Source organism: Peribacillus sp. QJM3NY_7, from assembly GCF_056173225.1.
In genome coordinates this window covers 2,451,028-2,566,370 of sequence record NZ_CM149663.1, presented here as the reverse complement: position 1 = coordinate 2,566,370, position 115,343 = coordinate 2,451,028, and the positions used below count along the sequence as shown (strand labels likewise).

Here is a 115,343-nt window from a genome sequence, read left to right as displayed (position 1 = left end):
GCTGTCCGATTTACATTTACTTTACCCGATGGTGCTAATCCTGATTTAGTTTTGAAACAGGAATGGGTATTCAAACAGTGCTTTGGAAATAACATTGAAATAGATGGTAAGGTAAAGAAGTTTAACTTGTGGTGTTATTCAAAGGGAATTGAAAAAGATATTCCATTCGAGTTTAAAAAAATTCAATCTCATTTGAAGGGTAAAATAATCCCTATTATGTGCGGTGTAGATAGGTCAGGTAAGATGAATGTAAAGGATATGGCAGAAGAACATCATATGTTGCTCACAGGAACTACTGGAAGTGGTAAGAGCTCATTAATTAGGGGAATATTGACCTCATTGATTCTGCATAAGTCACCAGATGAAATACAATTCTTACTTGGTGATTTAAAGTTTTCAGAATTCGGCATATACAAACGACTTCCTCATGTAATGGGTGTTTATATGGATGCTAAGTCACTCCTCCCTCCTCTTCAAATAATTGAAAAAGAAATGGTTCGAAGAAGTAAATTACTTGATGGGATGGACGTTGAAAGTATTTATGAATTAGAAGTGAAGCTACCTACAATTGTGGTTTGTATTGATGAAGTTATATTGCTTAAAGATAAACCAAAAATAATGAAGATAATTGAAAGTATATCCTGTATAGGTCGTTCTAATGGTGTTTATCTGATGTTGTCAATGCAACGTGGTGATGCGAAATCATTAGGTGGACAATTAAAGAATAACCTCACCTTTAGAATATCAGGTAAACAGTCAGATGAAACAAATGCAAAAATAAGTGGATTAAAGCAATCAGTTGACTTAGATACTGTAGGTAGGATGATACTTTCAACTCAAGGTAAAGAAAGAGTGATTCAAGTACCTTATATGGATAAGAAGAAAGCTAAAGGGTTACTTGATCCATTAAAACTGAAACAAGAAAAACAAGAGCCTGAAGATGTCGCAGATCGAAAGGTAAATGAATTTTCATTAGATGAGGTGTTCGATAATGAATCAAAGGGATAAAGCCATAATTAATGACTTGAGACAATTCAGAATGATGTCAAGGAACCAGATAGTTGAATTACACTTTAAGCACCTTAAGAATCCTATAAATTCATGTAATAGTGTTTTAAAGCGTTTAACAAGGGATAACTTTATCAAATGCAGTACTTTTCACTCTCCATACGTTTACTTCACCGTTAACTGTAATATTAAACCAGACTCAACTAAGATCCCCCACTTCCTTGAACTTGTAGATACTGTTATTGAAATGAAAGCGCATAGGGAGACCAAAAACCTTATGATTGAACCTAAGTATGGTGATAAAGGAACAATAGAACCGGACATCTTTGCTATTTGGTTTAATCCCATATTTATTGAAGTTCAACGTAATGTTTATACAAAAGAAGTCATGCAAAAGAAAATTGACCTTTATGAAAATTATTATGACACAGGCGATTGGAAAGATGAACCTTGGCAAAAACCTGATAAAAAGGTTTTTCCATCTATCCTAATTATTACCCCTACTCGATATGCAGTAAAAAGTACAAAGCTTGAAATTAATCAATCCCCTTCCATTTCTGACTTTATTGAAAGTAGGTCAGGTGAATCAACACTACAAATTAAGCCTCTTCCTGTTAAAAATGTAATTCAAACTAATGGTGGATCATTAAAGCTAAAAAAATAAAATAATTCACAAAACAATCCATAACTGTTAAATTGTTTAAAGATAGTAGGTTATTATAACTACATCTTGAGGAAAAAATTAGTTTAAATGAAAAGTTAAGGAGTATGTTGGTTATAGCTTTAGGAAAAGTTGTAAGCAAATTTGTACAAATATAATTTTATAAAGGGGAGATTTAATTGATAGAATTAGTAGCCATAACAGGAGCACTAAAAACATTGGTAAATGCCAACACGGCAAGTGTTGTCTTTCAGAAAGTTGGAGCAGCAAAAGCAAATAGAGATAAGGATAAAACCATTCAAGAATTAGAACAAATTATCAATGAATTAATTAATGAAAAAAGTGAATTAATTAGAATTTCGAATGCATTAGAAGATGAATTGATAACTAAGAAAATTTCAAGTGAAGATATTGATTATATTTCTAAAGAATTATTACCTATTTTAGAAGCTTTCTTAAATAGTGCCAATACAGACTCTACTTCAAAAGAAGGTCAGATGAATACATTGGAACTTATAAATTTACTGCAACCTTTATTGTCTAAAGAAACATTTAATATACTTCAAGCGTTAGGATTTAATTTTAAGGAAGCGATAGGAGAACCTTTGACAATACTGGTTAAAAATTTGATTAGCGGTAATTCAGGGAATAAGAAAAACAGTAGAAAGTAATTAAAAAATCTCAAAGGGTGACTATATGTTTACAGAAGATGAACTGAAATGGATAGGGGAAGTGTTAAAAGAAGATGCCCGCGATCCCTCTGGAATATCACCATCGTATCATTATAAAAAGAGGATTGAAGTTGAACGCGAAGCGAATAAAGAAAATGTTAGAAAAGAGTTAGATGATCTTAGAAATAAATCGATAAAGTATACTCCAGAAGAGCTATTAGAATTGAAAAATAAAGATGAGCTTGATAGCAGAGGTATTGATTGCTTCGAGGGCATTTATATAATATTTAATACTAATAATAACCTTTATTATGTCGGGCAATCCAAAAATGTATTCGACAGGGCTTATGAACACTTTGTAAAGAATAAAGGAAACCCTAAAATTTATATTGATTATATTTCAGGTGACGAGTTTAGTATTCATTTAATTCCTTTAAGTACTCCATATTTTGATTTAAACGAGTTAGAGGATAATGCGATAAGAGCTTATGACTCATACCTAAATGGCTACAATAATATGCCGGGTAATGTGATGGATAAACCTATATTCGGAAAAGAAGAATACCGAGAAGTTGAGGATTTCTTTTTGGATAAGATTAAGGATACAGAACAGTTTTTGAGGCTAACAAGGAACAAAGATAGAAAATGGTATGTTATTAATTTATTATGTGAATTAGGATTGCCATCTAATTGGGGTTTTGCTGCTGATCTTGTTATGAGATACCAAAATATCAAAAGGATAAAAAAGTAAACAAATAGAAATGGATGAGGAGAATAGAAATGAAAATTAAAAGTATTCATGTGTTAAATGGTGGAGTTAAGGATCGTGTATTTTCATTAAACGAGCAAGCTTTCGGTCAAAAGATAATAAAAATTGAACAAGAGGATGACAACCTTTATGTAGTATGGTTTGGTAATGGCGATGTGTTAGAGATAAATTCATGCAATGTAATGGTATATAAGACCAGAGTTTAATTAAAACAATTCTTTTATGGGAGGAGGATAGTAAATGATCAAAGTCTATGTTGATGTTTACTCTATTGATGGGAAAGCTGTAATTATGGCTGTAGATGGAAGAACGCCAATAAATTCTAAGATTATAGATAAAGAAACTCTACACTATTATATTACGAAAACAATAAAAGAAATAAAAAATTGGAACAGTGATAAACAAGTGGAGGTATATGGCGTAACGTATCAAGAAAATCCACATGTTAAATATGATTTTGAGTTTGAGGATTAATAAAATGACAATTCTATTGTAAATAAAAACAGCCCCTCTCAATTTTAAGAAGGGCTATAATTTTAACCTTTTACGATATTTACTGAATATCCTATTTTCTTCAATTCTGCAGCTAATTTAGTTGCATTCTTCTCATCAGAGAAAGCACCTACTTGTACCTTATGTAAAACACTTTTCTTTTCAACTGGTTTAGTAGCTTCCTTCAACTTTTTACCTGATAACGTTTCAGCTATTGCTTTGCAACATTTATCAAAGTTCTTCTTGTAAGCATCAGCATTTGTTTTAGTGTCGACAAAGCATACCTCAATCAGAATAGCTGGTTTAGCTGTCCCCTTAAGAAATCCGAGATCCGTTCTTTTCTTCCCACCACGATCCTTAATTCCAAGTGCTTCAGAAATAGCTTTAGATACCTTTGCAGCCAATGCTTTATTTCCGTCTCCATAATAAAGCACCTCAGTACCTCCTGTTTCCTTTGTACCCGCATTAAAATGTACAGATACATCTAAATCCCGACTTTTGCCATTGTGATATTTTACGATTGTATTTATATTATCCCGCTGTGTCTTTGATGTATCATCATTAAATGTATGTACTTTACAATCCAGTTCTTTTAGATATTCAGCAGCTTTCGGTACAACCTTCCTTGCTTCATTAACCTCATCTAGATATCCACTTGCACCCCGTACTGTTTTAGCGTGACGACTTGAAATAACGAATTCCTCCATTTTATTTCCTCCTTGTAATTAATTCTTATTATCTTGAACAATAATTTGTTTAATTTCATGTACGTCTTGAGATAATGTAGAGAATGCTTAAGTTTGTGTTTCAATTACATTCTGATTCTTTTCGATTACTGCTTGATAATTTGCTTCACGTTCTTTATTAGTTTTCATCGTTGTCCATAGTAACCAAACGAATAAGACTGCGTAACCACCCTGTTTTAAAAATAAATTAAATATTTCTGTTTCCAATGTTTATCAACCCTTTCATTGCATAATAAAAAGCCGCCCATAAGGACGACACTTTTCGGCATAATCAATGCCCTCTTTTTTTATTCTTTTTCAACCAGTAATTTCCTAATTTATCTATTTCTAATTGAGCCAACTCTCTCCGATTTAATTCAATCATGATTTTCTTACTTACGTGTGATGCAGGTCTACTCTTCAAGAATAATTCACTATACAATTTACCTAACGCACCATCTGAACATAATACATCGTCTGGGTATTTTTCATTAAAATATTGGGCGAGTTCTTCGTATATACGAGTTTCTTCATTATTCCTTTCAATTGTAAGCTTTCTTTCTTTTTCTGCTCGATCTTCAGCTAATTGTTTTTCTGCCTTTTTATTTTTTTTATCATTAAAAATCGATTTAGCAATTAAACTAATGAAAATAACTATTATTACACTCACCGTTATATAAGGGTGTTTTTTTACTAATTTCGGCATGTCTATTCCATAAGGTTTAAGTTTTTCAAAAAGGTCCAATAAAGTTACTAATCCTCCTATAGTTAGACCTGCAAGAAAAGAAGGTGCGTTAAATGCTTTCATAAATTTCTCCTTAATTCATTTTTAATTAAGGATAACAATTTTTCATTATTTAAACTATATTTATTTCTAGACAAATTAAAAGAGGACTCTCTTTGGTATCCTCATATGATTTATTCAGTTTCGCTTTACCGCACAGTTTGTTCCTACTTTGTATATAGTCCTGGTTTATATTTTAATTCATCCAGAGATTCCTCAAAAGTTTTTTTATTAAACAATTCATCAGCATACGTCATTTTTAACATCATTGAAATAGCAGTTACTGAAAACGGAGTAGTTGGAGCATAATATTTCTCACGTGCTATTCTTTGTCTGTTAAATCCTATATTCATAATACTTTCGTGATAACTTTCCCTTAATGGAATTAGAATTTGTTTCATAAATTCATACAAATATTTACCGTATTCAAAGGTCTCGGAGTAGTTTGGTATATAACCTTTATGTATAACTTTGTTTCTAAACTCTATCCATTTCGGGGTTACTACTGGTGGTGCTTCATTAAATTCATTTAAATAAAGAAAATAAAAGGCCCCCAATTGTCTTTCCGACTGATTTTTAACTTGTTTCCAAGTAGATTCAAATTCGTTATGAACAATTCCCTTTTTATCTGATAATACTTGAATAAAAAATTCATAGAATCTTTCTAAAGATGCTACAAAACTGGAAACTGCTTCTCTGGTATATCCATCAATCAGAGCTAATGCCCCAAGATCAAAAAGTATTTCAAACTTTTCATCTTGAAGAAAAAGATTGGTCTCATGTCCATGATCACATTCGACCTTATAGACTCCTGAGTCATTCATTTCAATTGCATTAAAGTTATAATTTTGCTCTTTTAACTCAAATACGCATTTCATACATGGGGATAAAAACTTCATTTAGACACCTCCATTCGTTTATTTAATTTATTTGTAACAACTACTCAATGAAAATGTCAATAAAAATTTTATTAATTAATGTATTGAACGGTTACTTGTTCGAAATTGAACTGTTTTCCGAATAAGATGAAAAACATATTGAGAAATCTTCCAAAATAACCTAATTAATATATTATAATTAGCTTATTATATTATTTGAAGGGGTGTATATGGGATTGTTAGCATTAAGTCATAAAAAAATTAAAAGTCATGAATCCTATTTTGTTACGGACGGTCCTCAACCTGATGGATCGTATTAAGTTAGTTTTAAGTCTCCCCACTCTTCTCTTGAATATTTACAAACATGTCACAGTTTAAAAGATTGCAGAATTTTTATCTCTAAATATGTGGTTAACAATCTTGGTGGAAATAAAAATTCGATTTTTAACCAGTTATGTAAAAAACCTTCACGCGAAAAAGATATACCTGATCAATGGAAGGTCTCACAATTTTTATAAGGAGGAGCAGAAGAAAAAGCCCCACTTAAATCTTTCCGCTCATGAACCTAAAGTTTTGTCCAAGTGATTGTTCCTGTATTACTTATTGAAGATTTCCATCTATTTCCGTCAGGAGACTTTATCACCATACCTTTCAGTGTATCTCCAAATTCCAAGTCACCATAAAGTTGGTTATCTGTTTCTGTATTAACGAAAGTAACTGGCGGTGAGGTCGCAGCAGTTGCGAATATCCTGTTAATTCGAATGAGTCCGTTAACATTATTGGGAACAGAAATGGTCAACCGTATCTTGTAGACATTAGTTGCTCTTGAACCAATCTTCACTGAACCTAATGTATTATTCGTGATGTTCGCTAATTGTGTATATGTTCCACCGGAAGTTATTACACGTTCCACTTTAATATTCTTCGGTGTTTCACCCCATCCGAAATTCAGACCTAAACTTTCCATGTACTGAATAGGCTTTGTACCAAAATCTATCTCTATTACAATCGGAGCTGCAGTAGTTGGATTTGTCCATCGGCAGAATGATTCACGTTTTAAAGAGAACATGTCTGCAATATTTCCCGCTGTTTTGACTGCGCCTGTTGAAATTACTGAATAACGCTTGTCTGCCAATAGAAGAATATCATCTTGATCGCCAGCCATAGTTGCTTCACCGGGCAATGCTGGTGAGATAGAAAGGGAATTTGTAGTGGAATTACTCCATGTTCCGTCTGCATTAAGTTTTATAGTTCTGGCAACTCCATTTACATCAACCATTGACAACGTATCTGTAAATTGTGGAATGTATGCTTTTCCTAAAGTCTTTGTTGAAATAGCAACCACTCGACCAATCGTTACTTTTTTATCTGCTCTAGGAGAACCGTAGAATGATATACGAATTTTATGTAGAAAATCAACTGCAGAATATGGTGGCGATATAATATAGTCATTCGACTGATTCCCTTTCACTTCATGCAGCCATATCCATTCTGTTCCTGTCCATCCCTCCACAAGGAGCCCTTCGGGTACGGCATCCCAAGGATGTACGGTACCAATATACTGAGCGTAAACAATTGGACCGATGGAACAGTCAATAACGATTTCAATGGGATTCAAGTAGTCCGTGCCCGTCATATTCCACGAGTTTACCTTTTTTAATAGTTCATAATATAGGTGAGTGAATGCTTTAGCCATTAATTCCATATTAGGCTAATTAGCATAAGTAATTTTACAAGGTGGTCTATCTTCTTTATTTGTTTTTGCACTCCATGGAATTTTTGTGTTTTTTAATTCTAAGCAACCTAATTGACGCATTTTCTTTATAATTTCTGATCTATCCTTATCAGGAAATAGAGCTTCTAATTCCTCGATTGTAGATAATATTGTTTTTTCTTCAAGTAATTTTTCTTAATCTTTGTAAAGGTCTATGGAAGTTAAATATTTTCAAACTTTAACGAACATAAATACTGGCTGTTGTGAGGTAAATAGAAAGTTTCCTTATTATTTAAGTGATTTTTTACAATATTCAGCAAAATATAAGTACTATTTGATTTATACAAAAAGCTCGGTTAGTCAAAAAGCCGAGCTTTTGTTACTCTATTTTTTCCATTTTTTAAAGCATTCATAATAACATTCGTAAATATTTTTCGAAGTTAACTCCTTCTACTTTAGGAATTTGCTCCAAGGAGGAATCATTGATAGCCTCTGTCAGGAATGCCACTGCGAGCTGTACGGATTTTTCTAGGTTCTCTCCACGCATCATGCTTCCCATAATCACAGATGCAAATAAATCACCAGTACCTGAATAGCTTTCACCGTTATACTGCGTTGCACTATAAAAGGTTCTACTTCTGTCCAAATACATATTTCCGATATACTGCTTCTCTGTATCTGCTGACGGTGGATTCATTCCAGTGATGATAACCTGAGCTCCCGTTTCTTGCTGCAACATATTCCCTGCTTCTTCTATCGCTTTAATATAGTCCTCTTCGTTAGAATAGCTATGCAGCTTTTCATAAGACAATCCGGTTAATAAACAGCACTCTGTAACATTTGGTGTAATGACATCTGCACGCTTAACCAGTTCTCTCATAAGTACCAGTAATTCATCGGTAAAAAGTTTATAGACTTCTCCTATATCCCCCATTACTGGATCAACAAGTAAAATGGTTTCTTTTGTATAAAATTTATCTAAAAAATGGAAAATATTATTAATTTGCTCTTCACCAGTAACGAAGCCGGTATAGATTCCATCAAAGGTTACATTAAGCTTGCTCCATTCTTCTATGAAGTTTTTCATTTTGGATGTAAAATCTTCACAAAAAAAACTTGGATATCCGGTTTGCGCAGTCAATATGGCCGTTGGTAAAGGGCATGCCTGCACGCCCATGACCGAAAGAACCGGAATTGCAGCTGTTAATGAACATTTTCCAAAAGATGATAAATCCTGTAGTACAGCAACTTTTTTCATAATAACCTCCATATGGCCTATCCACTTTAAACTTTATTTATCTTATCATAAATCAGCTAAAAACAGTCATCTCCTCTCTCTTTTCAATATGTATAATATCTGTATTTTTTATCAACTGACCTCATAGTTTTTTAATAAATTGACACTTTTAAAGACACCAGTCTTTTGCTAAAATCATAGGAAAATTCTAGTTAGGAAGGTTTACAGATATGCAAAATACACAAAGTTATTCAAGGTCAAGTCAAAAAACTATGGATTTAATTATTACCGCAATGTTGATTGCACTTGTGTTCGTATCTACATTCTTTTTGAATATTAAACTGCCAATTGCCGCAAATGGAGGGTTAGTTCATCTAGGAACAGCTATGCTTTTTATTGCATCTATTTTATTTGGTCCTAAAAAAGCAGCTCTTGCTGGTGCGATAGGAATGGGGTTATTTGATATAGTTGGAGGGTGGGCATTGTGGGCACCTATCACCATTGTGGCGCGTGGTTTGCAAGGATATATAGTTGGTAAAATCGCTTGGTCAAAGGGTCGCAACGGTACTAGCATTGCTTTCAATGTAATAGCAACAATCGTTTCCATTCCATTTATGATAGCTGTTTATTATATTGGTGAAGGGATTCTATACGGTAATTGGATTGCACCTTTAGCTTCGATACCTGGAGATCTCGTTCAAAATATATTAGGAATTATCGTTGCCGTTCCAGTTTGTGTGGCTTTGAAAAAGGTTCCTTATTTTAAGTAAATTCGCTATAAAGGTAAACGTCAAGTAGCCCCCAAATACTACATGGATGGTGTATTTGGGGGCTATGTTTTGTTTGCTTCCCTTTTTATCGGTACTCTGCATGCAGAGGGTAAACTAGATGACCACGACAAGACTTTATCTATTTCTTTTTTTCATTCTAAAGTCTTTTAACGTGAGCTCTCATTTTATCTAATTCCTTTTGTTTCCCTTCTTCATCATTTGCCAATGCAGAAAATAAAGCTATCGTGCCTAATTTGTCGAATTCTACATCTCCAGATCCACCTTTAGTAAAACTAAAGTATAGTTCCGTAAACGCCTTAGCCATTAATTCGTAGTTAGGTTCATTTACAAAATAGCCATTTCCTCGCAGTTCTTTTCTTGGTTTACTCTTTTTCACATTAGAATAGTCCTTTCAATTAAACTATTTATTTTTTCCTTATACAAAAACAGCCTACTTTCTTCTTTGGCTATACACTCGAAAAGCTTCCTTCTAAAATATTCATTAATATCGATATTATCCTCTGAAATAACTTCTACATCGGTCATATCGACATCATTAAGATTAATTTTCTTTGACTTTTTATCCAATCAATATCACTCTCCTGTCCTACATAATAATCTCCAAACAAAATATCTTATATTCACAATTCACTAAATTATCTATGAAAATAGTAACGAGTAAAATTATAGAAAATAAAAAATCACCAATCGTATAGACTGGTGATTTCTATTCATTTTGTATATTTAGCTAAGATTAACTTCACTTCTTTTTTCAAGTATTCATCTACTGTAAATTCATTTAGGAATGTTCTACTCTTAATCCACAGTTTTCTTTTTGGTTTTGCTTTAGTCATTTTTTCACTCCCTTACCTCTACCCCAACAATATCCCCAAACTTCACCCTAATAATATGTCCCTTCTCATTTTCCAACTCTAAATGTATCATCTTTGTCAAAGGATCTAACCTATGTATCATTCCTGTATATTCCCAATCAAATCCATCTTCCCAAACAGTAAACTTTACAGTTGAACTAAACTCCATGGCAGTGTGCATTTTGTTCTCAAACTCCTCTAACTGGTACTCATCTAATATTGGCTTTACTTGACGGTAATAATCCTTATTTACATCATTAAGTAACTTAACGTATTCAGGCAGCATCAAATTTATCAATCCCCTTCCATTTCTGACTTTATTGAAAGTAGATCAGGTGAAGCAATATTAGAAGTAAAACCTAAACCTGTTAAAAATGTTATTCAAACCGGTGGTTCATTGAAAATGAAAAAAGCCCCTACTCAAAATTAGTAAGGGTTTTTTCCTATGGTAGTCGTACCACTTATGGGGTAGTACCGTTATCCAATTTCACCCAATGCATTCATCCTACACAACAAAAACCCTCTCAATTAAGAGAAGGGTATAAAAGGTATAGATGAATGATTTTTCATGTGGAGTATGATAGTGTATTCATTCAATTACTTTATGTTCTTCATTTACAAAACAAATTTAGCCCCTCTCGATTTGAGAAGGGCTTTTGAAGTTGTGTCGGTTGTGTCGATTGTAAGGAAGAAATTTCATTGATCTTTGGATTTGAGTCAATATTTTGGACACTAAAAAGTTAAATCTTAAGCTGTATTCCTAATTCGATCTTCAATGGCTTGAGGGGTTTGATAACCCAAGCTGCTGTGAATTCTTTTTCGGTTATACCAACCTTCAATAAATTGGAACATCGCTAATTTAGCTGTTTCATAGTCTAGATATTGTACGTGGTTGACTTCTTCCTTCTTTAATAGGGCATGAAAGGATTCAATACAGGCATTATCGTACGGGCAACCTTTCTGACTAAAGGATTGCTTAATATGATGGTTTTGGATATGTTGAGTAAACTCACTGCTTGTATATTGTGAGCCAAGATCGGTATGAAGAACTAAGCCCTCCGAGGGCTTTTGTGATAGGTGTGCGTTATTGAAAGCTTTTATGACCAGTTCTGTCGTCATTGAACGAGAAAATGAATATCCTACTATTTTCTTAGAATGAAGGTCCAATACCGAAGCTAAATAACACCATCCGTCTTTTAACGTGTGGATATACGTAATATCTGCTACCCATTTCTCATTAATGGTCTGAGTAGTGAAGTCTCGTTTTAGCAAATTATCCAATTGAATAACCTTTTCTTTAGATGGATAGGGACGGTATTTTTTCTTAGTAATAGAACGAATTCTCGCCTTGCTCATTAAGCGTTGAACACGCTTTAGACTTAGGGAAAACCCTTTGGTTAATAAGCTTTCATGAATCTTTGGAGCCCCATATCGTCCCTTGCTTTCCAGGTAAATGAGATGAATTTCCTTCGTGAGTTCTTGGTTTTCCTGTTCACGATTTGATACGACTATTTGAAGGGACTGATAATGGCTGCTTCTTGGGATTTCTAGTATTTCACACATCTTCTGTACGGGATATTGTTTCTTGTGTTCCTCAATAAATTCGGTAAGATCTGTTTCGGTTACTTTTTCGCGAATATGGCCATAGCCTTTTTTAAGATTTCAACTTCTTGCTTTAACCGAAGGTTTTCCTTCTGAATGGCGGCTAATTCCTTTGGAGTCATGGACTCTTCCCCTAAACCGATTGGAGTAAATTCTTTAACCCATTTATAAATGGTGACTTCTGATACGCCATATTCGCCGCTTAAATCTTTGACCGAATTACCCGAGTGATAAAGATCTACAATAGTCTTCTTGAATTCATTATTATATTTTTTACCTGTATTTTTACGTTCCAAGACGGACACATCCTCTCAAAAATCATTGTAAGGACTTAACTAAAATGTGTCCATTAAACTATACTAACTCCACTTTTAGTAGTTTAGAGAAAGATATTGAGGATTCTCTTTTAGCAAGTTATAGCTTGTACAGACTAAAAATCTCATAAATTTAATAATTTTTGTTTTTGTATCAAAAACTCTTCATCCGTTAAAAACCCTTGTTCTTTCAACTTGGCTAATTCTTTCAGGTGCTCAATCGATTGTACTTTTAATTTTGCTGGTTTTTCTAGTTTTTCAATAGTATCAAGCTCATTTCTTGTTGGTACAGTATTAAGCAAAACCAGTACTTGATTTGGACCCGTACGCTCCATCACCCTGTAACCATGTTCTGCAGCTGTAGCAATTCCTTCGTTATTTGGTTTGCAGTATCCATTTACCTGGGCAGTCCCATCATCCCGAATCAGAAGTTTTCCCAAAAGACCTACAGGAATCCATTCAGGTCTTTGCAAACGTGGGATATATTCTTTTGAAGAGTCCTATTCAGGATTTAATATAGGTTCGGTCTTTGTAAACGCGGGTTGAAGCACTCTTCCTTCGTTATCTTTTATTTCTGGTACAACAACCTCATGGTATTGTGTCCTGCCCCATTCATCTTTGACGAAGAGGTTGTGCCATCGCAAATCACTGGCATCTGCAATCATGGCTGGAGTTGCACTCACTACCCCGAGAATATAATTATCATTAGCATTCGCTTTTCGTATTTTTTTACCTACTAAGGTTACAAAATAGCCAACGTCAATCGGGTTTCCGTCAACAGTTTCAAACATTTCCGCATAATCTGCTGCGGCAGGAGACAACACAACGCCGTCGAGATAAAGATTTCCTGTCGCCCCTTCGATAACAGCAGAATTTAATGTAGGTCCAACACCAAGACCGTTTGCCAAATGCCAGGAAAAGGGAAAACGTGTGGTCCCATTTAAGCCCATAATATGAGAACCTGAATGAGCTGCATCTACAATCGTATTTAGACCCTCAGCATGGGAAATAGATGCTCGTGCTTGTGTGTTACTCCCTTCTGCGTGGGAGATGTCGCCACTAGCGATTGTAAGATTTCCTTCAGCATGCGAAATACCTCCACTGGCAATTGATTGTTGCCCTTCGGAATGGGAGGAATTCCCAATGGCCCTTGTTCCCGAGCCTTCGGCATGGGAATTGATGCCACTTGCGATTGTTACATTTCCTTCGGCATGCGAAAACGTTCCATTTGCTTGAGTACTGTTTCCCTCAGCATGAGAAGCGGTTCCGTTAGCGTTTGTATTTAAGCCTTCCGCATGAGCTTGGGATCCATTTGCACTCGTACTGTTTCCCTCCGCATGGGAACCACTTGCCGTGGCTCTCGTATTGCTTCCCTCAGCATGGGAATCGACTCCACTAGCTTCAGTATTAAATCCTTCTGCGTGAGCATCGATCCCTATAGCTCTAGTAGATTGGCCCTCGGAATGGGAAGCAAAGCCACTTGCTAGTGTCAGTGTCCCTTCTGCATGAGAATTATCCCCATTAGCGTTAGTGGAAGACCCTTCCGCATGGGACGCACTTCCATTTGCTTGAGTAGCCACTCCTTCCGCATGGGAGGCGAACCCACTGGCGGTCGTTCCTACCCCTTCTGCATGAGAACTAGGTCCACTCGCTAAGCTAGGAGCCGCATTTCCAAGTGGATCTACTGCCCCTCCTTCCGCATGGGAAGCTCTTCCAGTAGCTGTGTTTCCTTCTCCTTCCGCGTGAGAAGCCATCCCAGTAGCTATGGTAGATACTCCTTCGGTATGAGACATATCCCCGATAGCATTGGTTTGAAATCCTTCCGCATGAGAGGCTACCCCGCTGGCTGTCGTAGTGGATCCTTCCGCATGGGCGGTATTGGCTGTAGCATTCGTTTGAAATCCTTCAGCATGAGAAGCCACTCCACTGGCTGTTGTAGTATCTCCTTCCGCATGGGCGGTATTTACACTGGCATTAGTCTGATATCCCTCGGCATGAGAAGCTACTCCACCGGCTGTTGTAAACGATCCCTCAGCATGTGCCACATCGGCTGTTGCATCGGTCTCGTATCCTTCCGTATGAGAAGCATCCCCCCCAGCAATTGTAGTACTTCCTTCAGCATGAGAAGCAGTCCCGTTTGCAATTGTATTCATTCCTTCGGCATGGGAGGCTGTCCCATTAGCGGTTGTATTGATTCCTTCGGCTTCCGAACAAGCCCCTATCGGATTTTGGTTACATCCATTGGCCATCATCATTCTCCATTCTTATTAAATTTGTTTATATAAAAAACCTTATTATTACGTTATGCATATTTTAAAAAATGGTATAGACAATCTCTATTAACTAATAAAATTATTTAAGCAAAAAAAGAAGGAGATTGATATATTAATAATAAACAATCACAGTTGAGTATCCTTTTTTCTTCAATATTGCTGCTAGGTTTTCAGCGTTTTTCTCATCAGAGAAAGCACCTACTTGTACCTTATGTAAAACACTTTTCTTTTCAACTGGTTTAGCTTGTTCTTTTAACTTTTTACCTGATAACGTTTCAGCTATCGCTTTACAACAATCATCAAAGTTCTTCTTGTAAGCATCAGCATTTGTTTTAGTATCGACAAAGCATACCTCAATCAGAATAGCTGGTTTAGCTGTCCCCTTAAGAAATCCGAGATCCGTTCTTTTCTTCGCACCACGATCCTTAATTCCAAGTGCTTCAGAAATAGCTTTAGATACCTTTGTAGCCAATGCTTTATTCCCTTCTCCATAATAAAGAACCTCTGTACCTCCGGTTTCCTTTGTACCAGCATTAAAATGTACAGATACATCTAAATCCCGACTTTTGCTATTGTGATATTTTACGATTGTATTGATATTGTCCCGTTGTGTTTTTGACGTATCATCATTAAATGTATGTACTTTAGAATCTAATTCTTTTAGATACTCAGCTACCTTCGGTACTACCTTCCTTCCTTCATTAACCTCATCTAGATACCCACTTGCACCACGTACTACTTTAGCATGTCCACTTGAAATAACGAATTCATCCATTTTAATTTCCTCCTTGGTTATTAATTCTTATTTTCCTGAACAATAATTTGTTTAATTTCATTTACATCTTGAGCCAATGTTGAGTATGCTTGAGCTTGTGTTTCAATTACGTCCTGATTCTTTTCAATTACAGCTTGATAATTTGCTTCCCTTTCTTTATTGGTTTTCATTGTTGAATACACCATCCATACAAATAAGACTGCGTATCCACGGATCTTGTCATGCGTGAATTGATTCACGGTTAACACTCCCTTATTTAGACAAATAAAAAAGCCTGAGCATTGTGCCCAGACTCCTATCCAGAAATCATTTTTGGTATGTTGGTTTTTTAATTGCTATCAAAACCCAAAAAACCATGATTAATGGAATGAAAAATAAATTTAAATTAATTCTTTTATCAACGATAATTGAAAAAACATCGTTGATAATTAAACAAACTAAGCTTAATAAAATGCATAAAAGCAAAGAATGTAACGATAATTTCAGCATTTTAATTCTCGAAAAGTCAGGTATGTCAAACAATGTGTTTCCTCCTTAGTTTCGGATATTTTACCAGTATCCTAGTGCTTTATTACTTTTGGTATCTTTTTACCCCATTTGTGGCAAGCGGAATTAGCTCCTAATTTATACAAGTCTTGAACTATAAAAGTAGCAACAGTCATCCCAACAACAGCCCCAAATACAAGTTTTAAAGCCTTTTTGAACGCTTAAGACGGTGGAGATACCAATAGCTGACGCTGTTACTTCGTCTATTTGAATAAAATCGTCTTGTTTAAGTATTTTCCTTCTCTAATAATTCTTTTGCGTTTAACTTCCTGTTGGAAATTGTTAACTTCGACAGTCGAAGAATATTTTATCCTACATATAATTTCCTACTAATGTTATAAATTAGTAGAAAGTGAGGTGAGTACTATGGCAGGTAATACAGGTAAAAATCATCGTGATGGAGCAGTAAAAAACAGAAACCAATTTAAATGGTAAGGAATTAAATCAATCGGAAGTATGAAATATCCCAATGCACCAATAATTACTGTTTTTGCCCAAACAGGAGTAGTTGGCTTTTGAAGTGTGTAAAACAATAGTAAAGCTACATAAACAACTTTAACCCCTGCTTTTTTGCCGAATTTTTTAATCTGCTTCCAAAATGAATCTTCAGAAAAATTATCTGAGTATTTAGTTGTATCTATATAATCTCCCCTATTCATCATCAATAATTTACCATATTAACAGGAATATTACCCTAATTTCATCCAACCTTCTACAATTCATCAAATCTTTACATGATTAATACATTTATTGAACTTATCTATTTTATAATTAAATCACAATTTAATAATTCACATCATATGGAGGTTACAATCATGGAAATAAATGAAAGGCAACCATTTGAGTCTTTTTTATCTCCTCGTCAACTTACTGAGCTAAAAATCTTATCTATTAAAACAAACATAGCTTTCCATGAATTATTAGCAATGCCATCAATAGTCTTACTTCTGGAGAAACTGAACAAAACTACCGAACTAAATAATGAGCTTAATAATAAAGAAATGATATTAAGAAATAAAGTTTTCATTAATAAAAATAAAGAAGTATTAAAAAAGACACAAAAAGCACTCGACCAATTAGGTTAAGTGCCTTTTCTATGTATTACATTCTAAAAAAGAATAAGACATCACTTGGTTAAAGTGGATGTCTAGTTTTTCTTATGTTTCCATCCCTCTCATTACATAATAAAAAGCCACCCTTTTGGGACGGTTTGGATTTTGTTAATAATAAAATTTCAGACTTAATGGTTCCAAAACACTTAAAATATTTCTTGATAAGCCCACAGTTCATGGTTATAGAGTAAACGACTATATAGAAGATCACCAATAATAAAGAATAAGATGGTCGGATGATAATCCAATTGCCCCATTTAATCCCTGCTAATAAAAAAAGCGCAGTAAATACTAACTGCATTTTATTCTCCAATGTTTTTTACTGCAAAATATTCCGATCCTGTTAAAAAAGTATGCAAAAAAAGCACTCAAGTTATGAGCGCTTCCTGTGTGGTTAATATTAATGAATATCTCTCTTTTTGAACCTTCCTCCACGTACTTCCGCAATATTTGCCATTGCTAAGAAAGATGAAGGGTCTATCTCTTCAACAATTGTAGTTAACTTGGATTCTTCAAGTCTGGTAATTACACAGAAAATAACCTTCTTGTCCTCTCCAGTAAAAGCACCCTCACCATGTAAGTATGTCACACCTCGTCCTAAGCGACTATTGATTGCATCACCCATCTCTTTTGCTTCATCGCTAATTATCCATACTGACTTTGTTTCTTCCATTCCAGTAATAACAATGTCAATGGCTTTAGCAGCTATTACATAAGCTAAGATTGAATACATAGCTCTGTCCCATGTGTAAACGAATCCGGCAGAACCAAGTATAAATAGATTGATGAACATAACAATTTCGCCAACAGAAAAAGGCACTTTTTTACTTATTACAATCGAAAGTATTTCTGTCCCATCAAGAGCACCACCGTTACGAATTACTATTCCCACACCTATACCTAAAAAAATACCGCCAAAAATTGTAGCAAGAAGGATATCTTCAGTGAAGGGCGGGATAGGATGAAAATATGTCGCAAAAATGGAAAGCATTATAATCCCATATATAGTAGATATAGCAAAAGTTTTTCCAAACTGTTTATATCCCAGATATACAAATGGTAGGTTCAAAAGGAAAAGAAAGATTCCCAGTTTTATACCGGTAACGTGAGAAAGCATAATGGAAATACCTGTAATGCCTCCATCAATTACATGATTGGGAATTAAAAAGATTTCCAATCCAGTGGCCATTAGCAAAGCACCAATTGTAATAAGAATGATCCGTTGGATAATTATCAAACGAGGTAACTTTCTATGCTGTTTTTTTAGTGCTTCCGTCAGAAAAATCACACCTTTTATTATTTATTTATTACTATTATACTCTAATATTAAATCAGGAAAAATAACTTTGAATAATAGAATTCCTAACCTACCGCATAGTTTCTTCCGACTGTTTGTTACATCGCTCTCCAAGCTGTCCATGTGGTCATGTCTGAAACGGTACGCCTTAACATAATTGAACCTGTAGAACCGTGGTAAGGGAATGCTATTTGTAGAGCTGAAGCAGCTTCCGATTGGAAGTGCAGGACTCCCCAAGAGTTTGCAATAGATGGTGCATTCAATGCAGTACCCGCACACCAATAAAAGTTCGATTTAGTTATAGTGTAGTATGTTTTATGATAGAAGCTGACACAATAGAGTTCGATAAAGGAGTTTCGTCGATTGAATTTCACAGACCGGATGATTTGATGGAGATTGTGGAGCGGATTAATAAGAAAAGTGTTGGGGAGTAAGGTGTATTTTAATTGTTTTTTAGATGTTTTCTGAATGCTAGAAGTATTGATATATCTACGATTGAAAGCATTTTTGTGACCACATTTGTGACCCCGAAATTAACGTTTAAAAAATATTTGTGACCAAAAAGATCGTGAAAAGTCTCTTCAACTATTACTTGCTTTTGAAATTATTGAATCTGAATACATTTTATTAGAAGAATCGGACTCAATTGATGAAAAAAAGTTACTAGAAGATTTACTCGCTTTAGAAGAAAAAGAAAGCCTAAATCCAATGCAACAGCTCAAGGACGTTTAGAACAAAGTATCTTGTGTTAATCCTTTCGGCAACCGTAAAACCTCAAAATGTGCATGTTGTAAAAAAAATCTTCTGTTAGTTACTTAGTTATAGCTCATATTAAAAAACGTAAATTCACATCTAAAGAGGAAAAACTAATTCAAATATTGTCTGCCCTTTATGTTTTTTCGGTTGTGACGCTGCTTTTGAAAAAGGCGATATTTTTGTTGAAGACGGATTATTTAGAATGAATCAAACTGCTAGCACATTATCTAGCAGAAGCCTTAAAGCATTTTCACAATCAACTTTGCGATTATTATAATGATATTACAGAGAATTTTTTTTAAATGGTACAAAGATTTCCATATATTAAATGTACCGATTAAATAACAAAAAACCAAACTCATTTAATTTACGGGTTTGGTTTTTTGTTTGATAAAAAAGAAGTTTGGGTTAATAACTTCTCTTATTTCGAAAAATAATAAAATCGATATTTCATTAATTGAAAGAACTGTGTGAAAAAGCGGATTTTACCTAGTTTGGGCTGTCTTTTTTTATTAATTGAAAAGTTGTTATGAAGATTTTGCAAGAAAACTAATGCCTCATTTTCCCCAAATAAATATGAGGAATTCATTTATCGTTATTTTGTTTTTCTCCTGTTACCTTTTTCACTTTCAACTTACCAGTATGTACTAATGAGAACTCCACTTTATCATCTATATCTGACTTAATTTCTATGAATTGAAACTTTGGTGTTATTTCTTTTTTTTCCAAGTTAACAGGAGCAATAATAAATTTGCCTTTATAGGTATTAATAACAACAAAATTCTGATCATTAGTACTTTCCATAATTAGATAATCTTCTTTTTCAGCAGCACTATTACTACCATACATAATAATCCAACCTCCTACTATTAAGATACATAGACCGATAGCCAACTTTGGAGAAGGTATATCAAATTTCACAACTACTACAATTAGTATTAAAAAAGGGATTAATTCTATAGGCTTTAGCAGACCAAACAGATACATTCCTAGAGGAATAAGGAAAAAAATTAAAGAGAGATTTTCAAAAAACGTTTTAATCTTTTTCTTCCTAACACTTAAGAAAGGAAAGGTCTCAAAAATGAGCCTACTATACTCCGGTATCACAAACAAAAAGCCTATTGCAAATACAACAAGCACAATTACAAAAGCCAAATTCTCCATTTTAAGCTCAAGAAAATTCTTAGGCAATCCATAATATTGATTAAATGAAGTAAATGCCATAACCAACAACCGCAGCAACGCTTTACCAAACTCCAATATCAGAGTCTTTTATCTTTTGTATTAGATTCTTCATCCATATCACTCCCACTAAATTTATTCTAATTCTCAGAACTGTATTTCGCTTAACTTCCTCTATTTCACAATACTTATAATCTTTTAATTGTACTATTATCTATTTTGCCTTTTAGTAGAGGATAAACTAAATAGACCTCGTTCGAAGTCACACACTCGGTTTGAAAAATCGTGATGTGTGAGTATACCTACTATGTACAATTCTCATAGATGCAGGGGCAAATAATGTGGAAATTACCCCCTCACCCACTTCCTGTTATTAAACATTCATTTTGAATACTTAATAGATCAAGAACCTTCCTTTTGATATTACAAAAATCTGGAATATACTCAGGTTATACGATATGATTACATAAAACACTAACCACTTTGTATCTTTAGTTGCGCAGGTTTCAACCATATTTCCCCATTCCTGATTTTCTTCATACTGCTTTCTCTTGTTACATTTTCGGGTGATGCGTATAAAATCTACACGTAATCTAATACAATCAATTCTATTTACCATAAATTCAGCAACATGTGGAATTTTAGGGAACATGGTGTTTACTTGGTTCAACGCTGTGCAAGAGGCAGATTCAAGCCTCCGTAGCTAAAGATACAAAAATACGATAATCTTAAGATTGTCGTTTTTCTTTTTACTTTGAAGATGTTTAAACAATAGTAACACGATTAAATAGCACCTGATTAGTAATGTTAAAATAAAGAATAGACAGGGTTTCACCCTGCCTTGTACTTACTGAATAGTATTCCCTTTCTCTTGGTTGCCCTGTACAAATGAAACTATCAGTCTGTTTACACCGTTGCTTTTTAGCTATCATTTGACTTTATCTTAGTGCCTTAGTGTACTTATCAATTATTGTTACATAAGTTAGTTTAAAACATGCTAGTTGCTGATGAATTTCTCCCTCAGTCCATTCAGATGGGAGCTTTCTTGATAACACCTCTCCAAACTTTATAATAGTACTTTTAAATTCTTCAAGTTTTGTCATCTGCATTACCCGTGAATCTTCAGAAGGATGAGCATTGTTCATCGATGCAATTCCTTTATGAAGTAATATCGGAATATATCTTTGATGCAAACCATATTTATCGTTATGCCACTGAAATGAATGAAGTAACTGTTCTATGTCACTTCTAGATATTTCAAGACCGTTTCTTTGAGATTTTGCTTCGATTATTACATTAGTATCCTCCTCAAATCTCCATAAATTATCTGGTCCATCTCCATCTTCTTCCTCGGGTCTTTGGTATCCAAGAAACTGTCCAATTTTATAAACACTTTCTTCAAACTGTCAATATGTGATGAATAGACAAAGTTAGTTAATAAATCCTCAATGGCTATTAAGACATCAGTGCCATTACATAGTTAGATATCCACTACTTTATAATTCCTGCTTGTCTTCCCTTGACCTTTGTATTCTTTGCAAGGTATTTATGACGTGGCTTTAGTACCTTTAATGATTTGTCCTTAGCTAATATTTGCTGATCATTTGAACGAACAGGATCTAATGGATATATTAGACTAGCTGCAACCTGGGTATACCAAGCCTCATCTATTTCATTAAGCTGCTTTTGATATGTTTGTATATAAACTAGCATGTTATTTAAAGATTCCGTATACATTTCTCTTTTATACAAATCCATTGATTTTTGCTCATATATAGATAACTCTAAAAGAAATGATATGTCCTCTTTACTATTCGGTTCAACCTGGAAAATCATTTCTTTATGAAAATCATGCCAATCTTGATTTCTTGCTAAAACACCATCAACCGCACCAACAATCTCTTTTATAGCCTCTTCTGCATTTTTAGGTTTTTCGTCCTCAAAAAGAGTTAGTCCAAAGTCTATTTGTTCTCTTGTTTTTGGAGCGAAATATTCCCTGTCTATCCAAAAAAAATGTGAAAATTTCAATCTTTTGATTTGTTTTTATTTATCAAAGGATTTGGAAAGATTCTGTAGAATTGTTTATAGAGGTGTATAAAATGGTTAAAAGTAAAATAGGTATTTTACTGAGGACTTCCAAATACAAACGTGAATTCATTCAAAAAGAATTGGGAATCACAGCAAATACACTTTCAAATTGGTCTACAGGTAAAACATATCCAACTATAGATAAAGCTTATGAATTAGCAAAACTACTGGATGTTAATATCACTGATCTTTATCAGTGGGGGAACCAAGAGGAATAAATTCATAATTATAGGAGTGGTTATTGTGGAAGATTTTATTCAGCAAATGAAATCATTAGCTAGCCGTATCGAACGAATTAAAGGGAATGTTCAAACTGAAGAGGCTACTAAAACATCTTTAATCATGCCTTTAATTCAGGCACTGGGATATGATATTTTCAATCCTGAAGAACTAGTCCCAGAATTTATTGCAGATGTGGGCATTAAAAAAGGCGAAAAAATTGACTATGCTATCATGCAGGCTGGAGAACCTGTTATTCTAATTGAAGCTAAAAGTGTTAATGAAAAGTTAGGAAAACATGATTCTCAATTATTTAGATATTTCGGGACTACTCAAGCAAAGTTTGCAATATTGACAAATGGTATTGAATATAAATTCTTTACCGACTTGGAAGAGCCAAATAAAATGGATCAAAAACCTTTCTTTGTTTTTAATATGCTTGATTTACGTGATACCCAAATAAATGAAATTAGTAAATTTAAAAAATCTGATTTCGATGTAATAAATGTATTAACTACTGCTTCTGATTTAAAATACACGAATGAAATTAAGCAATTTCTTTCTAAACAATGGGAAGAACCTTCAGATGAATTTGTTAGACTTATAATTAATGAGGTTTATCAGGGAATCAAAACTAAAAAGGTACTCGACAACTTTAAAGACATCGTAAAAAAATCATTAAATCAATTTGTAAATGAAAAAGTAAATGACAAGTTACAACAAGCGTTAAATTCAGATACAGCAGAAAGCAAGAAGTCCGATACTTTTGTTGAAAGTGAAGTTATTGAGCTACAACAAGAAACCATAGCTGCTGCTGTTGAAGAAATTACTACCACTGAAGAAGAAATAGAGGGTTATGTACTAATAAAGTTAATTTTAAGGGAAGAATTTGAACCAACTAGAATTTATTATCGTGATAATCGTAGCTATTTTAATGTATTACTTGATGACAATATTAGAAAATGGATATGTCGTTTAGGCTTTAATTCAAGTAATAAATACATTCAACTAAATGACGAAATGAAAACGAGTATCAAAATTGAATCAGTAAATGACATACAAAATTATAAAAATGAAATAATTAATGTAGCCAAACAATTTGCTTAACTATACAAAAATGCCCCTACTCGATTAGAGTAAAGGCTATGTTTTTATCCTTTTACAATATTTACGAGTATCCCTTTTTCTTTAACTTTGCTGCTAATTTTTCAGCATTTTTCTCATTTATAATTAATCAAAAAAGACAGTGAGTTAATCTTTGCTTACTGTCTTTTAATGTATAACTAAACGATAAGTTATTCAGATGTTCCTTCTTCCCTTGTTCCCATTGCTAATTCTCCTTTGTAGAAAAGGAACACCCCTAAAAAAGACAATAAGAAACAACTTTAATGCATTTTTAAAAAAACTTACAATTATTCCTGTACCATCATTCTGAGCTATCACTTGGAATTTTCTAAAATTAATCTGGAATAATTCAATCATCTACTTCTTACTTCCTTTGCGAAAGGTTCTATCGAGAAATGTTTTCTTTTTCTCAGGAGGCACAGGAAGAAAGAAACGATTCTTACTTGTTACATCAAGATAAGGCATTAATATGTCAGTCTTCTCCTCTACAGAAGTTGCGGTATTTAACTGTTCTTCAATTTTTGCAAAATGTTTTGCTGTTGAGCCTTTTGACTTAAAGACAAAACGCCCATCCGGGAATTTTTGTGATTCTGCTGTTTCTTTTTCAGAATATGCATGGACAGACGGACGTGCCCAAAAAACATTTTTCCGCACCACACGTGCAGGACTTCCTGCAGCTGATACATTTGATGGGAGCGATTTTGTCACAAGTGACTTTGCACCTAAAATTGAACCTGTACCAACTTCTACTCCTTTAAGAATCATGACGTCCTGCCCAATCCAAATGTGGTCACCTAAGTACACACTTTTTGTTGGGTTAATCCGTTTTCGAGTTGTTCCATCGTAGATCAAATGTGGATCTGCCAAACGAACGACTACACCACTTGAAAACATATTATCATCACCGATGAACAGATTCTTTTGCTCAGAGAGAATAAATCTCGCTGCTCCATTAAATGAATAGTTGCGACCTAGGAAAAATGTATTGTCATTCCAAACATTGACTCTTATCGTTGCATTGCGTTTGGATTTCCCAATGATCATGAGCGAGTTGTTGCCATTAAAACTTAGCGTCGCATCTTTAAATTCCGCTCCACGTTCAATAATTAACCGATTTCCTTCACCAAACAATTTGATTTTACTATTCACAAACGAAATCTCATCTTCGGTATTTCCTATAAAGAGTATTTCATTATCCGTTTCTGGTTTCTGTAATATATTTAAAATGATTTCCATACTATTCGTACCCTCTTTTTCAAAGTGTTGAAAACGTGTTCATTATACATCATTTTTTACTCAACACAAAGACTGCCTAAGAAACCTGAGGAGATGTAAAGCTGAAGCCTTCGGATTTACTATTGATTATCGCTATTTTGCGGAATGGAAATAATATCTTAGTTTTATATTGACTAAACGTTCATTCAATAATAAAATAAATCTGAAAATTCAGTGATGAAAAAGGAGGGGTTGCATTGGATTTACATTTCGAGGTTAATGGCAAGGGTCTTCCTGTTGTTCTTATTCATGGTGGTGGTGTTGATTTGAGGCAATGGACATTTTTAGCATCTCTTTTAACTAAAAATTATAAAGTGATCGTTTTTGATGGCCGTGGTGCCGGAAAATCCCCATCCCCCATAAAACATGCAAACTTTGTAGAGGATGTATTGGCACTAATGGATTACCTGAAACTTAATCAGGCAACGATTATAGGTCATTCCTTGGGCGGACAGATTGCCACTGATTTAGCCCTTAATTATCCAGAAAGGGTATCGAAACTTGTATTAATTGCTCCTTCTTTAACTGGTTTTCCCTATTCAAAGGAGTTTGAACAATATCATAACAAGATATTGGAAAGTGCCCCCAATATAGATAAAATGTTAGAGCTTGCCCTTCATTCACCAACATACCAAGTTGTTATCGATAGTCCGCACAAAGATCTCACTGTCAAAATGCTCAGGCATCATTTCGGGCGCATGCTTAAGTGGCCCGCTGATTTCTGCATGATATGGCCGCGGCCGCCGGCAATGGAACGATTAGAAGAATTGAACACCGAAACTTTATTTTTTATCGGCAAAAAGGACATGGCAGATAATTTCCGGGTTGCCGATTGTTTCCGAAAGGTTCCAAACATCCGTTTCATCGAAATAGAGGATGCCGATCATATGTTGCCCCTCACCCATTCTGAAGTTTTATATCAAGAATTCACTGCTTTTATGGAGGATTGAAGATAAAATGCCACGTACATCAGAAGAGAATGACCGCATTCGCCAAGCATCCAAAGAAAAAATTCGCGCTGCAGCCATGGAGTTATTTATAAAACAAGGCTATTACGCCACTTCCATAAGCGATATAGCCAAGCAGGCGGGCATTTCGAAAGGGTTACTCTATAACTATTATAAAGGAAAAGAAGAACTGCTTTCTGAAATGGTCGAGGCCAGAATCAAGGAGGTGGTGGAAGTCATGGAAGAAGCTTTCACCTTAAATACACCTCGTGAACAGCTTGAACATATAATCAATGGTGCCATTGATTATATCCACCAAAAGCCAGAAGTCCATCGGTTCTATCTACACCTTCAAACTCAGCCAGAATCAGATGAAGAGTTGATAAAATACAGTCATCTCATAATTGAAGAAAATGCTAGACAATTTGAGTTTCAATGTAAAATATTTGAAAGTATGGGTGAAACGGAACCAAGGAAACGATCGTTATATTTTTCATCTGTGCTACAAGGAATTATGTTGATGATATCCACCTATCAACAGGGATTTCCGATAGAAGAAATAAAGAACCAGATTTTAAGGGAGTTTTGTAACTAGTCTAGACATGTCTTGAATGAAGATTTAAAAAGGAACTTCCTCAGCTAAAATGGAGAAAAAAGAGATCGTCATTGTGAAGTGAACCCAAAAAGTTTGACACTTTATTTAATTAGGCAGCCTTGAGGGCATGAACCCGGCGGTCCTTTCTTTCGCTGGCATAGGGAATCGATGGAACAACATATCTCTTTATTGTTAAAAACTGCTGAAAGTATTTCAAATTCCCTATAATTATTTCAAAATATCACAGAAAAAAAATCTCTTCAGAAACATAACTGAAGAGATTTTTTTCGTGACGACCCGCTTGAACCAAAACGATGAATGAAGACAATAATCCCTGCCCATCTATTCTACTAACAGAATACCGTCGGCAATCGGGCGTTCACCTGCTGCATCAGATGGTCTTGTGACTCGGTCATCCCCAACTGTCATGGTCGTCGATCCGCCGCCGTCAAGATTGATGGCATCGACTGCCCCTAATGACTTCATGACTTTCGCACTTTCTTCAAAATTAGCTCCCACGCTCCATCCGGGTGCGCGTCCATCAATGGTGACCAATAATAGATTGCCATTCTCTTTGATTCCTGCAAGCGTTCTTGGATTACGACGTTCCCCAAAACGATAATAAAAGCCTGGATCTTCTTCCCAGTGAAAGCCTTCCTCTACGGCATTAATGGAAATTTCTCCGTTTTCCAATAATCGAGGACCTCCATTAATCATACTTGTAGTTTGGTCTAATTTTAATTGCTTTCCATCCCCGATGATTTTACTTTTCACTTGAATCTTCATTCCTTGCCGGGCATGGTCACGAAGCCACTCTGCCGCCTCCCCCGTTCCCGCAAGAACGGAACCACTGCTTGGAATGTCTCCCCCACGCTTGTTACGGATTTCCGCCACTACCCCGGCATGATTTACTACCACTTCCATACCGTCGCCCGATTCTGTCTTTTCTCCAAATACGGACGTATATTGGATAAGTTCACTTCCATCTTTACAAGTAAAATCATGTTTTGCCCGTTCTGTTGTCGTATCTCCTCCGACACCGCCACAATTGCGGATTAATCCTGGCTTCCGATTCAATCCATCCACTTCCCTAACCGCCCCATCAGATGAAGTAGCCTGAATTGACGTGGAAACAGATGCAATGTTTGCCTTCCCTTCAGCAGAAGATAAAATCAGAGCTGAACGTCCATTTATAGCTTCACTGACAAGTTGACCTTTGCTTGCGAATATACCGGCAAGATCGCCTGGTGTTCCATCCTTCTCTCCCATAACAAAGTATCCTGCATTAACTCCTGCAATGGCATCATTTCTATCAGCGATTTGGGTCAATGTTTCTTTTCCTGTCACTGCATCATTTGCTAATTCAGGCACCATATGCCCATTAAATCGATCCTGATCCACTTCAAGGACGTTCACTACCCATGGTCCTGTTGTTTTCTCTCCGTCTTCACCCGTATACACAGTCCGAAGTCCCGAATATCCCTTTTCAGATAACTTGTTTTTCATTTCGGCTGCATCCGCTTCCAGCTGATATTGACCGATGCGAACAATGTACCCAAGCGGTCCCTTTTTCCGGTCATCCACGGCCCGATCCGATTCTTTTATGATATGAGCCCTGTTGAAACCGTCTTTCTTTAAATTTCCCAACAATTCCTTTGCCTGCTTTTGTGTTTCTACAAATGCCACATCCACTGTGTAAAAGTCTTTAGAAGATGTTTCACCACGATTGATTTTGGTATACTTCACTCCTGGTGCTAGATTCATGGAAGTTCTTTTCTCCTGCAAATTTGGAGTTCCAAGCGGAAGTAAATGATTTTTCGTTTGCACTTGTGATTGAACATTCAATTTTGCTTGAACTGGAGTTTCGGGAATGGCATTTAAAAACATCACAGATGCCAGACTAATAGAGGCGATAGGCAAAATTGGGTTTTTCCATATTTTTTTCATTTTTTTCCTCCAATAAAGTTATGTCTTGCTTTAACTTTATTGGAGGAATGTGATGGAAAATTAAAAAAACTATTATATTTCAGTCAATTTTAAGTGAACAAAAATGAGCATAAATACACGATAAATATTACAATTCAGATCTGTGAATGGATAAATTTGAGTATTTTGTCTTTGTATACAGGTAATCAAAAGTTTTGCTGGATAATCGTGAATATTATAAGATATGTGTGGGGTTATCTCCTAGGAGGTGAAATTTATGGAAACAGTTAAAAAGAACTTGTTGTTAATACCAACCATCTTGTCGGTTATCAATGTCATCTGCCTTGCTTCATTCCTTATTGGACTTAGTGTTATGAACCACCCAATTTCAGGAATTTTAACTGATCTTGGCTTGTTATGCCCATTGATCGCAATTTTATCATTCTTCTATTTAGTGATTAAAGTCAAAAAGCATTCCGCATTAAAGTACTTTCATTTCGTAAATGCGGTTACATTTCTTGTCCCCATATGTATTCTTACGTTTCTTATACTTCGATTCCTAAACGATTGGGATATTTACTTTTAAAATGAATGCTATATTTTCATTTATACAAAAAAAGCCCTCATAGGGCTTTTTTGCTAAGCCACTTTTAAGCAATATAATTCTATTCCATTTCAAATATCATCCAAATAGTTTTGCAAAGGTATTTTCACCCGCGATGCCGTCTGCAGATAATCCATTGGCCCTTTGAAAAGCCTTCACAGCTATTTCCGTTCCGCTTCCAAAGATACCATCCATGCCATGTGGATCATGTCCTTCCAAATAAAGTGCAGCTTGAAGGATATAGGTGATATTCCCTTCCGCCCCTTCCCTAACATTAGGTGAAGCCGCTTTTGTTTGGGGTCCCCATATTCCATCAACATTGATCTTTGCACCATATTGTTTATTCAATTCGGTTTGAAAACCCTTGATCAGCGCTTTTTTAGTATTGGGACCATAATATCCATCAACATCTATTTTTGTTCTATATCTGCTATTTAATGTCCTCTGAATGGACTTGATAGTTTGGTTGCCGCTGTCCTTTGCTGGTGTATCTTTTACAATGACTTCTGATTCGACTTGTGTAGGTGGTGGAGTGGTTCCATTCACTTTTGATATCAGTCTAGGCTTTGTTCCCGCATTTAACTGAGAATACGTCAGTCCGCCCGTCATATCCAAGTGCGGATAATCTTTAAAGCTTGACCAATCCCCGCCCCATGCAAAGCCCAAGGATTTACCAATAGCCGCTACACGTCTCCATTTTTCATCAACTGTCCATATGCCATTCTTTCCATCATCGCTGACTATGACATAATCAATGGCTAGTCCATAGTTATGGTAAGATTGACCTGGCATCGCGTTGGTCACTCTCGGCTTCGATAAATCACTATAGTTTTTACCTTCGTATATATAACCTAGGCGACCTTGACCATATAATTTTGCTTGCTCTTCCATAGACCGATAACCTGCGCTGATTTGCACGAAAATGCCTTCTTGGTATGCCCGTTTAACCATTTCCAAAGCTGATTCTTTTACGACTGGATGAATTCCGCTGCCCATATTCTTTTCTGAACGTTCCAATAAAGTTTCTAATTTAACTGTCAATTCAATCACCTCCTAATATGTTATGGTACTAATTAGGAGATGCTTGTACCCCTACCTTGACGTTACAAAAAAATCGCCCTTTTTATGTGGATCTAGTAAGCTTTCATCGTTCTTAAATAAAAAAAGCACAACCCCTAATGGAATTGTGCTTTTTTATATTGGCTGTTTTCGCATACTTTGTTGCTATTTTCGAAGTAGTGCAGTGTGGTTGATTTCCCCTCCAGGTGCTCGCTTTGCGGGGCGGGCGGTGAGCGTCCTCGGCGTAAACGCCTTTGGGGTCTCACCTGTCCCGCTGCTCCCGCAGGAGTCTCGCACTTCCGCTCCAATCAACCTAAAATGGTTTCGTTTTAAAAACAACAATCTTTACGAAAAGGGCCTTTATATTATAGTGGCTTATTCTGATCTTCTTTATCTTTTCCAATGACTTTTATCAATTCATCCAGCTTTTCATTTCTTTCTTGATCTAATCTTGTCTTTGCATTGATGAATTTTATAATCTTAATTATGAAATAAACACTTAAAACAATAAGTCCCAAATAAAACAAAATCGGTATGAGTGCAAAAAGCCCTATTAAACTGCTGGCTTCGTCCATGAATAATCCCTCCCAAATGTAAAATATAGTATTATTATACAGGAAAAACAAAGAAGGCGTCCGATAACGATTTATTATTTCAATAATTATTTTGCGAAAAAAAACTGAAGCTAGTTATTAATAGCTCCAATTAGGGATCAGATAGGGTAAAAGAATATTCAAGGATTTGGGTCAGAAAAAGGGAGATGTTTAAGTTACCCATACAAAAACCCTTTATCTATTAAAATATAATATCATGACCATATATTTCTTAGCGATCTAATCAAAAAATCCCTCGTATTTCTTTTATACATGACCCCTTTTTATAATAAGGCTTTCCATATTATCAAGGAACGTTGTCGACCTTTTCCAGGTATAAGAGGTTCCTGTATACGAAAGACCGAGAGTTTCCAAAGTCTTGAAACTCCGCCAAGTGTATACCACTCTCCTCATTCCTGTTCAAGCTCAGACAATTTTCAGCTAAAGTGTAATCCTTTAATTCGAATAAGGTTAGTGTTACCATATAGTAAGTATATCTTCTAAATGAAGGAGCCAATCATGAATCCCAATATTTTATTGCGTAATAATGTAAAGATTAGAGGAAGAGGTACACGACCAATGATATTTGCACCAGGTTTTGGTTGTGATCAAAATGTCTGGCAATCAGTTGCAAAAGATTTCGAAGATGAATACCATATTATTCTATTTGACTATGTTGGGTCAGGTAATTCAGATATACAGGCATATAATGTGGAAAGATACAGTACCCTTGATGGGTATGCACAAGACGTACTTGATGTTTGTTCGGCATTAGACCTAAAAGATGCTATATTTGTTGGACACTCTGTTGGATGTGTGATTGGGATGCTGGCATCCATTGAACATCCTGAATGTTTTTCTAAACTTGTCCTTGTTGGTCCTTCCCCTTGCTACCTTAATCTCCCTAATGATTATTACGGGGGATTCGAGAAAGAACAACTTTTAGGATTGATTGATATGATGGACAAAAATTACATAGGCTGGGCAACCGCTTTTGCGGGAACGGTCATGAGTAATCCAGATCGCCCAGAGCTTAAACGGGATTTAGAGAATCGTTTTTGTTCTACTGATCCCATTATCGCACGACAATTTGCGGAGGTTACCTTTTTTGCAGACAACCGTAAAGATTTAGCAAAAGTAAAAGTACCATCACTCATTTTGCAATGTTCCAAAGATGTTATTGCTCCGTCAGCAGTAGGTGAATATATTCATAAGCATCTTCCCGATAGTACATTGAAAGTGATGAAAGCAACAGGACACTGTCCACATATGAGTCATCCTGAAGAGACGATATTCTTAATTCGACAGTTTTTGGATGAATTTCCGACAAACGATTTATAGATAGAGATGGGTGTGAATTTTTGTGAATGAACAACTGAATGAGGCACCCTGCGGATATTTAACTTTATCAGAAGAAGATGATATTTTATCCGTTAATCAAACCTTACTTAAATTATTGGGGTATAATCTCGATCAATTGCAAGGGCAGCCTATTAATTATATCCTTTCGCCTTCAGCTATACTCTTTCATCAGCTTTATCTGGTTCCTCTGATTAAATTAGAAAATCAGATTGAGGAAATATATATATCCTTAAAGTCTGTAGATGATGAAGAAATACCTGTGTTACTCAACGCTGTTCAAAGAGAGCGAGATGGAAGAACCATTATTGAGTGTGTGGTGATTCCAATGCGAAAAAGAAACGAATTAGAAAATGAGCTTCTTATAGCGAAAAAAGAAGCAGAGACCGCACTAAATGCTAGGAATAAGGCTTATGCTGATTTAGAGATTGCTCATGAAACGATGAAAATGCAAAAGAATAAGCTGATTGAGTTGAACGAAAAAAATGAAAAATTCAAAGTAGATACAGAAAGAGAACTGGGTCTTGCAAAAAAGATACAAGAGACACTATTGCCAGTTCCTATTATTAATGAACATCTTGAAATTCAAGCGTATTATAAAGGCTCCAATCAATTATCGGGTGATATATATGGTTTTTACCAAATTGACGCCCAGCGGTATGGCCTTATCCTACTTGATGTGATGGGGCATGGGCTTTCTTCTGCCCTAATAACCATGTCACTACATTCCATATTTGAAAGATTAATTTTAAAAGGTTCGGAAGTGAAAACGGTGATGAAGGAATTAGATGACCATCTTCATTCTTTATTCAAAAATACAAGTAAATCTTCTCATTACTGCACAGCCGTCTACCTTTTAATCGATACTGATAAGAGAGAAATTAATTATATCAATGCAGGCCATCCATCCGTTCTTTTACAGGATATAAACGGAAAACAATATGAGTTGCGTTCTAATCGGCCACCACTCGGGATGTTTGAAGATATACTTTTTAAAACAAATACCGTTACATACAATAAGGAAAGTATGCTGTGCCTTTATACAGATGGAGTTGAAGAACCTATAGGTTCAGACCGTTTATGCTCATTGTTAAAGACCTATTCCGCTACCCCTTTATCTGCACTTAAGGAGGAAGTTATACAAACGCTTAGATATGAAGAGGACACTCTCCAACATAAAGATGACCAATGTCTTATTTTAGTTAAACTAAAATAAAACATCGGGGTTGTGCTATCTGCTACATAACTAATCCAAGTTACTGTTCAATTTCTTGGGAGTTCGTATAATGGAAACTATGTTCGAAACGCTTCTATTTAGGGATTAACTTTAGTTCAATGAACTTTTATTTTCTATATCCCATGCTTAAAAACACTCTGCCATAATGGTTGAGTGTTTTTTCACCTTTATATATTTCAGCTCAATTCCACTAATATATATCACGCATGTCCAAATAAAAAAGGCAGCCACTGGGCCTGCCTCTGTTGAACAACTTATATCCAGTCATTCATTTAGTGATTAATGAAAACGGCGCTTGTTTTTTTTGCATTTGCACTTACATTTACAACGCTTTCCAGGAAACCATACTGTACTTGGGTCATTGTTCTCAAAACATTTTTCTTCATAACAACAGTTTATCTCCATCCTAACACCCTCCTTACTATTGTATATGCATGGACTGATGGAAGGTGTGGACAAGTTGCTAAAAGTTTAGACTGAATGCAAATCAATTCATCATGATTCTGTACAATTTCCAATGTATGTGGAAGCAGAATGAAACCTCCCCAAGTTTTATGGCCAGGAATAACAATTTTCGCATCATTATTTTCGTTCAAATATATATGACTTCTCAACGATTAAACCATAATATAGTTATGTAAACAACTACTTGTCATTATTTTAATAATAGTTAATCGAAAAAACCTCAATATCAAGTATTTAACGACGCATGTGGAAAATGATGAAATGAACCGAGCTATTTTATTCCTCTTCTTAGGATGCGGCACCCGGTTGAATGTGCTATCCACCTTTAACTACTAGACTTGGTTTACAAAGAAAAACAACAGATTAGCAGGGGTGACGGTTTAGTTCACGGAGTTTAGCAATCTGGCGAAAGTTATTGACAATGATTATCATTCCTATTAATATGTTGATGTAGTCATTGAAAATGAATATCATTATTAATTAGACATTTTTTGGTATATTTTAACCTACACTATAATCAGTAAGGAGAAAATCAAATGAAAAAGCTATTCATACCATTCCTGCTCTTGTTCGTACTTATCCTTAGTGCCTGTGGGAACAACGAAAAAGCGAACGAAAATAATGATTCCAAGACAAAATCAGAAACAATTACATATCAATCAGAAACTGGTCCTGTTGAGATTCCTAAAAACCCAAAAAGAATAATTGCTCTCTCCAATGGACCTAATGTATTGGCTTTGGAAGGTAATATTGTTGGAATAGATCAATGGACTAATATGAATCCCCTTTTTCAAGATAGACTTAAGGGCGTGGAAGTCGTTTCAGAAGATGACCTGGAGAAAATCATTGAACTGGAACCGGACCTAATCATAGCCGGATCCGAGATGAAAAATATCGGAAAGCTAAATGAAATTGCTCCGACTGTTGTATTCACTTGGGGGAAATTAGATTATTTATCACAGCAAATAGAGATTGGAAAACTTTTAAACAAAGAAAAGGAAGCAAAAGAATGGGTTAATGATTTCGAAACGCGTGCAGAAACAGCAGGAAAAGCGATACGTGCAAAAATTGGTGAAGATGCAACCGTTTCTGTCATTGAAAATGATGCTAAAGAGTTTTATGTATTTGGAAATAATTATGCACGCGGAACAGAAATATTGTATCAAGCAATGGACTTGAAAATGCCTGAAAAAGTAAAAGAAAAGGCACTTAAATCCGGCATTTATGTCCTCTCATCTGAAGTGCTTCCTGAATATACTGGAGATTATATTATCTTTAGTAAAAACCCGGACGTAGTTAATTCATTTGTGGAGACCGAAACGTGGAAAAATATACCTGCAGTTAAGAACGATCGTATATTTGAAATAAATAGTAAAGCATCCACCTACAGTGATCCAATCACTCTAGAACATCTTCTGGAATTTTTCGAAAAATCATTTCTTAACAAATAGTATGCAAAGAAGGAATTCTTTAAATGAGAATTCCTTCTTTAATGTTTTGTACTTGAATATCTTCCCAGAAAAACAAACAGCACCTGATGCCTTTTAGGCAACAGATGCTGTTAACTAGTTATATAAATTAATTCATTACTCACCCTGGTTATATAACTCCATGATGACATAATCTTCATGAGTTATGAATTCAAATTAGAGCATATCTTTAAATCTAAACAATTTAAAGATTAATTTTTTTTATCTCCTCAAACCACTCATCAGCAAAATCATCTGACGTTTTTATATCATCATTTGTATGTACTAAATCATACTTGTATTCAGCTTTGAAGTTCCCACTCTTAACATCATATATTAATTTCATCTCAGTGGGCATATCTCTTTCGTATTCTTTGCATAATACTTTTATTTTTTTGGCATCATCATTGATAATATTTAATACCATAAACTGTCGTTCTGTAGATACATCATATCCTTCGTCCCCATTTTCCAATGCATCGTTCACCTTATGACATTCTACATACTTATTGTTAATTAAATAAAAGAAACTGCTCGATATCATATCTTCTTCACATGAAGCATAAACATATACTTTATCGGCTCTATCTTCAACATATTCCATACAAATGGATATCATATCAGCTTGCAATTCACTAAATCTATCTTCAAATTGTTTCATACTATATTGCACTCCTTTTATAAATTTTTAAATTTTGCACTGCGAGGCTTACCATCAATAGTGTAATTAACTATAAATTTGTCTGGGCGCATATCATTCCCAGAGTAATTTATAGCAACATCAACTGTTACTTTTTTGGGAGGTGTTTCTTTTAGAGCTGCAGCCCATAGTTCTTCAAGTTTCTTATATTGCTCCAAATTAACTTCAGATAATTGCGAAACCAAATTATCAATTTTAGGTGAGCCTCCAAACCTATCACCTGCCAAATGCCCTGCATGGTCTTGACCTTTTCCTTTACCAGGTGTGTTTTTGCTGTGTGACAATCTATCTGTTCTCGTTGTTAATTGTAAATTTTCTGTTTCAAATTTTACAATCCTACCTACATTATCTGTTTCATAAAAGTAATCATACTCTCCTGTTTTATATCTAATATCAGGATTATAGTTCTGTAGACAGAAAGCTAAGCTTCTTTTTTCTATTGGAGGTTTAATAAGGTTCCGGAGTTCAAGCTAACATTATTAAAATTGAGCTAATAGGTGAAATAAATGTTCCAAGACGATTTTATTAAAAAACCTTGAATGGTTTTAGCCATTCAAGGTTTTTAATATTTATTTTTCTTTCACAAATGCTATTCTGCTGAGGAATTATAATCTACCTCTGCATTTCTTAGTCCCTCTATTACTTTATTTATTCGTTTCGATAAGTCTTGTATCTCTTCTAATGTTAAGTCAGCTTCTGCTTCTTGTGGGTTAAACATGCTTAACCTCTTTGTTATACCTTCAATGCGCCCAACAAAAACTTTTTCATGGCCAATTGCAATTTCTCCAATAGCTGTATCAACAATAACATCTTCTATCTTGCCTAATCTATCAAATTCATCAGCTAGTTTTGCTATAGCATACCTATATCCCCTATCTTCATCTAACAACTCTTCATATGTCTCCTGAATTGCATCAAATAATTCATTATACTCCCAGTCTTTCACTAGTTTTCCCCTCCAAAAAAAATTAAGTTTAAGGAATAATTCTATTACCATCGTTGTGTATGACTTCTAATTCAATATTTTTATATTTAGCAGCAAACTCTGCTATGACTTTACTGCAACTGTCGCAAGTATCCAATTCTGTAAATAACTTAATTTTCCCTGTAGCTTGTGTATTCTCTCCAAGCCTAGAAGCAATGTCATTTAGTATTTTATACTCCGTATCTGTATTCCTTAAGTAACTCTCTCCCTCTTTACCAACTGCTTCCGTAGCTTTAAACATTGGATTTTCAGGTTGTAAAGAAATATCAGGCACCTTATCCTCAAGACTTCCTTTGAGTTCATTTATGCTACTTTGAGCATAAAATTCAGATTTACTTATCCCACTGACATCCACTTCTGCAACAGCAAAATTACCAGATTTCTTATACCTACTTGTTAAATTCCCTCTTAGCTCTTTCACTTTATCAATTATATGTGTTTCTGCTACTGAATCTATTTGTCTAGTTGGATACACTTTACCCGTACCCTTAGGAACACTCTCCCCTGAAACACCCTCTACTTTGCTATCTTTCACCGTGAATTTCTGATAGGCTTCCTTAATTGTCTGCTTTTCAAGCATAACATGGGGAAGGCTTGGTCCTCCTGCGAGTGAAACTTGTTCCACACTTATCCGTTTAGGTATTTCTTTTTTACCTAGTTCGTCACCTATATTTTTTAACGTGGTTTTTCCTGATCTCGCGATGTCTGTTATTGTAGCTTGAACCTTCTGAACCTGCTTTTGCGCAAATTCCTTGCTGTAAGGGACGAACTTTGTACCACTTGCTACTTTATCGGCGACCTTCGCCGCACCAGCCACACCGCCGATGCCTAGTGCCATCAACAGCCCGTTCTGGCGCTGTTCCTCGGTTAGCTGGTTGCCGAACATGTCTTTGCCTGTGGCCGCTTCACCAAGGCCGTTGGCTGCGAGGAGTCCGTATATTCCGTATTCGGCTTTCTGGAGGAGGCTAAAGCCTTTTGTCGTTTTATAGGCATCGAGCGCGTGGTTCGCTGCATTGAGTCCTTTGGCCGTTTTGTAGATGGCGTTGCCGCCTTTGATGGCCCGTCCGGCCCAGCCGACGACGGGGATGAATCCAGCGGCGGCCATGGCACCGGCGGCGATTCGTTCGGCATCGGACAGCTTGCGGCCCGTTACTGGATCGACTCCGGTCGAGGCCCTGATTGAATCATAATATCCCGTGAATTCCCCTGTAAAGGTTTTTGTCGTATCCCAGGCCTTTTCGTACCATGGACGATTTTCGAGTTCTTCCATTTCCTGTTCGATTTTCCGGGCTTCTGCTTGTTCCTTTTTGAAGGACTGATAGTCTTTCATCTGACCGGCGACTTCATCCTTTACTTGATAGACGTCACTGCTCTTGAATGCCGATTGGTTGAATGTCATCGGCGAGATGTTGCCGTCCTGCTTGGTGGCATCAAGCAAGGCACGGAAGAGGCCAACGGCGACGTTTTCCTGTCCGATGGACACATCATATTCCTCGACCAATTGCCGGTCGACATTCTCGACCTTTGTCACGGTGTCATCCAGCCTGTGTCCGGCCAGCGTGATTTTTTCATTAAAGTCCTTTTGGTTGAACATATCAAGAGGCAGGATATCGTCAATGCTATTCAGGATCCTTTGAAGGTCGTTCGCTTGTTGATCAACAAGCGACTTCGCTTGGTTGATGCCGTTTGAGACTTCGCCATCTAAAAAGGGGACCTCGACCACCGTATTTCCGGAGAGGTCCGCTTCTTCCAGATTGGCCGGTATGCCTTCCAAAAAACTGATCTGGGTTGTGAATAATTCCATCCAGGCGTCCGCCACCTCGATTTGCGCTTCATAGAAGCTTTTGATGGCGGTAGCACCGGCTCCCTGAAACTCGTTATCAAGGCCGACAAGGCCCTGAAATTCCTTTTTCAGGGCTGCGACTTCCTTCTTTAGATCTTCATATTGCTTGGCTCGCGACTTGGTTGCGGCCGTCAATGTCTCGGCTTCATATATTTTCATCTCACAGGATACCCATGTGAAGACGTATGAGAGATGGCTTCATCCTGTTCTTTTAATAAGTCAATGTTGGCACGGGTATCTTCCACATTTTTCTGGACGATTTTGATATATTGCTCGAAGACCTTCTCCAGGTTCATTTCCCGATCGATCCATTTCGAAGTGAATTCCAATTTATTGTTGCCAAGCTCGCCTGCCGGCAAATTTCCAAGCGTGACTGTACCAAGTGCCGTCTTCACTTGATCGACTTGCTTCATTACGGCAGGATGATTCAGTTTGATTGTCGTCATTAAAACAACCGCCTTTTTAAATCGGATATTTTACTTTCCAGCTGCTCAAATGCCTCTTCGCCTTTGTTCAAAAGAGAGTCGGCTTCTTGGGCTATATTCCCCGCTATGCTAAGAAGCGTATTCTCGGCATTCAGCTTTGTAATCATCGCTTCGATTTTCCATTGGTAATCATCATAATCGTCATGAATGATACTAAACATCACATTATAAGCATCATGACGTGCATCCTGAAAGTGATCCGAACGGTTCCCTGTCCAGCTGCCACCAAGCTCAGGCTCTTTTATTTTCCTAATCTCGTTAAGACACATGCTCTGTTCTTTTATAATATCGTTTTTTGCATTTTCTAATCGTTCAATTTTCACATTTAAATCAGCTTTTTTACTGGAGATAGCAGAGTGTATATTACCCAAAATATCTGCATATACCATGAAACTCACCTCAGAAAACAGTATAATCCTACACTAACTGTCATATTTTTCTTATTTAACATTATAAGGATTAAAGTCCGAGAGTTAAATAGGGAGAAATATGCTATTTTATCAGTTGAAAGAGAAGTTTGGCATAAAAAAGTTCCTACATACCATATTCTTTATACCCGGCATTTTACCAATTTTAAACAAGTAAACCCCTTGGATTCACTATATAAACGTCCAACACTTCATTCAAATTGCCCTTGACTGTATCTATGCAGCAGGTCATCCCGAACATATTCCCTGCAAGAGGAGGATAAATGTGACCGCTCGGGATGTATCAAATCACCAAAAGGCAAATCACCGACAAATTTAACTTCACCTTTAAAATCCTGTCCGGATTCAGCATCAAAACCGAGGACCTTCACAAAGCAAGTTTTGTGTCCGGTTTTCATAAAATCAATTACTGTTAACACATGATTATGTATATCATTCATACTTTTTTCCCCCAACCATGAAATCATTAAATAAAAACATTTTTTACTAGCATTCCGATTAAAACAATTATGGTTTAGATCGCTAAGGTGTTAAAACATTGGAAATAGGCACTCCTGCTTTCCATGATTTACTTTATTTTTCTATGTATTTTGTTCAATCTACCCTTATTTAGCTGAAGTTACATGAACTGATTTCTTCATTTATTTATGTTTTTTTTTCGTTTCCAAGCATGTTTATGATTTCCCATTACTTCCACCGAAGGTCAATCTGACAGCCTCGAGGACCTCTCCTCTTCTATATAGATTTATAACCTGCTATAATCTAAGGATTGGAGGTGTGAGAAATGAAAGAAATCATCCAGATATTAGCTGAAATCGTCAATAATCTTCACGATTTCATCCTATTCTTTGTAAGTGACACATTAAATTCAAATGCAACGGACAAAGATTTGCATTTTTGGATAATGGGAATCATCGGTATCATCATATTTTTGTTCGTGTTATTTTTATCTAATTTAATTGCCCGGATGCGTTTTGGGATAACGATACTCTCTTTCCTTTATACCTTTACAGTCATGGTTGTTTTAGTATTTGCCATAGAGATACAGCAAGCCCTTACCAGCAGAGGAAATATGGAGTTTCAAGATGCGGCGATAGGCCTATGGGGGTTCATCGTATTTTTCATGGTTTTTGCTGTACTATCATCCCTATTCCTATTGGTGAAGAATTTTTTCAAGCAATCAAAATAAAGGTAACGATAGGTCACCTTGCTTAAAACATTCCTAATGCCTTTCAATAAATGGAAATTCGGGTTTTGTATTGGCGGGAATGATAGATTCTCTGCAGCATCATCATAAATCGAAAGCAAGGTTACAGAGAAGCAAATATGATTTGAGGATTACTTCGATTCATTTTCATTGAATAAATCAACGCTGAACAGATTAAAAGAATCGTCGTCATTAATACGTTCCTGATCATTTCCTGATATATCAGGACTATTTTCCCTGCGGCGGCGATTTACTTCCCTTAATTCCGCTTCCAGGAATTCCGCTTGTTCGTGGGAAAGCTTGATCGTGATTTCATTATTTTGATCATCTGCAGCTTTCAAGAGGACATAGCTATCCGCAGCATTACGTAAAGTCACATTGCTTACTGTTAAGTTCATGTTCGCTAGTTCATATCTTGCCTTCATAATGTAAAAAGAACCTCCATCGGAAAATACCGGATAAAATAAAGTATATTAAATATACTCTACTTCAAGATATTTAAATATACAAATTCTTTGTTTGGAAAAGCCTTGAAACCTAAGAAAGCTAGCTCCTTAAAGATTTCCGACAATAAAAAATGGGTGTGCCGCATCATTAAAGCTTCGTTCTTGAATAAGGGTACAGAAGGGGTTCTTCCCTTGAAACTCCAGAAGTTCTGGAACCAATTTAGCTATTGAATGCGAATTCATCCCTTTCTTAAAAAATACTTGAATGAATTCAGTTTGAATATAAACAATGGAACCCTCCATTAGTGGAAAGGTTCCATTTATTTTTATAATTCTTTCTCGATCGCTCTAGTAATATGGTATGGACCCATGCCTTTATTTGAAGTAATGACGGTTCTCAATCGCTTTGCCGGATATACCGCAGAATTGAAACTTACTCCCGGGTCAAACCCCATAAGGTGGTATTTGAAAATCGCGTCATTTTTTTTACGGATCCATATACCATAGCCATAGTATTCCCCATCATCTTCTGTAGCAATATGGGTTTCCAATAAGAGATTGGTATATTCTTGCTTCAGTAACTGATTGGAAAATAACCCCTCCCAAAACCTGAACATATCTGATGTGGTAATATACGCCCCTCCATCCGCACTGCCTTTGATGGGAAGGGAATAAACGTTGGTTCTCCATGCTCCATTTTCTTCGTCTATGTACCCTAATGCAGTATTTTTAGGTAGCTGATCCATGGAAAAATAACCGGAATTTTTCATTTCACAAGGCAGAAAGATGTTCTTGTCGATATATTCGGTAAATTCAAGTCCGGTTAGTTCCTCAACAATCAATCCTAATAAAATATAGCCTGCATTATTGTAATGGAACCTTTCCCCGGGTTGAAACATCATCACCTCATTTTGAAACATTGGCAGGAAATCCTTTAATCCTTTTACATGGTACATCGGATTATTCTGCCATAGCTCCTCAAAATCATCCATCACTTCTTCATCAAAGTAATCAGGGATGCCCGAAGTGTGTGTTAAGAGGTGATGTATGGTCACATTTTGATTGAAATCAGGAAACACGATCCGAACACAGTCTTTAAGTTTAGAATCGAACCTAAGTTTTCCTTTTTGTATTAACTGGCAAATGGCTATCGCGGTAAACAGTTTACAACCGGAAGCAATACCGAACCTTGTTTCTGTCGTATTCATGATTTCGTCCGCTCGATTGGAATAGCCATGTGCTGAACTATGGATCAGATCATCTCCCGCTTTCACACTGATTACACCCGAGAATTCAATTTCCTTGCTCGTTGCTTCAATATTCTTGGATATGTCCATATGTAGAGTCTCCCTTGCCGGTGAATTTTTCATTACTGATGTGTTGGCAAAGGTGCTTGTTAGGTCTTGCAAAAAACCCGCATCTTATGTGATGCGGGATAACTTATCTAAGATTTCACTCGTTATTTCCACCAAGTATCATAAACATTGATGGCTTCATTGCGTTTATGTTCGGTTTTAGTATACCATCCTTCGATGATTTCAGCTGCTTCCGTTCTGATTTCCTTGCCTTCAAGGTAATCATCGATTTCATCATAGCTAACGCCTAAAGCCACTTCATCAGGAAGTAACGGTTTGTCATCTTCTAAATCGGCCGTTGGTATTTTCGTATAAAGTCGCTCAGGAGCACCGACGAATTTCAGGATTTCTTTTCCTTGCCTTTTATTTAAACGGTATAAAGGAATGATATCCGCTGCACCATCACCATGTTTCGTAAAGAAACCTGTGATCGCTTCAGCTGCATGATCCGTACCAAGCACAACGCCTTTATACAGCCCGGCTAAATCATATTGCACCTTCATTCGCTCTCGTGCTTTAACATTTCCCCTTAAGAAATTCGATAGCTTTTCAGAAACTGCTTCTTCCACAGCTTTGATAGATGCATCCACCGCTTCCTTGATGTTGACTGTAACCGTTTGGCTTGGCTTAATGAATTTTAAAGCCAGCTGCCTGTCTTCTTCATCTGCCTGTACTCCATATGGCAAGCTTACAGCAACAAACTTATAGTCGCTGCCATTCGTTTCTTCATTTAATTCATTGACGGCGGTTTGGGCAATATAGCCAGCCAGTGTTGAATCTTGACCTCCGGAAATTCCAAGTACGAAGCTTTTCAGAAACGTATTTTTCTTCATATACCCTTTTAATAGATCAACACTTTTCCTGAATTCGGCTTCGGGATCGATCGTTGGTTGGACAAGTAATTTTTTTACGATTTCTTTTTGTAATGGACGCATTGGCATTTCCCCGCTTTCTAATAAAATAGATAGGTCATTTCGTTAGCATTCTTTCTACTTTGGCTTTAACTTCATCTATATTCCTCATTTTATTATCCCAACAATCCTGGCTTAGATCTACCGGATATTCTTCAGGATTAAGGGCACGAAGGTACTCCGGCCATAATACTTGGAGATTTTTTTGCGTGAAGGCCTTGATTTCATCTATGGTCGGCAATTCATAAATCAAACTTCCATCCTTGAAAATATCCACATGCAGATCAACCGCATCAAAATCCGTGACGAATTTACTTAGGAATGTATGGACAGGATGAAACATTTTTAATTTTTCCTGCTCCTGCGGCTTCTCATATTCCATCGCCAAATAATCACCTTCAGCATGATGGTTCACTTTATTGATGATTCGATATACTCGTTTTAAGCCAGGTGTCGTGACCTTTTCAGGGTTAGAAGAAATTTTGATGGTATCTCTCATATTCCCATCTTCGCCCTCTATTGAAACCATTTTATAAACAGCACCCAGCGCTGGCTGGTCATAAGCCGTAATCAATTTGGTTCCGATGCCCCAAATGTCAATTCTTGCTCCTTGTTGTTTCAGATTGATGATTGTATATTCATCCAGGTCATTGGAAGCGACAATCTTCGCATCATGGAATCCTGCAGCATCAAGCATACGTCTTGCCTCTTTTGATAAGTAAGCTAAATCACCACTGTCAAGACGGACGCCAATGAAATTGATTTTATCACCCAATTCCTTGGCAACACGGATTGCATTCGGGATGCCAGAACGCAATGTATCATACGTATCAACCAAGAATACACAGTCTTTATGGGAAACAGCATATTTATGAAAAGCCGTATATTCATCTTTATAAGCTTGGATCATGGAATGTGCATGCGTCCCTGAAACCGGAATGCCGAACAGCTTTCCAGCCCGTACATTACTAGTTGAATCAAAGCCAGCAATATAGGCCGCTCTCGCTCCCCAAATTGCGGCATCCATTTCTTGCGCCCGCCTTGAACCGAATTCTAGGGCAGATTCTTCACCGATGACCTGCTTGATGCGTGATGCCTTTGTTGCCACGAGTGTGTGATAGTTCACAATGTTAAGCAACGCAGTTTCTATGAGTTGAGCCTCACCAAGCGGTGCTTCCACCCGTAATATCGGTTCATTGCCGAAGACGAGTTCCCCCTCTTTCATGCAGCGGATCTCTCCCGTGAAACGGATGTTCTTCAAATATTTCAAAAACTCTTCATCATAGTGCAGATCATTTTTTAAATAGTCGATATCACTTTCCGAGAAGGAAAAGTTTTGAAGGTAATGGACAATTTTTTCAAGTCCTGCAAAAATCGCATATCCGCTATTAAATGGAAGCTTTCTGAAAAATATCTCGAAAACTGCCTTGCGGTTATGTGTTTTGTCCTGCCAATAAGTTTGGGCCATATTAATTTGGTATAGGTCAGTGTGTAATGCGTAACTGTCATCGTTGTATTTTTTTTCCATGGATAGTTCCTCCCAAAAGAGAAGCATTCGCTTCCCTTCTATTCTGTTGCTTGAATCGAAATTATAGAATGGTTGCTCCAAGAGACCCTTTAAAATGTCCAAGCGCCCAATGGTGACCGGCATCATTGAACGAGGCCACTGCATGTTCATATACAAAAATTTTATAGCCTAAATTATAAGCGTCGATTGCCGTATGCAAAATGCAAATATCTGTACAAACTCCGACTAAATATACATCGGTAATGTGACGTTCCCGCAGGCGGATATCAAGGTCCGTTCCTGCAAAGGCCGAATAACGTGTTTTATCTATATAATGAACATTCTTTTGATTTTTATTTGTTTCATATTCCTCTTTTAACGCCCCGTATAGGTCTCTACCCATTGTACCGCTAATATTATGCGGTGGAAACAAATTCGATTCGGGATGTAAGCGGTCTCCTTCTTCATGTAAATCAATAGCGAATACCGTATATTCGCCTTGTTTGATAAATTCCTTGGTTATACTGACAAGTTCCTTCTCGATATCCTGACCTGGCTTCCCGCAGGTCAATGAACCCCCGTCTGCCACGAAGTCATACGTATAATCTATATTGATCAATGCCTTTTTTCCCATTTCACCAATTCCCCCTTAATAGTAAATAGAGTCCATGACAACCTCTGCATTAAACCGGTAAAGCTGTGAAGGCCGATACGAATTACGTTTCGTTTTCTTTTGCATTCCCTTTTCATCCAATACTTTCTCCAAAAACGGAAGCTTCGGGGCCTTTGCATAAAAAAGGGAGTCTGCACTGATTTTTGCATCATCTCTGGCTGTCAGCAAAACCCGTTGCAGTTCAGAAAGTGTAAATTCATCCGGCAGGAATTTTTGGGCTATCGTCGTTTGCACCATTTCTTTTTTCAATACATTCATCGCATCGTTAATAATTGTATAATGATCAAATGCAAGATCTAATTGTAAGGCTTCCTGAATCGTGAACAATTCAACCTCAGCTGCGTCATCATTCGCTTTTCTTTGATGAAGAAACTCTTCCTGGACAATTGCATAAAAAGCATTGGATATGATCCATCCCCTGGGATCGCGCCCTGGGCGGTCATAAACCCCGAAATGCTTGACATGGAATCCAGCTACGCCCGTTTCTTCTTTCAATTCTCGTTTGGCTGCTTCATAGGCAGTCTCGGAAGCATTGACAAAGCCTCCGGGTAAAGCCCATTTATCTCCTTCAACATTGGGGCTTCCTTCCTTATCTTTTGAGGCACGTTTAATCAATAATAGCTTCAAAAACATTTCAGGAGGGGCTTTCTCTGCCGTTTTCTTTGTAGTAATAGTAAAAATTGCAATATCTGCTGTGTATCCATCTGGAGTAATATATTTCTTTATTTCCTGCTGAGCCATGGCAACTCTCACTTTCTTTCACTAAGTATGGAATTAAGTAATTAGTAAATCTTTAATTACTAATTATAGTACTCTTCCTTGTGTGATTTAGCAACTCTAAAACAGAAAAATTTTCTAATTATTTAAATAATCATTCATTTTATTCCATGAAAAAAGCCCGGTCATTGAACTGCACCCCAATTGTTAGACACATCTAACAATTGGAGGTGCTTTTTTTATGACAAAATATTCATTAGAGTTGAAATTAAAAGCGGTCCTTGCTTATTTAGAAGGAATGGACTCATTCAGAACTGTAGCCAATCAATTTAATATCAGTTTAACTCCTTTAAAGCAATGGGTGGCGCATTATAAAGAACATGGGTTAGAAGGGCTAATGTCCACCTATACAAATTATGATATTAGCTTTAAGATGGATGTACTAAACTATATGAACGATTTTGGAGTGTCTAGTACCCATGCAGCTGCTGTGTATAACATTGCTTCTCCTTCTACTATTACTAATTGGCTAAAGCAATTGGAGGAGTACGGAGTTGACGCTCTTGAAACGAAGAAAAAGGGGCGTCCATCCATGAAAAAAGAAACGAAGAAAAAACCAGTAGAAGGGTCATTAGAGGCATTACAGGCTGAAAATGAAAGATTACGTGCAGAGAATGCATATTTAAAAAAGTTGAGAGCCTTAGTTCAAGAAAGCAAAGCGTCCGAACGCAAAAAGCGAAAGTAGTACATGAACTAAGGGGAGATTTTAATTTAAAGCTACTTCTGTCCATCGCAAATCTCTCAAGGAGTACCTATTACTATTGGATAAACGCCTTCGGGCGTCAGGATAAATACGAAGAAGTAAAGCCAGTTATCCAGGAGATATTTCATACGAATAAAGGGAGATATGGGTATCGTCGCATTACATTGGAATTACGTAATAGAGGGATTTCATTGAACCATAAAACGGTCCTTCGATTGATGAAGGAGTTGGGACTAAAGTGTCTGGTCCGTATGAAGAAATACCGTTCATACAAAGGCAAGATTGGAAAGGTTGCGCCTAATATCCTCAATCGTAATTTTAAGGCAACAAAGCCAAATCAAAAATGGGTTACGGACGTAACTGAATTTCATTTACACGGTGAGAAATTGTATTTATCGCCCATTCTAGACTTATTTAATGGAGAGATTATTGCTTACAATATCGAATCACGTCCTGTTTATCCCTTAGTCTCCAAGATGCTTGACCAAGCCTTTATGCGATTGGAATCGAAAGATTCCCCCGTTCTCCATTCAGATCAGGGCTGGCATTACCAGATGAAACAATACTCACATGATTTGAAAAGACATAACATTATACAAAGCATGTCCCGCAAAGGAAATTGTCTCGATAATGCGATTATTGAAAACTTCTTTGGCTTATTAAAATCCGAATTACTCTATCTTCAAGAATTTGAAAGCATGGAGCATTTCAAACAAGAACTGGAAGAATATATCCATTACTACAATCATCAACGAATCAAGGTAAAATTAAAAGGCATGAGCCCAGTAGATTACCGGGTTCATGCCCTCAAGGCTGCCTAAGTAAATATAGTGTCTAACTTTTTGGGTTCACTTCATCATGATGAACCGGGCTTTTTTCATGGAATACTTTATACGGGATAGACCCCATGCTTACGATCGGTAAATGTCAATTGCTTACTGCTATACGCTTCAAACCGAGCGCTCAATTCATCACGCAGGTCATTCGGCTGGATGATGCCATCAACGATCATTTCAGAGGCTAAGCGGTAAATATCGATATCTTCATTATACTCATTGCGCTTCTGTTCAATGAATTCAGGGCGCTCTTCTGGTTCCATCGCATTGATTTTATTGGCATAGACTGCATTGACCGCAGCTTCAGCTCCCATGACCGCTATCAATGCCGTCGGTAAGGCAAGAACGCAGTCCGGTTCAAAGGCGGGACCGGCCATCGCATATAGTCCGGCACCATAAGCTTTACGGACGATGACGGAAATCTTGGGAACAGTGGCTTCACTCATGGCCGAGATCATTTTCGCACCATGGCGAATGATTCCTGCCCGTTCGACCTTCGTCCCAATCATGAATCCTGGAATATCCACCAGGAATAACAGCGGTATATGGAAAGCATCACATAAGTTGATGAACTTGGCAGCCTTATCAGCTGAATCATGGAACAGGACGCCGCCCTTGACTCGCGGCTGATTGGCTATGATCCCTATCGTTTGTCCATTTAGCCTTGCAAGCCCAGTGATTAATTCAGGGGCAAATAGCTTCTTGATTTCACAAAATGATTGCCTGTCTATAACCCTATCGATCAGGTCGTACATATTAAAGGCTGCATTCTGATTTTTAGGAATCAGTTCTTCCAAAGTTTTTTCGAAATCCGCAGGCAGCTCAGGTTTTACGCTTTTAGGTCTTTCTTGATAATTTCCTGGAAAATAGCTTAAGTACCTGCGCGCAAACGCGATCGATTCTTCTTCCGACTTGACAAGTACATCGCCGCATCCTGAAACGGAACAATGCATTTTCGCCCCGCCCATTTCCTCTTCGCTCACCTTTTCGCCAATGACCATTTCTGCCATTCTCGGTGAACCTAAATACATGGATGCATTGCCATCAACCATTACGACAATATCACAAAAAGCGGGAATATATGCCCCGCCGGCGGCAGACGGACCGAACAATAGACAAATTTGCGGGACTTTTCCTGATAGCTTCACTTGGTTGTAAAAGATGCGGCCAGCTCCGCGGCGGCCCGGAAACATTTCTACTTGATCCGTAATTCGTGCCCCGGCAGAATCGACTAAATAAAGAAGGGGCAGCTGTAACTTTTCGGCTGTTTCCTGAATGCGAATGATTTTCTCGACGGTCCTTGCTCCCCAGGATCCAGCTTTCACAGTCGAATCATTGGCCATGACACAGACCCTTTGACCATTGATTTTTCCGATGCCCGTAACTACACCATCAGCAGGCAGACCAACACTTGCACAATTGGCAAAGAAAGCGTCCTCTATTTCTACCCCTTCATCGAAAAGCAGCTCTAGACGTTCACGTACGAAAAGCTTTCCTTTTTCAGCGTTTTTTTGATGATACTTTTCTAAACCGCCTTTTTTAATCGTTTCAACCGTTTCGGTTAGTTTATCCGTCGTTACCATCCCTGTTCCTCCTTCAATAGAAATCATTGGCCTCTATATACCGGTTTGCGTTTTTCCTTGAATGCTGACAGACCCTCCAGTCGATCAAGGGTTTTTAAAGTTGTCTGATAGCAGTCATTTTCAATTTGCAATCCTGTTTTCAAGTCGGTTTCAGCCCCTTGATTGATCGCCGCTTTTGCAGCCCTGAGTGCTAATGGGGCATTGACCGCAATCTCCTTAGCCAAATTTTGCGCTTCCTCAAGTAAATGTTGGGGTGAATATACATGACTGATGATTTTCAAGGCATGTGCCGTTTTTGCATCCAATCTCCTTGCCGTATAAATCAGTTCTTTCGCTGTCGGCATTCCGACTATCCGGGGCAGTCGCTGTGTACCGCCTGCACCAGGGATGATGCCTAATGACGTTTCAGTCAGCCCCACCTTTGCCGTTTCCGATGCGATGCGTATGTCACAAGCGAGTGCCAATTCCAGCCCACCGCCAAAAGCCGAACCGTTGATCGCAGCGATGACCGGTACTGGAAGGTTTTCTACAGCCGTAATCGTGTCTCCGATCAACTTGACTGTCTCCTTGACTTTATCATCATTCATACCCGCTCTTTCCTTAAGATCCGCACCTGCACAAAACGCCTTTTCACCTGCTCCCGTAATAATGACTGTTCGTAAATTGGAATCTCTCTTCAATTCATCCAGCCCTTCGATTAAGCAATGAAGCAATTCTGTGGATAAAGCATTAGCAGCATCCGGCCGATTCAAGGTCACGAGGGCAATTCCCTTTTTTTCATACCTTATATCAACTAATGAAGTCATACATTCACCTCGATTTCGATTATTGTGCGTTATTTACAGCCATCTGATGGCTAGGCAATGGTTTTTCCAAAAAGCTTTGCACCATGGCCGCAGCCTTCAATAGCTTTTCGGGATTGATTCCTGTATGAATCCCCATTTTATGTAGCATATGAACCAGGTCATCCGTAGCCACATTTCCGCTCGCTCCTGGTGCATACGGGCATCCCCCTAAACCTCCGAGCGAAGAGTCGAAAGTGTCAATACCATAATTCAGTGATTCAAGGATATTTGCGAGTGCCATACCCCTTGTATCATGAAAATGGAGGGCAATTTGGCTCATATCATATCTTTTTACAGCCTGTTCAAGGAACAGTGCAACCTGTCTTGGAGACGCGACCCCAATGGTATCACCCAACGAGACTTCATCGATGCCATATTCAAAAAGTTGATCACAAACACGGAAAACCTGATCAGTCGAAACCTCACCTTCATACGGACAGCCGAAAACGGTTGAAACATAGCCCCTGACCGATTTCCCGTTATTTGCTGCTGTCCTGATGACATCCTTCAATATTGGAAAGGTATCGGAAATCGACTTATTGATATTTTTTAGATTATGCGTTTCACTGGAGGACATGAACACGGAAATATCATCGATATTGGCGTCAAGGGCCGACTCCAGTCCCCTTTGATTCGGAACAAGGGCCGCATAAGTGATACCAGGCTTGCGCTTTATTCCCTTAGCCACCAGGACGGCATCACTCAATTGGGGAATCCACTTTGGGTGTACGAATGAAGTCACTTCTATATAAGATAATCCTGTACCAGAGAGCTGATCGATCCACTCCATTTTGCTTTGTGCAGGTATTATGACCTTTTCATTCTGCAGCCCGTCACGGGGTCCAACTTCCTTAATTGTCACTTTTTCAGGCCAATTCATCATACCCCTCCGTCCCTTTATTCAATGACGGCCAAAACGTTGCCTTCATTTACGAAATCCCCTTCATTCACTTTTAGTTCTTTAATGGTGCCAGCTTCCTCGGCTGCAATGGGGATTTCCATTTTCATCGATTCCAAGATAATGATATCCTGTCCGTCGGTTACACTTTGCCCCTCATTTGCTACGATTTTCCAAACGCTTCCTGCCATGCTTGCCTTTAATTCTGCCATTTTATTTTCCTCCCGATCATTATGTTTTAAGTTATACAGTCAATTTTTGAATATATTTCGCAATGAAATCCGTAGTCGTATCTCCTTTGGAAAAAGCCTCATGAGAAATTATTTCCATCAGCAAAGGGAGGTTTGTTTTAATTCCTTCGATTTTATAGCTTGCCAGCGCTTCTCTTAATCTCTCAATCGCATTATCCCTCGAGTCGCCGCTCACCACCAATTTGGCGATCATCGGATCATAAAAGTGGGATACGACCGAAGTTCCATGAACGGCCAATTCATGACGGATCCCTTCACCTTCCGGAAGTTCCATGGTGGTGATCCTCCCCGGTGCCGGATAAAAGGTTTTCGGATCTTCAGCATAAATGCGGACTTCAATGGAATGTCCGTTCTGTTTAATCTCACTTTGGGTGAAATCCAATTTGTTGCCCGATGCAATTTTAATTTGCTGTTCCACTAAGTCCAGTCCCGTAATTTCTTCAGTGACAGGATGCTCTACCTGAAGGCGTGTATTCATTTCCAAGAAATAAAAGTTTTTATCTGCATCTACTAAAAATTCGAGTGTGCCCGCATTGCTATAACCAATGGATTTTACCGCTTTCACTGCAGCCATTCCCATCCTGTTTCTTGTTTCTTCGTCAAGGAAAGAAGATGGAGCCTCTTCCACGACCTTCTGGTGGCGCCTTTGAACGGAACATTCCCTTTCCCATAAGTAAACAGCATTCCCAAAGGAATCCGCCAATACCTGAATTTCGATATGACGAGGCTTCTCAATCAATTTTTCTATGAACATATCTCCATTGCCAAAAAATAATTGGGCACGTTTTTGATTCCCTTCGAAGGCTTTGGTTAGTTCATCTTCATTAGCAACGGCCTGCATGCCGATTCCCCCGCCGCCTGCTGCTGCTTTTAACATGACTGGATAGCCAATCTTTTCGGCAACGGCTGCCGCTTCTGCACTATCAATTAACGGTCGTGAAAATCCAGGCACCAATGGAAGTCCTGCTTGCTCCATCTTTTTCCTCGCCTCGACTTTATTGCCCATTTGCTGGATGATTTCTGGTTTGGGACCAATGAATATCAAGCCGGCTTCTTCGCATGAACGTGCGAAATCTGCATTTTCACTAAGAAAACCATATCCAGGATGAATGGCCTCCGCTCCGGTTTCCTTTGCTATTTCCAAAATCTTATTGACGTTTAAATAGCTTTCCTGCACTCTCGGACCACCCAATAAATATGCCTCATCCGCCAATCCCACAAAAGGCGAATCCGAATCTGCTTCCGAATGGACTGCGACAGTAAGTATTCCCAGCTTCTTGCATGTACGAATAATGCGTGATGCTATTTCTCCCCTGTTTGCGATAAGAATTTTTCGAATCATTCGATATCCTCCTTATTTAGTGCGTTCCGTTAGTAGGTCAAGAGTTTGCTGCCGAAGCTTATACTTTTGGATTTTTCCGGATGCAGTCATTGGATAAGCATCGGTAAATTGAATGTAACGCGGAATTTTATGAAAAGATATTTTCCCTTTGCAATACACTATCAATTCTTTCTCCGTAAGGGTTTCTCCTGCCTTCAAAATGATCCATGCGGCTACCTCTTCCCCATATTTCTGATCTGGAACGCCGAGTATCTGGACATCGACAATTGCAGGGTGTTGGTAGAGGAATTCTTCAATCTCACGGGGATAAATATTTTCCCCTCCGCGAATGATCATATCTTTCAGCCGGCCAGTAATCTTGCAATAACCCCTCTCATCCATCACTGCCAAATCTCCCGTATGAAGCCAGCCTTCCGTGTCAATCGCCTGCTCAGTGGCTTCTGGGTTATTATAATAACCCTTCATTACATGGTATCCCCTCGAACAGAGTTCTCCCTGCATGCCCCGCGGGACTTCCTCCCCTGTAGCCGGATCGACAATTTTCACTTCCACTTTCGGCAAAGCCCTTCCCACTGAAGAAACACGAAGTTCGATCGGATCGTCCGTTCTTGTCATCGTAATTCCTGGAGAAGATTCCGTTTGACCATAAGTAATCGTGATTTCCGTGATGCCCATCTTATTCACCACGCTTTTCATGACTTCAATCGGACATGTCGAGCCTGCCATGATACCAGTCCGTAACGAGCTTAAATCATACTGGTCAAAGTCATCGAGATTAAGTTCAGCAATGAACATCGTCGGTACACCATGAAGCCCCGTACATTTTTCGGCTTCAACTGTCTGAAGGACAACGCGTGGATTAAATTCCACAATCGGCACCATTGTTGCCCCAACTGAAACAGATGCCATCGTACCAAGGGAACAGCCGAAACAATGAAAAAACGGAACCGGGATGCATAGCCGGTCGGCTTCGGTCAGCTTCATGCACTCTGCGACATTCAATCCGTTATTGACCAAGTTGGAATGCGTCAGCATCACTCCTTTTGGAAATCCAGTCGTCCCTGATGTATATTGCATGTTAATCACATCACCTGGAGCCAATTCCTCCATCCTCATGTCGAGCGATTCCTCCGAAACGGATTCGCCTCCGCTAATGACTTCATCCCATGAAAACGTTCCGGGATAACGTTTTTCACCTAAAACAATGATATTTTTTAATTTTGGCAGTTTCTCAGATTGTAATTTTCCTGGTTCTGCATTTTTTAACTCAGGTACGATTTCGTACAGCGTATCTATATATGAATGATCCTTATATTGTTCCATCAGGATGATCGTCGTCGAATCGGATTGCTTAAGCAGGTATTCCAGTTCACTTGTGCGGTAATTAGTATTGACCGTCACCAGCACCCCGCCCATTTTCGCGGTGGAAAATTGGGATATAAGCCATTCCGGTTTATTGGATGCCCAAATGGCGATATGTTCCCCTTTTTTAATATCCAGTGACATGAACCCCCTGGCAGCCTTTCGGCAAATCTTTTCAAATTCGCTATAAGAATGGCGCAGGCCTAGTTCATGGTACACAACTGCTTCATTACCACCGTATTGTTCAGCTGTCCTTTCAAGCAATTTCCCGATCGTAATATCTAGCAAATCAGACATCAAACTCCTCCTAATCAAATAAAGGTAAGAATGAACGCTTTTTGCTGTATAGATAACATCTGCTTTTCACCCAAATGAACCCCAAGCATCAAGTTCATTTTACGTTCCGTAAAGATTAACAGCCTAATTGCCTGGCGATAACGAGTCTTTGAATTTCGGATGTGCCTTCACCTATTTCCAATAACTTAGCATCTCTTAAATAGCGTTCCACTTCATATTCACGCATGTAACCAGAGCCGCCGTGTATTTGAATCGCTTGATTGCTGGCGCGGAACGAGGTCTCACTAGCAAAGAGCTTGGCGTATGCCGCTTCCTTTGCAAAAGGTTTTTTATTGTCTTTTAACCATGCAGCCTTATATACCATATTCCTCGCCAATTCGATCTCCATCGCCATGTCTGCAAGCTTGAATTGAATGGCCTGGAAATTTGATATGGTTTTACCGAATTGGATGCGCTCTTTTGAAAAAGCTAAAGCTCTGTCAAAGGCAGCCTGAGCGATACCGACGGCCAAAGCTGCAATGGAAATCCGTCCTCCATCAAGCGTGAATAGGAATTGTTTGAACCCTTTGTCCGGATCTCCCAATAAATTTTCCTTTGGCACCCGAACATTATCCAGAATGATTTCACAAGTATTGGAAGCCCGGACTCCCATTTTTTCATAATTGCTATTGATCGTCAGCCCTTGGGTATCGGTTGGCACGATGAATGCCGAGATGATGTTTTTGCCCTTTGAATCTTTTCCCGATACAGCAGTGACAGTAACCGTTCTTGAATAGCTGGCATTTGTTATCCATGTTTTTTCGCCATTAATCACATATTCATCACCATCCAACACGGCAGTCGTTCTCGTACCGCCAGCATCGGAACCCGCATTAGGCTCTGTCAACCCGAAAGCTGCCAGGGTTTCACCGGTCGTGATTGGAACCAGATATTTTTGCTTCTGTTCTTCGGTTCCAAAATAGTAAATTGGACTTGCCCCGAGCGAAACGGCTGCGGCATAACTTAAGCCGGTTCCCCCGCACGCCTTGCCAATCTCTTCAACGGCAATGGCATACGAAATCGTATCTCCGCCCGAACCGCCATATTCTTCAGGAAACGGAATTCCAAGCAACCCGAGTTTCCCCATTTTTTTGAATACATCCTCCGCAAACATGGACTTTGCGTCCAACTCTATCGCAATCGGTTTAATTTCCTTTTCAGCAAATTCCCTTACCATTTCCTTAATCATTTGCTGTTCTTTTGTAAGTGAAAAATCCATATGTTCATTCCCCTTTCTATTGAGACCGACTAGTTGGTCTGTACAAGTCAAGTTGATTGTTCAATCCACAACAACTTGGTTCTTCAGTAAAAATGGCTGGGTGATTTCCGCTTCTTTTTGTTTATCTATCAATAGGGCATTCAGAATTAAATCCACGTAAATATCACCGATTTCGTCGATCGTTTTTCCGCCGTCCCTTTTGTACCATTTGTAGGACCAGTTCACCATGCCCAGAATTGACATTCCGGTAATTTCCACTGGCAATTCGCTGCGGAATACTCCCTTGTCAATACCTTCTTTGATAACGGAAAAAATGATTTCTTTATACGTTTGACGCTTTTTTTTGATTGCTTCAACATAAGGTGGTTTTAAGTAAATGCTTTCTTGATAGAAAACTGAGATGTGTGGTTTATAGAGGTCAAAAACTTTAACAAATGATTGAATGATCTTTTGCATTTTTTCTGTTGGATGGGTACTTTCTGAAATGGCTTCCTGTGCTTTTATTAAAACATATGAAATAAAGTAATCATGGATGACAAATAAGAGTTCATCTTTGGAAGAGAAATGGTGATAAAAACCACCTTTGCTAGTTCCGCATTCCTTAACGATTTCGTTGACGGAGACACCATGAAAACCATGCTGATCGAAGAGCGTCAACGATGTTTCAATTATTTTTTCTTTTAACTCCGTAAGACTGCACCCCCCTTTGTATCCGCTTACATTCTATCCAGAATAAAGAGCTTGATTATGTATAAACTGGATTTATTTAGATTTTACCAAATAATTAAAAATTGTCAATTTTTAAATTTAAACAAAAAAACAGCCCTCAAAACCAAGAGCCGTCAATCCAGTTTATTTAAGAAGCAGTCGATACCATGTCATTTACTACCCTTGACCGGTTTAACTTGGGCTTTTACAAGCTGCCATCCATTATTATATTTCCACACTGATTTGATCTCCAGTATCGGGTCACGCTCATCGGACCCTTTTACATTTTGGATTCCGATAAGCGCTTTTCCTTTTCCAAAAACGGTCTTGAAATCCAGTGAAGAGTATGGATCAACCAAAAGCTCTGTCGGTTCATTTAGTTTTCCATTTTGATAAATGCCCAATTTATCATAAGCTTGTTTTCTGGAACTGACATCCATCACCACAGGTTTTTGACCTTCAATAATGATTTCCGCTTTGTATCCGTCCAGAAATTGTGCCATTACAGGAACGGATGGCGGTACTTCAAGCTCCTTCACTTTTCCATCCTTGAATGTATAGGCGTAACTGGATATCAACCGCTCTCTACCTTCCATCAAAACCGTAACCAATACATCCTGGACCCCATCATCATTCAAGTCGGCAACCTTTAGATCTGGATTATACCCAGCTTCAAGCGGGACGTCGATTATACGGCGATTGCTTTCCACACTTAACTCAATTTTTTTCAGAAACTTACTACCTTCCTCATAAGGCAGTCCCTGAACCTGGATGATGTCTATTTTCTGGTCACCTGTTACATCTCTTTTAGTTGAAATATATGTGCCATCCACCTGAAAATTTTTATCATGCGCTTCAACCGCTTGATAGCTCAAAAATAGTGAGATGACTAAAACCGCATATTTTAGCAGATCTAACTTTTTCATAGTGATAACCTCTCTTTTCAAAGATGAACTAATTTGACATTTGTCGCCGTTTGAACTTTCGACGCTGATCTTTCATGAAGATGGACCAGAAATAATAGAACCCTGGGACTAATATTGCAAAGCCCACGATATACGTGGCAAACACGGCCCGGAATGAGGTTGGATCGGTAAATCCTGATAGAATCGTGACATTTGGATAGATGATATAAGGTAAATGAGCGATACCATAAACATAACTGCCGATTAAATACTGTATGATAATCGCAATGACAGCGAGGCGTGGCATCCCTTTAACCTCCTGCTTAGAAAAATAGGGTAGGTACAGTGCTATCCCGCTAATGATGAAAAAAATGAGCGAGATGAATAACAATGCAGAGTTTTTCATCATTCCTTGGTATATCCAATTCGCTTCGTTTCTTAACGTGAGCATGACCAGCAGAGCCATGACCAACATAAGCGGTCCCGTTATCATTGCATCCCTGCGATATATTTTAAATGCTTTCATTTCATCGGCCTGTTTTGAGTAATCGGACAGGAGCAAAGAAGATAAAAAAAGCGTGCTCATAATGCCGAATCCCACAAATGCATACTCATTCGGACTCGTGAAAAGTTTAGATAAATTCAATTCTTCATTTCCTCTCACACCTTCGACAAACCCAAGATGAGTGATTGGCAATACGCTGATTAATAGCCCCGGTATGATCAATCCCGTCAATCCTGAGATATACGTTAACGCTTTTTCATATTTGTCAACGCTATGCGAGAAAACCAAGAAAGCACTCCTAATACATAGCAGAACCAATATCAGGCTCGCGGGAACGATCAAGGCTACCCCAATCGGGAATACCGCACCTGGGAATAAACTGTAAATCGCAATGACAAGACCAACCACAAAAGTATTCGTCACTTCCCAAGTTGGTGATAAATAGCTATTCGCTATCTTGGTAGCATTCGTCTCTTCCTTTTTAATGTAAGTCATTGCCCAGAAGCCCGCGCCAAAATCCATAGAGGCCATGATGGCATAAAGAAAAATAAAGCCCCAGACCAGTGTTATTGCAAGAAGAGCATCACTCATTCACTTTCCCCCCTTTTATGAATTCGAATCGAAAAGTCTTACACCTTTCTGTTCGGCTTTATATATATCATCCATTACGGAATGACGTTTGAAATAATACAAAAGTGTAAACACGACAGAAACGCATAAAATGATATATACAATAATGAACATCGTGAATAAGAATCCAAGGTTTTCGTACGAAGTGACTGAATCCTCCGTTGTCAGCATCCTGTATATCGTCCAAGGCTGTCTGCCGGTACAGGCAAAAATCCAACCGCATTCTATCGAAATCACCGAAAGCGGCCCTGATGCAACAAACAGCCAAAGAATCCATTTCGGATATGTCTCCTTTTTCAGCCATTTATTCCATACCAATGCAAACAGTGCCAACGCGATTAAGCCTGAACCAATCATGACCATGGCATTGAATAAGATATGGACATAAAGCGGCGGCCAATACTCTTCCGGAAAATCATTCAAACCGGTCACAACCGTATCAAAGCTATTACCAGATAGAAAACTTAATAACCATGGAAATTCAATCCCATACTTCACTTCCTGAGCTTCCCTATCGGTATAACCGAACAAGGTAAGTCCGGCATGGTCCTGTGTTTCAAACAACCCTTCTGCCGCTGCCAGTTTTTCCGGCTGTTCCCTATATAAATGCTGCGTAGTCGCATGACCGTTCAATGCCGTCAAAAACGAAAAAACCAAGCCCAAGACAATACTGAGCCTCAGTGCTTTTTGGTGAAAATTAAATTCAGCAGTGCCATATTTATTTTTCAGCATCTTATAGGCTGCGACGGACGCCACGACAAAAGCGCCTGTAGTATAAGCAGTCAGGGCCGTATGACCTGCCGTCACCAAGAAACTTGGGTTAAAAAATGCCGCCCAAGGATCGACATCGACGATTTCCCCATTTTCAAACCGGAACCCAGCAGGTGTCCCTTCAAAAGCATGGACATTCGAAATCAAAACAGCCGAAGCCAATGCTCCGAATGCAACAAAGAATAAACTCACGATTCTGGCCCATGGCTTGATTTTTTCAGCAGCATACACATAGATTGACATAAACAGCGCTTCAACCATGAATGCATAAATCTCGATTTGGAATGGAAGCGCCATGACACGTCCTATCACTTCCATGAACCCAGGCCATAATAATGACAGCTGCACACCCGCAATCGTACCAGTCGGAATCCCGACCCCAAGTAAAACCCCTAATGTTTTGGTCCAGCGTTTAGCCATGACGACATACTGTAAATCCTTTGTCCTTTGATACATCAATTCCGCTGCCAACATCATCATCGGCAACCCGACGCCAATCGTTGCAAATATGATATGTACAGCCATATTCGTCCCGAACATTGCGCGGGCCATTTGTATATGATCCATACTGTCTTCCTTTCCACCCTTTGTCTCTTGGTAGTATCTCCTCTGTAAAGGAAAATATTTAATAATATTCCACAAACTAATTTTTCATAGGTTTTGCAGAAGCTCGGTATTCACTTAATGATGTTTTTGGATGATTGTTTAGAATATATTCTATCGAGATTATTTTTGGTATATATATTACGTGGAATTCACCAATGCACTAAAAATTTGTTAATAAGCATTTAGATGACAAATTATTGAGAATCCTTCATAAATGTTGAACCCATAAGAATATGATAGCGTAAATCCCATTTAGGATAGTGTAACAAGAGAGGAGAAAAACACTTTGTCCTTTGTAAATAATCCGCTGTCACCCGATCAAATGCTGGCTGTGATCAAAAATGGCCTGGGGCCTACCCAAATCCCCAAAAAAATCATTATCATTGGTGCCGGCATGTCTGGATTGGTTGCAGCATCCCTTTTAAAACAAGCGGGGCACGATGTTACGATATTGGAAGCAACCGGGAGAGTCGGAGGGCGTGTTTTGACGATACGGGAGCCATTTTTAGAAGGTTCCTACCTTGATGCCGGTGCCATGCGCATTCCTAATTACCATTACTTAGTCGCTGAATACATCAAGAAGTATGGTCTACGAGTCAACACTTTTGTGAATGCGACTCCTAATGATCCCATTTATGCCAATGGAATCAAGACGACCGCTGCCATATATCAGCAGAACCCTGATATACTGAGGTACCCTGTAGCTCCCCATGAAAGAGGTAAAACAGCTGAAGAATTACTTAGCATGGCAATCAAGCCTGTGACTGACTTCATCATTCAAAATCCGCGTAGAAATTGGGAAATAGTCATTAAAGAGTTTGATAAATACTCCATGAGCTTCTTTTTGCAGTACAATCCAGTCGGAATCAGTCTATCAACAGGGGCGATTGAAAGCATCAAAGTCCTGATGGGTTTAGAAGGATTCCCGGAACTTTCTTTTCCGTCCATACTTCGGGAGCTTATGCCGCTCTTTAATCCAGACGTGAAATTTTTTTCAATCGAAGGAGGAAACGACCGGCTTCCTTATGCCTTTCTACCGGAATTGAAGGATAATTTAATCTTCAGATATGAAGTGACAAAGATCATCCAACATGATAATCAAGTCACCATCCATTCCAAACATACTCAAAGTCAAAACCCCTTAACGGTTACCGGTGATCTTGCCATCGTGACTATCCCTCTTCAATTGCTGCAATTTATAGATATTGAACCACGGAATTCCTTTTCCCATAATAAATGGAAGGCAATAAGGGAACTCCATTATGCTGCTTCCACAAAAATTGGACTTCAATTCACTCATAGGTTTTGGGAAAAGGAAGGAATCTTCGGCGGTAAATTGACGACAGATTTACCTATTAGATTTTCTTATTACCCCAGCCAAACGAGCAACCAGAGTGAATCCGGTCTCATCTTAGCAAGTTATACATGGGAAGATGACGCCACTTTATGGGATATCCTACCGGAAAAAGATCGCATACAACACGCATTGAAAAATTTGGCAGTGATCCATGGACAACAAGTATATGATCATTTTTTATCAGGAGCTTCTTATAGCTGGACACTGAATCAGTATTCCTACGGCGCTTTTTCCATGTTTAAACCTGGTCAGGAAACCGACTTGTTTCCATACATCCCAACTCCTGAAGGAAGGGTCCACTTCGCTGGGGAGCATACATCAACCGTACCTGCCTGGATTGAAGGAGCCATTCAATCCGGAATCAGGGTTGCACATGAAGTGACGAATCTGCCTAGAACGTTCAGTGGGCCTTGAATGGACCTTTTCTTTGGCTATATACTTATTAACAGCATTAACAAAAAACCTTCCATTTGGAAGGTTTTCATTCTTATGCCCATTCACTTTATCCCCCCTTTTGAACCAAAGTCTACGATCCTTATGTCCACTTCATAATTTATATCAGCTTTACTGAAAACTTCGTCCCATTTCCGCTTATTTTTCTCCCAAAACTTCGGATGCTGATTTTCCACATAACGATACAATCCCGCTACCCCTGTTTTATAATCATGCTGTAATTTGTATACGATTTTCTTGACATCCTTTTTCACTTCATCCTCGGCAACACGCTCAACATCTTTTAAATAGCCTTCCTTAAATGAGTTTTCCTTACCATACCAATCTTCCGAAAGTCTTGCTGTGTACCCGACCTTTATATTGATCGTCAAATGATCACCGTTCAATTCCGTGGTGATTTTCCTCCTTTTCCTATTGATCACTTCGACACTTAAAGGCTTACCGTGTTGGACCGCTTCAATTATTCCGCCCTTTACTTCTCCGTTCAACCAATTTAATGCAGCAATATCTTCATCATTCATGACCCCGACCAACTTTGAATTGTTGATCACCCCTGCACCCTCCAAAATTAATTTCCCACCCCTAATATCAACGGCCTGAATGGCAAAGCTTCCATCTGACTGCAAATTTGAGGATGCTTTGCCCAGTGTTAAAGGCGGAAGTATTTTATTCGTTCTGTGCTCATTATCTTTCAATTCATAGATTACATTAGAAGGGATATCCCCTTCTTCGGATCGTCCCAAAATTTCCTTCGTCGGTCTCTTCGTTAAATAAACATGACAGCTTCTCCTTGTATTGTTATCGCGTATCGACTGATTAATGATCGCTTCCATCGGGAATTTCCTTAATACATCTTCATTAATGAGGATGACACGCTGGTGATTGGTTAATACCGTATTGGTTATGAGTAAAGAATCCCTTATTGCTTCATGCAGCGTTTTGGCACTGACCGTAACATTCTTATATTTTAGTTGGGCCTGATTTTCCTGAACACTATTTCCTGGAGGAACCAGAATTTGCTGAGTTAACATGATTTCGTCTTTCTTTTTGCTTTTATCGATTCCCACCCCCACCACAAGGGATAATTTTTCAATATTTTGACTGTCCCAACAGCCAGCAAGTAAAGGAATAAGCAAGAACAACCATAATCTTTTCATACGCTTCTTCTACTCCTTTTCACTTGAACGATTGCGTATGTAATAATGGGCAATCCAAATAATACAAAGGGAAATATATATCCCAGCAAATCGCTCATTTTAAACAAGTCGATTGTATTTTTAGGAATTTTGGCCAGAAAAAAAACGACAGGAACCAAAACAATGAGGTTCGTTGTATATGAATTGTTAAAAATTTTCGTCAGTCCTTCTGCTGCGAAGTAATAGTAAATCGCATGTGTTAAAAAAAACTGAAGAATCCAGGTGATTAAGAGAAATAGCTCCATACGCTCTAAAAATATCCCTGTTACTTCATAGGACTGAATAAAAGAAATGGTTGGCCAAGTAACTGCTTTGACTTCCGGGACAGTCAGTGTAGCCACTACCAATACATATGTAATCACATATAAAATCAGCGGTATGAAAAAACCGATTAAAACGCCACTTTTTACCTTGTTTTGATTTTTAACGACACCAAACAAAAAGATGAAAAGTTCAATTCCAAAAAAAGACAAAGTTCCGGAGCCCATCCCTTTCATGACGGGGAGAAATCCTTTCGCAAGAACAGGCTGCAGGTTTTTTATCTCGACTACCCTGAGACTGAACAAATAAATGAGCAAGACGATGACGATTGTCAAAGGAAGAAAGAAGACACAAGCCTTTGCTATGGCTTTTATTTTGCCTGTCAAAAGATGCACACTCGCTAAAATCATGGTAAGTATCACAATCTCAACCGGGGTTTCCTCCAACAAATAAAAACAGACCATTTCACTCATCGCAAGAACTTCAAAGCTGGCCACGCCTATAAAGTATACCACCACGACCAACCCGATAAGTTTGGAGAGCCACTTTCCATAGGCCTCCTCCATGTATGTGTAATAGTCAGCGACCTTATGTTTTTTTAACAGAACAACCAATAAACATATCAAAAGGGCAATAGCGATCCCATTAAAAATCAAGACGATCCATCCATCGGTCGAATTGATTTTTTCCGTTAACGTTCTTGGAAGGGTCAGCATTCCAATTCCTAACATGCTGCAGGAAATGATTGCAGCCAATTCGCCACTAAGAATTTTGCCGTCGGACTGGCTCAAAAGAATCCCCCCCTTTTTTCCGCTTCGGTAACCGCAGGAACGCATCCTTCCAGGTCTTTTTACCGATAAAGTCCATTGGTTGAAAATAAGGTTCTTGGAAGCTCGTCAATTTTGACAAATGGCTGATAACGATAATAAAGAATAATGTGGTTCCGTATAAACCTAAAACGGCGGCAAAAATCATCGCCCCGAACCTTAATGCCCTGAACGCCAGTCCAAAGCTATATTGCGGGACCGTAAAAGAGGTAATCGTCGTGATCGAAACGATAATGACCATCAGGGAACTTACAAGATTGGCTTGAACTGCTGCTTGGCCAATAATGACCCCGCCAACCAATCCAACCGTTTGACCAATGGGCGATGGGAGCCGAATCCCTGCTTCGCGAAGCAGTTCAATCGTTACTTCCATGATGATGGCTTCAACAAACGGCGGAAATGGCACGTTCTCCCTTGTACCCGCGATCGTCATCGCCAGTTCTGACGGGAGCAATCCAGGGTTGAACGAAACCAAGGAGATATAAATCCCTGAAAGAAATACGGTAACAAATAAAGATAAATAGCGAAGTACACGTAGAAAAGAACCCGCTACCCACCTTTCATAATAATCATCCGGTGACTGCAGCAACATCGTGATCGTCGTTGGTGCCATCAAAGCAAATGGCGATCCGTCAACCATGATGACCACCCTTCCCTCCTGCAATGCAGCCAATACTTTATCTGGACGCTCCGTATTTTGGATCTGTGGGAAAGGGGTTAGTGCTGTATCTTCAATTAATTCCTCGAGCATCCCTGAGTCTTGGAGATCAGTAGCTTTCACTTCATTTATCCGTTTATTCACTTCATTCAGCAGTGAATCGCTCGCTTTTCCTTCATAATAAATCAAAGCAACTTCCCGCTTTTCCATCGTCCCGAACTTCTGTTGTTGGACGATAAGGCTGGGATGGTTTGAATATTGCCTTATCAAGCCGATATTTTCCTGAAGACTTTCGATAAAACCAAGCTTCGGCCCCCGGACAACCCTCTCTGTCGAAGGTTCACCCAGTGTACGTTTTTTTTCCTTTTCCAGATTCAAGACATAACCATTTACTATGCCATCTATAAATAAAAGCGTTTTTCCGTCAAAAATATGCTCTTTGGCTGTTTCATATGTTTCAACATCATCCTGTTCCCTGACTGAACAGATTTTGGAAATGACCAGCTGTTCGATAGAAACCGGATGCCTGGTTTCTACCTGGGCAGCCGATAGATCCAAGACTATCTCATTGAATGCAGGATAATCCATCGTTCCATTGACAAATACGAATAATCCCGAAACTTCATAACCGGGAATGAATATCTGTTTAAATACTACATCATCCTGCATATCCAATTCAGATTTCAATTCTTCCTGCTTTTGATCCAATTTAATATGCAAGGGTTTACTTTTCATGGTGAACTCCTTTGGTTAAATAGGTTTTTATTTTTTCAGTTTCCTCCATTTACATTTTTTTTATGCGAACAGGATATGAAGGCAGATTTTACACCAATTTATTTAATGAATTTCCTTTCTGAAGCGAGCGACATTAGCATCCAAAATGGTTAATTTGTAATTAAATTGCAAATGCTAGGATTATAAGCTTTAATGCAGAGGTGACAACATTGTTTAACCGCAGAACGTTCAAAAAAAAGCCAAATCAACCAAACGAAAAAAATGAAGAATTAAATAACGTTTCGGAAGTAAGGGACCTATTCAATACCCTATCTTCATCCAATGATTTCATTAACCATCAAGGAACATATAATGGCATAGGCTATTGGGTCTCTTTTTATCGCTCGTTGATCGATGCACAGGTACTTCATGAAAGTGTTCTTTCTGTCATACCGACTCTGGAAACGATAAATTTGGAGCAAATAAAAGAAAACGTTCCTATTGAGAATACACTTATCACCAGTACCAAGGTTGTAATTGAAGACAGGATCATGAGAGGCGAAATTGCACTTCGTTTAGATGGAAATCTTGATGAATGCCTATTAATCAATGTTGCGGCCCAACGGGGGAGACAAGTTGAGAAACCTGAACTTGAATTTGGCATCATAAGTGCTCAAGAAGCATTTGTCGAGGATCTTGATATCAATCTGAATTTAGTCAGAAAAAGGCTTCCTGTCCCTGGATTGCAAGTAAGTGAAATGACTGTGGGATCATTGTCTAAAACGAAAGTGGCCGTTTTATCGATAGAAGGGATCGTTGATCAGGAAAATGTTGATAATGTTATACAAAGGATCGATGACGTAGAGTTTGATGAAATATTGGACGGGTCCTATCTCGCGCAAATGCTATATGATAATTCAAATACCTTGTTTCCCCTTTTTCTAAATACGGAAAGGCCTGATCGCATCGCAAGTGCATTGGCTGAAGGCAAGGTAGCCTTGTTAATCGATAGGTCGTCCTCTGCACTTATTACTCCAACCATTTTTTTGGAATACTTCATCACCATGGAAGATTATAATATGCCTTGGGTTCCGGCTTCTGCTTTCCGTTTATTAAGGATATTTGCGGTCGCTTTTTCGATATTTGCCACTCCCATTTATGTAGCCGTGCTGACCTATCATTATGAGCTGATTCCTAAAGATCTTTTGGAAACAATTGTTACCTCAAGGAACTTAATACCTTTTCAGCCTTTGATTGAAGCATTATTCTTGGAGATCTCCATAGAGTTATTACGGGAAGCGGCTGCCAGGCTGCCAACAAAGGTAGGCCAGACATTAGGTATCGTCGGCGGTATCGTTATCGGTCAAGCAGCCGTTGTTGCTGGTTTGACCAGTAATATCTTATTGATCATCGTTGCCCTCTCGGCATTGGCATCATTTGTTACTCCCATTTATAAAATGGGTAATGCCATACGGCTGCTGCGGTTCCCCTTCTTAATCGGGGCCCAAATTTGGGGGCTGCTGGGCATTACCATAGCAGCCGTGTTTTTGATGACCCACCTTATCAAATTAACTTCTATGGGACACCCGTACCTCGAACCGATATACCCATTTCGCATGCAAGATTGGAAAGACAGCTTTGTTCGGCTTCCTTTCAATCTTTTCAAATCGCGGCCTGTAAATTTACGTCCAGATGATATAGCCCGACAGCCACAGCCCAAAAAAGCAAGAATCAAAAAAAATGATTTTAATGAATGATCTAAATGAGGGTCCCATATGAACCAAGCTGGAGTTAATGATAAGTATAAAGTATCACCGTTCTATGTGTTTTTTTTAGTGCATTCCATGCAAACAGGAGTAGGCGTTTTGAGTTTTCAAAGAGTTTTAGCGAAGTCAACGGGAACGGATGGCTGGATTTCAATACTCCTAGCGGGCCTGATCGTCCATATATTTATTTGGATCATATATAAAATCTTCAGTATCGTTCCTGGTGATATCATTTCTGTAAATAATCAAGCATTCGGGAAATGGATAGGGAATTTCTTCAGCCTATTATTCATTCTTTACTTTTTTTTCCTTGGTATGACAGTCATGATTAGCTATATAAATGTCATACATGTATGGATGTTTGAAGAGGTACCATCTTGGGCTTTTTCAGTGGTCTTCATGGTTTTGATTTATTATATTCATACGGGAGGATTTCGAACAATTACGGGTATTGCCTTTTTAAGCGTCCTTTTGACTTTCTGGCTTTTATTTGTCCTAATCTATGCCATGGAATACTCTGAATTCACCAATTTGCTTCCTGCTTTCCATCACACTCTATTGGACATATTGAAAGGAACCAGAAGTACTTCATTGACGCTGCTTGGTTTTGAAATGATCGTGATATATTTTCCGTTCATCAAAAATGCCAAATCTTCACAAAAATATGCCCATTGGGGGGCCTTAACGACAACTTTAATAACTGTATTCGTTTATTTGGTTTCACTTGTTTTTTATTCACAAAAACAGTTGGAACTGACTATATGGCCAACATTGTCAATGACCAGCATTATCGAATTGCCCTTTATCCAGCGATTTGAATATATAAATGTTTCTTGGTGGGCCATCATTATTATCTCTAACATGGCCATCGCCTTGTGGTCAGCAAGCCGAGGTTTCAAGCGCTTGTTCAATGTTCAGCAAAAGTATCCATTATGGGGGATGTCGATTATTATCCTGCTTACCAATATATTTGTTTTTGATATCGATTCCCTCTATATATTGAATAAAATAATCGATCCATACGGCGTACTATTTATTGCTTTATACTTGCCTCTTCTTTTGGTCATCATCTATATAAAGAAAATGAGGAAACGTATATGAGAAAATTATTTCTTGTTATCTTGGCTTTGCCCCTCCTTTGCAGCTGTGCCCAGCCAAGAGTGGTGGATGAAGTCAATATGTCTCAGGCCATTGGCTACGATATACTGAAGAATGATATTGTCGAAGGAATGTTCATTATCCCTATCTTCCAGCAGGACATGATGGGTGAATATCAAATATTAAGCGGAACATCAACGACAACAAGTGATGTCCAGGCTGTCGTTTCCAAAAAAGCGGATAAGCCGGTATTTCTTGGACAGACACGCATCATTTTATTCAGTGAAAAAATGGTTCGGGAAATCGGAATGACAGAACTGACCGATTATCTCTACCGTGAGCCTCAACTTGGAAACAGGGTCATTTTGGCCGTCGTTGAAGGAAAGGTCAAGAATGTCATAAATTCGAAACCACCAAATAAAAATGTGAATATTGGAATTTTTTTATCAGGTTTGATCAATCAACAAATTAAAACAGGTAATGGACCGGATACTAACCTCCATCTTTTTTTAAGAAACTCTCTAGAAGATGGCGGCGATTCGTATCTTCCTTTATTTAAATTAATCAATAATGAGGTTACGGTTTCTGGAGCCGCCCTATTTCATGAAAATAAGATGGTCACGAAAGTCCCCACGGATGATATGTTCATTTTCAAGACATTAGTTCAACATCATAGGAAGGGAATATACAAGTTCAAATTAAAAGACAAGCAAGAAAGCGAAATCGTGGTGGAAAGTATCCGAAGCGGTTCAAGTTATGAGGTATCCAGCACAGAGAGAAATCCCTCGATCACGATCAAGATCAAAATTAAAGGGCAAATCAAGGAATCCATGCGAAGTGAAAACCTAACCAATAGAAAGATGATAAAAAAAATTGAAAAGGAAATGGAAGCAGATTTAACGAAGCAAGCAAACCGTCTTATGAAAGGTTTCCAGAAAAAATCCCTTGATCCGATTGGCCTTAAGGAAAAATATCATGCCAAAAATAAAAAATTGACCTATGAACATTGGAAAAAGATTTATCCGACAATGGACATTAATATAGAAACCAAAGTTAACATCATCCAAACCGGAGTCTCAGAATGATGAATTGTCGATATGCCATTTAGAAATCTTCATCAGATCGGAAAAACTACATTCATATTAAATTGCTGGTGAACAGCTCAATTATTTAACTGTATGGCTGGCAGATGCTTTTGAAACAGCAAAAATTGTGGTTAGCCGGATAAATGAATCTGATTATCTACCTATCGTCGTTACATTAATAACAGGAGCTGACTATATGAATACACCTATGAAATCGATCACCGCTGCCTCAGTATTAAGTATATGTTTAATCACAGGATACTCGTTTGCTTCCGCAGGTAACGAACAAGATGAATTGAAATCGGATAAAGTGACCTTCTTTGGGTCCCCAACTTCTGCGATTTCCAGTTCAGTTGCTGTGCCTCAAAGTTATAACCGGTTATTGTTTAGCGGAACAGTTGCACCTCTTTTAAACAAGGATGGAAAAACCACTTATGAGAGATATGGCAATACAGAAAAGCAGGCAATCGGAATCTTAGAGAAATTAAAAGCAGATTTGAAAACAAAAGGACTTTCCCTCACTGATGTAACCTATCTGCGTGTGTATGTCGCGCCAGATCCAAACAAGGGAAATACACCAGACTATCAAGGTTGGTTCGATGCTTACGCTCTTTTCTTTAATACAAAGGAAAATCCAGTGAAAACAGCCCGTTCCACTGTAGGGGTGCAAAGTCTGGTTTCGCCGGATTATCTCATTGAGATTGAAGCAGAAGTAGCCTATAAAAATAACAGCATGGCAAATAAATAGACGATAGATGAGTATGGTAATGATTCAACATATCGATGTTCCAGCCACTCTGGAAAGCCTTTGAATACCAAAAGAGACAGGAAATTATTCCTGTCTCACAGACTGTACAATTCGAACGTTGATTGGAACGTAGGGCACTCGCTTTTCCCGCAAGAGTCTCGTACCTTCCGTTCCATCAACTTTGTTTTAAAATACAGATAGAACCCCTTTTGTCTGCAAAAAGAGACAGGAAGTCATTCCTGTCTCTCATTTGTTTTAATCAATCATGAAAATTCGTTCCATCCGTCACTTCTTTAACAATCCCTGCATTGATGACGAAGTCGCCGAAATGCTCTCCTTGCTGACGTTCTTTTGCATAACGGGAAAGAAGTACACGCAACTCTCTTAATATTTCTTCTTCACCGATGTTTTCACGGTACATTTTACTTAATCGGCTTCCGTCGAATGCAGCACCGAGATACATATTATATTTTCCAGGTGCCTTACCGATAAAACCAATTTCACCGAGTGCATGCCGGGCACAGCCGTTCGGACAACCAGTCATGCGTATCGTGATTTCTTCATTCCTCAGGCCGTTTTCATCAACGATGGCCTCGATTTTATCAATCAGAACCGGCAAATAACGCTCCGCTTCGGCCATTGCCAACCCGCATGTCGGAAGCGCCACGCATGCAATCGAGCTGCGCCTGAGCGCCGAATGATGTGCACCATCCGTCAAACCGTATGTTTCAAGCAATTCTATGATTTTTTTCTTTTCCTGGCTTGACACATCTGCAATGATCAGGTTTTGATTGGCAGTCAATCGGAAATCACCCGTATGGACCTTTGCGATTTCGCGCAATCCGGTCATCAGCTTGTAATCATTGATATCGGCAATTCGGCCACCCTCGACAAATAGTGTAAAATGCCATTTACCCTGCATGCCTTTTACCCATCCATAGCGGTCGCCATTATTATCAAAATGGTAAGTTCTCGCTTCCTCTAGCTTCCATCCTAGACGATTTTCCAGTTCAGCTTTTACCGGTTCGAGCCCAAGCCTGTCAACCGTATACTTGAACCGGGCATTTTTCCGTACGGATCGGTTTCCGTAATCACGCTGAATCGTAATGATTTTTTCAGCCACATCCAGTATTTTGTCTGGCTGGCAAAAGCCGATTACCTTGGCTAGTTGAGGATATGTCGCCTTGTCACCGTGGGTCATACCCATACCGCCGCCGATCGCCACATTAAAACCAACAAGTTTTCCATTTTCAACAATTGCTATGAAGCCAAGATCTTGGGAGTAGACATCAATGTCATTGGATGGCGGTACGGCAATGCCTATTTTAAACTTCCTTGGCAAATAAAGCTTTCCGTACATTGGTTCGACTTCCTCCAATTCCGGAGTAGCGACAACTTTTTCTTCATCCAGCCAGATTTCATGGTACGCCCTTGTACGCGGCAATAGATAATCACTCAATTTTTTCGACCATTCATATACTTCGGAATGGATTTCGGATTGAAATGGAATCGAATTGCACATTACGTTTCGGTTTACATCTCCGCATGCAGCGATTGTATCCAACATGGAAGCATGGATTTCCTGAATGGTTTTTTTCATATTCCATTTTAAAATACCATGCATTTGAAACGTCTGCCTTGTTGTCAATTTCAAGGTTCCGTTACCGTATTTCTGGGCAAGGTCATCCATAACAAGCCATTGAGAAGGCTGTGCAACCCCGCCGGCCATGCGAACACGCAACATAAATTGATAGGCAGGCTCCAGTTTTTGTTTTTGACGCTCATTACGCAGATCCCGATCGTCCTGCAAATAGCTGCCGTGATGTTTCATCAGTCGATTGTCATCATCCGGAATACCGGCGCTAATCCGATCCTGCATCACTTTTCCAAGTGTACCTCGCAAATAATCGCTTCTTTCTTTAATTTGCTCAACATCACTTGGCGGGCCTGCTGGTGCTTTCAATAGTGGGTTCACCATGTTGTAATCTCCTTTTCTTCTAAATTTCAATACACATCACGTTGATAGCGTTTATTCTGTTGCATATCTTCTAGATAAGCTTGCGCATCAGCATGGCTCATATTGCCTTCTTTTTCAATGATCTCAATAAGCGTATTATGGACATCATGTGCCATGTTTTTTTCGTCACCGCAAATGTATACAGTTGCTCCTTTTTGAAGCCATTCGTATAATTCCCCGCTTTGCTCGCGCATCCGGTCTTGAACATACACTTTTTCATCCGTATCGCGGGAAAAGGCCACATCCATTTTCGTAAGTACACCTGTTTTCAACCACTTTTGCCATTCAGTTTGATAAAGGAAATCCGTCACGAAATGCTGATCTCCGAAAAAGAGCCACGTTTTCCCTTTCGCTTCCGATTCTTCGCGATCCTGGATAAAGGATCTAAACGGGGCAATGCCCGTTCCCGGTCCAACCATGATAATTGGCGTATCTGGGTTCTTTGGCTGCTTAAAGTTCTGGTTATGCTGAATGTAAATGGGCAGCAAGTCCCCTGGCTGTAATCTGTCCGCACATAAAATCGAGCAGACCCCTTTTCTTTCCCGACCATGACTTTCATACCTGACAGCTCCGATTGTCAAATGCACTTCATCCTGATAGGCGGACAAACTACTCGCAATCGAATACAGACGGGCTGGCATTTTCCGAAGTATCGATACAAACTCTTGCGCCGAATCACCCCATGAACCAAAATCACGGACAAAATCAAGCAAATCACGGCCTTCTCGATATTCTTTTAACCTTTCTTCATTACCAGGCTTTAAAAGCTCCTTTAAATCCTCATTACCAGAAAGCTGTGCCGCTTGTTCAATGAGCGATTTGGTCAATACCGTTATTTCAAAGTCGGAGATGAGCGATTCCCTAAGCTGACGAAGTTCCCCCTGCTTATTGACCTTCACGGTTTCTTCAGGATCCCAATCCAGTTCCATAATAAGCATATCCACTAAATCCGAATCGTTTTTCGGATAAATGCCAAGGCTGTCACCAGGCTCGAATGTAAGGCCTGAGCCCTCAAGAGATAACTCAAGGTGATGAGTTTCTTTATTGGAGCCACGTCCGTTCAAATTTATGTTTTCCAACACTTCCGCTTTAAACGGATTTGTTCTCGAATAAGAATTTTGTTCATCTACAGAAGCTTTTGCTTCGGGAACTGCAGCAGCAGAACTGACTTGCCCTTCACTTAAACTGGAAATGACTCCTTCCAGCCATTCCGAAGCAGGCTCATCATAATCAAGGTCACAGTCCACTCGCGGAAATAACCGTGTCCCCCCAAGTTCCTCCAAGCGTTTATCGAATTGTTTTCCCGTTTCACAGAAAAACTCATATGAGCTGTCCCCAAGCGCCAATACCGAATAGCGGAGACCCTCAAGGCTTGGTGCCCTCCTGCCATGAAGATACTCATGGAAAGACAATGTATTATCCGGAGGATCACCTTCTCCATGCGTGCTAACGGCAATCAGAAGATTTTCGATTTTTTTCAAATTGTTGACTTTAAAGTCACTCATGGATGAAATGGTAACCTGAAAGCCATTACCCTCAAGCTTACTCGCCGCATTTTCTGCCAGCCCTTGAGCATTGCCCGTCTGTGAACCATACAGGATGGTCACTTCTTTTGATATTGTCTTCCCGCCGCTTTGAGCTTCCAATACCGGGGCGTCGGCTGAACTTGTGTTCGAAACTGACAAAGATGCAGTCAGATAACCGCTCAACCAAATTTTTTGTGTTTCGGTCAAGCTTGGCAGCAGGCTGTTAAGAAGCTCTGCTTGCTCTTGATTAAAGGGACTGTTACTTACCTGAAGTTGCACGATTTCCACCTCACAAAGGGATATTAACTTATCTTAGTTGATTATTATGTATAACGAGTGGGTTTAAATATTTTATTTCGATCCATAAATTAATTAACTCGTTTACTCCTATAGACCAAGTCGGTTTTAACTGCAAAAAAAATGAAATATACAGTTATATAGGTTCATAGCACGCAACAAAGGACAATAGCTTTCCCAGCCTATACTCTTCCTAAAATAAGTTTCTCATTAAAACTTTACTGGAAGGTAGATCATTAGTAAAATATATATAATTTATTATAACTATTAAGAATATTAATAATAAGGAGAAATTTCTATGTACTATGATGCTCTAAAAACATTTGTGACCCTTGTGGAAGTCAAGAACTTTACAAAAACAGCAGAAATTCTTCTTATGTCGCAACCAAGTGTCAGTTTGCATATTAAAAAATTAGAAGAAGAGTTCCAAACCAAATTATTCCTCCGTTCTCCCAAGTTTTTGAAAGTCACCTTAACGGGAGAAATTCTTTACGACCGGGCGAAGCAAATGATCACAATCTATGAACAGACCAGACAAGACATCCAGGAACACGATAGGTCCATCAAGGGCGAATTAAAGATAGGTGCGAGTTTTACAATAGGAGAGTATATCCTTCCTTCTTTACTCATCGACCTTCAAGAGGAATATCCTGAACTTGAACTTCAAGTGATAATTGGGAACACGGAAGAAATCGTTCAAGCCGTTCGGCTATACAAAGTGGATATTGGTTTAATCGAAGGTCAAACTAATGAAAAAGAACTTTCTGTTCACCCATTCATGCAAGATGAGCTATTCATTGTGTCTTCTAACAATCATGAACTTGCTAATAAAGACGATGTGGAGATTACTGATTTACATGACCAAGCATGGGTAACGAGGGAAGTTGGATCTGGTACACGAGAATACCTTAACCATGTCATACGTTCAAATGGTTTGAAAATTAAATCGATACTCACGATAAGCAGCAATCAAGGAATTAAAGAAACACTTATAAAAAACGGCTCAGGGCTGGCCCTGCTTTCCCGAAGTGTCATCGAAAGGGATGTACAAAATAAAATCCTTTCTATCATTCAGGTAAAAGATGAATCCTTTAACAGGACACTTTCTTACGTCTATTCCCCCATTATGAAAGATAAAAAAAATGTAAAGACTTTTATAACTGAATTAAACAAAAAGTGGCCCATGAAAACAAAGCCGATAGGATGATCATTGCAAAGAAAGCTATTCCAAAGATGGAGTTACAGACACATGGTGTTTGAACTTATTTGTGATTTTTTTAAACCACATATGCCTGATGACCGGGAATATCGGCTTTTTTATCCTTAATAAACATTCTTATGCACATTAACTTACAAACAATTGGGTATAAGAATGAATAGAGGATTGTATAGATAAAAAATAATATGGGAGCGGGTTTCATGGATATTGAGATTAAAGAAGCAGCGATTGAACAACTATTAAAAATGAATTATAAAGAGAATGAAGGGGTTCGTATCGAAGCCATTTATGTTGGGAGCTGTTCAATTTATGTGGAACATGAATTGAAAATTGATAATAAGAACGAAGATGATGAGAGATTCATAATTGCTGGAGTCCCCATATTAATTTCAAGTGAGTCTAAAAAGCATCTTCCGGATAAAGTCTTCCTCAATTACAGTGACGGACTTGGATACAAATTATATTCAGACGATGAAACATTGAGGTATAATCTCCAATTGAAGAGAGTGAATTAAAAAAATGAACATAGTAAAAAGCCCATGTGTTTCAGTTGGGCTTTTTTTGGTTATACTCAGAGAATTTTTTATCGGCATGTTACCTAGAGGGATTTTATTTCCCATAGGATAGAACTGCACTAACTGCTCCATTACCAGGAAAATGCTAATTAGTACTTTTATCTAATCTATTAATTGTTTCAATGTTATTTTACAAATCAATAATGACCGAAAGTTTAAAGAATGATTGTTATTATTCTTCCACTCTCCTGGACTCGAGGTGCCGCTCCAGCTTCCTTTTTACCCGCTGAAGTGCATTATCGATCGTCTTTTTTTGAACATTCAGTTCCTTTGATATTTCTAAATAAGTTTTTCCTTCCAGGTACAAGTCCACAACACTGCTTTCCAACTCACTAAGGACTTCGGTTAAAATTAGCTCAATATCACAAATTTCTTCTGATTTTATTAAGATCGTGACTGGGTCACTTTGTCTCTGTTCAGGGATAAGATCAATTAGCCCCTGTTCCGACTCCCCTTGATGGATGGGCATATACAATGAAACATAATTATTTAAGGGAGAATGCTTTTGGCGAATCGCCGCTTTAACCGCCGATATGATTTGTCTTGTAATGCACAGTTCCGCAAATGATCTGAAAGACGCCTTTTTGCAATTTTTGTAGTCTCGAATGGCCTTATATAGCCCAATCATCCCTTCCTGAAAGACGTCTTCCTTATCTCCACCCGTTAAAAAATACTTCAATGCATTGGATTGAACGACACATCTGTATTTATTAATTAAAAAGTCCAGTGCATCCTCATCACCATTATGGATTTTCCCTACCAACATTACATCTTCCATATGAGTATAGTTTTCCATTTGTTTTTTCTCGATGATTACACTCATTTTTTTCCTCCACTCACTTAATTGAGCCCCGATATAAAGAATGCATTATTACTTCAATGTATTAAAGTACATTCATTATTATAATATCTCAGAAATGACGATAATGATATTCGCAAATTACGACATTTTTCAACAAAATCCAGATATTTATTACTAGAAACTTTCAGTCAGCTTTAATTGATTTGGTAAAGATTTTTTCATTATAGTCGTTTTGTTTAACTCCTGATCATTGACGGATATAGTTGTACCGGTGGTTGTGGTAATTATGGCGGGGGTTCAGCATATGGCGGCTTACAAATAGCATGATTATAAATAATAATCTTAAAGAACTATTCTGCACTAATGATTTAATAGAGCCTAACCAAAAGGAGAAGAACGAATCTATCCTACCTTCATTAGCTTTAGATGGAAAAATAAAGGTTTCCTTTAAAACATCGTCTCTAATAAATTTGCTGATTTCATTTAAACCCTTCTTTCGCAAAATAAAAAAGCACCCCTCAAAGGATGCTAAAACATATTATTAACTCAGTCATAAAATGGAGTACTGGATTTAATTATTCGCCAATGTCCCGGTATGTAGAAGATCCTAACTGAAGCATACATCAGTCCTTAAAGCGGAGGATTTTCCACACCCAAATGAATCCAATCTTCTTTTGGAGGTCCATAAACCCCAAAAGGTTTAATTCCTGCTTGACGCATCAGAACCGTAACTTGTCCGCGATGATGAACAATATGCTTGATTAGCCCCATAAGGATGGAAGCATTTGTTTCCTGTCTTCCGAACGCTTCTTGTATTTGTCCCAGGGATTCGTCTGTCCATTGTTGTTCAATAATTTTGGCTGCATGAGAACTTGCATTTTTAAAAGTGATGGCAATTTCCCTGGCTGAAGATGGAACGTTTTCCGAACTTTCTATCCGGTCTATCTTTAACCCGAAATGAGCTAGATAATCTGGAATATTCGTGGTGAAATGCCACACAATCCTTCCTAAAGTGCGACCTTCAGGATAAACTTGTTGTTCTAAGGATTCATCAGTCAAACTATCCAAGACATTTTGAGTGAGTATGGCTTCTTTATTCCATTCTTTAATAAAATCTGAAATTGAAATATACATATAATACCTCCCCTATTTCGATGGATAATTACTTAAAATACATTATAAAACATATGTTCCCTCATTACAAATTCCTCATTAAACATCCAGTAAATAATATCCTTTCTAATTGGGAAAACCATTGCTTTTGCTTTGTACTTTCCGCTTGGAAGTTTTGGTTACAAGTTTTCAAGAAAAACTGTTGAACTGTACTACCTCTTCTGCATTTTAATCCTTTAAGTCCAAAAAAGTATACCCACTTCAAGAGCTGAAATGGTTAACCCTGATTAAATCGAATACTGGACGTGTGACTGCAATTTTATGAATGCGGTGCTCTACAAATATTCGTGCCACTAGCTATACACAACAGGAATCACTACTTTATAATAGGGAGAAATCATGTTATTAATATATATAAATTCAGTGTTGGTTAGGAGAAAAGCCATGCAAAACAAGCTTAGTATAGGAGAAATGGCGAAGTTGCGAGGTGTAACCGTAGATACATTGCGTCATTACGATAAAATTGGATTGCTAAAGCCTTTTCATATTGACCCCGAAACTGGCTATCGTTATTACTCCATTTCCCAGTATGAGGTTCTCGGAACGATCAAAGAGTTAAGGAGCATCGGGTTTTCCTTAGAAGAAATCAAGCAGTTTCTTACGGATCGCAATGTCAAAAAGTCGGTTCAATCACTTCAAAAATCAATGGCTAATATACAGGAAGAAATTAAGAAATTGCAAGGTATCCATAATATTTTGATGACACGATTATACAATATTGAACATTTCACAAACAGTTACAGCAATTCGGATATCGTGATAAAACAATTTGAAGAACGGGAATACATCCAGCTAGCCAGATCGGTAAGTTGGACGGATACAGAAAATCTTTATTTTGGATATTTGGAGCTCGAAAACAAGATTGGTGGAATCATTCCTGCTTTGGCCAGCAATAAATTTGGAGATTTCATCAAGAAAGAGTATCTTGATGAAATTCGTCAATCATCTGACTTTTCCGCTAACCTAAGTGACTATCAATCTCAATCATTCATTCTTGTTCAGGGTGAGGAGTCAGAACAACCAACCAAAAAAATTGAAAAAGGGCTATTTTTATGTTCCTATTATGGAGGACTTACAAGGGAGAAAATGCTAACCCAGCTCAAAAAGCTACTCCATTATTGCGATACTCATGACTTTATTATTACCGGTGACGCCTTTCGAATTATGCAGGTTGACGTTTCTCTGACCGATCAATATGATGAAGCTTATTATGAAATACAAATTCCGATTCACGAAAAAGTAACAAGTGAACAGCCTTCGAAATGAAAGCATTATCATTTCGAAGGCTGTTTTTTTGTATCGCAACTGTTTACTCTCGTGTTAGACGAGACTTTATAATGGATTTATACATTATAATGGATTTATACATAATGAATGGAGTGATGCATTCCTAAATGAAAACAGCAAACCATTATTTTGAAAAATCATTTTGTTCTAAGGAGTGATACCTTTTATTAAAAAGTGTGACATCAAAAAGACAAGGCCATGTTGTTCCTTGCATTATGCTACTCTTCTTTACCAACTCCTCTGTGCGGCCGATTGGAGGACAGGCAATTATAAAAAATGGTTAAAAGCATTCAGTCAGAGCTCAAGTTGTATCCGTTCACAAGTAGTTACTATTTATATTGGTTATCCTTAAATAAATCCAGACAAATAACCTTTCAATTGACTGAATTTACGGAATTTTAAATTAAATAATCCGCTTATTCACTATGTGCACATTAATGAATTGTACGATCGTTAGTAAAAAAATTCACAAGGAGGATTGATTAATGGAAAATACGAATTCACCAACTCTTCAACGTACTCTTACTTTGAAGTATGTCGTCTTTTTCGGATTGGCTTTCATGGCTCCAAAAACGTTTTTCTCAACTTATGGGGTTGCTGTAGACAGCACCAGCGGGATGATGCCAACGGCTTATGCCATTGCTTTAGTTGTCATGTTATTTACAGCTTATAGCTATGCCCAATTAGTGAAAGCGTTCCCAAAAGTAGGAGCCGCATATACGTTTACGCAAAAATCTATAAGTCCACATATAGGGTTTATCGTTGGTTGGACAATCATCATTGATTATATATTTAGCCCGATGATCAGCGCCCTAATCGTCGGAATTTCATTGAAAGCTTATTTTCCATCCATTCCGATGTTTGTTTGGATCATTTTATTTATTGTGATTATTACTGCTGTCAACATCCTTGGCATTAAATTAGCAGCGAAACTTAATACGTATATGCTTTTCTTGCAATTTTTATTGTTTGCACTATTTTTTATTTTGTCCATTAAAGGTCTTCTTGAAGGAAAAGGAACAGGGACATTATTTTCCACCGTTCCCTTTTATGATCCTGAAATTAGCTCACCGGCTCTACTATCTGTTATCCCAATTCTTTGTTTTAGCTTTTTAGGATTTGATGCAGTAACTACTCTGTCAGAGGAGACGAAGGATCCTACGAGAACGTTGCCAAAAGCGATCTATTTCATAACGATGATTGGCGGATTTTTATTTATCACAAGTTCTTATTTTGCACAACTAATTTTTCCGGAGTTCCATTCTTTCACTAGCCCTGAATCCGCCTATTTAGAGATCGCGATGTATATCGGCGGAAACATTTTTGTGAGCTTCTTTGTGGCAGTGGGGCTAACTTCCACCACAGCTTCAGCCGTGGCATCAGGAACGAGCGCCTCTCGTATTTTGTATGCGATGGGAAGGGAAAATGTATTACCGAAAAAAATCTTCGGCTATCTATCACCGAAATACCGGACACCTATGTTCAATATTTTACTCATTGGCGGGATTGCATTAAGCGCTCTTTTCTTAAATCTAACAACAGCTGTATCACTTATTAGTTTTGGTGCGTTATTTGCCTTTTTCTTTGTGAATCTTTCAGTTGTTTCTTACTATTTTTTTCAAAAGAAACAGAGATCTTTTAAAGGAACGATTCAATATTTGATTATCCCGCTTACTGGTGCAGCACTAATTGGATTGTTTTTCATAAATCTAGATAAACATTCACTAATACTAGGTGGAACTTGGCTTCTTATCGGATTTATTTATCTATTAAACTTAACGAAAATGTTTAGGCAGCCGCCTCCTGAGCTTGCCTTTGAGGAAGCTTAATAATAAAGCTAAAAAAGAAGGGAATGATTGATGATGAGTCAACAAGTAGCTGACGTAATTATATCAAGTAATACTGTATTTACAGGTCTTTCCGACCAACCTGAACCCGCCTCCATTGCAATTAAGGACAACAAAATTGTTGCGATTGGTACTGAGGAAGAAATTAAACACTACGCAGGTGAGCACACGAAAATCTATCAGTTTAAAGACCAATTAATTATGCCGGGATTCCATGATTTCCACCTTCATATCATGCAAGGTGCCGTTGCCCTCAATAGTGTCAATCTGTTCGCCGCTCGCTCAGAAGATGAAGCGCTGGAAATGATTGGCGAATTCGCCGAATCAAAACCGGAAAATCAATGGGTAATCGGATTTACTTGGGATGCAGGTTATTGGGATACACAACAATTACCGACTCGCCATTCATTGGATCATATTCTTCCAGACCTTCCGGCACTCATGTTTCACGCTGAAGGCCATTATGCATGGGTGAATACGAAAGCTTTGGAGATTGCTAATATTACTCGTCATTCGGAAAATCCTTTCTATGGCATTATAGGAAAAGATGAAAGTGGAGAACCCAATGGTATTTTATATGAAAAAGCAATGGATGCGGTTATCCGCCATGCATTTAATTTTTCAAATTCACAAAAAAATGAAATCTTCTCCAATTTCTTGGCACACGCAGCAAGCTTAGGGGTGACCGCTGTCAATGACTTACATGGTTTAAAGACAATCGAATCACTAGATGTTTTCAAAGAATTCGAAGACAACGGTAAATTAACAACGCGGATTCATTTATGGCCTGCATTAAATGGCGATCTTGGGCACTCCAAACAATTGCGAGAGACATATCAATCGGATAAACTCCGTGTGTCGGGACTTAAACAATTTATCGATGGTGTCATTACCGCCCGTACAGCTTATCTACTCGAGCCTTATGCGGATCAACCAGAAACACGCGGTGAGACGTCTTTCCCTCCTGAAACGATCAAAAAATGGGTCGTTGCTGCAGATAAAGAGGGCTTCAGCATTCGTTTTCATGCGATTGGAGATGGAGCAATCCGTCTTGCCTTAGATGCCTATGAGGAAGCGCAAAAGACAAATGGTAAACGAGATTCACGACATTCCGTCGAACACATTGAAGTTATTCATCCAGATGATATTCATCGTTTTAGTGAACTGGGTGTTACGGTCTCAATGCAGCCAGATCACTTAGCGATGTCTGAAAGAGGTGTTTACACCGAACAAGTTGGTGCTGAACGAGAAAAGTATGTCTTCTCGATTAATACTTTGCAAAAAACCGGTGCGAAACTGGCTTTTGGAACGGACTTCCCAATTGATATTTTGAATCCGCTCCTCCAAATTTATCGTGCGGTAACGAGAATCGACAGCAGCGGAAAAACGGTATGGCATCCACATGAGTGCATCACACTTTCCGAAGCATTGAAAGCTTATACCAGTGGCCCAGCCTACGGTACATTTAGAGAGCAGGAATTAGGGACATTGGAAGCAGGTAAACTTGCTGATATTATCGTCTTGGAACGAAATCTCTTTGAAGTGCTCGTGGAAGAAATACCAGATATAAAGGTACTGTTAACAATAGTTGACGGTCAAGTAGTTTATGATTATGCCGGCACTTTAGTAAGATAAGTAAACGATTCGGAAAAAGATGATCAAACAGCGGATGTACATCTTTGTCAACAAACGTTTTACTTTATATGGTACTTATTATTTTTGAGAAATTTAAACAAACGGATACTGACCATTCTATGGAAATAAAACCGAAGAATCAGTATGGTATTGGAATAAAGAATGACTATGATGCAGCCATTTAAATAGGGGGACTGATATATGAATAATTCAAACTCACCAACTCTTAAACGTTCACTTCCATTAAAATATGTTGTGTTTTTTGGTTTGGCCTTTATGGCCCCAACTACTTTGTTTTCAACATATGGAGTTGCTGTTCATAGCACGAACGGGATGATCACTACTGCTTATATCGTTGCCTTTATCGTTATGCTATTTACAGCCTACAGCTATGCGCAAATGGTCAAAGCCTTTCCGAATGCGGGTGCAGCCTATACGTTTACCCAAAAATCCCTAAGTCCTCACATTGGTTTTCTCGTAGGTTGGACCATCATACTGGATTATATGTTCAGCCCAATGATCAGTGCTCTATTGTTAGGCATTGCAATGAAAGCCTATTTCCCTATAATTCCTATGTACGTCTGGATTATTCTCTTTATCGTCACGGTTACGATTATAAATATTCTCGGAATTAAGGTAGCGGCTAAGCTTAATATGGGGCTTCTATTCTTGCAATTCGGAACACTTGCGTTGTTCACCATTTTTTCAATAAAGGGGCTTTTAAATGGTCAAGGTGCAGGGACGCTTTTTTCGATCCTCCCGTTTATTGATTCAAATATAAATATGCCGGGCTTCATGTCCATAATCCCTATTTTATGCTTTTCCTTTTTAGGGTTTGATGCAGTAACAACTCTTTCTGAAGAAACGAAAAACCCGCGAAAATCCATACCTAGGGCCATTTATCTTGTAACAATCATTGGTGGATTATATTATTTTATCGGTTCGTACTTTTTACAGCTTGTCTGGCCTGACTACCAATCATTTAAAGCCCCGGAAGCTGCCTATATGGAAATTGCAATGTATATCGGGGGGAACTTTTTGATAAGTTATATGCTTGCTGAAGGAATCATGTCAAGTTTTTCATCAGCCATTGCGTCAGGAACAAGTGCTTCACGTATTTTATTTGCAATGGGACGTGAACGTGTACTTCCTGCCAAAATATTTGGATATCTTTCTCCTAAATATCGTACACCTGTCTTCAACATATTAATTATAGGAGGCGTTGCTCTAAGCGCACTTTTCTTAAGCCTTACGACTGCCGTATCTCTTATAAATTTTGGTGCATTATTCGCTTTTACTTTCGTTAATCTTTCGGTTATCGCTCACTATTATTTCCGAAAAAAGCAGCGTTCTTTAATGGGGACCATTCGGTACCTTATCATTCCGTTAATTGGAGCTTCTCTTACAGGTTTCTTTTGGATAAAGTTAGACATCTATTCGTTAATACTGGGAGGAACATGGTTTGCGATCGGATTTGTGTACCTCCTTAACCTTACAAAAATGTTTAGACAGCCGCCTCCTGAGCTTGCCATTGAACAAGCTTAATAATATTAAGCTATTCTATAGAATTGAAAGGAATGATAGATAATGAATCAACAACCAGCTGATGTAATTATTTCAAGTAATGCAGTATTTACAGGACTTTCTGATCAACCGGAGCCCGCCTCAATTGCGATTAAAGACAATAAAATCATTGCGGTTGGTTCTGAAGAGGAGGTTAAACCTTATTCAGGCGCGAATACCAAAATCCATCAATTTACTGACCAATTAATTCTACCGGGTTTTCATGATTTCCATCTTCACATGATGGATGGCGCTGTTTCGATGAATAGTGCCAATTTATTCCCAGCCCGTTCAGAAGAAGAAGCGTTGGAAATGATTCGTGAATTTGCCGAATCACGCCCGCAAGATCCTTGGATAATCGGCTCTTCATGGGATGCAGGATATTGGGATACGCAGCAATTACCGAATCGGCATTCATTGGATCGCATTCTCCCCGATCGTCCGGTGCTTATGTTTCACGCCGAAGGTCATTACGCATGGGTAAATTCAAAGGCACTTGAAATCGCTAATATTACCCGTCATACGGAAAACCCTTCGTATGGAATGATTGGAAAAGACGAAAATGGAGAACCTAATGGTCTTTTATACGAAAAAGCAATGGACGCGGTTATCCTCCATGCCTATGATTTTACAAAAGAACAAAAGAGAGAACTTTTCACGAATTTCCTCACTCATGCGGCTTGTTTAGGAGTAACATCCGTCCATGACTTATTCGCAATAGAAGCATTGGAAATGCTTAATGATTATGATGTTTTCAAAGAATTTGAAGACAATGGAGATTTAACTGCCCGTATTCATTTATGGCCAGCTTTAAATGGCAATCTTGAACATGTCAAACAATTACGAGATACGTATCGATCTAATAAACTTCGTGTGTCAGGACTTAAACAATTTATCGATGGCGTCATTACAGCCCGTACCGCTTATTTACTTGAACCTTATGCTGATCAACCGAATACACGAGGTGAATCATCGTTCCCTCCTGAAACGATCAAAAAATGGGTCGCTGATGCTGATAAAGAAGGCTTTAGCATTCGTTTTCATGCCATTGGCGACGGAGCGGTTCGCCTTGCTTTAGATGCCTATGAGGAAGCGCAAAAGACAAACGGTAAACGAGATTCGCGTCATTCCGTTGAACACATTGAAGTGATCCACCCTGATGATGTTCATCGTTTCAAAGAGCTAGGCGTGACCGCTTCAATGCAGCCGGATCATTTTGCGATGTCTGAAAGAGGTGTTTATACCGAGCGGATTGGTACAGAACGAGAAAAGTATGTTTTCTCGATTAATACACTGCAAGAAGCCGGAGCGAAATTGGCATTCGGAACGGACTTCCCAATCGACACCCTTGATCCGCTTCTTCAAATCTATCGGGCAGTAACGAGAATCGACAGCAGCGGAAAAACGGTATGGCATCCACATGAGTGCATCACACTTGCCGAAGCATTGAAAGCTTATACAGCCGGAGCAGCTTATGGTTCCTTTAGGGAGAAGGAATTGGGAACATTAGAAGTAGGAAAACTTGCTGATATCGTAGTATTGGAACGAAATCTCTTTGAAATACCAGTAGAAGAAATTCCCAATACAAAGGTACAACTAACGATCGTTGATGGAAAAGTTGTTTTTGATCATACGACGTCTTTAATCGAAAAGTAACATTAAAGGAGGATTCTACAACTGTAGAATCCTCTCAGACTGTAGACAAACTCAAAATCGAGTTTGTCCTTTTTTATGCTTGTACAATTTGGACGTTGATTGGAACGTGGGGCACTCGCTTTCCGCGGGCGGGTCCGCCCTCGGCTTTCGCCTGTAGGGTCTCCCTAGACGCGCTTTTCTAAGCAGGAGTCTCGTACACCCGCTCCAATCAACTTTGACTTACCTTTTAGATAGAACACTTTTCCCTACAGTCTTTTTTGTTTTAGGCTGTTTTCACATACTTTGTTGCTATTTACCAGGTAGTGAGTTGTGGTTGATTTCCCCTCCAGATGCTCGCTTTCCGCGGGGCGGGCGGTGAGCCTCCTCGGCGTAAACGCCTGTGGGGTCTCACCTGTCCCGCTGCTCCCGCAGGAGTCTCGCACTTCCGCTCCAATCAACCTTAAATAGTTTCGTTTTGAAAACAACAATCTTTACGAAAAGAGCCTTGTTTTAAAATAGATCTATTAAAAACTTGAGGTGATGAGGATGCTTTCAAAACATCATTCTATTCAACGAGATCAACTTGAAAGATTACTTTAGACCAACCAACTGGTGCCGGAGAACCATTTGGTTCGTAAAATTTCAATTAAAGAGAGACGTATTGGCGTATAGCGATGAAGCACCGCCAGAGTGAACAAATAGAATGTTATCCTCCGGCTTAAAGGTGCCTTTTTGTATTAAATCGATGAGTCCCGCTGCCGCTTTCCCCGTATATACCGGATCCAGCAGTATCCCTTCCGTTCTTGCCATTAGCTTGACTGCTTCCACCATTTCAGGTGTAGGCAAAGCATAACCCGGGCCGACATACTCATCAAAACACGTAACAGCCTCACGAGGAATTGAATTCGGAATGCCGATATGTGTTAAAGTTTCCTTAACAAGCTGAATAACTTTCTCTTCTTGTTCAGCTTTCCCTCTGCTTACGTTTATTCCAATTACCGATACTCCACTGTGATTTCCATGAAATCCTGCCACCAAACCAGCATGCATTCCTCCACTGCCGCTTACACAAATAACTGCTTTCAAATCAATTCCTTGCTCAAAGGACTGGGCCAAGATCTCCTGAGCACATGCAACGTATCCCGTCGCACCAATGACATTGGATCCCCCAACCTGGATGATGTAAGGTTGATGTCCTTTCTCTGTCACCTCTTTAGCCACTGTTTGCATTTCTTGCATTAAGTCAGCTCCATTAGGCACTACTTTGATTTGTTCAGCGCCTAATAAATGGTAGAGAAAATAGTTACCGTTAAAATCCGGTTCAGAATTTGAAAGGCCCTCTTCCAACACAAGGATGCATTTCATTTTCTCTTTAACCGCAGCAGCTAGTGTCAAGCGGCAATGATTGGATTGAATGCCTCCACATGTAATCAATGTATCCGCGCCTTTGTCCAATGCATCGGCAACAAGGAATTCCAGTTTCCTTGTTTTATTTCCGCCTGCCGTCAGACCAAGCATATCGTCTCGTTTAACGTAAATGGATGGGCCCCCAAGAAATTCAGAAAAATGATCCAGTCTCTCAACTGGTGTATATGTCGGTGTATATCGTTTCCTGGGAAATTGTGCTAAGTTCATTAATAACTCCTCCTGCTTCCTCTATGTATATTAAAGAAAGAAAATATCAATCTGATATTCTCTTTCGTTTAAAATAAGCTTCGATTTCAATCATAGCATCTTTATGTAAACGAGCAACATGAATCTCCCTTCTAGCATGGTTATCTGTAAAAAGAATTTTCATATACATCACTCGTCAGGGCAAAATGATATCAAAACCTACTATTAGTGCTTCCGCTTATTCTATGACCACCTTTTTTCCCAAAAAGTATCAGGCAGTTTCCCAGTTACAGCATATTTAAGGGCTACCTGGAATTTTTTATCTTGCCAAAGGTCCGATTGCCTAGTAAGCGTCTTTAGTAGTAATTGTGTCATCCATCCCATTGAATTGTATTAATAAAAAGTATGAAGCATTGAAATGGACATCACTCATTTTTAAAATAAATATACTTGTATATTTTTAGAAAAGAGCGCCATGGAAACCAATAATTATCTATATATTCAAATTAAGTAGAACATTATTATTCTAAGCCCTTAAGGGAAGCTATATTTTTGTTATTAAAAATGCAATCATTGAAGCGTATTATTGCCCGGAGACCGTTTAATGGAAGATGATATCGCCCAGCAAATCAATTGTAGCCGTACACCGATTTGTAAAGCTTTTGGGAAATTGGAATAGGAAAATTTGCTACAGGTTAAACCTGTCCATAGGGATGGTCATATCCAATGTGGATATTGAATTTAGCTGCAAGAATTGGAAATCAGTAATGCTCAAAAACATTCTATACAAAAAGACTGTGAAGGAATTACGGAGGAGGAGTTAAAAAAACTGGTATGGGCAACAGTTAAACTGCAACAAGAAATAAATAATAATGACCGAATAGCGGCAAGTCGTACAAACATCGAATTTCACCGCTTATTATATTCCAACTCGAGAAATAACTTTCTCCAAAAAACTACAGATTCATCATGGTTTCTTTTCGAATCCTTTTTATCGGCCCGTAATGAGGAATTACATTGGTGGATAAATCTTGGTATGAGGAACGAAACAACGAGCACTTACAGTTAATCCAGGCCATTCGTGACAAATTTGTAGAAAAAGCAATAAAGGTCAATACGATCCATATTGATGTTAAATTCTTCACTTTTTTATTCGAACCGTACAAGGCCATGGTTGAAGTCCCCTTCCCGACCATTGCCTTGTATGCTTTTTACGGTTGCGCTTCTAGGTAGTTATTCAGCTGATCAGGTGGGAAAATGGCTAGGTTTTTCGATTGAATGACCCCTGGGGTTCTTATTCCTAATTATGTAAGTTCCAATTGCCCGGACAATCATCCATACACCTTTTGATGATCAATGGTTACTTGTTTACTCATCGTAACGTTCCAGCAATTCAATAATCACTTTAAAGGTCGCTTTTGTATCCATATAGGCATACCGGCCTTTTCCGTTAAAAAAGTTTCCTGTCTGTATGACCGGATAGCCCATTTCTTCCAGCATCTTCATTTTAGCTTCCATGTCTTTAACGACAAAAGAGATATGGTGAACACCCTCACCATATGTTTCTAGATGATCTTTCCACGTACTGGGTGATTCGCCCGGCTCGATCAATTCAATTTGAATTAACGGAGTATTGATGAACATATATTTTGATTTGCCTTCAGTGGGCTTCCCTTTGTAAATCACGTTTGTAATATCGGATGAACCAGAATGGATGATGGGAGGTTTTTCAACACCCAACAACTTACTATATGCATCTGCAGCCGCATCAAGGTCTTTGACAACAAACGCAAGCTGTTCCACTTTGTTAGTCCCTAGTAGCGGCTGAATGCTGTCATTTTCCGGTCTTTCCCATGCCGTTACTCTTGGCTCCGCACTTTCAAGCAGTTCAACTAACGTTTTGTGATCATCTAGTGTATCCACATATACATATCGGCCGTCACTTGAAGTGAATTCACCCGTTTGCAAAGCTGGGTAACCATTTTTCTCCATGATTGGCAGCCTCTTTTGGATAGAGTCCACATCAAAAGCTATATGGTGGATCCCTTCACCTACTTCATCCAGGAACTCACGCATCGTTCCTGGATTTTTATCGGGTTCTATTAGTTCAAATTGGACGGTCGGTGTATTCAGGAAAGCCAGTTTGGATTGCGATTCCGTTGGTACACCTCTAAAAGTGACTTTCGATACAGAACTGTCACCAGTTAGAAATGGTTCTGCCTTCTTAATGCCCAGCAGTCTTGTAAAAGCTAGATTAGCAGCTTCAATATCTTTTACAACAAATGCGAGTTGATTAATATTCCTATTGCCCAATAGTGATTCAGCCATACTAATAAACCTACTTCCCATAGTTTATATTATTATGAACTCAACCCAGTCCGCGAACGGACAATCCTCCATCACTGGAGATGACTTCACCGGTAATAGCACGCGCTGCGTCTGATGCCAATAGGACATATGCAGCTACATGATCTTCGGGCAGCTGTGCAAGCTGAAGAGGGTTTCTTTTTTTTATGCTATTTGCCTTCGTTTCATTATCCACCATTTTAACGAATGGACGTAGGGGAGGTATGACCGATAATGCGGTCAGAGTGCCACCAGGCGCTACAGCATTCACCCTGATGTTAGGAGCGAGTTCAAAGGCAAGTTGGCGCATCAGCCCTATTTGGGCATGCTTGCTTGCTGTGTACCACACCCCGCCGCCATCCGGATAAAAACTGGCACCGGATACGGTGAAAATAATATTTCCATTCGATTTTTGCAGTTCTTCAAGAGCGGCTTTAGCACCGAAGAATGATCCTTTAACATTAATATCGATCAGAAAATCATATGCATCGGAAAGTGCATCGGGAGTTACGTCGGCAAATTTAGCAAATCCATCAAAGACTCCTGCATTGGCAACGAAAACATCCAGTTTTCCAAATTGCTCGACAGTGGCTTGGACAGCCCTTTCATTGTCTTCATATTTGCTTACATCGCCTTGGTTAATGAGAATATCTTCACCAAATTCCGCTTTCATTTTCTTTAGCGTTTCTATCGAGCGGCCGATGATGCTGACTTTTGCCCCTTCTTGTATGAAACGTCTAGTGACAGCCTCCCCGATACCTGAATTGCCACCGGTAATCAGCACTACTTTATCCTTTAACGCCATTGCCATTGTAACCAGCCTCCTCTTTTTAACCAAGTCAATATTATACGAAGATAGCAAGATTTCTGGTATTTATCGTTGATTGATCAACAATGAATATTCGTTTGGAAAGTTTCCATTTACCTTCTTCGAAAATGAATTCATCATTTCGTTCCCCCGAAATCAGATCATGTTGAATATCCGTGCTGCGGCTACGATAGATGAGCAGGTAGCTCTTGACGACTGCCTTTTCACCTTCAACATAGTCTTTAACACGTACATTTGAGACAAAACGCCGTGTTCTTGATGGCGGTATTTCCGCCCAAGCATAATCCGTTTTCAAACGATCCACACGCAGTTTAAGCAGCTCAATATCATCATTAAATGTAAACATGTCCGTTGAATAATCCGGGCGTTCCACCCCTTCTTTATTAACACGTACAGGCATTTGATAACGTAAGCTCGAATGCATTAAATCGAACCAATCATCAAATTCAATATCATCCAGTAATTGAGCTTCATCATACAGCCACTGTTCAAATTGACATTTGAGCAACATTTTCTCCACATTCATTTCCCTTACCCCTCCCGCTTATCATTTCGTCATCAATTCAAGCCAGTACTTGTAAAAATTCCTTTGGCTCGCTTCAGTGAATTTATCATCGTAAGCAACACCAGGACCTATAAAATCAACTGGTTCACGATGAAGACCCATTGTATAATTGTAGGTTAGATTCTTTAGGAAAGGCATTGGTCCTTGGGCTGCTTCAGTGATATCAGTAAAAACTTCCGTATCATCCTGTTCGAAAATACCGGATGGACTAAAGGTCAAGATAAATGAATCTCTAGATCTATCTTTCCAATCTTGGGAGGCGTTCTTTTCCACGAGCATCCAAGCAATCACTTCCATTTTATTGTGACCGATTGGCCGCCACATCCTTATTGAAGTGTTGGAGATGAATTGGTCTTTGATTTTTGTATGGGATATTAAAAATGATAGGTTAGGGAAGACATTCCCAATCATATTCTTTAAGTTGGATAACACTCCATATTGTTCTTCTGACAAATTATTTTTAAATTCATCTTTCAATTCTTCCGGGAAAGCGAAGTCAGGATTAGGAGTCCCTAAGTTTAGTCCATGACCGTTATCCGTATGGATTTGAAAACCGCGCTTTGAATAGGTAGCATTGGGCACCATGCCCAGTTTGGCAATGGATCCGTGTGTGACCATCGTGTGATAGGAATCACCAACAAAGTTATCGGAACCAACTTTCCAGTTGGAATTAACAACGAATCTTTGCGGAACTCCGATTACTTCCATTTCTGCACGTCCTACAAGGATATCCAAATACCATTTAATGTCTCCAAGAAACTCTTCAAGCGGCTCTGCATCTTCATTCCAAGTTCCAAATAAAAGACCTTTATAGGATTCAAGCTTTACTTTGTGAAGGCCCATTTCCGAGCGGTCAAGGTTACCCCCATATATATCCTTTTGTAATGGCACTCCTACGAGTTCACCAGTGTTTTTAAAATTGAACCCATGGTAGGGGCAAGTAAATAATGACTTGTTCCCTTTATCTGCACGGCATAGTTTCATTCCGCGATGGGTGCACATATTATAAAACGCCCTGATTTCCCCTTCAGCATCACGAGTAATGATGAGCGAGTAGCCAGCAAGTTCACGGGTCATGAAGTCTCCTTTGTTCGGTACTTCAGAATCATGACCGATAAAAACCCATGTTTTCAAAAACACTTTTTCATGTTCTATATCATAAACCTTTGGGTCTCCAAGGAGGTATGCAGGTATAACGCCTTCCTCTGGTTTAACCGTTTCGTTCAAATAGTCAACAACTTGCTGTTTAGACATTTCTTCTAAGGATTTTTCAGTTTTAAGCATACTTTTTCTCTCCCTTCCAAGCTTTACATCATTATGCATTACCCGATCTGAACGCTTTTTCCCTTGTTTTGCAGAGTCGCCAAAACGCTTAATGCCGCTAGATAACTCGTTTTCGGGTTATTTGGCATCGGATCATTTTCCACTTCCAGTTTCAGTTTCCCGAACGAACCTGACGCTTCTATCAGGTGATTGTTTTTTAACACTTTTGGATCGGCAATGATTTTTACTTTCGTCTTTTCTGATCCAAGACCAGCCATAGACAGCACAATCGCAACATTAATGTTTCTCGGAAACAGCTTGATCGCTTCTGCAGCAGTTCCTTCAAATAATACCGTTTCTTCTGTCACTGAAGACCCTGCCGGCAATGCGTTTGGCGGTTTTCTTGTGGTGATGCAAACAGATTCAAGGCCATTCACCGCTTTTGCCGATTTAAGTACATCTAGACCTCCAATCGCACCAGACGGAAGGAGAATATTCACGCCATTCAATTTACAAATCTGGTTTGATTGTTCTTCAAAGGCGGAATTTGCCATCACGCCAATGCTGCTTAGCAAGAGATCCTTCCCGCTTTTAAGCACTTTCAATGCATACTCTTCAGCTGCTTCTATCGTTGCAGCCTCTATGACTAAATCTACATCGGATTTAAGGAGTTCGTCGACATCACGATATGGCTGTGTCCTGAATTCTTCAGCTAATTGTGCCGCAACTTCTTCACGGCGGGCATAAATCGCAACGATTCTTCCACCTGGAAGAAGCCCGTCGTTATTAATGGCCTGAAGCAGAAATTTTCCGATATTACCGCACCCGATTAAACCTAACTTCATGTAGTTTCATCCTTCCTCAATCAGCAAACCCGTATGAGTCCGCAAAGAATTCCAACCCGCAATGTCTTGTTTCCCGCGAAACACCGCTTTCTTTTAAGCCAGGGAAGTCCAGGGCCAAGTCGCTGAAAACGGTATGATTATTATGGAATACCGCACCAGCTTCAAGGCGATCTGCCATTTCGACAGCGATATCTTCATTCTCGGTCCAAACAGATGCACGCAGCGCAAACTCACTATCATTCGCTAATTTTACAGCTTCATCGTTATCATTGAAAGGTAAAATTGGAATGATCGGTCCGAATTGTTCCACTCGAACCAATTCGCTCTGCTGATCGACGCCAGTAATAATGGAAGGAAGCATATAATAACCTTTATCCCAAGTTTCCGGATTCAGCTGAATGCCGGTTGTGATTATATTTCCTCCTGACTTAGCGGTACGTTCGATCAAGCCATTCACAAAGTCATATTGTGCTTTATTATTCAATGGACCCATGGTTACATCAGGCTGAATTCCATCACCGATCACCATCCGGCTGAACTCTTTGGTCAGTTTCTCCACAACTTCATCATATCGTGATTCTTGGACGTACACTCTTTTTACAGCAGAACAAACCTGACCCGCTGCTCGTAAAATCCCCATCCTCAAACGTTTGATAGCCGCTTCGTCCATATTGGCATCTTCCAAGATGATGGCAGGATCATTGCCGCCAAGTTCCATATATACTTTTTGCAGATTTCCAGCTGATTTCTGCATGATATCTTTCCCGGTTTCCGTACTTCCGACAAACGCCAATGTCCTTACGCGTGAATCGGAACATAGTGTGTCGCCGATTGCTTTTCCTGATCCTGAGACTATATTGATGACTCCTGGAGGAAAATGTTCAGCAACTACTTTTAAACAGGTCATGATCGTTAAGGGACAATTCGTTGCAGGTTTTACGACAACGGCATTGCCTGCCAAAACAGCAGGTATGACCCTTTTAAATGTTAATATCATCGGAGAATTCCACGGTGTGATTATTGCCGTGACACCTCTTGCCCTTCTTCGGATTTGGACTTTTTGTTTTCCTGGAAGCACTTCAGGCTTCCACCAATCAAGTAACTCTGCTGCACAGCCCTTCATTACTTCAACACAGCGCAGTAAATCCTTTTTAGCTTCAACAAGTGTTTTGCCATTCTCACGTACAAACACTGTAACATTTTCCTCGATAACTTTTGATAGTTCTTCTGCCGCAGTGTTCATCCTGTTTGCCCGTTCCCCGATATCAGAGCGAGACCACGTTTCAAAAGCATTTTCTGCCGCTTCAATAGCGCCATTCACGATTTCTTCAGAGCATTTTGCCACCTGGCCAACTACTTCCGATGTATTTGCCGGATTTACAACATCGACTTTTTCCGGTAATTCTATCCATTCTCCATTAACTAGATATTTTCCTGAAACAAATGGGTATGTCGAAATCATTCTCAATCCTCCTTATAGTTTTTTGGGCTTGAATGCTTCCGCAGCTCCCGGTGGTCCGCCAAATGGTTTGGCCATTGGCCCCACAGCTTCCATATCAACGACGATCATTGAAGGTTTACGTCTTTCCTTAGCCTTTTTCAGTTCGGATATGAACTCATCTCCAGAACCAATACGCACTGCATCAAAATGCATGGACTCAGCCAGTTTCACAAAATCAGGGCTCAATAAGTCCACAGCTACCTGCCGACCATATGCGGCTGTTTGAATATTGCGAAGAACTCCATAGCCTGAGTCATCGAACAATACGATGATAACTGGTAAGTTTTCTTCGGCTGCCGTAACCATTTCCCCGACGTTCACCATAAACCCACCATCTCCAGCCATAAGAACGACGGTTTTATCTTGACATCCCATTTGGGCACCGATTGCTGTTGGAAGACCTTGACCAATTCCGCCGCCTGATGCATGAATCGATGTTCTCGGTTCATAGATTTCAAATAAACGGCTACCCCAAACATTTGCCTGTACGGTCACATCACGAACTAGAATGGTATCCTCTGGTAATATCTCCCTCATGCCATCTACAAATTGCTCATACGGTCCAAGCGTTTCCCTGAGTTGAACGCGCACTTCATTTCTAAGTGAAAGTACTTCTTGTAAATAAGATGGCTCTGCATGAACTGAACGTTCTTCAAGCTTTTGAATGATGGCAGCAAGCATATCTTTTGCATCGCCAACCAAACCTAACGTGGCTTTATAGTTCCGGTTAATGGCCTGCCAATCCGCATCGATCGCTATATGTTCTTGTGGCACCGGCACTTTCCAGTTGGATGTTTCATTCCCCCTAAACCTTACACCTACGCTGATCAATAAATCTGCATTTCTTAAAAAATCTTTTGTAGTTTCATATGCCGCAAAATGTCCGATGCATTGTTCATGGTTTTCTGGAATCGAACCTTTTCCTGACTGACTGGTTATTACCGCTGCACCAAGGATTTCCGCCAATTTTTGCAGCTCTTGCGAAGCATTGGCACTGATGACTCCACCACCGGCCCATATGACAGGTCGGCTTGCGCTTACCATTTTTTGAACGGCTAGTTCAGGAATAATTGGCATTGAAATTTTTTCAGAGGGTGAAGTTCGTAGCCCTTCGAGTGAAAGATCCTCTATGATCACCGATTGATAGTCAATTGGAATTTCCAATGTAACCGGACCCGTTGGTGCAGTTAAAGCTTCTTGAATTGCCTTCCTTACTACTGCTGCGGTTTGGTCAGGGTTTCTAAGCCTCACTGCATTTTTACAAGCTCCGCTCATCATTGAAAGCTGGTCTTTACACTCATGTATGTATCCTTTGCCTGTACCAAGATAAGAAGAAGCCACCTCACCTGTTAGATGAAGAAGGGGGACACCTGCTGCCCAAGCTTCCACTAGTGAACCAGCTGCATTTCCTGCCCCTGTTCCAGTACTGGTAATCACTACACCCAATTTCCCGGTGGCGCGTGCATATCCATCAGCCATATTTACGGCACCGCTCTCACCGCGTGAACAAATGAGTTTGATGCTCCCTTCCCTAAGAATTGCATCATAGATGGGCATATTGTGAATGCTGACAATCCCGAAAGCAGCTTCCACACCTGCTTGAACAAGCTCCTTTACGATGGAATCGGCGGTCGTAAACTCTATTTCTTCTTGTATTTTCATCGCGTTATCCTACCTTTTTCAGTAATATATTTATATTGCCTTTCCGATCGCTCCTGCCGTCTCAATCGTCGAACCCGCTACATAACTTGCTTTGTCTGAAGCAAGGAAAACAATGACACTGGCCACTTCTTCCGCTTCCCCTACGCGGCCGAGAGGGATATTCCGTTTTTTCGCTAGGTCCCCGTAATACTCTTCAGGGTCCATATCAGGCGCATTTTTCAACCTTCTTCGCTCCCATTGATCGGTCCGGATCAATCCAAGACTCACTGAATTCACCAATATATTGTCAAAGGCCAATTCCTGGGACAAGGTTTTGCTTAAATTAAGGAGGCCAGCCCTTGCTGCTGCAGTTGCTACCATATGACGTTCAGGTTCTTTGGCAAGCGTTGCATTAATATTAATGATCCGCCCTCCTCCCCTTTTCACTAAATGAGGATGCGAAGCACGAACGGCATATATGATGGCAAAAAACTTTAACTGAATCTGTTCTTCCCACTGCTCATCCGTTATGTCAAAAAAGTGTCCCATCACGCTTTGACCGGCTGCATTCACCAAAATATCGATTCCGCCAAACCTCTCAGCGGTACCATTAATGAAAGAATCCACATCCGATTTTGAGGTGACATCACATGTTGATGCAAAAATATCTTCCTTTTCACCAAATGAGAGCAATTGACTTTGTGCACTTTCCATACGCTCAGCACTTCTGCCGCAAATAGCCACTTTCGCTCCTTCAGCTAAAAACATTTCTGCTGTTTTTAATCCCACTCCCGACGTGCCGCCCATAATGACAGCCACTTTTCCTTGCAATCCTAAATCCACTCTCTTCACTCCTTTTCAAAGCCATTTTCCTCAAATGCTGTCCTTTAATCAACAAGAAGCTAACTACGCGAAAGAATCATGGGAGGAAATTAAACTCCTCCTCATTTTTTCGCCATGACAGAACCACCTATATGAGAATCAACCCAGCCTGGATCGGGATCTCCTCCCATTGCTTTGCGCGCTTCAGGTTTCGGCGGCCCTGCAATGCCCCACTGATCCATTAAATGCGGAACCCGTTTCCATACACGTGCTCTCCACTCAGATTCATCTTCGATCGTTTCCAGATAACATGTATACTCCATTACAAAACCGCCTGGGTCTTGAAAATAACAGAAAATATTGTCTCCCGGCCCATGACGTCCAGGTCCCCAAAGTTCTGACAAGCCCGCTTTTCGGACATTGCTTATTCCTCGCATCAATTCATCCACGGAATCGACTTCGTATGCGATATGATTGACTGACGCATGTTCATCTTGATTGAAGGCGATGGAGTGATGCTTTCTGTTGCACCGGAGGAATGACATTTGATGCTCACTCCAATCAGTGACTTTAAAACCAAGTACATCCGTATAAAACTCAACGATCATATCTAAGTTCTTCGTGTTCATTACAACATGATTCAATTTCACTGGATCAACATTTTTCTTGCTCCAAATAGACGTTTGCACTTCCACCCAAGCCGAAAGCTCGATCACGCGGTTTTCCGGATCAATAAACCGCAGGCCATAACCGGCACCTGCTTCATCCAAATATCCAGGCGGTTCAATAATTCGAACGCCCTTCGATTGTAATATCCCTGCTGCACGGTCCACCGCATTTTTATCGACCATGCCAAAAGCTATATGGTGCAATCCTCGTTTTTCTCCCCTGTGAAGGCTAAGAATATGATGTTCCGGTCCAGCCCCCCGGAAATAAACCGTATTCTCCTCTTCCGGAACATCCACCCTATCCAGACCCCAAACCTTTTCATAAAACTCTGCTTGATCGTTGAAATTCGGAGTAATCATGCTTATATGCCGTAAATGAGTAATCCCAAGCATTTTTTTAACCTCCCATAATTTAGATTGCCCTTTTGATATTCGCATTGGCCATATTAACAATCTAATCGAAAAGGGCGCCTCATTAATTTTCATAATGCAGGTGCCCTTTCGGCTTAATGATCAATCTTTAATGATGGCTTCTCTTTCTTTAGAGCGTTGTTTACGAAGTTCTTCCAGTTCACTGCCTTCAGGATATGTCGGTAAGTTAGGCTTCACTGCCCCAAGCATCACTAGCATGCGCGCCTCTACATCCCCGTCATTCCTAATTCCCCGATAAACCCCTGGCGGGCTGCTTATGCAGTCTCTCGCACTTAATTTAATTTCATGCACTTCACTGTAGCTGTCCTCTTGAATTAATGCCGTGACTTCACCCTCAAGAATGAAAAACACTTCTTCAACATCGTCATGAAGGTGCAAAGGACCGATACATCCCGGAGGAAGCACCATCGTACTTAAAGTGAAATGTTCACCTGCAATTACATTCGTATCGTTATTGGCAGTGGCACCACGTCCGATATATCTCATCTGTGCGCGTCTATAAGCGGGATCAATTTCTTCTTGGAACTTCAAGACATTCCAATCAAGAGTACGGTCTTTCAATCGGGCAACATATTTTTTTTCAAAATCCTTCACTGAAAAAGTTTCTTTTGTCATTTTAAAATTCCTCCCTTATTTGTTGTTTCTAAACCGAATTATGTTTCATAAGCAAAACATTGTTTTGTCTATGAATTAAGTCTAAAATGAAAACGCTTCATTGTCAATGAGTTTTTAGAATATTTAAAACTATTTTTATAATCCGAACGTTCATCACTATGGGATAGACTTGTAACGATTTGCTTTTCTTAACACAAAAAAGTGTGGATTTCCCTAATGGGAGATCCACACTTTCGAAAGAGACTATTCACTTATTAATCGATTTTAAATCGTTCAGACATCTTCGTGTTGATAAGGCTTAACCCCGCTGTATCCCATATAAACGGATAACTGACGAGAAACTTCCAACAGTTTCGGCAAGGCAATTTTATCGATGAAATCCTCTTGATAAGCAGACTCTGTTGCTACGACATTCAAGGCAGCCAATACTTTCCCAGTCCTATCAAAAATCGGGGCGGCAACCGAACGGATGCCAGGGTGGAATTCCCCGCTTGTCATCGAATAACCATTTTGCCGAATCGAATCCAGCTGTTTTTGAAATTCACCAGGCGCGGTGAGAGTTTTGTCTGTATAAGGAGTAAGGTTCGATATTTTGAACATTTGCATGAGCAATTCTTTCGGTTGATATGCCAAAAGTAATTTTCCATTGGCCAAAGCATGTGCCGGCAGCCGCAAGCCTATGTTCACATTGACAGCGGATACACCTCTGATCGGGGCACTTCCAACATAAACAACTTCCTGTCCATCCAAAATGGAAAGATGGCAGGAGGCTCCGATTTCATCACGCAAGGTCTCCATATAAGGTTGGACAATTTCCTGGAATTTCAAGCTATTCAAATAGCTGAACCCCAATTCAAGAACTTTAGGAGTTAAACTATAACGTTTGGTATGTTCATCCTGAGACAAGTAACCAATATTTTGTAATGTGAATAATAAACGATATGGTACTGTTCTGCTTACTCCCAGTTGTTTTGCTATTTCTGAAAGAGACAAGCTCGGCTGTACTTCATTAAAGAGCTTAATGATTTCCAAGCCCCTAACCAATGAATTAGCACTATATTTCTCTTTCTCTTTTTCTTCGCTTGCCATTCAAGTATTCCCCCCGTTGTGAATAAATCTCATTTTCCCTGACTATAACCCGTTCAGTAAAGCTTTCTTCATACCTAGAAAGAAGAACTTGCAACATATATATCCATTTTTTTCTGATCGTTCTTTTGGTGAATGTTTATGATGCATACTTCAATGGTTGTCTATTTTCTTTTGCTTCCTTAACTAGACAGGTACTTTGGCGCCAGTAGCGCGCACCGGCCTTTACTTTGCAAGTTCTTCCAATCATATTTCGATGGATTGTAATCAATTCAGAAGTTTCCGTTTACTTTCTTTCCTGCTAACAACAGCTGGTCTATGAGTCATATCAGATATACTCAATGCTTTCACCGCTTCCGGAAAACGGCTAGTAAAAGCCGGGAACTTTCAACCGAGCTGGTGTCTTCGAGCGCTATTCATTATCCCTATTCCTGTTAAAAGAATCAGTACCGCAAATTGGCAACCATTACTACCTTACAATCCTTAACTCTTCATGTATAAATAGAATAGTGTTTATGTGTCAATTAAAGCATATTTACATATATAAAACTATTTGGAAGGCCTAGCATAATTGACGTTTCAATAGAAAAGCTCGTTGTTATATGACCAAATATAACCAATTACAGCAGTAAAAACAAATAAAGAATTTTCATACATCGATATTCTCTGTCAAATCGCGAAATTTTCCGTATTAAGCATTTCATATACAAAACAATATAAATGAATTATAGATTTTCCTGATTTTAAATTCAATATCAACAAGTCAGAATTTTTAATAATTTGTAAATAATTTGTTTTTTGGACACAAAGAATCAGTATTACTTCCATTTAAAGTCCTGGTTGATAGAGCTCCCATCTACTCAATAGGATGAAACAAAGTTCGATTTATAACTGAAAGCGCTTATAATCTAAAAATATAAAATAGTCAAAATATTAAATTGACAATCAAATTATTTTAATTTATCGTTAAGAAAGTAAAACTTTGTTTTCCTTACAAAACACATCTGTTTCTTTTTTCTATCAAAATTTTAAAGAAAGGCGGGAAAAATCAAAACAAACTAGTACCTTTCTAAAGGGATAACTTTAAAACACTTATTCTCAAATGTAAGCGTTTTAAGTAATGTTAAAAAGCGATAGGGAGATGGTATTATGTTAAATGGGCAAAAAAGATGGTTGTATATTGCCGTACCAATTTTTTTCTTTTGGTTTTTCGGACAAATTGATAAGGTTGGCATTTCCATCATTCAAACAGATCCAGAATTCTTGCATGCACTCGGTATTACAGGTGCTGACAAAAATGCAAAGATCGGTCTTCTATCTTTTGTATTCACCATTGCTTATGGAGTTTCAAATCTTTTTTGGGGCTTCATCATTGATAAATTGGGTGCCCGAAAAACAGCCATCGCCGGTTTATTCGTTTGGACAATCACGATGATTATGTCAGGACTGGCAAATTCATATGAAATATTTTTAATTAGCAGGATCATTCTTGGTTTTGGTGAAGGGATGATGATTCCGGTTTCCGGAAAGCTCATTTCTAACTGGTTTAATAAACGCGAACTGGGGAGGGCTCAGGCGTCTTGGCTTACCGGAAACTATTTAGGACCGGCAATGGGAGCCGTTGTTTTGGTGCTTGTGATATCTTTACTTCACTGGCAAGCAGCTTTCTTTATGCTTGCAGCTTTCAACTTATTTATAAATATCCCGATGTTCATCTTAATGACGAGGAATACACCAGAAGAACACCCCCGTATAAGTAAAGATGAATTGGCATTCATTCGCCAAACGGATGATGAAATAAAAGAAACCGCCCATTCAGAGAATAAGAAAAGTTTCGCCCAAGATTATCGTTTCTGGATCGTTTGGTTCGGCATGCTCGTATGCTCCTTCTTATTTTTCGGAATCAGCATTTGGCTTCCTACATATCTCATTGAAGCAAAAGGGTTTGAAAAGGAAGGAATGTCAAGCATTACTTCACTTTCCTGGCTATTCGCTTTAGGATTTGTCTTGGCCTGCGGTTTTCTGGCTGACAAAACCAGACGTCCAAGTTTGATGGCCACGATTCTATTTTCATTGACGGCTGTCTTTTTGACTGTAGCAGTCTTCATCCCCAACCCTATTTTGGCCGGACTATGTATGGGACTGGCAATGGGATGTCAAGGCGGTGTGTTCCACCTAAGCAATATGCTCATGGTAAAATACTCAACACCTGAAACGGCAGGACGAGCCGCAGGTCTAATTGGATTCACGAATATCATGGGCGGCTTTTCGAGCTATATCATGGGATGGCTTCGTGACTTGTCTGGCGGGGACTTCAGTTCATCGATCGCCATGCTGATTTTTACAGCCCTCTTAGGTTTGGCAGCTTATTTATTCTCCATTAAGAGAGAATCCGCAGAACTGCGCTTATCACCTATACATGTACAAAAGATACAAGCATGAAGTCCTTGTAAAATCAGTTTTATACCTCCAACCCTTGAATTATCAGGGGTTTTTCTTGTGCCGACTTAAAAGTAAGTCGAAATAACATCGCTCTTTTTTGGATTTCCCGATAAAAGTTCCCACCGGTTACTCCGAATCACTCCTTTATTTGTATAAATATGTCGATAGTTAAAATATTCAAAAAATGATATTTTTTTGAATGCCCATGTTATATTATTTATGGAAAAAAATACTTGTCAAGTAAGGTGAGTGTGTGAATATAGAAGTTTTAATTCTCCATTATATTCAGGAAAAACGTCAAAAACCAAACCATGCCAATGATTTATTGGACTATATTCAGAATGAATATGTAAACGGGAAGCTGTCAATCTTGCAATATAGAAGTCTCTGTCAGGACTTATATCTTCGAGGAGCCAAACAAACGTCTCCTGGATGAAGCTACACCCTTGTCACTAGATTAACTACTTCCAATTGTGGATGAATTTTGTTTCTGTTTTATTCCGCAACGACCAATCCATAAAAATACAGCAGGTCATTTCTCCCCCCAGTATGTTCATAAATAAATAAAAGCCTCCGTGATCTGTCACCCCAAGACAGTTCACGGAGGTAAATGTTACTTAATCAGACATTGCAGAATTTCATTTTAATTAAATGAATATATCGAAAATTAAAACCAAACCGAATGCAACGAAGGAAAGTAACGTTTCCATCACTGTCCAAGTTTTGAAAGTTTCTTTAACGGTTAGTCCCATGTATTCTTTTACTAACCAGAAACCGGCGTCATTAACATGGGAGAACATGAGTGAGCCTGCTCCCGTGGCAATTACGAGCAATTCTAGATTTACACCCGTCATATTGGCAACGACCGGTGAAACGATCCCTGCTGCCGTGGTCAAAGCGACGGTTGCAGAACCTGTGGCAATCCGAATCAATCCGGCCACAAGGAATGCAAGAACGATCGGTGATAAAGAAATTTCTTCAGACATGGAAGCGATTGCAGTCCCTACGCCACTATCAATTAAAATTTGCTTGAACCCTCCGCCAGCACCGATAATTAGAATTATGGATGCTAATGGCAATAAGCATTCTTCCGTCAACTTTTTAATTAGTGATTTGTCCATTCCCTGTCTGTAGCCCAAGAAATAGTAAGCTGCAAAACAGGAGATTAATAGGGCGATCACTGGACTTCCGATAAACAATAAGAATTTTTCAATCGAACCCTGTAGCGGCAGATAAGGCGCCACTACCGTTAAAACCATCAACAATACTGGCAAAAGGATGATGAAGAACGATACTCCAGTGCCGGGTAATCCACTTGACTTTGTTTCGACACGGATCAATTCCGGTTCTCCAACAGGAATAACCCGTTTATGGATCCATTTTGCGAATAGCGGTCCCGCAATTACAGCCGTCGGGAATGCGATGATCAAGGAGTACAGAAGTACCTGCCCCATGTTAGCATTATAAATTCCAATAGCTGTCATGGCTCCAGGATGCGGAGGCACCAGCCCATGTACGATCGATAAACCAGCAAGTACTGGAATGCCAATTAACAAGATGTTCACTTTGGTTGATTTACGAATGGAAATGACCAAAGGAAGCAATATTACTAAACCAACCTCGAAAAATACCGGAATGCCGATGATGAAACCAGATAAAAGCATGGCCCATGGCAGGTTTTTCACACCGAATTTATTAATGAAAAAGTCAGCAACCTGCATTCCAGCTCCAGAGTCGGACATCATCTTTCCTAGGATGGTCCCTAAGGCCAATATTCCAATAAGGTGCCCAAGGACCGCTCCGACACCCGTTTCATAAGCTCCAACGATCTTGTCCATTGGCAGTCCGGAAAAAATCGCTAAAAATAAACTGGCAACAGTCAGGCTGATGAACGCATGCCATTTCCACAATGATACCCCCAAAATGACGATTACGATTGCTATCAGCGTGATTCCTAATAAATATAGTTCCATATATTCTCCCCATTCCCAAGAAATCGCTTACATTCAAACCAATACAATAAATGGGATTATTGTACCGGCTCGTTATATGTCACAATGTAGTTCTGTTTAGCCGTGTTGTAATATCCTTCACTGTATTCCGTAACATTTCCGTCCCCATCACTGGAAATCCTAATCCTCTTTAGTACTGGACTATTTTTTTCGATTTTCAGTGTTTCGCAAATGTGATCCGGAGCGATAGCAACGGCAAACTCATCTCTGAATGTTTCAAGTTTGACGTTTTGCTCTTCCAAAAAGCGGTACAAAGAATTGATTTGGACCTCTTTTATCTCTTCTTGGTTTAAATCAAGTGAAATATAATGTGTAAAGTAAATATAAGGTTCATTGTCCAATAAATATATCCGTTCGATACTTATGCAACGGGCACCAAATAAAGAATGCAGCTTAGAGTCTGAAGAAAGGTCAATCTGACTTATGTTTAACACCTTTTTTAAAATGGAGTGCCCTTCCTCCACCAACAGCTCTGTGAAACGTTTCCCTTTGGAAAGTTTGACAATCGAACCATTAGCTATGACTCTAGTGCCTTTGCCGCTTTTCTTTTCAACATACCCCTCTTGCACGAGTTCTTTGATTGCATTACGGACAGTAACCTTACTTACGTTAAATTCTTCTTCCAAAAGAGGCTCGGAGGGAATGTTTGTGTCGATGGCATAAACCCCATGTAAAATACGATCCTTTAATATTTCTTTTATCTGTAAATACATCGGTCCATTTTTCCTGTTCACATTCATTCCTAATCTCCTGCCTTATCTTTTAATATCTTCCATTTTACCTTCCATTGCCGAGAGTATCTCCTTTTCGGTTGCCAAAGGAGTATCTCCAACGACAGTACATGCCAGCATTCCTGATGCAGCAGCAAATCGTACTGTCTTTTCAGGGGAATATCCTAGCAATTCGCCATGTAAGATTCCGCTGGTGTAAGCATCGCCTGAACCTATTCTATCATATACGGAAAATGATAGGATATCGGAAAAGTAAAATGTTTCTTCTTTGTATATATACCCCCTCAACGTATGGCTATTATCACTGTTGATCGAACGGTGTGTCCCCGCTATCGATTGAATTTTGAATCGCTTGGCCACTTCAGGGATCAACTCAACAAGCTGTTCTTCACTTGTGGAACCTTCTGACTTCATTCCTAAAATATAAAGGGCGTCTTTTTCATTCATCAAAACGATATCAGCCAAAGAAAGCATTTCCTCATAATGAGGCTTTGCGTCAGCGTAACCACCCTCCCATAAGGAAGGTCGGTAATTGCAGTCGAAACAGACTGTACCGCCCTTTTCTTTGACTTTTCTAGCCAGCACCTTCATGCTTTCCCGTACATTTTCCGCCATTGCAAGCGTGATTCCGCAAAAATGGATGATATCCGTCTTTTCCGAAATCATATCCATATCATAATCGGATAAGGTGGCAGTATTAAAACTGCTTTCCAGTCGATTGGAATATGTGACACGGCTCGCCCGCTGTCCAAATCCATTTTCCAAAAAGTACATCCCCATGTATTTGCCGCCTCTAGAGATGTAGTTCCTGCCGATTCCTAAGCGCTGCAAAGCTGAAATTGCTGAATCACCAAGGGGGTTATCCGGTAACATTGTCACAAGATACCCATCATGTCCAAGTTTTGTCATCGCAGAAGCCACATTTACTCCCGTGCCTGAAAAGGAGTATTGCAGCGTGTTAGCCTGTGATAGCAATTCATGCCCTGGTACCTGCAAACGCATCATTACTTCCCCGAATGCCACAATCCTTTTAGGCATATTTTTCAACCAATTTTTTCGTCATGGCCAATAATTTCCGTACATCCTCCCCATTCGTTTTACCAGTCGCTTCATCAATGATAGAAGAATATACGTGGGGAATGACTTTAGGCACTTTTGCTTCTAATGCAATTTCTAATATGGTCTCGAAATTATTTAAGTCGATTCCACCTGTTGGTTCCAAAGCAAATCCCTCTTCACCACAAGCTTTTGCTACAGCACGATATTCATCTTCATGCTTCAGCCCTTTCATAGGGAAATATTTCAAAGCATTTCCTCCCATATCGCGAACGAGCGCAATGGCAGCTTTGATTGGCACAATGGCAGTTTCACTTGCGCCTGCACTTACTGGACCAGTGGAGATATTCACATAACCGACTTTCCCAGTTGGAGAAACAAGTGAATTTATCCAGCTATCCTTCTCGCCTAAATTGGCCCTCGTAGCACCAACAGCCGGAAAAACCTGGTTAATATGACTGCCTGGATAGTATTTTGCTATTTCTGCGACAACTGCAGCCTGTCTATTATCGCCTGCGCCCAAACCAATTGAAACGGCTTCATCAATGGCTTCCCCGTATTCTTTCATTGCTGTAACACCTGCTTCGACAGTTGGATAATCCTTTGAGAGTACACCAACCAATACATGTCCTTCAGCTGCTTCAAAGACTTCCACTGCATTTTCCACACTATTTGCAAGTACATTTAAGGCTACACGATCATCCAATAACCGTTTGTTTATGTTTGTCATCCTTGTTTTCCTCCTAATATGGTTCTTAATCGTGATTCAATGACATTTATATCATCACCTTGCAATGGACGCGGATCTATATCGAAAAAGCCTTGCCGTATCCCATAATCCCGTGTATAAATGGCGATATCCCCATTTTTGAGCTGCTCGTTCACTTCTTTCGCCGTCGTTTCCGTTATCAAAGGATTTATGGAAATACGTGCTCTATATATGGCACGTCCGGCTTCATCCTGAACTATCGTTACTTTTACGCCATCAATCGAGTCAAGTGATGTGAGAACTTGTAAACTAGCTTTTTCTTTTTCGCTATTATCCGTCTTGACAAAATACTCATCCAATGCCTGAAGCAGACCAAAGGTCGTTTCCTTTCCAACCTTCATGCTCCTTCCTATACAGTGCAATTGAACCTTTACCCATTCGATATATTTTTTTCTGCCAGCAACGATACCGGATGTGGGTCCTTCAATGGCTTTTGAACCACTATAAATCGCCAGGTCGGAGAATTGTATATATTTTTCCAAATCTTCTTCCGCTGCTGCATCGACAATCAGAGGGATATTATTCGTTTTGGCCACTTCCCATGCCTCTTCGACCGATATCATATTTTTCTGGACAGCATGATGCGATTTCACATATAAAATAGCGGAAGTATTTTCATTTATGGCCTCCGCAATATGTTCTGCTTTCCCTTCATTTGCATATCCAACTTCAACCAATTTTCCGCCGCCAAGATAAATCATGGTTTCAACCGGTGCACCATACTGAACGTTATGGCCTTTCAGCATGATGATTTCATTCTTTTGAATTCGATCTTGATGAAGCCTTTCGCTTTTCCTTCTGTTTCCTTCAGTAACGATTGCCGCTACTGAAAGCGCAATTCCGCTTGATGCTGAATTTACGACCACAGCTGCTTCAGAATGAAGCAAATTCGCTATATGCTGGCCTGACTTATCGACTAAATCAGAAATTTCAACATAATTTTGCCCACCTTTTTTCATCGCGTCCATCACTGTGTCAGTTGGGGCAGAGACTCCCAATATGCTCATTCTTCCGCTTGCATTGATGACTCTTTTCAAACCGTATTTAGCATTCAATGAATTCTCCATTTATAACCACTCCTTTTACAACAACTCTTTTTTCTGCCATCCTTTTTTCGCCTTCGGAATCCATTAAAAGGGTCGGCTCATTCTCGATCGAGAATAAAGTCAGGTTCGCAATATCCCCAGCTGAAACCCTTCCAAGCTCTGGTTTATTCAACCAGGCTGCTGCATTGACCGTAACCGCATCTATTACTTCCTTTAATGGATAACCGAGGTACAAAAATTTTGTAAGCACATTTGCCATATTAAAAACTGGCCCATTCTCTCTGTTTTTCCGATATATATCCGTACTGATCGTATTGAAGCCGATTCCCCGCTTTTTAGCCATTTCTGCAGTTTTAAAAGAAAAGCTTGCCGTTCCATGACCTACATCCAAATGTACACCACGTTCAATCGCCTTAATCAACTCAGGCAGCGGCTCTTCTCTTTCATCAAATAAATTATTCGCTTTACCATTTAGAAAATGAGTAATAATGTCCTTTTCCTCAAGTAATTGAAGGACTTCCTTAATACTAGGCGGCCCTGAACCGATATGAACCATTAATGGTAAACCCGTTTCAGCCGAGAACTTCCTAGCGATTTTTAATGGCTCGACACCATTTGGACCAACTACACTTTTACTTATTCTCGCTTTAAGTCCAACGACAAAATCCCCGTACTTGGAAATTGCCTTCATTAATTCCCCTTCGTCCAGCCATGAAATATCCGATAACTCATCAACCCTTTTCAATCCAATCCGCGAAATATTCAAAAAGGCGAAAACATTCGTTTTGGCATTTTCACAACTTCTAACCAGATCGGTTATCCTATCTGCCCCCGTGCTTCCCGCATCTATGACCGTTGTTACACCAGTTTTATATCCAATCTCATCAACCTCATCACCATAAGGATCGAATTCCGGGAAAGCATGTACATGCATATCAATCCAACCGCTCGAAACAAAAACTTTTTGATCATAATCTATTATCTTATCTCCTGTTGCAGTTCCGGGTCGTACAATTTCCTTAATCATCCCATTTTCCAGGATGATATCCGCTGCTTTGCCCTCTACCATTTTTACATTCTTCAGAACTAACGTATCTGTCATTTCCCTCATCCTTTTCGGTACATCCTATCGATTGAAAGTACTTTGTATACGGTTACACTGAATTGTATATGAATTCATTAATTTCTCTTTACAAAAATAGATTATCATATTTTGTCGTACTAATCAATATAACGTTATAATGTTTGATTTAAATTTACAGAATTTTTATAAGATCAAGGCTATTTTTTCTTTGTGCTTCTTAGTTTCTTCATATAATATAATCTCATTAGGTTTTTTAAAAATTTTTCATGCTACCCATGAAAAAAAGACGGGAAGAAAAACAATCTGTTTTTCTTCCCGCCTTTTTTTTACGAATTCACAAAATCCATTGATGGAAGTTTCTACTCTAATTATCCCGGAAATAATGCTTTTATTAAATAAACTTACTCTAAGTCAGAATAAAGACTAATGGGTTTAAAGGGTTTGAACGGTTCCTCCAAGACACTCGCTATAGAACCCCTTTTGTCTCCAAACTGAATAATTAGATCCTTTTTTCTTTTTATTCAACCATATAATTAATCCAATTACCGTATAAATAAAATTAATAGGTCTATGTTGTACATAGAAAATAAATTTCGATCAGCTATTATACCAATTTTCCAAAAAAATATTAGATATTGTTATGAAAATGAAGAAAAAATCCTTATTTTCAATACTAATAATCAGTTTATTAGTATTCTCACATGTCCCCAATACATTGGCGAAGAGAAAAATGAAACAATTCCTTCATCAACAGTCAACCCCATTGTTTAAGTCAAATTAATTAGTGATGATGTTATACAAATACAACCAACAGCAAGCATCATTGAAATGAGGCAAACCTATTGCTCATCAAAAGGGAACAACATGGTTAAGCATCATAAGTACTGTACATGTATTACACTAAGTCAAATCTTTCATTTAGAACCCTCGTTAATTAATCCATCCTGCTCCCAATATAACAGAGGAAATGTTGCTTTCCATAATATAAAAACCAAGAATGCTTATTTAAAAGCATTCTTGGTCTTGTTAATTTCCGTACTTCATTCGTTTTTCCTTTTCTTAATATATATATCCCGTTCCTATGAAAGCCGTTAATTTACCTTTTTCGATCCTTTCCAATGGATTTCCCTCAATCGGTATTTTTGTAGCTTACCTGTTGCCGTTTTCGGTAAAGACTCTACGAATTCAACTTTTGTCGGTGCTTTAAAGTGAGCCATTTTTGAGCGGCAAAAGGTAATGATCTCATTTTCCGTCACTTTTGCATTTGGCTGCAGCACAATGATTGCCTTAGGCGTTTCTCCCCATTTATCGTCTGGAATGGCAATGACCGCAGCCTCCAAAACATCTGGATGTTTATACAATACCCCTTCTACCTCTGTTGAAGAAATATTTTCCCCGCCGGAAATGATTAAATCCTTAGCCCTGTCCTGTATCTCAATATACCCATCAGGATAGGTAACTGCCAGATCCCCGGTATGAAACCAGCCATCCCTAATTGCTTCGGCCGTCTTTTCCGGATCTTTATAATATCCTTCCATTACAACATTGCCGCGAGTAATGATTTCCCCCAGTTCCTTTCCATCCCAAGCGACTTCTTTCCCTTCTTTATTGACTACCATCGTTTCCCCATTGAAAACCAATTCAATACCTTGTCTTGCCTTTATTATTGCTTGTTCGTCCGCCGATTTAGCTTCAAACTCATCCTTCCACTCGTTATATAGGATGAATGGGGAAGTTTCTGTTAATCCATATACGTGGATCATATTCAAACCAAGGATATCTTGTGCCTTTTGTATAAGCGCTGCTGCTGGAGGAGCACCTGCCGTTGCCATCCTTGGATGCACTTTGATATTTGTTTCTTTTGCTTTAGGGTCATTTACCAGCATATTGACGACAGTAGGCGCTCCACATAACAATGTAATATTATGACGGGCGAATAATTTGAGGATAAGAGGGGGATCGACTTTCCTTAAACAAACATGAGTCCCGCCAGTAGCCGTTACCGACCATACCCCTCCCCAGCCATTAGCGTGAAACATTGGCAATGTATGTAAGTATACATCGTCATGCTTCACCCTTAGGTGATAAATGAAATTAGCGGCGTTCATGTAATTCCCGCGATGAGTTAACATGACCCCTTTTGGTTTTGAAGTCGTTCCACTCGTGTAATTTATAGTCAAAAGTTGATTTTCTTCGATTTTAACCTCTGGCAGTCCATTATTATTTGCATGCAAAATGAAATTCTCATAATCTATTCCAGGTAAAGTGGTTTCATATCCTTCAACAGGCACGATGATGATCTTTTCCAAGGAAAGTTTAGTAATGATCTTTTCGATCGGAGCGGTGAATTCTTCATCGACTATCAACATTTTTGAATCGCTATGCTTGATGATATATTCCAAATCCTCTGCAGCAAGCCTGTAATTCAAAGGAACCATTACCGCTCCCATTTGACAAATGCCATAAAAACATTCCAACATATAATGCGTATTTGGCAACATAACTGCAATATGGTCACCTTTTTCAATTCCCGAAGAATACAAAGCTTTGGAAAGTTGATCTGTTCGCTGCCCGAATTCCTTATATGTAAACTTTTTCTCTTCATCGATGACTGCCACTTTATGAGGATAATATTTTACGGCCCTGCGTTTCCAATCAATTGGGGTTAATGGGAAAAACATTTTTACCATCTCCTTCTTTCCAGATTCACTATATACAGCACCCTGCTTGGTTCGTCATGATGGATCCTGAGAAAAAAACTTCGTATCCTTTTAATACATATTCATTTTCCAGCCGTCATATCTTCTTTAATGGATTTCCATTTAAAGATTTTTGAATGACCTATCCGCTTTGAAATGAAAACTCCAAATATTTTTTAATTATTCTGATAATTAATCTCCTAAAAACAGTGAAATTCACTGCTTTAATAATATAGTGCTTCTTCTTTCTATTATAATGGAAACCATACACGTCAGGAAGATTATATTTTATTATCTATGCATGCCGACAGATGTTCGGTAAGTTTCCCAACGATTTGTTTGAGTCGTTCCGTTTCCTCTTCATTCAGGACGCTATAAAAGTCACGAAAGGTTTTGGTAAAACACTTATTGATGGAATGATAGGTATTCCTTCCACTTTCGGTGGATTGGATAAAAACGACCCGCCGATCATCCTCACTGTGTACCCTCTCAATCAACTTCTTCCGTTCAAGCCGATCAATTAGTGCAGTTCCTGCTGCAGGTTTAATTTTCAAATGATTCGAAACATCTTTAACCGCTATGGATTCATTCAAGACTATTAATTGCAATGCGCGATACTGTACAGAAGTTAAATCATATTTAACCAATAACGGTTCCACCAATTCCTGTGATAGGCTGCTTAGTTCCCTGATCTCTAGATGTAAATTATACAATTCACTTGAATGCATGTTTGACAATCCTTTCTTATTGACACTATCTATCTAAAACTATAACATAATTAACGTATCAAAAAATTAACCATGCGAATTAAATTGGTTATTGATTTTTAAAGAGAGAGAGAGGCTGTCCATGTCAGCAGAACAACGCAAAAAGATCATTATCCTCATGATCAATATGTTTATAGCAATAGGAAGTTTCGGGATCATCATCCCCATTTTACCAGCATACCTGGCCTCCATTAATCAAGGCGGAACCGCCGCTGGCCTAATGATTGCCATTTTCGCAGGTGCACAACTTATCTTTTCGCCAATTGCCGGAAAATGGACTGACCAATTCGGGCGCAGAAAAATGATTATTTATGGATTGGTCGGTTTGACATTATCCATGTTCATTTTTTATGCAGTCAATTCCATTTGGTTATTATATGCTTCACGGATCATTGGCGGAATCGGAGCAGCTTTGCTTATACCCGCAATTTTTGCTTATGTTGCCGATATCACCACATTTGATCAACGCGCTAAAGGCAATAGTTTAGTATCTGCCGCCATGTCCCTGGGAATTGTAGTCGGTCCAGGAATTGGAGGTTTTTTAGCTGACTTTGGCTTGAAGTTTCCCTTTTTGATTTCTGCGCTTGTATCCCTATCAGCAGTCGTATTTTCAATTTTTGTTTTAAAAGAAAGTGAAACGGAACAGGTTACTCAATCCATGGATGCAAAAACTGAAACGATGCTCCGGAAGATCACTTTATCCGTGAAAAAGCCTTATTTCATCCCACTCATCATTACGCTTGTAATGAGCTTTGGCTTAATGGCGTATGAATCTGTAATTGGTCTTTATCTTGATAATCAATTCAATTCGACTCCTAAGGACATCGCCGTCATGGTTACAGCCACCGGTATCGTCAGTGTAATAGTTCAATTGTTTGTCGTCGATCGGATCGTACAGCGTTTCGGGGAAGTGAATGTGCTGAATATCTTTATCAGTGTTGCAGCCATCGGTTTCCTCCTTTCACTTTTTGCATCAAATTACCTGATTTTCTTTTTGATTTCACTTATCATCTTCCTTTCCACTTCCATCTTACGTCCAGTTCTTAACACACTGATTTCCAAGATGGCAGGGAATGAGCAAGGTTTTGCAATGGGTATGAATAATGCGTATATGAGCATCGGAAATGTGCTTGGACCAACACTTGCGGGAATGATGTATGATGTCCACATTACCTATCCGTTCATGTTGGGTCTTATCCTCTTATTCATTACTCTAATGATTACTATGGCTTGGCAAAAGCGATCTCTTCATGCAAAGGTTTTATCTTAAAGCTTAATTGGCATTTCAAAATTTATTCCTTAACGAAACCCCCCGAGTAGCATCCGCTATCCGGGGGTTTTCATTATGATTTTTTTATCCATTCTTCTTTTAATTGAAATCCTCCAAAACAGTTTAATAACGAGTAACACTTCAATCTCTTGAGAACTAGCCCCAATTTCATACGGAAACTTCTCATATTTTTGCGTAACACTCTAATTCACGAGTATTTGCTTCAAACTCACGAGTAAATGCGTCAATTTCACGAGTAAATGGCTCTAATTCACGAGTAACGCTTCCAACTCTCGAATATTCGCTCCTATTTCATGCAGACCTAGCTCCAAATCATGCGTAATATTTGAATTCACGAGTATTTGCTCCAAATTCACGAGTAAATGCGTCAATTTCACGAGTAACGTCCCCAACTCTCGGATACTCTGCTCCATTTTCTTGCAGAAACTGCTCAAAATCTTCCGTAACACTCGAATTCACGTGTATTTGCTCCATCCTTTACTAAAGTTGAAGCTTTTATTTCACCAAAATAAAAAAGTTGATTGAAGCGGAAGGTACGAGACTCCTGCGGGAAAAACGCGTTCAGGGGAGACCCCGCAGGCGAAAGCCGAGGAGGTTCCCGGACCGCCCGCGGAAAGCGAATGCCCTACGTTCCAATCAACGTCCAAATTGTACAAGCCATAAAAAAATGTAGACAAGCTCTACTTTCATCGAGTTTGTCTACATTCTGAAGCGACCATATTTTTAGAATAAGGCCGCTTATCATTCAGTTTTCTCATTTCATATTGTTATAAAGGGAAATTAATTTCATTTAATATAAATGGCTTTCTTTCCGTTACTGCTTTCAAAAGCCGCATCAATGATTTTAATGACCGCTAACCCCTCTTGGGCAGTGACTGGAGCTTTTTTCCCGCTCAATATACTATCGGCAACTGCCTGGTAATACGTTAAATAAGAACCATGCAGTGTTTCAATGGTTTCATGTATCTCATTTTCTCCTTCAACCGTAACCAGCTTACCATAGAATTCGGGATCATCTGCACCCCAAGAGTCATCGACTGGTTTTTTCCCCTCACTTAAGTCAGCCTCTTGGCAATCAAGACCGTATTTGATAAATGATCCTTTACTTCCATGCACCTGATACCGCGGTCCATTATACGGAACGATTGAGCCTGAATGCAAGATAACCCTCAGCTTTTCATATCCTAATATCACATGGAAATAATCATCCGTTTCTGCATTTTCTTTTTGGGAAAATACATCTGCCGAAACGAATTGCGGCAAT

The 115,343-nt window shown here is 38.9% G+C and carries 110 protein-coding genes and 2 pseudogenes (2 of these 112 only partly in view); 36 read left to right on the top strand and 76 right to left on the bottom strand.

What is annotated here, in order from left to right; all coding sequences use genetic code 11:
* From AC0VX1_RS12265 to AC0VX1_RS12240, 6 genes are all read left to right on the top strand, one after another.
* On the top strand, positions 1 to 1,008 hold the 3' portion of the coding sequence (locus AC0VX1_RS12265; protein ID WP_475471455.1) for an FtsK/SpoIIIE domain-containing protein. Its footprint begins 129 nt before the window's first position; 1,008 of the gene's 1,137 nt are visible here — the last part of the coding sequence; its start codon lies off the left edge, out of view; it ends in the stop codon at positions 1,006 to 1,008.
* Positions 1,009 to 1,285: 277 nt separating this feature from the next.
* The gene (locus AC0VX1_RS12260; RefSeq protein WP_475471453.1) at positions 1,286 to 1,672 is read left to right on the top strand and encodes a hypothetical protein; all 387 of its coding nucleotides are present in this window, start codon (positions 1,286 to 1,288) and stop codon (positions 1,670 to 1,672) included.
* A 176-nt stretch (positions 1,673 to 1,848) separates the two neighbouring features.
* Positions 1,849 to 2,340, top strand: a complete 492-nt coding sequence (locus tag AC0VX1_RS12255) for a hypothetical protein (RefSeq protein WP_268936945.1) — start codon at positions 1,849 to 1,851, stop codon at positions 2,338 to 2,340.
* A 25-nt stretch (positions 2,341 to 2,365) separates the two neighbouring features.
* Positions 2,366 to 3,091: a GIY-YIG nuclease family protein gene (locus AC0VX1_RS12250; RefSeq protein WP_475471450.1), complete on the top strand. Its 726-nt coding sequence runs from the start codon at positions 2,366 to 2,368 to the stop codon at positions 3,089 to 3,091.
* Positions 3,092 to 3,120: 29 nt separating this feature from the next.
* On the top strand, positions 3,121 to 3,315 hold the full coding sequence (locus AC0VX1_RS12245; protein ID WP_475471448.1) for a hypothetical protein: 195 nt from the start codon (positions 3,121 to 3,123) through the stop codon (positions 3,313 to 3,315).
* Between the two features lie 34 nt (positions 3,316 to 3,349).
* The gene (locus tag AC0VX1_RS12240) at positions 3,350 to 3,583 is read left to right on the top strand and encodes a hypothetical protein (RefSeq protein WP_475471446.1); all 234 of its coding nucleotides are present in this window, start codon (positions 3,350 to 3,352) and stop codon (positions 3,581 to 3,583) included.
* A 62-nt stretch (positions 3,584 to 3,645) separates the two neighbouring features.
* Here the strand turns inward: AC0VX1_RS12240 and AC0VX1_RS12235 are convergent, their stop codons facing one another.
* The 6 genes from AC0VX1_RS12235 to AC0VX1_RS12210 all read right to left on the bottom strand — a co-directional run bounded on the left by AC0VX1_RS12235 (position 3,646) and on the right by AC0VX1_RS12210 (position 8,960).
* The gene (locus tag AC0VX1_RS12235; protein ID WP_475471444.1) at positions 3,646 to 4,308 is read right to left on the bottom strand and encodes an N-acetylmuramoyl-L-alanine amidase; all 663 of its coding nucleotides are present in this window, start codon (positions 4,306 to 4,308) and stop codon (positions 3,646 to 3,648) included.
* 87 nt (positions 4,309 to 4,395) lie between these two features.
* Positions 4,396 to 4,554 (bottom strand): BhlA/UviB family holin-like peptide, encoded by a 159-nt coding sequence (locus tag AC0VX1_RS12230; protein ID WP_475471442.1) that lies wholly within the window; start codon positions 4,552 to 4,554, stop codon positions 4,396 to 4,398.
* A 64-nt stretch (positions 4,555 to 4,618) separates the two neighbouring features.
* Positions 4,619 to 5,134: a hypothetical protein gene (locus tag AC0VX1_RS12225; protein WP_475471440.1), complete on the bottom strand. Its 516-nt coding sequence runs from the start codon at positions 5,132 to 5,134 to the stop codon at positions 4,619 to 4,621.
* 143 nt (positions 5,135 to 5,277) lie between these two features.
* On the bottom strand, positions 5,278 to 6,009 hold the full coding sequence (locus AC0VX1_RS12220) for a hypothetical protein (RefSeq protein ID WP_475471438.1): 732 nt from the start codon (positions 6,007 to 6,009) through the stop codon (positions 5,278 to 5,280).
* 544 nt (positions 6,010 to 6,553) lie between these two features.
* Positions 6,554 to 7,606: a hypothetical protein gene (locus AC0VX1_RS12215; RefSeq protein ID WP_475471436.1), complete on the bottom strand. Its 1,053-nt coding sequence runs from the start codon at positions 7,604 to 7,606 to the stop codon at positions 6,554 to 6,556.
* A 505-nt stretch (positions 7,607 to 8,111) separates the two neighbouring features.
* Positions 8,112 to 8,960, bottom strand: a complete 849-nt coding sequence (locus AC0VX1_RS12210) for a pyridoxamine kinase (RefSeq protein WP_475471435.1) — start codon at positions 8,958 to 8,960, stop codon at positions 8,112 to 8,114.
* A gap of 209 nt (positions 8,961 to 9,169) precedes the next feature.
* Here AC0VX1_RS12210 and AC0VX1_RS12205 point away from each other — a divergent pair, with 209 nt between their 5' ends.
* Positions 9,170 to 9,709: an ECF transporter S component gene (locus AC0VX1_RS12205; protein WP_057277721.1), complete on the top strand. Its 540-nt coding sequence runs from the start codon at positions 9,170 to 9,172 to the stop codon at positions 9,707 to 9,709.
* A 157-nt stretch (positions 9,710 to 9,866) separates the two neighbouring features.
* On the opposite strand, the gene AC0VX1_RS12200 is transcribed toward AC0VX1_RS12205, so the two are convergent.
* From AC0VX1_RS12200 to AC0VX1_RS12160, 9 genes and pseudogenes are all read right to left on the bottom strand, one after another.
* Positions 9,867 to 10,106, bottom strand: a complete 240-nt coding sequence (locus tag AC0VX1_RS12200; RefSeq protein WP_475471432.1) for a hypothetical protein — start codon at positions 10,104 to 10,106, stop codon at positions 9,867 to 9,869.
* Positions 10,103 to 10,297 carry a hypothetical protein gene (locus tag AC0VX1_RS12195; protein ID WP_413021124.1) on the bottom strand — a complete coding sequence of 65 codons (195 nt, stop codon included), beginning with the start codon at positions 10,295 to 10,297 and terminating at the stop codon, positions 10,103 to 10,105. The genes AC0VX1_RS12200 and AC0VX1_RS12195 overlap by 4 nt, the downstream gene beginning before the upstream one ends.
* A gap of 143 nt (positions 10,298 to 10,440) precedes the next feature.
* A complete protein-coding gene (locus AC0VX1_RS12190) occupies positions 10,441 to 10,563 on the bottom strand; it encodes a hypothetical protein (protein ID WP_260089139.1) in 123 nt (40 codons plus the stop codon).
* 4 nt (positions 10,564 to 10,567) lie between these two features.
* Positions 10,568 to 10,867 (bottom strand): YolD-like family protein, encoded by a 300-nt coding sequence (locus AC0VX1_RS12185; RefSeq protein WP_413021230.1) that lies wholly within the window; start codon positions 10,865 to 10,867, stop codon positions 10,568 to 10,570.
* A 461-nt stretch (positions 10,868 to 11,328) separates the two neighbouring features.
* Positions 11,329 to 12,479 (bottom strand): IS3 family transposase gene (locus AC0VX1_RS12180; RefSeq protein WP_475471430.1). Its coding sequence is split into 2 segments (ribosomal slippage): positions 11,329 to 12,230 and positions 12,230 to 12,479, totalling 1,152 coding nucleotides; the frame shifts between segments, so codons are not numbered across the junction.
* A 143-nt stretch (positions 12,480 to 12,622) separates the two neighbouring features.
* Positions 12,623 to 14,251 (bottom strand): annotated as a pseudogene (locus AC0VX1_RS12175) (peptidase G2 autoproteolytic cleavage domain-containing protein).
* A 631-nt stretch (positions 14,252 to 14,882) separates the two neighbouring features.
* The gene (locus AC0VX1_RS12170; protein WP_413021122.1) at positions 14,883 to 15,545 is read right to left on the bottom strand and encodes an N-acetylmuramoyl-L-alanine amidase; all 663 of its coding nucleotides are present in this window, start codon (positions 15,543 to 15,545) and stop codon (positions 14,883 to 14,885) included.
* 20 nt (positions 15,546 to 15,565) lie between these two features.
* A complete protein-coding gene (locus tag AC0VX1_RS12165; protein WP_413021121.1) occupies positions 15,566 to 15,784 on the bottom strand; it encodes a BhlA/UviB family holin-like peptide in 219 nt (72 codons plus the stop codon).
* A gap of 741 nt (positions 15,785 to 16,525) precedes the next feature.
* Positions 16,526 to 16,750: pseudogene (locus AC0VX1_RS12160) on the bottom strand (YkvA family protein); the annotation flags it as partial.
* Between the two features lie 156 nt (positions 16,751 to 16,906).
* Between AC0VX1_RS12160 and AC0VX1_RS12155 the strand changes: the two are divergent.
* On the top strand, positions 16,907 to 17,176 hold the full coding sequence (locus AC0VX1_RS12155; RefSeq protein WP_475471427.1) for a hypothetical protein: 270 nt from the start codon (positions 16,907 to 16,909) through the stop codon (positions 17,174 to 17,176).
* Between the two features lie 427 nt (positions 17,177 to 17,603).
* Here the strand turns inward: AC0VX1_RS12155 and AC0VX1_RS12150 are convergent, their stop codons facing one another.
* A complete protein-coding gene (locus tag AC0VX1_RS12150) occupies positions 17,604 to 18,482 on the bottom strand; it encodes a YitT family protein (RefSeq protein WP_095395772.1) in 879 nt (292 codons plus the stop codon).
* A 335-nt stretch (positions 18,483 to 18,817) separates the two neighbouring features.
* On the opposite strand from AC0VX1_RS12150, the gene AC0VX1_RS12145 reads away from it, so the two are divergent.
* Complete coding sequence (locus AC0VX1_RS12145) at positions 18,818 to 18,934, top strand: DUF3898 domain-containing protein (RefSeq protein WP_475471425.1); 117 nt, start codon at positions 18,818 to 18,820, stop codon at positions 18,932 to 18,934.
* Between the two features lie 907 nt (positions 18,935 to 19,841).
* Here the strand turns inward: AC0VX1_RS12145 and AC0VX1_RS12140 are convergent.
* From AC0VX1_RS12140 to AC0VX1_RS12130, 3 genes are all read right to left on the bottom strand, one after another.
* Positions 19,842 to 20,516: a hypothetical protein gene (locus AC0VX1_RS12140; protein WP_475471423.1), complete on the bottom strand. Its 675-nt coding sequence runs from the start codon at positions 20,514 to 20,516 to the stop codon at positions 19,842 to 19,844.
* An 860-nt stretch (positions 20,517 to 21,376) separates the two neighbouring features.
* Positions 21,377 to 21,583: a hypothetical protein gene (locus tag AC0VX1_RS12135; protein WP_340861924.1), complete on the bottom strand. Its 207-nt coding sequence runs from the start codon at positions 21,581 to 21,583 to the stop codon at positions 21,377 to 21,379.
* A 346-nt stretch (positions 21,584 to 21,929) separates the two neighbouring features.
* The gene (locus tag AC0VX1_RS12130; protein WP_241635963.1) at positions 21,930 to 22,466 is read right to left on the bottom strand and encodes a hypothetical protein; all 537 of its coding nucleotides are present in this window, start codon (positions 22,464 to 22,466) and stop codon (positions 21,930 to 21,932) included.
* Between the two features lie 71 nt (positions 22,467 to 22,537).
* Here AC0VX1_RS12130 and AC0VX1_RS12125 point away from each other — a divergent pair, with 71 nt between their 5' ends.
* Positions 22,538 to 22,744 (top strand): helix-turn-helix transcriptional regulator, encoded by a 207-nt coding sequence (locus AC0VX1_RS12125; RefSeq protein WP_095396334.1) that lies wholly within the window; start codon positions 22,538 to 22,540, stop codon positions 22,742 to 22,744.
* A gap of 25 nt (positions 22,745 to 22,769) precedes the next feature.
* The gene (locus tag AC0VX1_RS12120) at positions 22,770 to 23,852 is read left to right on the top strand and encodes a type I restriction endonuclease (protein WP_095396333.1); all 1,083 of its coding nucleotides are present in this window, start codon (positions 22,770 to 22,772) and stop codon (positions 23,850 to 23,852) included.
* Between the two features lie 375 nt (positions 23,853 to 24,227).
* Here the strand turns inward: AC0VX1_RS12120 and AC0VX1_RS12115 are convergent, their stop codons facing one another.
* A complete protein-coding gene (locus AC0VX1_RS12115) occupies positions 24,228 to 25,106 on the bottom strand; it encodes an acyltransferase (protein WP_475471419.1) in 879 nt (292 codons plus the stop codon).
* Between the two features lie 236 nt (positions 25,107 to 25,342).
* Between AC0VX1_RS12115 and AC0VX1_RS12110 the strand changes: the two genes are divergently transcribed.
* Both AC0VX1_RS12110 and AC0VX1_RS12105 read left to right on the top strand, forming a co-directional pair.
* Positions 25,343 to 26,095, top strand: a complete 753-nt coding sequence (locus tag AC0VX1_RS12110; protein WP_475471417.1) for an alpha/beta fold hydrolase — start codon at positions 25,343 to 25,345, stop codon at positions 26,093 to 26,095.
* Positions 26,096 to 26,102: 7 nt separating this feature from the next.
* On the top strand, positions 26,103 to 26,687 hold the full coding sequence (locus tag AC0VX1_RS12105; RefSeq protein ID WP_413008368.1) for a TetR/AcrR family transcriptional regulator: 585 nt from the start codon (positions 26,103 to 26,105) through the stop codon (positions 26,685 to 26,687).
* 342 nt (positions 26,688 to 27,029) lie between these two features.
* Here AC0VX1_RS12105 and AC0VX1_RS12100 read toward each other — a convergent pair whose 3' ends face one another.
* Entirely contained in the window at positions 27,030 to 28,634 is a 1,605-nt protein-coding gene (locus tag AC0VX1_RS12100; RefSeq protein ID WP_475471415.1) for a phosphodiester glycosidase family protein, read from the bottom strand.
* Between the two features lie 256 nt (positions 28,635 to 28,890).
* Here AC0VX1_RS12100 and AC0VX1_RS12095 point away from each other — a divergent pair, with 256 nt between their 5' ends.
* Positions 28,891 to 29,199, top strand: coding sequence for a hypothetical protein (locus AC0VX1_RS12095; protein ID WP_400449211.1), 309 nt, complete (start codon positions 28,891 to 28,893; stop codon positions 29,197 to 29,199).
* A 96-nt stretch (positions 29,200 to 29,295) separates the two neighbouring features.
* Here the strand turns inward: AC0VX1_RS12095 and AC0VX1_RS12090 are convergent, their stop codons facing one another.
* The gene (locus AC0VX1_RS12090; RefSeq protein WP_400449210.1) at positions 29,296 to 30,258 is read right to left on the bottom strand and encodes a peptidoglycan-binding protein; all 963 of its coding nucleotides are present in this window, start codon (positions 30,256 to 30,258) and stop codon (positions 29,296 to 29,298) included.
* A gap of 383 nt (positions 30,259 to 30,641) precedes the next feature.
* Positions 30,642 to 30,851 (bottom strand): hypothetical protein, encoded by a 210-nt coding sequence (locus AC0VX1_RS12085; protein WP_475471412.1) that lies wholly within the window; start codon positions 30,849 to 30,851, stop codon positions 30,642 to 30,644.
* Positions 30,852 to 31,388: 537 nt separating this feature from the next.
* On the opposite strand from AC0VX1_RS12085, the gene AC0VX1_RS12080 reads away from it, so the two are divergent.
* From AC0VX1_RS12080 to AC0VX1_RS12070, 3 genes are all read left to right on the top strand, one after another.
* Positions 31,389 to 32,210 carry an alpha/beta fold hydrolase gene (locus AC0VX1_RS12080; protein WP_413021113.1) on the top strand — a complete coding sequence of 274 codons (822 nt, stop codon included), beginning with the start codon at positions 31,389 to 31,391 and terminating at the stop codon, positions 32,208 to 32,210.
* A gap of 22 nt (positions 32,211 to 32,232) precedes the next feature.
* Complete coding sequence (locus AC0VX1_RS12075) at positions 32,233 to 33,444, top strand: SpoIIE family protein phosphatase (protein WP_475471410.1); 1,212 nt, start codon at positions 32,233 to 32,235, stop codon at positions 33,442 to 33,444.
* A 1,022-nt stretch (positions 33,445 to 34,466) separates the two neighbouring features.
* Positions 34,467 to 35,381, top strand: coding sequence for an iron-hydroxamate ABC transporter substrate-binding protein (locus AC0VX1_RS12070; protein ID WP_063576316.1), 915 nt, complete (start codon positions 34,467 to 34,469; stop codon positions 35,379 to 35,381).
* 223 nt (positions 35,382 to 35,604) lie between these two features.
* On the opposite strand, the gene AC0VX1_RS12065 is transcribed toward AC0VX1_RS12070, so the two are convergent.
* From AC0VX1_RS12065 to AC0VX1_RS12035, 7 genes are all read right to left on the bottom strand, one after another.
* Positions 35,605 to 36,060 carry a DUF600 domain-containing protein gene (locus AC0VX1_RS12065; protein WP_475471407.1) on the bottom strand — a complete coding sequence of 152 codons (456 nt, stop codon included), beginning with the start codon at positions 36,058 to 36,060 and terminating at the stop codon, positions 35,605 to 35,607.
* A gap of 17 nt (positions 36,061 to 36,077) precedes the next feature.
* Entirely contained in the window at positions 36,078 to 36,491 is a 414-nt protein-coding gene (locus tag AC0VX1_RS12060) for a DNA/RNA non-specific endonuclease (RefSeq protein ID WP_413021228.1), read from the bottom strand.
* Between the two features lie 197 nt (positions 36,492 to 36,688).
* The gene (locus tag AC0VX1_RS12055; protein WP_137024583.1) at positions 36,689 to 37,045 is read right to left on the bottom strand and encodes an Imm3 family immunity protein; all 357 of its coding nucleotides are present in this window, start codon (positions 37,043 to 37,045) and stop codon (positions 36,689 to 36,691) included.
* A gap of 28 nt (positions 37,046 to 37,073) precedes the next feature.
* Positions 37,074 to 39,086: a deaminase domain-containing protein gene (locus tag AC0VX1_RS12050; RefSeq protein WP_475471405.1), complete on the bottom strand. Its 2,013-nt coding sequence runs from the start codon at positions 39,084 to 39,086 to the stop codon at positions 37,074 to 37,076.
* Positions 39,083 to 39,373: a YwqI/YxiC family protein gene (locus tag AC0VX1_RS12045; protein ID WP_440439355.1), complete on the bottom strand. Its 291-nt coding sequence runs from the start codon at positions 39,371 to 39,373 to the stop codon at positions 39,083 to 39,085. The genes AC0VX1_RS12050 and AC0VX1_RS12045 overlap by 4 nt, the downstream gene beginning before the upstream one ends.
* A complete protein-coding gene (locus tag AC0VX1_RS12040; RefSeq protein ID WP_475471402.1) occupies positions 39,373 to 39,801 on the bottom strand; it encodes a YwqH-like family protein in 429 nt (142 codons plus the stop codon). The genes AC0VX1_RS12045 and AC0VX1_RS12040 overlap by 1 nt, the downstream gene beginning before the upstream one ends.
* Before the next feature lie 230 nt (positions 39,802 to 40,031).
* The gene (locus tag AC0VX1_RS12035; RefSeq protein WP_475471400.1) at positions 40,032 to 40,280 is read right to left on the bottom strand and encodes a hypothetical protein; all 249 of its coding nucleotides are present in this window, start codon (positions 40,278 to 40,280) and stop codon (positions 40,032 to 40,034) included.
* Positions 40,281 to 40,624: 344 nt separating this feature from the next.
* Between AC0VX1_RS12035 and AC0VX1_RS12030 the strand changes: the two genes are divergently transcribed.
* A complete protein-coding gene (locus AC0VX1_RS12030) occupies positions 40,625 to 41,029 on the top strand; it encodes a hypothetical protein (RefSeq protein ID WP_048680706.1) in 405 nt (134 codons plus the stop codon).
* Between the two features lie 149 nt (positions 41,030 to 41,178).
* On the opposite strand, the gene AC0VX1_RS12025 is transcribed toward AC0VX1_RS12030, so the two are convergent.
* From AC0VX1_RS12025 to AC0VX1_RS12000, 6 genes are all read right to left on the bottom strand, one after another.
* On the bottom strand, positions 41,179 to 41,472 hold the full coding sequence (locus tag AC0VX1_RS12025; protein WP_063576323.1) for a hypothetical protein: 294 nt from the start codon (positions 41,470 to 41,472) through the stop codon (positions 41,179 to 41,181).
* Between the two features lie 347 nt (positions 41,473 to 41,819).
* Positions 41,820 to 42,830, bottom strand: coding sequence for a serine hydrolase domain-containing protein (locus AC0VX1_RS12020; RefSeq protein ID WP_475471398.1), 1,011 nt, complete (start codon positions 42,828 to 42,830; stop codon positions 41,820 to 41,822).
* Between the two features lie 122 nt (positions 42,831 to 42,952).
* Positions 42,953 to 43,783, bottom strand: a complete 831-nt coding sequence (gene nadE, locus AC0VX1_RS12015; RefSeq protein WP_057277742.1) for an ammonia-dependent NAD(+) synthetase — start codon at positions 43,781 to 43,783, stop codon at positions 42,953 to 42,955.
* A gap of 34 nt (positions 43,784 to 43,817) precedes the next feature.
* The gene (locus tag AC0VX1_RS12010; protein WP_034312208.1) at positions 43,818 to 45,287 is read right to left on the bottom strand and encodes a nicotinate phosphoribosyltransferase; all 1,470 of its coding nucleotides are present in this window, start codon (positions 45,285 to 45,287) and stop codon (positions 43,818 to 43,820) included.
* Positions 45,288 to 45,348: 61 nt separating this feature from the next.
* Positions 45,349 to 45,900: a cysteine hydrolase family protein gene (locus tag AC0VX1_RS12005; RefSeq protein ID WP_034312211.1), complete on the bottom strand. Its 552-nt coding sequence runs from the start codon at positions 45,898 to 45,900 to the stop codon at positions 45,349 to 45,351.
* Positions 45,901 to 45,915: 15 nt separating this feature from the next.
* A complete protein-coding gene (locus AC0VX1_RS12000) occupies positions 45,916 to 46,680 on the bottom strand; it encodes an NUDIX domain-containing protein (protein WP_063576326.1) in 765 nt (254 codons plus the stop codon).
* A 217-nt stretch (positions 46,681 to 46,897) separates the two neighbouring features.
* Between AC0VX1_RS12000 and AC0VX1_RS11995 the strand changes: the two genes are divergently transcribed.
* Positions 46,898 to 48,240, top strand: a protein-coding gene (locus AC0VX1_RS11995) for an IS3 family transposase (RefSeq protein WP_475469810.1) whose coding sequence is annotated in 2 segments (ribosomal slippage) — positions 46,898 to 47,339 and positions 47,339 to 48,240 — 1,344 coding nt in all. Because the reading frame shifts where the segments join, the coding sequence is not laid out codon by codon here.
* A gap of 68 nt (positions 48,241 to 48,308) precedes the next feature.
* Here AC0VX1_RS11995 and AC0VX1_RS11990 read toward each other — a convergent pair.
* From AC0VX1_RS11990 to AC0VX1_RS11940, 11 genes are all read right to left on the bottom strand, one after another.
* Positions 48,309 to 49,838: an acyl-CoA carboxylase subunit beta gene (locus AC0VX1_RS11990; RefSeq protein ID WP_096338496.1), complete on the bottom strand. Its 1,530-nt coding sequence runs from the start codon at positions 49,836 to 49,838 to the stop codon at positions 48,309 to 48,311.
* A gap of 23 nt (positions 49,839 to 49,861) precedes the next feature.
* Entirely contained in the window at positions 49,862 to 50,644 is a 783-nt protein-coding gene (locus tag AC0VX1_RS11985) for an enoyl-CoA hydratase (protein ID WP_475471394.1), read from the bottom strand.
* A 19-nt stretch (positions 50,645 to 50,663) separates the two neighbouring features.
* Positions 50,664 to 51,566 carry a hydroxymethylglutaryl-CoA lyase gene (locus AC0VX1_RS11980; protein WP_475471392.1) on the bottom strand — a complete coding sequence of 301 codons (903 nt, stop codon included), beginning with the start codon at positions 51,564 to 51,566 and terminating at the stop codon, positions 50,664 to 50,666.
* A 14-nt stretch (positions 51,567 to 51,580) separates the two neighbouring features.
* Positions 51,581 to 51,793 (bottom strand): acetyl-CoA carboxylase biotin carboxyl carrier protein subunit, encoded by a 213-nt coding sequence (locus AC0VX1_RS11975; RefSeq protein WP_475471389.1) that lies wholly within the window; start codon positions 51,791 to 51,793, stop codon positions 51,581 to 51,583.
* A 31-nt stretch (positions 51,794 to 51,824) separates the two neighbouring features.
* Positions 51,825 to 53,174: an acetyl-CoA carboxylase biotin carboxylase subunit gene (locus AC0VX1_RS11970; protein WP_413008346.1), complete on the bottom strand. Its 1,350-nt coding sequence runs from the start codon at positions 53,172 to 53,174 to the stop codon at positions 51,825 to 51,827.
* A 12-nt stretch (positions 53,175 to 53,186) separates the two neighbouring features.
* Positions 53,187 to 54,824, bottom strand: a complete 1,638-nt coding sequence (locus AC0VX1_RS11965; RefSeq protein WP_475471762.1) for an AMP-binding protein — start codon at positions 54,822 to 54,824, stop codon at positions 53,187 to 53,189.
* A gap of 124 nt (positions 54,825 to 54,948) precedes the next feature.
* Positions 54,949 to 56,091: an acyl-CoA dehydrogenase gene (locus AC0VX1_RS11960; protein WP_034312230.1), complete on the bottom strand. Its 1,143-nt coding sequence runs from the start codon at positions 56,089 to 56,091 to the stop codon at positions 54,949 to 54,951.
* A gap of 60 nt (positions 56,092 to 56,151) precedes the next feature.
* Positions 56,152 to 56,763 carry a TetR/AcrR family transcriptional regulator gene (locus AC0VX1_RS11955; RefSeq protein ID WP_413008637.1) on the bottom strand — a complete coding sequence of 204 codons (612 nt, stop codon included), beginning with the start codon at positions 56,761 to 56,763 and terminating at the stop codon, positions 56,152 to 56,154.
* 206 nt (positions 56,764 to 56,969) lie between these two features.
* Positions 56,970 to 57,725 carry a hypothetical protein gene (locus AC0VX1_RS11950; protein ID WP_098184832.1) on the bottom strand — a complete coding sequence of 252 codons (756 nt, stop codon included), beginning with the start codon at positions 57,723 to 57,725 and terminating at the stop codon, positions 56,970 to 56,972.
* Positions 57,726 to 57,753: 28 nt separating this feature from the next.
* Positions 57,754 to 58,800 (bottom strand): cytochrome d ubiquinol oxidase subunit II, encoded by a 1,047-nt coding sequence (locus tag AC0VX1_RS11945; RefSeq protein WP_413008344.1) that lies wholly within the window; start codon positions 58,798 to 58,800, stop codon positions 57,754 to 57,756.
* Positions 58,801 to 58,815: 15 nt separating this feature from the next.
* On the bottom strand, positions 58,816 to 60,177 hold the full coding sequence (locus tag AC0VX1_RS11940; protein ID WP_034312238.1) for a cytochrome ubiquinol oxidase subunit I: 1,362 nt from the start codon (positions 60,175 to 60,177) through the stop codon (positions 58,816 to 58,818).
* A gap of 361 nt (positions 60,178 to 60,538) precedes the next feature.
* Between AC0VX1_RS11940 and AC0VX1_RS11935 the strand changes: the two genes are divergently transcribed.
* Positions 60,539 to 61,987: a flavin monoamine oxidase family protein gene (locus tag AC0VX1_RS11935; RefSeq protein WP_475471760.1), complete on the top strand. Its 1,449-nt coding sequence runs from the start codon at positions 60,539 to 60,541 to the stop codon at positions 61,985 to 61,987.
* Between the two features lie 83 nt (positions 61,988 to 62,070).
* Here the strand turns inward: AC0VX1_RS11935 and AC0VX1_RS11930 are convergent, their stop codons facing one another.
* Genes AC0VX1_RS11930 through AC0VX1_RS11920 form a run of 3 tightly spaced genes read right to left on the bottom strand, consistent with a single transcriptional unit; the run spans position 62,071 to position 65,703 of the window.
* On the bottom strand, positions 62,071 to 63,183 hold the full coding sequence (locus tag AC0VX1_RS11930) for a Ger(x)C family spore germination protein (RefSeq protein WP_475471385.1): 1,113 nt from the start codon (positions 63,181 to 63,183) through the stop codon (positions 62,071 to 62,073).
* Entirely contained in the window at positions 63,180 to 64,274 is a 1,095-nt protein-coding gene (locus AC0VX1_RS11925; protein WP_475471383.1) for a GerAB/ArcD/ProY family transporter, read from the bottom strand. The genes AC0VX1_RS11930 and AC0VX1_RS11925 overlap by 4 nt, the downstream gene beginning before the upstream one ends.
* Positions 64,246 to 65,703 (bottom strand): spore germination protein, encoded by a 1,458-nt coding sequence (locus AC0VX1_RS11920; RefSeq protein WP_413008339.1) that lies wholly within the window; start codon positions 65,701 to 65,703, stop codon positions 64,246 to 64,248. The genes AC0VX1_RS11925 and AC0VX1_RS11920 overlap by 29 nt, the downstream gene beginning before the upstream one ends.
* A gap of 209 nt (positions 65,704 to 65,912) precedes the next feature.
* On the opposite strand from AC0VX1_RS11920, the gene AC0VX1_RS11915 reads away from it, so the two are divergent.
* The 4 genes from AC0VX1_RS11915 to AC0VX1_RS11900 all read left to right on the top strand — a co-directional run bounded on the left by AC0VX1_RS11915 (position 65,913) and on the right by AC0VX1_RS11900 (position 70,379).
* Complete coding sequence (locus AC0VX1_RS11915; protein WP_475471381.1) at positions 65,913 to 67,439, top strand: spore germination protein; 1,527 nt, start codon at positions 65,913 to 65,915, stop codon at positions 67,437 to 67,439.
* A gap of 18 nt (positions 67,440 to 67,457) precedes the next feature.
* Positions 67,458 to 68,549 (top strand): GerAB/ArcD/ProY family transporter, encoded by a 1,092-nt coding sequence (locus tag AC0VX1_RS11910; protein ID WP_475471379.1) that lies wholly within the window; start codon positions 67,458 to 67,460, stop codon positions 68,547 to 68,549.
* Positions 68,546 to 69,631, top strand: a complete 1,086-nt coding sequence (locus tag AC0VX1_RS11905; protein WP_475471377.1) for a Ger(x)C family spore germination protein — start codon at positions 68,546 to 68,548, stop codon at positions 69,629 to 69,631. Before AC0VX1_RS11910 ends, AC0VX1_RS11905 begins: the two co-directional genes overlap by 4 nt.
* Before the next feature lie 196 nt (positions 69,632 to 69,827).
* Positions 69,828 to 70,379, top strand: a complete 552-nt coding sequence (locus AC0VX1_RS11900) for a RidA family protein (protein ID WP_475471375.1) — start codon at positions 69,828 to 69,830, stop codon at positions 70,377 to 70,379.
* A gap of 259 nt (positions 70,380 to 70,638) precedes the next feature.
* Here the strand turns inward: AC0VX1_RS11900 and cysI are convergent, their stop codons facing one another.
* Together cysI and AC0VX1_RS11890 are read right to left on the bottom strand one after the other, a co-directional pair.
* On the bottom strand, positions 70,639 to 72,357 hold the full coding sequence (gene cysI, locus AC0VX1_RS11895; protein WP_413008330.1) for an assimilatory sulfite reductase (NADPH) hemoprotein subunit: 1,719 nt from the start codon (positions 72,355 to 72,357) through the stop codon (positions 70,639 to 70,641).
* Between the two features lie 26 nt (positions 72,358 to 72,383).
* On the bottom strand, positions 72,384 to 74,201 hold the full coding sequence (locus tag AC0VX1_RS11890; protein WP_475471373.1) for an assimilatory sulfite reductase (NADPH) flavoprotein subunit: 1,818 nt from the start codon (positions 74,199 to 74,201) through the stop codon (positions 72,384 to 72,386).
* A 316-nt stretch (positions 74,202 to 74,517) separates the two neighbouring features.
* Here AC0VX1_RS11890 and AC0VX1_RS11885 point away from each other — a divergent pair, with 316 nt between their 5' ends.
* Together AC0VX1_RS11885 and AC0VX1_RS11880 are read left to right on the top strand one after the other, a co-directional pair.
* Positions 74,518 to 75,426: a LysR family transcriptional regulator gene (locus tag AC0VX1_RS11885; protein ID WP_262868825.1), complete on the top strand. Its 909-nt coding sequence runs from the start codon at positions 74,518 to 74,520 to the stop codon at positions 75,424 to 75,426.
* Positions 75,427 to 75,638: 212 nt separating this feature from the next.
* Positions 75,639 to 75,953 carry an iron-sulfur cluster biosynthesis family protein gene (locus tag AC0VX1_RS11880; protein ID WP_057277762.1) on the top strand — a complete coding sequence of 105 codons (315 nt, stop codon included), beginning with the start codon at positions 75,639 to 75,641 and terminating at the stop codon, positions 75,951 to 75,953.
* 232 nt (positions 75,954 to 76,185) lie between these two features.
* Here AC0VX1_RS11880 and sigH read toward each other — a convergent pair whose 3' ends face one another.
* Both sigH and AC0VX1_RS11870 read right to left on the bottom strand, forming a co-directional pair.
* Entirely contained in the window at positions 76,186 to 76,836 is a 651-nt protein-coding gene (sigH, locus tag AC0VX1_RS11875; protein WP_475471370.1) for an RNA polymerase sporulation sigma factor SigH, read from the bottom strand.
* Positions 76,837 to 77,445: 609 nt separating this feature from the next.
* Positions 77,446 to 77,949 (bottom strand): DinB family protein, encoded by a 504-nt coding sequence (locus AC0VX1_RS11870; RefSeq protein WP_475471368.1) that lies wholly within the window; start codon positions 77,947 to 77,949, stop codon positions 77,446 to 77,448.
* A gap of 423 nt (positions 77,950 to 78,372) precedes the next feature.
* Here AC0VX1_RS11870 and AC0VX1_RS11865 point away from each other — a divergent pair, with 423 nt between their 5' ends.
* The 5 genes from AC0VX1_RS11865 to AC0VX1_RS11845 all read left to right on the top strand — a co-directional run bounded on the left by AC0VX1_RS11865 (position 78,373) and on the right by AC0VX1_RS11845 (position 85,976).
* Positions 78,373 to 79,254 carry a MerR family transcriptional regulator gene (locus tag AC0VX1_RS11865; protein WP_413021092.1) on the top strand — a complete coding sequence of 294 codons (882 nt, stop codon included), beginning with the start codon at positions 78,373 to 78,375 and terminating at the stop codon, positions 79,252 to 79,254.
* 506 nt (positions 79,255 to 79,760) lie between these two features.
* Positions 79,761 to 81,104, top strand: coding sequence for an APC family permease (locus AC0VX1_RS11860; RefSeq protein ID WP_475471366.1), 1,344 nt, complete (start codon positions 79,761 to 79,763; stop codon positions 81,102 to 81,104).
* Between the two features lie 33 nt (positions 81,105 to 81,137).
* The gene (locus AC0VX1_RS11855) at positions 81,138 to 82,757 is read left to right on the top strand and encodes an amidohydrolase (RefSeq protein WP_475471364.1); all 1,620 of its coding nucleotides are present in this window, start codon (positions 81,138 to 81,140) and stop codon (positions 82,755 to 82,757) included.
* Positions 82,758 to 82,958: 201 nt separating this feature from the next.
* The gene (locus tag AC0VX1_RS11850; protein ID WP_413021089.1) at positions 82,959 to 84,302 is read left to right on the top strand and encodes an APC family permease; all 1,344 of its coding nucleotides are present in this window, start codon (positions 82,959 to 82,961) and stop codon (positions 84,300 to 84,302) included.
* Positions 84,303 to 84,344: 42 nt separating this feature from the next.
* Positions 84,345 to 85,976, top strand: coding sequence for an amidohydrolase (locus AC0VX1_RS11845; protein WP_475471362.1), 1,632 nt, complete (start codon positions 84,345 to 84,347; stop codon positions 85,974 to 85,976).
* A gap of 621 nt (positions 85,977 to 86,597) precedes the next feature.
* On the opposite strand, the gene cuyA is transcribed toward AC0VX1_RS11845, so the two are convergent.
* Positions 86,598 to 87,590 carry a D-cysteate sulfo-lyase gene (gene cuyA / locus AC0VX1_RS11840; RefSeq protein WP_475471360.1) on the bottom strand — a complete coding sequence of 331 codons (993 nt, stop codon included), beginning with the start codon at positions 87,588 to 87,590 and terminating at the stop codon, positions 86,598 to 86,600.
* Between the two features lie 733 nt (positions 87,591 to 88,323).
* On the opposite strand from cuyA, the gene AC0VX1_RS11835 reads away from it, so the two are divergent.
* Both AC0VX1_RS11835 and AC0VX1_RS11830 read left to right on the top strand, forming a co-directional pair.
* Positions 88,324 to 88,638, top strand: coding sequence for an FCD domain-containing protein (locus AC0VX1_RS11835; protein WP_413008315.1), 315 nt, complete (start codon positions 88,324 to 88,326; stop codon positions 88,636 to 88,638).
* Positions 88,587 to 88,802 (top strand): hypothetical protein, encoded by a 216-nt coding sequence (locus tag AC0VX1_RS11830; protein WP_413008649.1) that lies wholly within the window; start codon positions 88,587 to 88,589, stop codon positions 88,800 to 88,802. The genes AC0VX1_RS11835 and AC0VX1_RS11830 overlap by 52 nt, the downstream gene beginning before the upstream one ends.
* Positions 88,803 to 88,937: 135 nt before the next feature.
* Here AC0VX1_RS11830 and AC0VX1_RS11825 read toward each other — a convergent pair whose 3' ends face one another.
* The 11 genes from AC0VX1_RS11825 to AC0VX1_RS11775 all read right to left on the bottom strand — a co-directional run bounded on the left by AC0VX1_RS11825 (position 88,938) and on the right by AC0VX1_RS11775 (position 100,185).
* The gene (locus AC0VX1_RS11825; RefSeq protein ID WP_475471357.1) at positions 88,938 to 89,897 is read right to left on the bottom strand and encodes a VOC family protein; all 960 of its coding nucleotides are present in this window, start codon (positions 89,895 to 89,897) and stop codon (positions 88,938 to 88,940) included.
* Positions 89,898 to 89,937: 40 nt separating this feature from the next.
* Positions 89,938 to 90,726 carry an SDR family NAD(P)-dependent oxidoreductase gene (locus tag AC0VX1_RS11820; RefSeq protein ID WP_235568314.1) on the bottom strand — a complete coding sequence of 263 codons (789 nt, stop codon included), beginning with the start codon at positions 90,724 to 90,726 and terminating at the stop codon, positions 89,938 to 89,940.
* A 34-nt stretch (positions 90,727 to 90,760) separates the two neighbouring features.
* Positions 90,761 to 91,270: an aromatic-ring-hydroxylating dioxygenase subunit beta gene (locus AC0VX1_RS11815; protein ID WP_034312295.1), complete on the bottom strand. Its 510-nt coding sequence runs from the start codon at positions 91,268 to 91,270 to the stop codon at positions 90,761 to 90,763.
* Positions 91,271 to 91,291: 21 nt separating this feature from the next.
* Positions 91,292 to 92,593: an aromatic ring-hydroxylating oxygenase subunit alpha gene (locus tag AC0VX1_RS11810; RefSeq protein WP_095393928.1), complete on the bottom strand. Its 1,302-nt coding sequence runs from the start codon at positions 92,591 to 92,593 to the stop codon at positions 91,292 to 91,294.
* 38 nt (positions 92,594 to 92,631) lie between these two features.
* Positions 92,632 to 93,417, bottom strand: a complete 786-nt coding sequence (nadX, locus tag AC0VX1_RS11805) for an aspartate dehydrogenase (RefSeq protein WP_475471354.1) — start codon at positions 93,415 to 93,417, stop codon at positions 92,632 to 92,634.
* Between the two features lie 16 nt (positions 93,418 to 93,433).
* The gene (locus AC0VX1_RS11800; protein ID WP_413008308.1) at positions 93,434 to 94,879 is read right to left on the bottom strand and encodes an aldehyde dehydrogenase family protein; all 1,446 of its coding nucleotides are present in this window, start codon (positions 94,877 to 94,879) and stop codon (positions 93,434 to 93,436) included.
* 12 nt (positions 94,880 to 94,891) lie between these two features.
* On the bottom strand, positions 94,892 to 96,580 hold the full coding sequence (locus tag AC0VX1_RS11795; RefSeq protein ID WP_475471352.1) for a thiamine pyrophosphate-binding protein: 1,689 nt from the start codon (positions 96,578 to 96,580) through the stop codon (positions 94,892 to 94,894).
* 30 nt (positions 96,581 to 96,610) lie between these two features.
* On the bottom strand, positions 96,611 to 97,402 hold the full coding sequence (locus tag AC0VX1_RS11790; protein WP_055348419.1) for an SDR family oxidoreductase: 792 nt from the start codon (positions 97,400 to 97,402) through the stop codon (positions 96,611 to 96,613).
* Between the two features lie 101 nt (positions 97,403 to 97,503).
* A complete protein-coding gene (locus AC0VX1_RS11785; protein WP_475471350.1) occupies positions 97,504 to 98,442 on the bottom strand; it encodes a VOC family protein in 939 nt (312 codons plus the stop codon).
* 120 nt (positions 98,443 to 98,562) lie between these two features.
* The gene (locus AC0VX1_RS11780) at positions 98,563 to 99,096 is read right to left on the bottom strand and encodes a cupin domain-containing protein (RefSeq protein WP_034312308.1); all 534 of its coding nucleotides are present in this window, start codon (positions 99,094 to 99,096) and stop codon (positions 98,563 to 98,565) included.
* Between the two features lie 273 nt (positions 99,097 to 99,369).
* On the bottom strand, positions 99,370 to 100,185 hold the full coding sequence (locus AC0VX1_RS11775; protein ID WP_048678846.1) for an IclR family transcriptional regulator: 816 nt from the start codon (positions 100,183 to 100,185) through the stop codon (positions 99,370 to 99,372).
* Positions 100,186 to 101,331: 1,146 nt separating this feature from the next.
* Here AC0VX1_RS11775 and AC0VX1_RS11770 point away from each other — a divergent pair.
* Together AC0VX1_RS11770 and yppF are read left to right on the top strand one after the other, a co-directional pair.
* The gene (locus AC0VX1_RS11770; protein ID WP_283930658.1) at positions 101,332 to 102,624 is read left to right on the top strand and encodes an MFS transporter; all 1,293 of its coding nucleotides are present in this window, start codon (positions 101,332 to 101,334) and stop codon (positions 102,622 to 102,624) included.
* 253 nt (positions 102,625 to 102,877) lie between these two features.
* Positions 102,878 to 103,060 carry a YppF family protein gene (gene yppF, locus AC0VX1_RS11765; protein WP_055348417.1) on the top strand — a complete coding sequence of 61 codons (183 nt, stop codon included), beginning with the start codon at positions 102,878 to 102,880 and terminating at the stop codon, positions 103,058 to 103,060.
* Positions 103,061 to 103,271: 211 nt separating this feature from the next.
* On the opposite strand, the gene AC0VX1_RS11760 is transcribed toward yppF, so the two are convergent.
* The 8 genes from AC0VX1_RS11760 to AC0VX1_RS11725 form a co-directional block, all read right to left on the bottom strand.
* A complete protein-coding gene (locus AC0VX1_RS11760; protein ID WP_475471346.1) occupies positions 103,272 to 104,597 on the bottom strand; it encodes a GntT/GntP/DsdX family permease in 1,326 nt (441 codons plus the stop codon).
* Positions 104,598 to 104,653: 56 nt separating this feature from the next.
* Positions 104,654 to 105,376, bottom strand: a complete 723-nt coding sequence (locus tag AC0VX1_RS11755; RefSeq protein WP_095678358.1) for a GntR family transcriptional regulator — start codon at positions 105,374 to 105,376, stop codon at positions 104,654 to 104,656.
* 15 nt (positions 105,377 to 105,391) lie between these two features.
* The gene (locus tag AC0VX1_RS11750; protein ID WP_475471343.1) at positions 105,392 to 106,405 is read right to left on the bottom strand and encodes a sugar kinase; all 1,014 of its coding nucleotides are present in this window, start codon (positions 106,403 to 106,405) and stop codon (positions 105,392 to 105,394) included.
* Positions 106,398 to 107,153 carry a 2-dehydro-3-deoxy-phosphogluconate aldolase gene (dagF, locus tag AC0VX1_RS11745; RefSeq protein ID WP_187049327.1) on the bottom strand — a complete coding sequence of 252 codons (756 nt, stop codon included), beginning with the start codon at positions 107,151 to 107,153 and terminating at the stop codon, positions 106,398 to 106,400. The genes AC0VX1_RS11750 and dagF overlap by 8 nt, the downstream gene beginning before the upstream one ends.
* Positions 107,150 to 108,259, bottom strand: coding sequence for a DgaE family pyridoxal phosphate-dependent ammonia lyase (locus AC0VX1_RS11740; protein ID WP_098865547.1), 1,110 nt, complete (start codon positions 108,257 to 108,259; stop codon positions 107,150 to 107,152). Before AC0VX1_RS11740 ends, dagF begins: the two co-directional genes overlap by 4 nt.
* Positions 108,237 to 109,340 (bottom strand): amidohydrolase/deacetylase family metallohydrolase, encoded by a 1,104-nt coding sequence (locus AC0VX1_RS11735; RefSeq protein WP_475471341.1) that lies wholly within the window; start codon positions 109,338 to 109,340, stop codon positions 108,237 to 108,239. The genes AC0VX1_RS11740 and AC0VX1_RS11735 overlap by 23 nt, the downstream gene beginning before the upstream one ends.
* 1,073 nt (positions 109,341 to 110,413) lie before the next feature.
* Positions 110,414 to 112,003 (bottom strand): long-chain-fatty-acid--CoA ligase, encoded by a 1,590-nt coding sequence (locus tag AC0VX1_RS11730; RefSeq protein WP_475471339.1) that lies wholly within the window; start codon positions 112,001 to 112,003, stop codon positions 110,414 to 110,416.
* 299 nt (positions 112,004 to 112,302) lie between these two features.
* The gene (locus AC0VX1_RS11725) at positions 112,303 to 112,749 is read right to left on the bottom strand and encodes a MarR family winged helix-turn-helix transcriptional regulator (RefSeq protein ID WP_098865543.1); all 447 of its coding nucleotides are present in this window, start codon (positions 112,747 to 112,749) and stop codon (positions 112,303 to 112,305) included.
* Between the two features lie 121 nt (positions 112,750 to 112,870).
* Between AC0VX1_RS11725 and AC0VX1_RS11720 the strand changes: the two genes are divergently transcribed.
* Entirely contained in the window at positions 112,871 to 114,058 is a 1,188-nt protein-coding gene (locus AC0VX1_RS11720) for an MFS transporter (RefSeq protein WP_475471337.1), read from the top strand.
* Between the two features lie 333 nt (positions 114,059 to 114,391).
* On the opposite strand, the gene AC0VX1_RS11715 is transcribed toward AC0VX1_RS11720, so the two are convergent.
* Positions 114,392 to 114,538 (bottom strand): hypothetical protein, encoded by a 147-nt coding sequence (locus AC0VX1_RS11715; protein ID WP_413021061.1) that lies wholly within the window; start codon positions 114,536 to 114,538, stop codon positions 114,392 to 114,394.
* A gap of 327 nt (positions 114,539 to 114,865) precedes the next feature.
* On the bottom strand, positions 114,866 to 115,343 hold the 3' portion of the coding sequence (locus AC0VX1_RS11710) for an oxidoreductase (RefSeq protein WP_413021060.1). Its footprint extends 566 nt past the window's final position; only the last 478 of its 1,044 coding nucleotides appear in the window; its start codon lies beyond the right edge, outside the window — the gene reads right to left on this strand; it ends in the stop codon at positions 114,866 to 114,868.

What these genes read in the sequence shown, in the direction of transcription:
- AC0VX1_RS12085 (WP_475471412.1), bottom strand. Translation starts at nt 30,851, where the DNA reads ATGGACGAAGCCAGCAGTTTAATAGGGCTTTTTGCACTCATACCGATT.
- AC0VX1_RS12000 (WP_063576326.1), bottom strand. Translation starts at nt 46,680, where the DNA reads ATGGCTCAGCAGGAAATAAAGAAATATATTACTCCAGATGGATACACA.
- AC0VX1_RS11950 (WP_098184832.1), bottom strand. Translation starts at nt 57,725, where the DNA reads ATGAAAAAGTTAGATCTGCTAAAATATGCGGTTTTAGTCATCTCACTA.
- AC0VX1_RS11740 (WP_098865547.1), bottom strand. Translation starts at nt 108,259, where the DNA reads ATGGAGAATTCATTGAATGCTAAATACGGTTTGAAAAGAGTCATCAAT.
- AC0VX1_RS11725 (WP_098865543.1), bottom strand. Translation starts at nt 112,749, where the DNA reads ATGCATTCAAGTGAATTGTATAATTTACATCTAGAGATCAGGGAACTA.
- nadX (WP_475471354.1), bottom strand. Translation starts at nt 93,417, where the DNA reads ATGAAGTTAGGTTTAATCGGGTGCGGTAATATCGGAAAATTTCTGCTT.
- AC0VX1_RS12260 (WP_475471453.1), top strand. Translation starts at nt 1,286, where the DNA reads ATGATTGAACCTAAGTATGGTGATAAAGGAACAATAGAACCGGACATC.
- AC0VX1_RS11900 (WP_475471375.1), top strand. Translation starts at nt 69,828, where the DNA reads ATGAATACACCTATGAAATCGATCACCGCTGCCTCAGTATTAAGTATA.
- AC0VX1_RS11760 (WP_475471346.1), bottom strand. Translation starts at nt 104,597, where the DNA reads ATGGAACTATATTTATTAGGAATCACGCTGATAGCAATCGTAATCGTC.
- AC0VX1_RS11750 (WP_475471343.1), bottom strand. Translation starts at nt 106,405, where the DNA reads ATGCCTAAAAGGATTGTGGCATTCGGGGAAGTAATGATGCGTTTGCAG.
- dagF (WP_187049327.1), bottom strand. Translation starts at nt 107,153, where the DNA reads ATGACAAACATAAACAAACGGTTATTGGATGATCGTGTAGCCTTAAAT.
- AC0VX1_RS11980 (WP_475471392.1), bottom strand. Translation starts at nt 51,566, where the DNA reads ATGATGAATTGGCCTGAAAAAGTGACAATTAAGGAAGTTGGACCCCGT.
- AC0VX1_RS11870 (WP_475471368.1), bottom strand. Translation starts at nt 77,949, where the DNA reads ATGTATATTTCAATTTCAGATTTTATTAAAGAATGGAATAAAGAAGCC.
- AC0VX1_RS11815 (WP_034312295.1), bottom strand. Translation starts at nt 91,270, where the DNA reads ATGAATGTGGAGAAAATGTTGCTCAAATGTCAATTTGAACAGTGGCTG.
- AC0VX1_RS12100 (WP_475471415.1), bottom strand. Translation starts at nt 28,634, where the DNA reads ATGAAAAAAATATGGAAAAACCCAATTTTGCCTATCGCCTCTATTAGT.
- AC0VX1_RS12105 (WP_413008368.1), top strand. Translation starts at nt 26,103, where the DNA reads ATGCCACGTACATCAGAAGAGAATGACCGCATTCGCCAAGCATCCAAA.
- AC0VX1_RS12080 (WP_413021113.1), top strand. Translation starts at nt 31,389, where the DNA reads ATGAATCCCAATATTTTATTGCGTAATAATGTAAAGATTAGAGGAAGA.
- AC0VX1_RS11780 (WP_034312308.1), bottom strand. Translation starts at nt 99,096, where the DNA reads ATGACAAAAGAAACTTTTTCAGTGAAGGATTTTGAAAAAAAATATGTT.
- AC0VX1_RS12065 (WP_475471407.1), bottom strand. Translation starts at nt 36,060, where the DNA reads ATGAAACAATTTGAAGATAGATTTAGTGAATTGCAAGCTGATATGATA.
- AC0VX1_RS11935 (WP_475471760.1), top strand. Translation starts at nt 60,539, where the DNA reads ATGCTGGCTGTGATCAAAAATGGCCTGGGGCCTACCCAAATCCCCAAA.
- AC0VX1_RS11885 (WP_262868825.1), top strand. Translation starts at nt 74,518, where the DNA reads ATGTACTATGATGCTCTAAAAACATTTGTGACCCTTGTGGAAGTCAAG.
- AC0VX1_RS12250 (WP_475471450.1), top strand. Translation starts at nt 2,366, where the DNA reads ATGTTTACAGAAGATGAACTGAAATGGATAGGGGAAGTGTTAAAAGAA.
- AC0VX1_RS12245 (WP_475471448.1), top strand. Translation starts at nt 3,121, where the DNA reads ATGAAAATTAAAAGTATTCATGTGTTAAATGGTGGAGTTAAGGATCGT.
- AC0VX1_RS12220 (WP_475471438.1), bottom strand. Translation starts at nt 6,009, where the DNA reads ATGAAGTTTTTATCCCCATGTATGAAATGCGTATTTGAGTTAAAAGAG.
- AC0VX1_RS11825 (WP_475471357.1), bottom strand. Translation starts at nt 89,897, where the DNA reads ATGGCTGAATCACTATTGGGCAATAGGAATATTAATCAACTCGCATTT.
- AC0VX1_RS11855 (WP_475471364.1), top strand. Translation starts at nt 81,138, where the DNA reads ATGAGTCAACAAGTAGCTGACGTAATTATATCAAGTAATACTGTATTT.
- AC0VX1_RS11845 (WP_475471362.1), top strand. Translation starts at nt 84,345, where the DNA reads ATGAATCAACAACCAGCTGATGTAATTATTTCAAGTAATGCAGTATTT.
- AC0VX1_RS11990 (WP_096338496.1), bottom strand. Translation starts at nt 49,838, where the DNA reads ATGGTAACGACGGATAAACTAACCGAAACGGTTGAAACGATTAAAAAA.
- AC0VX1_RS12240 (WP_475471446.1), top strand. Translation starts at nt 3,350, where the DNA reads ATGATCAAAGTCTATGTTGATGTTTACTCTATTGATGGGAAAGCTGTA.
- AC0VX1_RS11880 (WP_057277762.1), top strand. Translation starts at nt 75,639, where the DNA reads ATGGATATTGAGATTAAAGAAGCAGCGATTGAACAACTATTAAAAATG.
- AC0VX1_RS12155 (WP_475471427.1), top strand. Translation starts at nt 16,907, where the DNA reads ATGGAAATAAATGAAAGGCAACCATTTGAGTCTTTTTTATCTCCTCGT.
- AC0VX1_RS12225 (WP_475471440.1), bottom strand. Translation starts at nt 5,134, where the DNA reads ATGAAAGCATTTAACGCACCTTCTTTTCTTGCAGGTCTAACTATAGGA.
- AC0VX1_RS11910 (WP_475471379.1), top strand. Translation starts at nt 67,458, where the DNA reads ATGAACCAAGCTGGAGTTAATGATAAGTATAAAGTATCACCGTTCTAT.
- AC0VX1_RS12040 (WP_475471402.1), bottom strand. Translation starts at nt 39,801, where the DNA reads ATGGTATATGCAGATATTTTGGGTAATATACACTCTGCTATCTCCAGT.
- AC0VX1_RS11785 (WP_475471350.1), bottom strand. Translation starts at nt 98,442, where the DNA reads ATGCTTGGGATTACTCATTTACGGCATATAAGCATGATTACTCCGAAT.
- AC0VX1_RS11775 (WP_048678846.1), bottom strand. Translation starts at nt 100,185, where the DNA reads ATGGCAAGCGAAGAAAAAGAGAAAGAGAAATATAGTGCTAATTCATTG.
- AC0VX1_RS11960 (WP_034312230.1), bottom strand. Translation starts at nt 56,091, where the DNA reads ATGGATTTTTCACTTACAAAAGAACAGCAAATGATTAAGGAAATGGTA.
- AC0VX1_RS11860 (WP_475471366.1), top strand. Translation starts at nt 79,761, where the DNA reads ATGGAAAATACGAATTCACCAACTCTTCAACGTACTCTTACTTTGAAG.
- cysI (WP_413008330.1), bottom strand. Translation starts at nt 72,357, where the DNA reads ATGGTGAACCCACTATTGAAAGCACCAGCAGGCCCGCCAAGTGATGTT.
- AC0VX1_RS12030 (WP_048680706.1), top strand. Translation starts at nt 40,625, where the DNA reads ATGAAAGAAATCATCCAGATATTAGCTGAAATCGTCAATAATCTTCAC.
- AC0VX1_RS12115 (WP_475471419.1), bottom strand. Translation starts at nt 25,106, where the DNA reads ATGGAAATCATTTTAAATATATTACAGAAACCAGAAACGGATAATGAA.
- AC0VX1_RS11770 (WP_283930658.1), top strand. Translation starts at nt 101,332, where the DNA reads ATGTTAAATGGGCAAAAAAGATGGTTGTATATTGCCGTACCAATTTTT.
- AC0VX1_RS12050 (WP_475471405.1), bottom strand. Translation starts at nt 39,086, where the DNA reads ATGAAAATATATGAAGCCGAGACATTGACGGCCGCAACCAAGTCGCGA.
- AC0VX1_RS11735 (WP_475471341.1), bottom strand. Translation starts at nt 109,340, where the DNA reads ATGACAGATACGTTAGTTCTGAAGAATGTAAAAATGGTAGAGGGCAAA.
- AC0VX1_RS12025 (WP_063576323.1), bottom strand. Translation starts at nt 41,472, where the DNA reads ATGAAGGCAAGATATGAACTAGCGAACATGAACTTAACAGTAAGCAAT.
- AC0VX1_RS11940 (WP_034312238.1), bottom strand. Translation starts at nt 60,177, where the DNA reads ATGGATCATATACAAATGGCCCGCGCAATGTTCGGGACGAATATGGCT.
- AC0VX1_RS12190 (WP_260089139.1), bottom strand. Translation starts at nt 10,563, where the DNA reads ATGACTAAAGCAAAACCAAAAAGAAAACTGTGGATTAAGAGTAGAACA.
- AC0VX1_RS12235 (WP_475471444.1), bottom strand. Translation starts at nt 4,308, where the DNA reads ATGGAGGAATTCGTTATTTCAAGTCGTCACGCTAAAACAGTACGGGGT.
- AC0VX1_RS11730 (WP_475471339.1), bottom strand. Translation starts at nt 112,003, where the DNA reads ATGTTTTTCCCATTAACCCCAATTGATTGGAAACGCAGGGCCGTAAAA.
- AC0VX1_RS11865 (WP_413021092.1), top strand. Translation starts at nt 78,373, where the DNA reads ATGCAAAACAAGCTTAGTATAGGAGAAATGGCGAAGTTGCGAGGTGTA.
- AC0VX1_RS12095 (WP_400449211.1), top strand. Translation starts at nt 28,891, where the DNA reads ATGGAAACAGTTAAAAAGAACTTGTTGTTAATACCAACCATCTTGTCG.
- AC0VX1_RS12135 (WP_340861924.1), bottom strand. Translation starts at nt 21,583, where the DNA reads ATGAACAATGCTCATCCTTCTGAAGATTCACGGGTAATGCAGATGACA.
- AC0VX1_RS12045 (WP_440439355.1), bottom strand. Translation starts at nt 39,373, where the DNA reads ATGACGACAATCAAACTGAATCATCCTGCCGTAATGAAGCAAGTCGAT.
- cuyA (WP_475471360.1), bottom strand. Translation starts at nt 87,590, where the DNA reads ATGAACTTAGCACAATTTCCCAGGAAACGATATACACCGACATATACA.
- AC0VX1_RS11975 (WP_475471389.1), bottom strand. Translation starts at nt 51,793, where the DNA reads ATGGCAGAATTAAAGGCAAGCATGGCAGGAAGCGTTTGGAAAATCGTA.
- AC0VX1_RS11930 (WP_475471385.1), bottom strand. Translation starts at nt 63,183, where the DNA reads ATGAAAAGATTATGGTTGTTCTTGCTTATTCCTTTACTTGCTGGCTGT.
- AC0VX1_RS12070 (WP_063576316.1), top strand. Translation starts at nt 34,467, where the DNA reads ATGAAAAAGCTATTCATACCATTCCTGCTCTTGTTCGTACTTATCCTT.
- AC0VX1_RS12170 (WP_413021122.1), bottom strand. Translation starts at nt 15,545, where the DNA reads ATGGATGAATTCGTTATTTCAAGTGGACATGCTAAAGTAGTACGTGGT.
- AC0VX1_RS11970 (WP_413008346.1), bottom strand. Translation starts at nt 53,174, where the DNA reads ATGATTCGAAAAATTCTTATCGCAAACAGGGGAGAAATAGCATCACGC.
- AC0VX1_RS12125 (WP_095396334.1), top strand. Translation starts at nt 22,538, where the DNA reads ATGGTTAAAAGTAAAATAGGTATTTTACTGAGGACTTCCAAATACAAA.
- AC0VX1_RS11945 (WP_413008344.1), bottom strand. Translation starts at nt 58,800, where the DNA reads ATGAGTGATGCTCTTCTTGCAATAACACTGGTCTGGGGCTTTATTTTT.
- AC0VX1_RS11905 (WP_475471377.1), top strand. Translation starts at nt 68,546, where the DNA reads ATGAGAAAATTATTTCTTGTTATCTTGGCTTTGCCCCTCCTTTGCAGC.
- AC0VX1_RS12035 (WP_475471400.1), bottom strand. Translation starts at nt 40,280, where the DNA reads ATGAATGATATACATAATCATGTGTTAACAGTAATTGATTTTATGAAA.
- AC0VX1_RS11850 (WP_413021089.1), top strand. Translation starts at nt 82,959, where the DNA reads ATGAATAATTCAAACTCACCAACTCTTAAACGTTCACTTCCATTAAAA.
- AC0VX1_RS11920 (WP_413008339.1), bottom strand. Translation starts at nt 65,703, where the DNA reads ATGAAAAGTAAACCCTTGCATATTAAATTGGATCAAAAGCAGGAAGAA.
- AC0VX1_RS12145 (WP_475471425.1), top strand. Translation starts at nt 18,818, where the DNA reads ATGATAGAAGCTGACACAATAGAGTTCGATAAAGGAGTTTCGTCGATT.
- AC0VX1_RS12205 (WP_057277721.1), top strand. Translation starts at nt 9,170, where the DNA reads ATGCAAAATACACAAAGTTATTCAAGGTCAAGTCAAAAAACTATGGAT.
- AC0VX1_RS11720 (WP_475471337.1), top strand. Translation starts at nt 112,871, where the DNA reads ATGTCAGCAGAACAACGCAAAAAGATCATTATCCTCATGATCAATATG.
- sigH (WP_475471370.1), bottom strand. Translation starts at nt 76,836, where the DNA reads ATGAGTGTAATCATCGAGAAAAAACAAATGGAAAACTATACTCATATG.
- AC0VX1_RS12210 (WP_475471435.1), bottom strand. Translation starts at nt 8,960, where the DNA reads ATGAAAAAAGTTGCTGTACTACAGGATTTATCATCTTTTGGAAAATGT.
- AC0VX1_RS12185 (WP_413021230.1), bottom strand. Translation starts at nt 10,867, where the DNA reads ATGCTGCCTGAATACGTTAAGTTACTTAATGATGTAAATAAGGATTAT.
- AC0VX1_RS11820 (WP_235568314.1), bottom strand. Translation starts at nt 90,726, where the DNA reads ATGGCAATGGCGTTAAAGGATAAAGTAGTGCTGATTACCGGTGGCAAT.
- AC0VX1_RS11800 (WP_413008308.1), bottom strand. Translation starts at nt 94,879, where the DNA reads ATGATTTCGACATACCCATTTGTTTCAGGAAAATATCTAGTTAATGGA.
- AC0VX1_RS12020 (WP_475471398.1), bottom strand. Translation starts at nt 42,830, where the DNA reads ATGGACATATCCAAGAATATTGAAGCAACGAGCAAGGAAATTGAATTC.
- AC0VX1_RS12005 (WP_034312211.1), bottom strand. Translation starts at nt 45,900, where the DNA reads ATGGGAAAAAAGGCATTGATCAATATAGATTATACGTATGACTTCGTG.
- AC0VX1_RS11985 (WP_475471394.1), bottom strand. Translation starts at nt 50,644, where the DNA reads ATGACTTCATTAGTTGATATAAGGTATGAAAAAAAGGGAATTGCCCTC.
- nadE (WP_057277742.1), bottom strand. Translation starts at nt 43,783, where the DNA reads ATGCGTCCATTACAAAAAGAAATCGTAAAAAAATTACTTGTCCAACCA.
- AC0VX1_RS12010 (WP_034312208.1), bottom strand. Translation starts at nt 45,287, where the DNA reads ATGGAAAAAAAATACAACGATGACAGTTACGCATTACACACTGACCTA.
- AC0VX1_RS11810 (WP_095393928.1), bottom strand. Translation starts at nt 92,593, where the DNA reads ATGCTTAAAACTGAAAAATCCTTAGAAGAAATGTCTAAACAGCAAGTT.
- AC0VX1_RS11795 (WP_475471352.1), bottom strand. Translation starts at nt 96,580, where the DNA reads ATGAAAATACAAGAAGAAATAGAGTTTACGACCGCCGATTCCATCGTA.
- AC0VX1_RS11755 (WP_095678358.1), bottom strand. Translation starts at nt 105,376, where the DNA reads ATGAATGTGAACAGGAAAAATGGACCGATGTATTTACAGATAAAAGAA.